Origin of the sequence: Massilia brevitalea (assembly GCF_030711405.1) — a bacterium.
GTDB lineage: Bacteria > Pseudomonadota > Gammaproteobacteria > Burkholderiales > Burkholderiaceae_D > Telluria > Telluria brevitalea.
This window is the reverse complement of sequence record NZ_JAULSI010000020.1, coordinates 1-112,625: the sequence shown is the minus strand read 5'-3', so window position 1 is coordinate 112,625 and position 112,625 is coordinate 1. Positions and strand designations below refer to the sequence as shown.

The following is a 112,625-nucleotide window of genomic DNA, read 5'->3' as shown; positions in this document are numbered from 1 at the left end:
CAATCTTCTTCTTGCAAAACGGGTGGAGTCCATAGATACGGTTGAGCCGGCGTTACCAATGACACCGCTGGTTTGCTGCCGGATGCGATTCATGATCCGCCAAAAAAAACGCCGCCCCGAAGGGCGGCGCTGTCACGCATCGAAGCGGTCGGCCGATCAAGCCAGCGGCTTGTTGATCGCCATGATCCAGTAACGGGCCAGGTCGGCGGTGCCTTCCTTGCCTGCGACGGTTTTCAGGGTGCTGATCGCTTGCTGCTTCTTGCCGGCGGCGGCGTAGGCTTCGCCCAGGCGCAGCTTGGCTTCGTCAGGGTACTTCAGGCCGCCTGCCTTGATGGCGCTTTCCATCAGTTTCAGGCCCTTGTCGGCCTGGCCCGACTGCACCATGCTGTAGCCGAGGCCCACCAGGTTGTCGTTGTCCTTGGCCGCCGTGTACTCGGCTTCCAGGGCAGCGATGCCCTTGTTCTGGTCGGCCAGGGTCTTCTCGGCCAGGTCCTTCAGGCGCTGGTGACGGGGGGCGTCGGTGCCGGTGCCCAGGGCGCCGCTCTTGTAGCCCTTGTCGATAATCTTCAGGGCTTCGGCCGGAGCCTTGGCCTGCAGCACGAGCTGGGCCATTTCCATGTACTCGCTCGGCTTCTTGAGCAGGTTGTTGGCGAGCTTCAGGCGGTAGACGTCGACGGCCAGGCGGCCCGAGAAGCCAGGTTTGCCCTGGACGCGGTTCAGCAGGTCGTTCCAGTACTGGGCCTTCGGATAGCTGGCGGCCAGTTTCTCGATGGTGTTGACGTAGCCGACCTTGTCGTTCTTTTTCAGCTGGATGTTGGCCAGCATGCCGAGCATGTCTTCATTCATGCGGCCCGATTTCTCGGCGGTGCGCAGCTCGGATTCCAGGGCGGCGACATTGCCCTGTTTGTAATAGTTTTGCAGCAGGTAGGCGCGTAGTTTCGGATCGTCGCGGTCTTTCAGCTGGCGCTGGATCGCTTCGTTTGCCTTGTTCAGGTCGCCGGCGCGCATGTAGATGCCGATCAGGCCTTCCGAGAACTGGCCGCGTTCGCCGGCCGACAGCTTGCCGGAAGCGATCAGGGCTTCGAAGGACTTGGCGGCGGTGTCGTAGTCGCCGGCCGACGAAGCTGCCGAGGCGCGCACGCGCTCGATCAGGAAGCTTTCGTTGGCGGTCTTGTTGGACACCTTGTCCGCTTCGCGCAGTTTTGCCAGGGCGTCCTTGTGCTTGCCCTGTTTCATCAGCGCCTGGGCTGCCTGCAGCGGCTGGCCGATGGCGGCGCGCACGGCTTCCGCCGCGTGGGCAGGGGCCAGGCCAATGACGGGAGTTGCTGCGGTGAAGCCGAGGGCGGCCAGTGCGAGGCCGAGGTGTGCGAGACGGAGTTTGCTCATGTGTCGAAAATCCTCTTTGAAAATGGACACGGCAGGGAAACCCTGCCGTGTTGGTCAAACCTGGTGCGGTTACTGGAACTGCTCGTTACCGACCATACCGATCTTGGTGACGCCGAGACGCTGGGCGGTAGCCATGACACCGGCAACAACCTTGTACTCGACCAGCTTGTTCGGACGCAGATGCACTTCCGGCTGGTTGGGCTGGGCTGCCACTTCATTCATCTTGGCTTCCAGGGTCGCACGATCCGAGATTGCCTGGCCGTCCCAGAGAATGGTGCCGTCGAAGTCAACGTCGATCGTGACAACCCGGGGCTCTTCCGTCTGCGGCGGCGGGGTGCCGACCGGCATGTTCAGATTGACCGAGTGGTTTTGCTTCGGAATCGTGATAATCAACATGATAATCAAGACCAACAGAACGTCGATCAAGGGGGTCATGTTCATTTCCATCATCGGTTCCGGATCAGCTCCTTTGGCGGAGCCTGAACCTACGTTCATACCCATGGTGTTTCCTTTTCAAATGTTGGGAGTACGTGAACCGGGCCTGGGCCCGGTTCACTGGGCAGCGCTTTATCAGCCGCCCTTGTCAGGTGGTTCGATAATGAAACCGACCTTTTGCACCCCAGCACGCTGTGCCGTGTAGATGACCCGGCCAATCGATTCGTATCGAGTGGTCTGGTCGCCACGCACCTTCACTGCAGGTTGCGGCACCTTCACCGACTGCTCCGCGAAGAACTTGAACAGCTCGTCCGTGTTCGCGATGCGCGTCTGGTTCCAGAACATCTCGCCGTCTTTGTTGACGGTGATGTTGATGTCTTCCGGCGCAGTCTTGGTGACCTGGTTCGTTTCCGCCGGCAGACTCACTTTTTGCAGCTGCAGGACCACCGGGCTGGTGATCAAGAAGATGATCAGAAGAACCAACATGATGTCGACGAGCGGCGTCGTGTTGATCTCTGACATCACGGCATCATCATCTCCTGAATCGGAGCCGACACTCATTGACATAATTTATCCAATCTTATTAGACGGACCGGAATTAGCCGATCTTCTTGGCCGACGCAGCAGCGCGTGCGGCTTCCGAGGTGTTCATCGCGCCCGAGATCAGGACCGAGTGCACGTCGGCGCTGAACGAACGGATGTCTTCCATGGCCGACTTGTTGCGGCGGACCAGCCAGTTGTAACCCAGGACGGCAGGAACTGCAACGAACAGACCGAAGGCGGTCATGATCAGTGCTTCACCGACTGGACCTGCAACCTTGTCGATCGACGCGTTACCCGACATGCCGATGGCGGTCAGTGCGTTGTAGATGCCCCAGACGGTACCGAACAGGCCGATGAACGGCGAGGTCGAACCGACGGTTGCCAGGAACGACAGGCCATCTTGCAGACGCGACTGGACGCGGTCCACTGCGCGCTGGATCTGCATGGTCACCCAGGTCGACAGGTCGATCTGCTCGAGCAGGGCGCCGTCGTGGTGCTGGGTTGCCTTGGTGCCGGTTTCAGCGATGAAGCGGAATGGCGAACCTTCTTTCAGTGCGGCCGAACCGGCAGCGATCGAGTTGGTTTTCCAGAACTTCGACGAAGTTTCCTTCGACTGGCGCATGATCTTCGACTGGTCGATCAGCTTGGTGATGATGATGTACCACGAACCCATCGACATCAGCGACAGGATGATGATGGTGCCCTTGTTGACGAAGTCGCCTTCTTCCCACATGGCCGAGAAGCCGTATGGGTTGTGGACTTCTTCTTTTTCGCCAGCAGCGGCGGCCGGAGCGGCTGCGTCGCCTGCAGGAGCGGCAGCGGCGTCAGCAGCCGGAGCGGCAGCTGCGTCGGTTGCCGGAGCGGTTGCCGCTGGGGCTTCTGCGCCTGCAGCCGGTGCGTCAGCGAAGGCCGGTGCCGAGACCAGGGCCGATGCCGCCGTAACCGAGAACAGGACAGCCGCCAGAACAGCGGACAAACGGGTATTCTTAAACATGCTTCCTCCAGAGATATAAAATAGACAGTTCGCTGATCAGATGACAACGAAAATCATAATGTGAGACGGTGAGCTGTCTCGGTTTATTGGTCCAGCGACCAGACGTACTGAACTGGAGCCCATGCCTGCTGAGGCTGGCCGTTGACGACGGCCGGTTTGAAGCGGCACTTGCCAATGGCTGCTTGAGCGGCCCTGTCCAGATCACGCGAACCACTCGATTTCGTGACCTTGGAGTCCATTGCGCGGCCATCCACACCGATCAGGAACGAAAGCGTCGTCGTACCTTCTTCTTCGTTACGTGCTGCCGACTTCGGATACTCTGGCTTGGCGCAGGTGCTGAAGTCTGCGACTGCCGGGGTGCTGACCGGTGCCGGTGCCGGGCCTGGAGGCGCAGCTGGCGGAGCGGGTGGTGCCGGTGGCGCCAGATTGGTCGTCGGTGGCGGCGTATTCGTCGCTGCTGCAATGGTGTTTTGCGGCGGCGGCGGTTGCTGCACCTGGACCTCGACCGGCGGAATGAATGGCGGCGGCGGTGCCTTCATTTCCGGCGGTGGCGGTGGCGGCGGGGTTTCCGGTGGCGGAGGCGGTTTCACCTCTTCAATCAGCTTGGTCTCCACTGCCTCCTGCACCTTCGTGATCACTTTCGTACCGAGACCATTAATGATCCCCCAGCCGACCAAGACGTGCAACAGGACCACAATGGTGATACCAGTGAGATTCTTCCCCGGTTCCTTATCATGTGAAAAATTCATGCCTGCTTTCTCCAATACCAACTCTTTTTGTTGCTACTAAACCCACAAAACACGACGAAAAGACAAGGCCGCATCCGGGACATCGGCGAATTATACCTACGAATTCTTTTTTGCACAGGTATTTTTGAGGCCCTGAAACGCACGTAAATGCCTGTAAAAACAAGCAATACAGCTCATCCGGCCGCACTCTTGCTGTGCAAAAAAGCGCAGTCAAATACTAGCAAAAATTACAAGAAACCACCTTGTTTCCGTACCAACTGTAGAACATCAGGAAAGACTAGCACCTCGACCGAATTTTGCACGCCGTATTTGCCGACTAGCAAATATCATATAGTGCAATGCTGAGCTTTTTGCAAACTATAGCCAGTTTCACCAAAGTAGGGCGTGCGCTAGGTAACACAGCAATAGGGTGCACGGGGCATGGCCATGAGCCCCGATGATGTCGATACAACTTATTGATATGGCTCAGTAGAAGAGTTGCAAAAAGGCACGAATCCGCAAGGATTCGTGCCTTTCATTTGCTTTTTGGAAGAGCCTGGAGGAGGGAATGCGCTCAGCGGTTGCGTTTCTCGCGCCGGCAATCGAGGAAGCTGACCACGTGGCCGGCGGTGTCGACGGTTTCCAGGCGCACGTCGAAACCCCAGAGCCGGGCTACGTGCTTCAGCACTTCCTGGGCCTGGCCGCTCAAGGGGCGGCGCTGGAACTGGGTATGGCGCAGGGTGAGGGCGCGGTCGTCGCGGGTATTCACCTGCCAGACCTGGATGTTCGGCTCGCGGTTGCCGATATTGTATTGCTCGGCCAGCTGCTGGCGCACGTAGCGGTAGCCGGCTTCGTCGTGGATGGCGGAAATGGTCAGCTTGTCGCTGCGGTCGTCGTCGAGCACGGCGAAGAAATGGAAGTCGCGGATCAGCTTGGGCGACAGGTACTGGGCAATGAAGCTTTCGTCCTTGAAGTTACGCATCGCAAAGTCGAGCGTCTTGCGCCAGTCGCTGCCGGCGATATCCGGGAACCAGGAGCGGTCCTCAATGGTCGGGTTCTCGCAGATGCGCCGGATGTCGCTCATCATCGCGAAACCGAGGGCATAGGGATTGATGCCGGAGTAGTACGGGCTGGTGGCGGCGGGCTGGTAGACCACGTTGGTATGGCTTTGCAGGAATTCGAGCATGAAGCCGTCGCCGACGATTCCCTCTTTATATAGTTCCTGCAAAATCGTGTAGTGCCAGAAGGTGGCCCAGCCCTCGTTCATTACCTGGGTCTGGCGCTGCGGATAGAAGTACTGGGAAATCTTGCGCGTGATACGCACCAGTTCGCGCTGCCAGGGTTCGAGCAGCGGCGCGTACTTCTCGATAAAGTACAGCAGGTTTTCCTCGGGTTCGATGGGGAAGCGCGGTGGCGGGGCGTCGCGTTCTTCTTCCTCGCGCCGCGGCACCGTGCGCCAGAGGGCGTTCACCTGCGACTGCGCATATTCCTCGCGCTCCTTCTGGCGCGCCGCTTCCTGGGCCACCGACAGCTTGGCCGGCCGTTTATAGCGGTCGACGCCGTAGTTCTGGATCGCATGGCAGGAATCGAGCAGGTCTTCGACGGCGTCGATGCCATAGCGCTGCTCGCATTCGGCAATGTAATTCTTGGCAAACACCATGTAGTCGACGATGGCCTCGGCGTCGGTCCAGGTGCGGAACAGGTAATTGCCCTTGAAGAAGGAGTTGTGGCCGTAGGCGGCGTGGGCAATCACCAGCGCCTGCATGGTCAGGCTGTTTTCCTCCATCAGGTAGGCGATGCAGGGGTTCGAGTTGATGACGATCTCGTAGGCCAGGCCCATCTGCCCGCGTTTATAACTTTTCTCGGTCGTGAGGAAGTGCTTGCCGAAGGACCAGTGGTTATATGACACCGGCATGCCGACCGACGTGTAGGCATCCATCATCTGCTCGGCGGTAATGATCTCGAGCTGGTTCGGGTAGGTGTCGAGGCCGAACTGTTGCGCGACCCGGCGGATTTCTTCGTGCGCCTGCTCGATCAGGTCGAAGGTCCACTCCGACTGCTCGGGCAGGGCGCGCGGGTTGGGGGTACGGTCGTCTGGCATATGCGTGCCTATCTATATAGTAGGGCTGGCTGCGCGGGATGCTCCCGCCTATTTCGGCTGCTTCTTGAACAACTCCCGGAACACCGGATAAATGTCGGCCGGCGTCACGATCTTCTGCATGGCGAAATTCGGGTGGTGGGCCGCCACCTCGGTATATTGCTCCCACAAGTTCTGGGGCGGACCGTCGGTGATCTCGACATAGGTGTAGTACTGGACTTTCGGCATGATGCCGTTGCTCAGCAGCTGCTTGCACAGCACCGAATCGTTGTCCCAGTTGTCGCCGTCCGATGCCTGGGCCACGTAGGTATTCCAGTCGGCGGTGGAGTAGCGCTCGCCGATCACCTTGTGCAGCAGGTGCAGGGCCGAGGACACCACGGTGCCGCCGGATTCGCGCGAGTGGAAGAATTCGTCCTCGTCGACTTCGGCCGCGGCCGTGTGGTGGCGGATGAAGACGACGTCGATGCGTTCGTACACGCGCTTCAGGAACAGGTACAGCAGGATGAAGAAGCGCTTGGCCGTGTCCTTGCGCGTTTCGTCCATCGAGCCCGAGACGTCCATGATGCAGAACATTACGGCCTGGGTGCTTGGCTTCGGCACCTTGATGCGGTTGCTGTAGCGCAGGTCGAAAGGATCGATGAAGGGAATCGCGTTGATGCGCGTGTGGTAGTGGTGGATCTGGCGCCGCAGTTCGATCACGCGCGGATCGTCCTCGCTCGCTTCCTGCTCGTGCAGGGCCTGCAATTCCTGCTTGGCGCGTTCGAGTTCGCGCCGGCTCGGGCCGCCGACGGCGATGCGCCGGCCGAGGGCGCCGCGGAGCGAGCGCAGCACGTGGATGTTGGACGGTGTGCCGGACACGTTGTAGCCGGCGCGCTGGGTCTTGAAGTCGACCGTCTGGGTCAGCTGGGTCTTGACCATGTTCGGCAGTTCAAGATCCTCGAAGAAGTAGTTCATGAACTCTTCACGCGAGAGTTCGAAAATGAAATCGTCCTCGACGGTCTGCTCGCTGTTGCCGGCGCGTCCGCGCCCCGAGCCGCCGCCGCCGCTGCGCGGGCGGTTGAACTGGTCGCCTTTCTGGTATTCGGTATTGCCGGGATTGATGGTTTCCCACACGCCGCCGTGGGCATGGCCGAAGTGGGGTTCGTTGACGTCCTTGACCGGGATCGAGACCTTTTCGCCGTTCTCGATGTCGGTGATCGAGCGGCCCTTGATGGCGCGCCCGACCGCATCCTTGATTTGCGCCTTGTAGCGGCGCAGGAAGCGTTCGCGGTTGACGGCGGACTTGTTCTTGCCCTGCAAGCGTCGGTCGATGAGGTAAGTCAAAACATGCCTCCTGCTGAAATTCGGGGCGGGCCGGCGTCGCATGGATACGCTGCGCGGCACCCCTATCTTAATCCTCCCCGTGCGCATGCGGGGTGCGCACGGCTGGCAGGGTCGTCAAAAATGCGCAGGCCGGACGGACATGTTGCCCGGCGGCGCCTCGATGTCCCTGCAGCGGACGGGCGCCAGAGGCGGACGCCCGTCCTCCTTGCTTACGAGGACTTGCGCACGCGCAGATACCATTCGCACAGCAGGCGCACTTGCTTGGCCGTGTAGCCTTTTTCCACCATGCGGTTGACGAAGTCGGCGTGCTTGGTCGCATCCTCGGCGCTGGCCTTGGCATTGAACGAAATAACCGGCAAAAGTTCCTCCGTATTCGAGAACATTTTTTTCTCGATGACGGTGCGGAACTTTTCGTAGCTGGTCCAGGCCGGGTTCTTGCCGCCGTTGGTGGCGCGGGCGCGCAGGCCGAAGTTGACGATCTCGTTGCGGAAATCCTTGGGGTTCGAAATGCCGGCCGGCTTTTCGATTTTCTCCAGCTCGGCATTCAGCGATTCGCGGTCGAAGCTTTCGCCGGTATCAGGATCGCGGAATTCCTGGTCCTGGATCCAGAAGTCGGCAAAGGTCACATAACGGTCGAAGATGTTCTGGCCGTATTCGGAATAGCTTTCCAGGTAGGCGGTCTGGATTTCCTTGCCGATGAAGTCGACATAGCGCTGGGCCAGGTGCTCCTTGATGTAGGAGTGGTAGCGCTGTTCCTGCTCCGGCGGGAATTGCTCGCGCTCGATCTGCTGCTCCAGCACGTACAGCAAATGCACCGGATTGGCGGCGACCTCGGTGTTATCGAAGTTGAAGACTTTCGACAAAATCTTGAAGGCGAAGCGCGTCGACAAGCCATTCATGCCTTCGTCCACGCCGGCGTAGTCCACGTATTCGTGCAGCGACTTGGCCTTGGGATCGGTGTCCTTCAGGTTGTCGCCATCGTAGACCAGCATCTTCGAATACACGCTGGAATTTTCCGGGTCCTTCAGGCGCGACAGGATCGCAAATTGCGCCATCATGCGCAGCGTGCCCGGTGCGCAGGGCGCACGCTCGAGCGAGGAATTGCGAATGAGCTTATCGTAGATCTTGATCTCGTCCGACACGCGCAGGCAATACGGCACCTTCACGATATAGATACGGTCGAGGAAAGCCTCGTTGTTGCGGTTGTTGCGGAAGCTCTTCCACTCCGATTCGTTCGAGTGCGCCAGGATGATGCCCTCGAAGGGAATCGCGCCGAAGCCCTCGGTGCCCTTGTAGTTGCCTTCCTGGGTCGCGGTGAGCAGCGGATGCAGCACCTTGATCGGCGCCTTGAACATCTCGACGAATTCCATCAGGCCCTGGTTCGCCAGGCACAGGCCGCCGGAATAGCTGTAGGCGTCGGGATCGTCCTGCGAATAATCCTCGAGCTTGCGGATATCCACTTTTCCGACCAGGGACGAAATATCCTGGTTGTTTTCGTCGCCCGGTTCGGTTTTCGAAATGGCGATCTGCTTCAGGATCGACGGATAGCGTTTGACGACACGGAACTTGTTGATGTCGCCGCCGAATTCGTGCAGGCGTTTCACTGCCCAGGGGCTGGGGATCGAGCGCAGGTAGCGGCGCGGGACGCCGTAGTCTTCTTCGAGGATGACGCCGTCTTCTTCTTCGTTGAACAGGCCCAGCGGCGATTCGTTCACGGGCGAACCCTTGATCGCATAGAAGGGAACCTGTTCCATCAGGTGTTTCAGCTTTTCCGCGATCGAGGACTTGCCGCCGCCGACCGGCCCCAGCAGATACAGGATCTGCTTGCGCTCTTCCAGGCCTTGCGCCGCATGGCGGAAGTAGGAGACGACCTGCTCGATGACTTCCTCCATCCCGTAGAATTCCTGGAAGGCGGGATAGATCTTGATGACCTTGTTGGCGAAGATGCGCGACAGCCGCGGATCGAGCCGGGTATCGACCAGTTTCGGCTCGCCGATGGCGGCGAGCATGCGCTCCGGCGCGCTGGCATAGGTCAGCGGATCTTTCTTGCACAGGGCAAGGTACTCCGACAGGGAATACTCTTCTTCCCGGGTACGCTCGTAACGGGCTGCGTAGTTGTCAAAAATGGTCATGTGGATGTCCTTTAGTTTGCTAACGACGATCACTGTCACGACAGTCGAACCATGCCGACTGCCAAGGCCCGTTTTTTCTTGGCGTACTTCCTTGTTATGAGCGGGCGCCCCGGGTAGCGCCGCGCAGGTGGCGGCGGCTCGGGCGGGTACTTCTTGTTCCGATCGGCTTGTGACCGATTTTTCCTCTGTGGAGAGTCTTCTTGTATTGCTGAAATTTATTATGTGCCTATCCGTTCTCGAAGTCAAAGCAGTATCGTGTGCACGACCGTAACAGCAACAAGTCTTTGATTGTGAAGGGAAAACAAGGTTTTTTAGGCAGTGCGGAGAGGGGCGAAAAATGGATGGGGCGAACCTCGCCGGAGGTGTGTTTCGCCCTGTTTTCGCGATGCAAACTGATGAGTTGTCAAAAGCCTTCAATCGATAGTGCACGATACCGCCAACGGGTGGCGCACGCATCCTGCATACTGGTTACAACCTCGCTTATACCCCTGCTTTTCCAATGAAAACAGGGCAGCGGCGGCATCGGTTACACTTGCCGGTCAAGCCCTGCCATATTGACTTTAGCTGGAGAAAATCATGCTGACCGAGCAACTGCGCACCACCCTTCAACAGATGCCGAAAGCGGAGCTCCACATCCATATCGAGGGTTCGCTGGAGCCCGAACTGATCTTTGCGTTGGCGCAAAGGAACGGCGTATCTCTGCCTTACGAGTCGGTCGAGGCGTTGCGCCAGGCCTACGCTTTCAGCGACCTGCAATCCTTCCTCGACATTTATTACGCCGGCGCGAGCGTTTTGCTGACCGAGCAGGACTTCTACGACATGACCGCGGCCTACCTGCACAAGGCAGCCGCCGACAATGTGCGGCACGCCGAGATCTTCTTCGATCCGCAGACCCATACCGCGCGCGGCGTGCCGTTCGAGACCGTCATCAATGGCATCTGGCGCGCCTGCCAGGAAGGTCCGATCAGCGCCACCCTGATCATGTGCTTCCTGCGTCACCTGTCGGAAGACGACGCCCTGGCCACGCTGGACCAGGCGCTGCCGCACCGCGACAAATTCATCGGCGTCGGTCTCGATTCCTCGGAAGTCGGCCACCAGCCGGAAAAGTTCGCGCGCGTGTTCGAGCGTGCGCGCCAGCTCGGCCTGCGTCCCGTGGCGCATGCCGGCGAGGAGGGCCCGCCGGCCTATATCGAGAGCGCGCTCGACGTCTTGAAAGTCGAGCGCATCGACCACGGCGTGCGCTGCCTGGAGAGCCCGGAACTGGTCGAGCGCCTGGTGCGCGAACAGATGGCGCTCACCGTGTGCCCGCTCTCGAACATCAAGCTGCGCGTGTTCGACGTGATGGCCGCGCACAACCTGCGTACCCTGCTCGACAAGGGCCTGGCCGTCACCATCAACTCCGACGACCCGGCCTATTTCGGCGGCTACCTGAACGAGAACTTCATCGCCGCCTTCGATGCGCTGCCGCTGGACGTCTCGCACGCCCGGCAACTGGCGCGCAACAGCTTTGCCGCCGCCTTCCTGGGCGACGAAGCGAAGCGCGCCTTCCTGGCCGAAGTCGACAGCTTCTTCGAACACGCGGCGGCCGACACCGTCGTCAACCCGACTTAACGCAGCGATAAAAACGAGGAGCCGCCCGTGCTGATCCAGTCCCTCCGCATGACCGCGCGCGACTGGCGCGCGGGCGAACTGCGCTTCCTGCTGGTGGCGCTGATCGTCGCCGTTGCCGCCCTGTCCTCGGTTGGCTTCTTCATCGACCGCATGCGCGCCGGCCTGGCGCGCGACGCCAACCAGCTGCTCGGCGCCGATCTGCTGGTGAATGCCGACCAACAGGTGTTGCCAGCCTGGCGCGCGGAAGCCCAGCGGCGCGGCCTGCTGCTGGCCGACACCGTTACCTTCCCCAGCATGGCGCAGGGCGGAGAGGGCGAGGATTCCCAGGCCCAGCTGGCGTCGATCAAGGCCGTCTCGAATGGCTATCCGCTGCGCGGCGACCTGAAGATCACCACCAACCCCGATGATGCCAGCAGCGCCATCGGCCAGCGCACGCGCGAAGTGCCGGCGCCAGGCACGGTATGGGTGGACGCCAACCTGCTGCCGGCGCTGGGCGTAAAAGTCGGCGACGCGCTGCAGCTGGGCGACAGCCGCTTCACCATCGCGCAATTGATTGCGGCCGAGCCTGACCGCGGCGCCTCGTTCGCCAACTTTGCGCCGCGCGTGATGCTGAATATCTCCGACCTGCCGGCCACCGGCCTGGTCGACAACTTCGCGCGCGTGACCTACCGCATGCAGGTGGCGGCGCCGTCGAAGAACGACCTTGCGCGCGTACGCGACTACGACACCTGGGTACGCGCGCGCATCGGCGCCGACAATGTAAAAGGCGTGCGCGTCGAGTCGCTCGAAAACGGCCGCCCCGAAATGCAGGCTACGCTGGACCGCGCCGACCGCTTCCTGTCCCTCGTCGGCCTGCTGTCGGCCATGCTGGCGGCCGTCGCCGTGGCGATGGCGGCGCGCCGCTTCATGCAAAGGCACCTGGATGCCTGCGCCATGCTGCGCTGCCTCGGCATGACCCAGAACGGGGTCGGCGCCATGTACCTGATCGAATTCGCATTGGTCGGCCTGGCGGGCAGTTTGATCGGCGTGGCCGTGGGCTTTGCCGCCCACTTCGTGCTGCTGGAACTGATCGGCACCTTGCTGCCGGCCGACCTGCCGCCGGTGTCGTTCCTGCCGGCGCTGCAGGGCATCGCCACCGGCATGCTGCTGCTGGCCGGCTTCGCGCTGCCGCCGGTGCTGCAATTGCGCAACGTGCCGCACAACCGTGTGATCCGGCGCGAGCAGGCGGCGCCGCAGCCGATGGCGCTGGCCACCTATGGCCTGGGTACGGGCGTGTTCGTCGCGCTGCTGCTGTGGCAGGCGGGCGACCCGAAACTGGCCTTGATTACCGCCGGCGGCTTCCTGGCCGGCTTCGCCTTCTTCGCGTTCGTCGCCTGGCTGGGCCTGCGCCTGCTGCGCCGCCTGCGCGGCCTGTCCAGCAACCAGAGCTGGCGCTTTGCCGTCACCTCGCTGCAGCGCCGCCCCGGCGCCACCATAGTGCAGGTAGTGTCGCTGGCGCTGGGCCTGATGGCGCTGCTGCTGCTCACGGTCGTGCGCGGCGACCTGGTCGCGGCCTGGCAGCGCTCGACGCCGGAGAACGCGCCGAACCGCTTCATCATCAACGTCCTGCCCGACCAGAAGGACGACGTCACGAAGCGCATCGCGAGCGCAGGCGTCGAGCAGCCGGTGCTGTACCCGATGATCCGCGGCCGCCTGACCGCGGTGAACGGCCAGCCGGTCACCTCCAGCACCTATACGAGCGACGATGCGCGCCGCCTGGCGAACCGCGAATTCAACCTGTCGACGACGGCGGATGCGCCCGAAGGCAACGACATCGTCGCCGGCAGCTGGTACAAGGATGCGCCGGGCGTGTCGGAAGCTTCGGTCGAGCAGGGCATCGCGAAGACCCTGGGCCTGAAGCTGGGCGACGTGATGCGCTTCGACATGGCCGGCATCGTGGTCGACGCGAAGATCACCAGCCTGCGCAAGCTCGAATGGGGCTCGATGCGCGCCAACTTCTTCGTCATCATCAACCCGCAAGCGATGGTGAATGCGCCGGCCACCTACATGACGGCCTTCCACCTGCCCGAGCGCGGCGCGAACCTCGCCAGCACGCTGGCGCGCGCCTACCCGAACCTGACCGTGATCGACGTCAGCGGCATCATCCGCCAGATCCAGGAAGTGGTCGACCAGGTGGTGACGGCGGTGGAGTTCCTGTTCCTGTTCACGCTGGCGTCGGGCGTGCTGGTGCTGTATGCGGCGCTGATGGGATCGCAGTCCGAGCGTACGCGCGAAGCAGGGCTGTTGCGCGCACTGGGCGCCACGCGCAAGCAGCTGGCGACGGCGCAGCGCATCGAGTTCGTGCTGGTCGGCGGCCTGGCCGGCTTGCTGGCGGCGACCGGGGCGGCGGCGCTGGGCTGGGGACTGGCTACTTACCAGTTCAAGTTCGAATGGGCCTTCGAGCCGGGCGTGTGGCTGGCCGGCGTTGTGGTCGGCGCGGCCTGTGCCCTTATCGGCGGCTGGCTGGGCCTGCGCAGCGTGCTGCGCCAGCCGCCGCTGCAAACGCTGCGCGAAGCGTAAATCTGCTAACGCTATTCGGGCGTCACGCGTGGGCACGGGGCGCCCACCCTACGCATCGCACGTACGTTGACGCAGGCACACCTAGGGTGGGCGCTCCTGTGCCCACGCGTTCAACGCACGCGTGCAACTCGTAGCGATTGTTCCAGCCTGGCTCCCGACGCGGTATCATGACGCCATGTCAGAGACTCAAACCCTGTACGAAATCATCGGCGGCGAAAGCCGCTTGCGCGAACTGGTCGACCGCTTCTACGACCTGATGGAACTGGAGCCGGAATTCGCCGGCATCCACGCGCTGCACCCGAAACCCAACGACAGCTCGCGCGAGAAGCTGTTCATGTTCCTGTCCGGCTGGATGGGAGGGCCCGACCTCTTCATCGAACGCTACGGCCACCCGCGCCTGCGCGCACGTCACCTGCCGTTCGCCATCGGCACGAGCGAGCGTGACCAGTGGCTGCGCGCCATGGCCTGGGCGATGGAAGACATCGGCATGGACGACGAGCTGCGCATGCGCCTGATGCAGTCCTTCTACCAGACCGCCGACTGGATGCGCAACAGGGCCGACTGAGATGACGACCATCCAATTTGCGGTACTGGTGGCGGCGCTGCTTGCCGTGATCGTCCTCCAGGTGCTGGTCCTGCTGCGCGCGCGCCCGGGCGACGGGCAGGGCAGCGGCCAGCAGTTCGAACGCGTCGAGCGCGAGCTGCGCCTGGAGCTGCAGCACAGCGCGCAAGCCACGCGCCAGGAACTCGTGGACCACATGGCCCGGCACCAGGCGGCCACCGTCCAGCAGCTCGACAGCATGCGCCAGCAAATGCAGCTGCATGCCGCCGGCGGCCGCGAGGAACAGGCGCGCGCCCTGAAGCGCTTCGCCGACACCCTGCAGCAGACGCTGGCGAATCTCACCGAATCGAACGCCCAGCGCATGCTGGAAGTGCGCGCCACGCTGGAAACCAAGATCCGCGACCTGCAACTCGATAACGCCAGGCGCCTTGAAGAGATGCGCCAGACCGTCGACGAAAAGCTGCACACGACGCTGGAAAACCGCCTCACCGAATCGTTCCGCCACGTCTCCGAGCGCCTGGAGAAAGTACACCAGGGCCTGGGCGAGATGCAGCAGCTGGCAATCGGCGTGGGCGACCTGAAGCGGGTGCTGACCAACGTGAAGACGCGCGGCACCTGGGGCGAAGTGCAGCTCGAGATGCTGCTCGAGCAGGTGCTCACCGTCGACCAGTATGCGAAGAACGTCGAGACGGTGGTCGGCACCAACGCGCGCGTCGAATTCGCGATCAAGCTGCCGGGCGTGGTCGATGGCGGGGCGCCCTTGTGGCTGCCGATCGACGCCAAGTTTCCGAAGGAGCAGTACGAGCGCCTGCTCGAGGCCCAGGACCGGGCCGACGCCGACGGCGTGGCGCGCCACGGCGCCGAGCTGGAACGCGCGGTGCGCGGCGAAGCCAAGACCATCTGCGACAAATACGTGTCGCCGCCGCAGACCACCGATTTCGCCATCCTGTTCCTGCCGACCGAAGGCCTGTACGCCGAGGTCATGCGCCGTCCCGGCCTGGCCGACGACCTGCAGCGCGCGCTGCGCGTGACGATTGCCGGCCCCTCGACGCTGACCGCGCTGCTGAACAGCCTGCAAATGGGCTTCCGCACGCTGGCGCTGGAGAAGCGTTCGTCGGAAGTGTGGCAGGTGCTGGGCGCGGTGAAGACCGAGTTCGGCAAATTCGGCGACGTGCTGGCCGCCACCAAGGCGACGCTGGAAAAGGCCGCGAAGAACATCGAGAACGCCGAAGTGCGCAGCCGCCAGATGGCGCGCAAGCTGAAATCGGTGGAGGCCTTGCCGAGCGAGGCCGCGCAGCTGATGCTGGGGCCGGACGGCGCGGACCGGGACGATTGAGCGCTGGCATGTCAGGGGCTTAACCCTTGGCGATTACGCTGATATCGTAGGGTGGGCGCTCCGTGCCCACGCGTTACCTATGCGCCGACGCGGCGTTTATTGAATCGATGCGCCGCAACTAATTGATACGTCTCATCAATCATCCACGATCATCAGGAACGGCTCTACGCGTCCTCTACAATGCGCGCTACCATGTCCCGCTACCGCCGCTCACGTACTGGCTCGACCTACTTCTTCACGCTAGTATCGTACCGGCGAAATCCAATTCTGTGTCTCCCGCCAATTCGCACAGCCTTGCGCCGCGCCTTGGAAGACGTACGCATCACACGCCCATTCGACATCGACGCATGGGTGCTGATGCCCGATCACCTGCACTGCATCTGGACCCTGCCGGAGGGTGACGCCGACTATTCGACACGCTGGGCCATCATCAAAAGCTCGGTTTCCCGGTTTGCGCTAGTGTCCACGGTATCGACTGGCACGCGTAATCCATCCCGCATCAAGCACCGTGATGCCTCGATCTGGCAACGCCGTTTTCATGAACATGAAATTCGTGATGATCGCGATTTCGAGCGGCACATGGATTACATCCATTTCAATCCGGTGCGGCATGGACATGCGGCGAGTGCGGCAGATTGGCCGTATTCGACGTTTCATCGGTATGTGAAGCAGGGTGTGTATCCGGCTGATTGGGGTGGGACGCCGCAGGTGGAGGCGATGTGGATCGAGTAAGGCAGGAGGCCGCAGGATGCGGGATTGGGCCGCATGCATTACGCGTGGGCACNTATCCGGCTGATTGGGGTGGGACGCCGCAGGTGGAGGCGATGTGGATCGAGTAAGGCAGGAGGCCGCAGGATGCGGGATTGGGCCGCATGCATTACGCGTGGGCACGGAGCGCCCACCCTACGAGGATGTGAAAAAATCGCCATGGCTGCGTTGCCTCGTCTCGCCGTACGCTCGTACTGTTTTCGACTCGGCGCCTTGCCCTGACGATTTTTTCACATCCTCTACGTGTTTTGCCGTTATCGTTATCATTTCAGCGATGGCCAGGCGGATACCGATTTTTCGGAAGATGACGTTGCTGAGGCGCGTCCTTATCTGCACCTTATTGACATATTCCCGGCGCCGGCATGGCGTCCGTGACGAGCCGGAGTCCGTATTCCGCCGACGGGTCGTGCCGCATCAGCGTGACGAAGCATCGTTCGGCGCGTGCTTCAACGGTGAAATCATAGGTCTGGCCCGCCTGTGGCATGAAGCGCAGCGACGGCGAACAGTGGCCTGCACCTTGCTTGAATTCGGTCGTCAACTGCACCATGCGGCCTGCCGGCACGCTCGCATGGCCGCGCGTGTCGGGGTGCAAGGCGAATGCGGTTCCGGAGACGCAGATGTGGGGCCGGTCGACGTTCACGAAACGGACCTGGGCAAGCGCTTCCGACGGCGCCGGCTGGTAATCGGGTGCCGCGCAGGCGCACAGCGTCATGGCGCACAGCGTCATAGAGAACCACACGCCAGGCAAGCCGTTCCAGCGCTTCATGTGGGATCCTTGAACACGATGGGCTTCAGGTTGGCCAGCGTTTGCGCGGTGGACAGCAAGCCGGGGCCGGCTGCCGGGTGCAGCTTGATATAGACCTCCGCATGCGGAATGCCGAGCAAGGTGGTTGGCCGGACGGTGTCGGCGCGGCGGTCCTGCAGCGCGTCGGCCAGCGTCTGGTACAGGGCGAAGTAGGGACTTCCTTCGCGCTGGGCGATCTCTGCGCACCGGTACAAGGCGTAGTGCTGGACCTGGTACATCAATATCGCTTGATTGCCGGCATACCTTACCTTGATCAGTCCGCCCGGCCCTCGTTCCTCATCGTAGCCGCCCCCCGGATTTTTCACGAGCGAGGACGAGCGTGCGTCCTGGTAGGCCGTGGAGCATGCCGTCAGCGTTGCAGCCAGCACCAGGGCCAGCGCCAGGCTGCAGCTTGTCGTGTGATTGCGCATGGGCGGTGGCCAGCTTAGCGGGACACGCTGACTCGGGGTACATAAGGCGTCGACGCGTGCCGCTCGCCGTTCTTGACCGTGCCGGCCAGGGTCTTGACGCACGAGTATTCAGGCATCGCCGTCGGAATGGTCCGGTTGTCCTGGTCCGTCAGCGTTATCCGGCAAGTACGGTTATCGCCTTCGGTCTGGAGCATGGCGAGATAACGCTTGCCGTTTTCGGGAGTGAAGGTCGCGGTGACGGAACAGCCCCAATTGCCCTTGAATCCCTGCGCGTTGAGGGTCGTCAGCGCGAAGGTGAGCGGTTTGCCTGGAGTCAGAAGGATGGTGGAAAGCGCTTCCTGGCTGTTCATGGAAGTCTTGCTTGCTTTCATCTCTGCCGCTTCACAGTGTTCGTTGGCAAAGGTGTAGAGATTACCTCCGCGCATGACCATCGTACCTGTGGCGTCGTTATTGATGTGCGCCGTCAGCGAGTTCGGCAAGTCGTTCTGGACCGCGGGGCCGTGGGCGCAGCCCGTCAATGCAACGATAAGAATCGAATGGAAAACACCGTTTTTCAGCTTCATATTATCCCGAGTAAAAAATGGTAATTACTAAAAGTAAATCTTATCCATTTTTTAATACTCGAGCGACATATATCTCTACTGTGGAGTTTTATACCAATCCTTCGAATGGCAGGATATCGACCATGTCGCCAGCGGCGACATTCCCCTGCCCGTCGTGCAGCACCACCATGCAATTCGCCTCCGACATCGAGCGCAAGATGCCCGAACCCTGGGCGCCGGTGATGCGCACCCGCGGCATGCCGTCGTCGCCGTGCGACAGGATGCCGCGCTGGTACTCGGTGCGGCCCGGCTTCTTGCGGATCGCGCCTTCGGAGCGCGCGCGCAGCAGCGGCAGCGGGGCGTCGGCGCCCATCATGCGCAGCAGGGCTTCGCGCGCGAAGAAGTAGAACGACACCATCACCGCCACCGGATTGCCGGGCAAGCCGAACAAAAATGCGCTGCGCCCGTTCGAATTAATGCGGCCAAAGGCCAGCGGGCGGCCCGGACGCATGCCGATCTTCCAGAAGGTGACGTCGCCCAGGCGCGCCATGATCTGGCGCGTGTAGTCGGCCGCGCCCACCGAGACGCCGCCCGAGGTGATGATGGCGTCGGCGTTCTCGCAGGCGGTGCGCAGGGCCGCTTCCAATGCTAGCGGGTCGTCGCGCACAATGCCCATGTCGACGATCTCGCAGCCCAGGCGCTGCAACATGCCGTAGATGGTGTAGCGGTTGCTGTCGTAGACGCTGCCGCTGTCCAGGGCCTGGCCGATCGAGCGCAGTTCGTCGCCGGTCGAGAAAAAGGCCACGCGCAGGCGCCGCACCACGGGCAGTTCGGCGATGCCGAGCGAAGCGGCCAGGCCGAGGTCGGCCGGGCGGATGATCTTCCCGGCGCGCAGGGCAGGGCTGCCCGCCTTCAGGTCTTCGCCGGCAAAGCGGCGGTTGTCGCCGGCGCGGATGGTGCCGGCGCCCAGCACGATCTCGCTCGGGCTTTCCTGCGCCACGAATTCCTGCGGCACCACGCTGTCGCAGCCAGCGGGCATGACGCCGCCGGTCATGATGCGCACGCATTCGCCCGGCCCCGGCGCCACCTCGGAGGGACGGCCGGCGAACACGGTGCCGACCACGTCCAGGCGCGTGTCGCCGTCCGGCACCAGGTCGCCGCCGCGCAGCGCATAGCCATCCATCGCCGAGTTGTCGTGGGCCGGCACGTTGATCGGCGAGACGATGTCGTGCGCCAGCACGCGGCCTAACGCGGCGCGCAAGGCGACCTGCTCGACGGCGCCGACCGGCTGCACGAATTCGCGGATGACGCGCTGGGCGTCGCGCACCGGCAGCGCCTCGGGATCGTAGGCGGACAAACAGCTCGTCACGTCGGCGAGACGTGGCGGCCGGCTGGGGTCCAGGCTGTGCAGCTCGTCGAGCGTGTTGATGTTGCGGAAGGCGTCGGCATCCTCGAACAGCACCTCGACCGCCTTCAGGTCCTTGTACCAGCCATCCATGCGCCGCCCGCCTCCTGCCAGGTAGGCCGAGAGCACAGGCAGCAGCGCCGTCTTCACCAGGCAGAACACCGGATGCGCCTGCACCCGCATGCCCGCTTCCTGGGTGGCGGCAAAGGCCAGGTCCGCGTCCTGCTCTTGCAACACACTGAACAGCCGCTCGGCCAGGTCGGGTGGCAGGAAGGGCGAATCGCAGGGCGCGGTGAGCAGATACGGTGTCGCGCAGCGGCGCAGGCCGGTTTCCAGTCCCGCCAGCGGCCCGGCAAAGCCCTCAAGGTCGTCCTGCCACACCGGCACGCCAAAGGCGGCGTAGGTATCGAGGTTCTGGTTGGCGTTGATGGCCACGCCCGCCACTTGCGGCGCCAGGCGCGCCAGCACGTGGGCCGCCATGCTGCTGCCACGGAAGGGTTGCAGGCCCTTGTCGACGTGGCCCATGCGCGAGCCGCGTCCGCCCGCGAGGATCAAGCCGCTGATCGAATCGTTCTTGTTCATGCTTGTTATCCGCTGCTTGTCGTTAGCCACCGATGTAGGACATTTCGACGCGCCGTGCGCCGCGCTGCAGGCCATCGGTATGGATGGTGCGCGTTTCCGAATAGCGGTCGTCGCGGCCGCGCCAGAGGCGGGCGACGGCGCCGGCGATCGCCAGGTCGTCGTGCCCGGCGCGCAGCAGGGCGCGCAAATCGTGGCCGCGGGTGGCGAACAGGCAGGTGTAGAGCTTGCCCTCGGTCGACAGCCGCATGCGGCTGCAATCCTTGCAGAAGGCGCCGGTGACCGACGAGATGACGCCCACTTCGCCGCCGCCATCGAGGTAGCGCCAGCGCGCCGCGGTTTCGCCCGTGTAGTTGGCGGCCAGCGGCGCCAGCGGCAGCTCGGCATCGATGCGCCGCACCACTTCGTTCGAGGGCACGACTTCGTCCATGTTCCAGCCGTTCGAGGCGCCCACGTCCATGTATTCGATGAAACGCAGGATCACGGGCGAGCCTTTGAAATGGCGCGCCATCGGCACGATCTGGTCGTCGTTGCTGCCGCGCTTGACGACCATGTTGACCTTGATCGGCCCCAGGCCCACGGCATGCGCCGCCTCGATCCCGGCCAGCACATCGCTAACTGCGAAATCGACGTCGTTCATGCGCTTGAAGACGGCGTCGTCGAGGGCGTCGAGCGAGACCGTCACGCGGTCGAGGCCGGCGTTCTTCAGGGCCTGCGCCTTGCGCGCCAGGATCGAGCCGTTGGTGGTGAGGGTGATGTCGAGCGGGCGGCCGGAAACGGTGGGCAGGGCGCGCAGCATCGCCACCAGGTGTTCCAGGTTCTTGCGCAGCAGCGGCTCGCCGCCGGTGAGACGGATCTTTTCCACGCCGTGGGCGATGAAGATGCGCGCCACGCGCGTGATTTCCTCGAACGACAGCAAATCGCCGTGCGGCAGGTAGGGATAGTCCTTGCCGAAGACTTCCTTCGGCATGCAATACACGCAACGGAAATTGCAGCGGTCGGTAACGGAGATGCGCAGGTCGTGCAGCGGACGCGACAGGGCATCGGCCAGGTGGCCGGTGGGCGCGTCGGGGAGTGCGGGAACGGCGAGCGCGGGCGCGCGCAGGTCGTTCAGCATGATGATTTTTTCAGCCATGCGATACGATAGCATGCGAGGGCAAAGCGCACAGGCGAAGGGTGGAATCGGCCCCGGCCGCAGGCTGGTAGTGAAGGTCGGTAAGCGAGCAAAAAAAGGGGAGCCCGCAGGCTCCCCTTTCATTGACAGCAACGCTGCCGGATTACTGGCGCGTATCGACCTGGACCAGCGGCTCGTCGACCGGCGCTGCGACCGGCTTGCGGGCACGGCCAAGGCGAACCGGAGCGGCGGCTGCCGCGGCGGCTTCCTGGGCTGCACGCAGCTTTTCAGGATCGGTCGCTGCCAGGGTCAAGCCGGCGCTGCCGAGCACTTCGTCGAGGTTGGCCGCAGGTGCGGGAGCAGCCTGGACCGGTGCCGGTTCGGCTTGCACCGGCGCGGCGACAGGTGCCGGCGCCTGGACGGGCGCGGCAGCCTGCACCGGCTCGGCGGCAGGCGCAGCAGCCTTGGCGACAGATTCGGCGACAGGTTGAGCAACAGGCGCAGCAACAGCTTGAGCAGCAGGCTGGGCAACAGCTTGAGCAACAACGGGCACATCGGCGATGGCGACAGGCTCGGTTGCCGGTACAACTTCCTGGGCGGCCGGCTGGACGGCCGGCTTGGCCTGGCGTGCAGCGATCGAGGCCGAGGTCGGGAAGAACCAGGCGTCGGCGGTCGGCGCCTGCACCGCAGGCGTTGCAGCTTCTGCCTTGGCAGCGGCGGGAGCAGCAGCCAAGGCAGCCGGAGCGGCTTGCGCCGCAGCCTTGGCCTGGCCGGCCGCCACCGAAGCGGCGGTCGGGAATGGCCATGGGGCCAGACGATCCTGCTTGGCTTCCTTCGGAGCGCGCGGCTTGCGGCCTGGCTTCTCGGCGCCGGCAGCAGCCTGGACCTTGGCGGCTTCTTCGTCGGCAACCGGCATGAAGGCCGGAGCGCCGTCGTGTTCGCCGTGCTCGCCCGCTTCCATGCCGTCCTGGTCACGGTCGCGGCGGTTACGGTTGCGGCCACCGCGGCGGCGGCGGCGGCGCGGCTCGTCGCCGCCTTCAGCATCGAGCTCCTCGCCGTTAGGACCGGTCGAGACGACGGCTTTCACCGCGTGGTCGAGCTGGTCGCCGTGCGGCGTGGTGGTCGACAGTTCGCTCACCGGCGTCGGGATTGCCTCGATCGCGTTCAGTTCCTCAGCCTTGGCTTCAACTGGCTGGGTGCGTTCGCCACGCTCGCGCGGCTGGCGCGGTGCGCGTTCCGGACGCTCGGCGCGCTCGCCACGTTCCTGGCGTTCGCCACGGTCCGCGCGCGGCGCCGCAGGGGTCGCTGCCACGGCGGCCTGGGCAGTATCGAGCTGCTCGCGCGGCTCACGCGGTGCGCGCGGCTCGCGTCCTTCGCGCGGCGGACGCGGTGGACGCGGGGCTTTTTCCTCGCGCTCGGCCTTGGCGGTCTCGTCGACGCCCGGCTTGGCGTTCAGGTCGCGCTCTTCACGCTCGCGGCCAGGTTTGCCGTTGCGGCCATTGCGGGCACGCGGGCCACGGCTGTTACGGTCGCCGCCACGGTCGGCCGGGGCAGGGGCGGCCGGCTTGGCCGCTTCCACCGGGGCCGGGGCCGGCGCAACCGGTTCCGGTGCGCCGAGGAAGAAGGCTTTCAGCTTGGCCATGAAGCCGACCGGCGCCGGAGCGACAGGCGCAGCCACCACTGGCGCGGTAGCCGACGCCTCAACCGGCTTGGCGGCGGCTTTCACCGGCTCGCTGCGGTCGACCACAGGGGCCGGCTGGGCCGGAGTGATGCTCTTGACCACGGCTTCCTGGCGCGGCTTGGCTTCTTCCTTCTGGCGCTTGCTGTAGGCCATGTCGGTTTCGGCGGTCTCGGCCAGGGTGTAGCTGGCGGCGGCGTCTTCCAGGCGCGGATCGTCGTGCTTGATGCGCTCGAGCTTGTAGTGCGGGGTGTCGAGGTGCTTGTTCGGCACCAGGATCACGGTGATGCGGTGGCGGTTCTCGATTTTGAGGACTTCGCCACGCTTCTCGTTCAGCAGGAACGCGGCGACGTCGACCGGCACCTGCACGTGGATGGTGGCCGAGTTTTCCTTCATGGCCTCTTCCTGGATGATGCGCAGGACTTGCAGGGCCGAGGATTCGGTATCGCGGATGTGGCCGGTACCCGAGCAGCGCGGGCAGGTCACGTGCGAGCCTTCCGACAGCGAAGGACGCAGGCGCTGGCGCGACAGTTCCATCAGGCCGAACCGCGAGATCTTGCCCATCTGGACACGGGCGCGGTCGTGGTGCAGGGCATCCTTCAGGCGCTGCTCGACTTCGCGCTGGTTCTTCGCCACTTCCATGTCGATGAAGTCGATGACGATCAGGCCGCCCAGGTCGCGCAGGCGCAGCTGGCGCGCCACTTCGTCGGCGGCTTCGCAGTTGGTGTTGAAGGCGGTGGTCTCGATGTCCGAGCCGCGCGTGGCGCGTGCCGAGTTGACGTCGATGGAGACCAGGGCTTCGGTGTGGTCGATGACGATCGCGCCGCCCGATGGCAGCGGCACGGTGCGCGCGTAGGCGGTTTCGATCTGGTGTTCGATCTGGAAGCGCGAGAACAGCGGCACATCGTCGCTGTAGCGTTTCACGCGGTGCGCCATGTCGGGCATCACGTGGCTCATGAACTGCTGGGCCTGGTCGTAGATCTCGTCGGTGTCGATCAGGACTTCGCCGATGTCAGGCTGGAAGTAATCGCGGATGGCGCGGATGACCAGCGACGACTCTTGATAGATCAGGAAAGGACCGGCGGCCGACTTGCCGGCGCCTTCGATCGCGCGCCACAGCTGCATCAGGTAGTTCAGGTCCCACTGCAGTTCTTCGACGTTGCGGCCGATGCCTGCGGTGCGGGCAATCACCGACATGCCGGTTGGCAGGTCGAGCTTGTCCATGGTTTCGCGCAGTTCCTGGCGCTCTTCGCCTTCCACGCGGCGCGACACGCCGCCGCCGCGCGGGTTGTTCGGCATCAGCACCAGGTAGCGGCCGGCCAGCGAGATGAAGGAGGTGAGGGCCGCGCCCTTGTTGCCGCGCTCTTCCTTCTCGACCTGCACCATGATTTCCTGGCCTTCGCGCAGCGCTTCCTTGATGGAGCAATTGCGCACGTCGACGCCGTCACGGAAATAAGTGCGGGCAACTTCTTTGAAGGGGAGGAAGCCGTGGCGGTCTTCGCCGTAGCTGACGAAGCAAGCTTCGAGGGAGGGTTCGATGCGGGTGATGACACCCTTGTAGATATTCGACTTGCGCTGTTCGCGTCCGGCCGTTTCGATATCGATGTCGATCAGTTTCTGACCATCGACGATCGCTACGCGCAGCTCTTCTTGCTGCGTAGCGTTAAACAACATTCGTTTCATTTTTATAAACTCCGCGGCCCGTGGGCCGTGCCAAAGCCGCCTTGCCAGGGCGGCCAAAGTACAGGGACATACGCGGGAGGGGAGTGTTGGAGGGGGTGGTTGCCCGGGCGTGGGGGCCGGCAACGCAAACGCGTTGCTGCCGCCACAGGGCGCAAATGGGGTCGATCGTCATGCCGAGGGCACGCCGCAACTGTAGCTGTACCCGGGCCGCTTCAGGAGCGGCGCAACAGAGTCAGCCAGGCGGTGCGCGCAACAACCAGCCAAACCGTGCCAGCGCTCTTCATACTGCAGACTTCGAGCAGGCGATAAAATCAGCCTTTACTCGCTAGCCTTACGGATGAGGCCTACATCAGGTCGGGCGAACGACAAGCGTTATCGACACCATCAACCGGCGAGCCTGAACAACACAGGCTTGCCGGTACTTATCCTTACAGTTCCAAACAATCCAATCCGGCACTCCTGCGCGTGATCCGATTACAACTGCGGTGCAACCCTGATCCACGCAGGAATGTGCGTACACGTTTTTTCCATCGAATTTGCTGCCAGCGGGGCCGATGGAACGCGCCCCTGTGTAAAATATCGTTTTAATTCTTACACCTGCAGAGGTTTCACCGCCGCCTGTCGATTATATATTCAAAATGAAGGACTTAGAGAGAATTTCTGGGAAGACAGAGCAAATGAAGATGCAAAACGATGTTGTTCCCCCTTCATCACAGGCACTAGCAGCAAGTTTCGTCACCATCACCGAAGAAGAAGCCGGCCAGCGTATCGATAATTACCTGCTACGCGTGTGCAAGGGTGTGCCGAAAAGCCATATTTACCGCATCCTGCGTTCGGGCGAGGTGCGGGTCAACAAGGGGCGCGTCGACCAGCTCTACCGCCTGGAAGCAGGCGACCTGGTGCGCATTCCGCCGATCCGCATTGCCGAAAAGGTGAATACGGCTCCCGTGCCGGGCGCCGAATTCCGCATCGTGCACGAAGACAGCCACCTGCTCGTGATCGACAAGCCGGCCGGCGTGGCCGTGCATGGCGGTTCGGGCGTGTCGTATGGCGTAATCGAGCAACTGCGGGCGGCGCGGCCTGACGCCAAGTTCCTGGAACTGGTGCACCGCCTTGACCGCGAGACCTCGGGGCTGCTGCTGCTGGCCAAGAAGCGTTCGGCGCTCACCAATTTGCACGAGCAAATGCGCGACGGTCATACCGACAAGCGCTACCTGGCTGCCGTGACCGGCGACTGGGTCAACAAGCGCCAGCACGTGAAATTGCCGCTGCATAAATACAGCACCCCAGACGGCGAACGCCGGGTCGTGGTGCAGGCCGGCGGCATGGAGTCGCACACGGTGTTCAGTCTGCTGCGCAAGTGGCCGGCGTTCGCCTTGCTGGAAGCCGAACTGAAGACCGGGCGCACGCACCAGATCCGCGTTCACCTGGCTTCGTCCGGCTTCCCCATCCTTGGTGATGACAAGTACGGCGATTTTGCACTCAACAAGCAACTGCAGAAAGCCACCGACACGCGCGGCGCGCTGCGCAGGATGTTCCTGCACGCCTACAAGATCACCTTCACGCATCCGGACACCGGCGCCAGGATGACCTTGCAGGCACCCTTGCCCGCCGAGTGCGACCGTTTCTTGGTAAGCTTGGGCCAGCCGCTTAACTAATATTACGGAACACACAGGAGCCGGCCCAGCCGGGAGAAATGGCAAGAAAGCAATTTGATCTGATCGTGTTCGACTGGGACGGCACGCTGATGGACAGCACGGCCGCCATCGTCAAGTGTATCCAGGCAGCGGCGCGCGACGTCGGCCTGCCGGTGCCGAGCGACGAGGCGGCTTCGCACGTCATCGGCCTGGCCCTGCCCGAAGCCATGCAGGTGGCCGTGCCCGACATGGAGCCGGCCATGTACCCGCGCATGGTCGAGCGCTACCGCTACCACTTCCTGACGAAAGACCACGAACTGGTGCTGTTCAAGGGCGTTCGCGAGATGTTGAGCGAACTTTCCCAGCAGGGCTACTTCCTGGCGGTGGCCACGGGCAAGAGCCGGGTGGGCCTGAACCGGGCCCTGAACGCGGCCGGGCTGCTGTCGATGTTCGACGCCACCCGCTGCGCCGACGAAACCTTCTCCAAGCCACACCCGGCCATGCTGCAGGAACTCACGCGCGAACTGGGCCAGGACATGCGCCGCACCGTGATGATCGGCGACACCACCCACGATTTGCTGATGGCGAATAATGCGGGGGCCGCCGGCATCGCGGTGGAATACGGCGCCCATCCAGTGGATCAGTTGCTGGCCTGCCATCCAGTGTTTTCCGCAAAAACCGCGGCCGAGCTGCACGCCTGGCTCGCCGAGAACGCATGAGTGAGGTGTTCATCTGCGATGCGCAGGCCCTGGCCGACGGCGGTCGGGGTCTGCGTTTCCCGGTGCGCGCCTTTGGCGACCCGGCAACCGGCTTCGTCGTACGCTTCGGCGGCAGGGTCTATGCTTACCTGAACCGCTGTGCCCACGTGCCCACCGAACTCGACTGGGTAGAGGGCCAATTTTTCGAGGCTAGCGGCGAATACCTGATGTGTGCGGTGCACGGCGCCGTCTACCGTCCCGACACCGGCGTCTGTGCGGGCGGGCCTTGCCGCGGTGCGCGCCTGCGGGCGATTGCCGTGCGCGAGGCCGACGGCCAGGTATGGTGGCAACCCGACGAGCGCATCGCCGCGCCGGCATGATGGACTGGACAACCGCAGGCCCTTAACTTTATCGATTGCTTATGAGCGACAACATCAGGAACGATGGCGAAAGCCGGCTGGCAGCCAACCCGACCGCAAGCAACTGGGAACGCGAAACCCTGGAGAAGCTCGTCTTCTCGACCATCAAGGAGCGGCGCGCGGCGCGGCGCTGGAGCATCTTTTTCCGGCTCGCCTTCCTGCTTGTGCTGGTCGTCGGCCTCTGGACCTACCTCGGCCTGAGCTTCGGCAGCGACGACGAGAACCTGGGCCGCCACACGGCGCTGATCGAAATTAACGGCGAAATCGAAGCAGAAGGCAGCGGTTCCGCCGACAATGTGATTCCTTCGCTGAACAAGGCCTTTGCCGACGCCGGCTCGGCGGCGGTGGTGATGCGCATCGACAGTCCCGGCGGCAGCCCGGTCCAGGCCGGCATCATCGTGGACGAGATCCTGCGCCTGAAAAAGGGCTATCCCGACAAGCCGCTGTACGTGGTGGTCGACGAAATCTGCGCCTCGGGCGGGTATTACATTGCCGCCGCAGCCGACAAGATCTACGTCAACAAGGCCAGCATTGTCGGCTCGGTGGGCGTGCTGATGGACAGCTTCGGCTTTACCGGCACCATGGAAAAGCTGGGCGTCGAGCGGCGCCTGATGACGGCCGGCGCCAACAAGGGTTTCCTCGATCCTTTCAGCCCGCAGTCGGAAAAGCACCGTGAGCATGCCCAGGAAATGCTGAACGAGATCCACCAGCAATTCATTTCGGTGGTGCGTGCCGGCCGCGGTGCGCGCCTGAAGGAAACCCCGGAAACCTTCTCAGGCCTGTACTGGACCGGCGCCAAGGCGGTGGACATGGGCCTGGCCGATGGTTTCGGCACGGTCGACACCGTGGCGCGCGATATCGTGAAGGCCGAGGATATCGTCGACTACACGGCCCACGAAGGCTTGCCGGAGCGGGTGCTGAAGAAATTCGGCGCCTCGGTGGGCGAGGGCGCGGTGAAGACCATGTCGCACACGGTGTTGCCGCAGCTGAAGTAAGGTGATGTGATTCGGGTGGAAGTGATTCGAATTGAACTGATCTTGCTCAATTGTTCCTTGAAAGTTCCGCAAACTGTCCTATAGTGGACTTCGTGGTTCTTTCCAGGGAGGGCGACCAATAACAAGTGCCAACCTGTTCGCAATGTTTCATTCGTTGACGCTCGCACCGCATGCGTGCGGTATTTGAGAGAATTCCATTCCTCACACCACCTGCCCTCCAGGGGAAGTGAAAACGACGGTGCAAGCCGTCGTTTTCTTTTGTGGAGAAGGACGAGGAATTCAAGCGCGGGCGTCGTCGGATTCGACTGCCTGGAGCAGGGGAGCGCCGTCGTCGTGCTGGACAAAGCCGCCGGCTTCGAGCCAGGCCTGGAAATCGCGCTGGGCGCGGGCAAACCAGGCGGCGCGCAGGGGCGCGTTGACCTGGCCATGCAGGTGGGGAACATTGCCGCCGCGGGTCCAGCGGGCAAAGGCGAGGCGGGTCGGGAACATGACCGTGTGCGAACGGGCCAGCGACAGGCGCATCGCCTTGAGCGATGCCGGAGCAAAGGGTTGGACATTGTCCTGGGTAACTTTCACTGGTTGCATTATCGTCATCCTCTGAGTGGCCTGCTGGTTATTCCTACCGCATCCCTCATCAATTCTGCTGGTTGCGTTAGGCCGATTCCTAATGGAGTTGAAGTCTATCAACGGTTGGTCTGTTCCGATTGATCTACGTCAAACCGAACGCCTCATCTCTATCCCAGCAGTAATAGCTATCAGTCTTTGCCGACCATGGGCCATCTGGTACAGTCTCGCCCATGAGTAAATTATCCCTGGACCGTATCCTGCAATCGCAGGGTTTTGGCACCCGCAAATACTGCCGCGCCCTGATCGAGGACGGCGACGTTGCCGTAAACGGCGTCATCGAAGACAACTACAAGGCCACGATCGACACCGCCGGCCTGGTGCTGACCGTGTTCGACGAAGAATGGGTCTACCGCGAGCACGTGTATATTGCGTTGTACAAACCGGCGAACTTCGAATGTTCGCGTAAACCCAGCCACCATCCGGGCGTGCTGACCCTGCTGCCTGAGCAGTTCGGCTGGCGCGAAGTGCAGCCGGTCGGCCGCCTCGACCACGACACCACCGGTTTGCTGCTGATGTCGGACGACGGCCCCTTCATCCACGCCCAGTCCTCGCCCAAGCGCCACGTGCCGAAGATCTACCAGGCCACCACGGCCGAGCCGGTCACGCCCGAACTGGTCGAGCAATTGCTGACCGGCGTGCAATTGCACGACGAGCCGGCGCCGCTGAAGGCCGTGTCCTGCGTGCAGCGCGGCGAGCACCAGCTGGAAATCGTGCTGGAGCAGGGCAAGTACCACCAGGTCAAGCGCATGCTGGCCGCTGCCGGCAACCACTGCGGCGCGCTGCACCGCTCGGCGATCGGCGGGCTGACGCTGGAAGCCCTGGGCCTGAAGGAAGGGGAGTGGTGTTTCCTGGAGCGGGAGCAGCTGGATTTGCTGGTGCCGGCAACTAGCTGAATCGTCGATCAGGTTTAAACGTGCGACAACAAAACTGAACTTCTTGCAAACTTGTATTGACTCGCGTCAGATCGTGGTCGGCGCGAGCGTGCGCTGACGGACGCGACGACGCCATTTTGCAACCGTTGATTTCGTTTCAGCTCCAGATGCCGCTTCCATACCGCCCCTTCCTGCTCACGCTGCCCCTGCTTTGCGCCGTTGGCGCCCATGCGCAAGACACTCCGAAAGTCATCGCCGACTGCGCCAACATCCAGGACAACACCGCGCGCCTGGCCTGTTTCGATACCCTGGCCTCGACGCCGGCCCCGCGCACCGAGGCGGCAGTGGTGGTCAATCCGGTCGACGGCACCCAGGCCGCGACCGTGCCCGTGGTCACGGCCCAGCCTTCCGCCGAGAGCAGCGCCAAGTTCAGCCAGCTCGACCATTGGGAGCTCGACGGACCCTACCGCCGCGGCGTCTTCAAGTTCCGCCCGCACCATGCGAGCTACCTGATCGCCACCCGCAGCCACCGCACCAACGACGCGCCGTACGCGCCTTACCGCGAACTGAACGACGATGCCGACCTGTCGAAGGGCGAGCTGGCTTTCCAGCTGAGCTTCAAGATGAAGATGATCGAGGGCGCCTTCGGCAAGCCGGTCGACCTCTGGTTCGGCTATACCCAGAACAGCTTCTGGCAGGCAGCCAACAGCAAGGCCTCCAGCCCTTTCCGCGAAACCAATTACCAGCCCGAGATCATGGCGATCGCGCCGCTGGCCGTGAACCTGGGCGGCGTCGACCTGCGCTTCGCCGGCCTCGGTTTCGTGCACCAGTCGAATGGGCAATCCGGCTCGCTGTCGCGCAGCTGGAACCGCTTGTATGCCCAGCTGGGCGTGGAAAAGGACGGCTTCTCGGCCACCGCGCGCGTCTGGAAGCGCCTGAGCGAAAGCGACGACGACAATCCGGACATCGTCGACTACATGGGCCGCGGCGACCTGGCCCTGGCCTACCGCCGCGAAGGCCACATCTATTCGTCCACGCTCCGTTACAACCTCCACACCGACAAGGGCGCCATCCAGGCCGGCTGGGCCTTCCCGCTAGCGGGCAACCTGAAGGGCTATGCCCAGGCCTTTGCCGGCTATGGCCAGAGCCTGATCGACTACAACTACTTCCAGCGCTCGATCGGCTTCGGGGTGCTCGGCACCTTCTGACGGCGCTCCGGGAGGCGGGCGCTGCACTACAATGGCGCGTTTCCGTTTTCCTGAGCTCCCATGAAACTCGCCACCATCCACGACGGCAGCCGCGACGGCCAGCTGGCCGTCGTCTCGCGCGACCTGAAGACCGCGCACATGGCCGACGCCATCGCACCGACGCTCCAGGCCGCGCTCGACGACTGGGCCTTCATCGCGCCCCAGCTCGACAGCCTGTACGCGCAGCTGAACCGGGGCGAAGCACGCCGCGCCTTCGAGTTCGCGCCGCAGCGCTGCATGGCGCCGCTGCCGCGCGCCTGCCAGTGGGTCGAGGGGGCGGCTTACCTGCACCACCTGGAATTGCTGCAGCATGCACAGCATCCCACGCAGCCGGCTCAGTCATTGGATGATCTGCACGAAGAGCCGCTACTGGCCCAGGGCGCCAGCGACGCCTTCCTTGGTCCGCACGACGACATCCTGCTGGCGTACGAGGAATGGGGCATCGATTTCGGCGCCGGCATCGCCGCCATCGTCGACGATGTGACGATGGGCGCCACGCCTGACGAAGCGCATGGCAGGATCCGCCTGCTGATGCTGGCCAACAGCGTCTCGCTGCGCCAGCTGATGGCGGCCGAGTTCAACAATGGCTTCGGTTTCCTGCAATCGAAGCCGGCCACGGCGTTTTCGCCGGTGGCGGTCACGCCGGATGAACTGGGCGAGGCCTGGCGCGGCGGCAAGGTCCACCTGCCGCTGCGCGCCACCTGGAACGGCCACCTGGCGGGCCAGCCGGATGCCGGCGTCGACATGGATGTCAATTTCCCGCAGCTGATTGCGCACCTGTGCAAGAGGCGCCGGGCAGGGGCCGGCAGCATCGTCGGCTCCGGCGTCGTGTCGAACCGCGACACCAGGCGAGGCAAGGCGCCGCCGAGCACCGCGTGCATCGCCGAGCGGCGCGCGCTGGAGACCATCGCTGACGGCGTCCCGGTCACGCCCTACATGCGTTTCGGCGACACCATCCGCATCGAGATGCTGGATGAAGCGGGCAAGACGGTCTTCGGCGCCATCGAGCAGTCCGTGCGCAAGGCGTGACGGGGAGGCCCCTCAGGGGCCGTTCCAGAAGGCGCCGCCTGCCGCGTCACCCTTCAGGTCGACCTCGACCGGCTTGCCGATGCGGCGCAGCGTGTTCGCCATGCGCAGGCTGCCGTCCGGGGCATGCACCCGGTACCAGAGCAGGGCGACGCCGGACAGGCGCAGCGTCTGCCCGGTAAACAGGCTGTCGCGCACGATGCTCATGCCTTCCAGGCGCAGGTCGAAGTCGAGCACGGCGGCGCCGGCGGTGCGGTTGGCGTAGCCGAGGTAGCGCGCCGCGTTGTAGAGCGGACTGCGCTCGCCGGTTTCGCCGGCCTTCAGCGAGTCGATAAAGGCGTCGACCGCCTTCAGCGCCGCCCCGGCCGCGGCGGCGACCGTCCCCAGTTCCTTCTTTTCCTCACCCTTGGCCGCGTCCGCCAGCTTTTGCAGCTGGGCGATGCGGTTCGCGTAGTCGGCACGGTGCACCGCCAGCGCGCGCAGCCGGCCCAGCAGGCGTTCGTGCTGGACGGTGTCGAGTTCGCCAAGGTAGCCGCTGCCGAGCCCGGCCAACTGCTGCGGACAGGAGGCGGCCAGGGCGCTGGCGAACAGATCGCGCGCGCCGTCGCCATAGGCCAGGCCGGCGGCGCCCGTGTCGGTCTTGAACAGCGAGGCGGTATCGGCGCCGGCGCGCAGCAGGGCCGGCACCACGGTGAGCGCGGTCGACAGCGTGCCCAGCACGGCGCCGGGCGGCGTGTGGGCATCGACATAGGCTTGCAGTTCCTTGTTGCGGCGCGCCATGTCGTCGCCCATGCGCACCAGGGTGTCGTGCACGGTGCGCGCCGCCAGCACGCCCTGGCTGGCGAGCGGGTCGTACAGCACCACGCGTTCGCCGGCGGGCAGGGCGGTGCAGAGTTCCTGCGCCAGCTGCTGCGCCAGATCGAAGGCGCGCACCAGGCCGGCAGCGCCGAACTGGCGCGTCTCGACGCTGCCGGCCAGGGCGCGCACGTTGGCCGCCGGCAGCTGGGCCAGCAGGGCGGCGCGCTCGGCCTCCAGCCGGGCCTGGCGCGCCTCGGCCTCGCGCTGGGCCACCAGCGCATCGCCGGCCACCTGGGCGATACGCAGTTCCAGCGCATGTTTTGCGGCGTCGAGTTCGTCCTTCGTTACCTGGGCCGCGGCGGGCAATGCCAAGTTACCCATAATCCATAATACGGAGTATGTAATTTGGATTCGCGGAAATTGAATCATCAGATAGGCCGATTTGAATGTGTTACGAGTTGTAAAAGCCAGCGTTTGAACGTGGCAGAAATACGTCAAAAAATGTAACAAAGTGTCTGGGAATATTAGGAAAATTGCGCGAAACTTTTTTTGCCAAAAATCAATTCACATCAAAAATAGAATAAATTCTTAGCAAAATCATAGTCTTAGCATAAAGATGTTGTGGCGGTTCGACATCTCATGCTGCTACGCACGATTGCAGGGCAGAGGATGCTTTCTTCAGAGAAATGAGATAGAATCCGTAAGTTATTCAAGTGTCATCGTGGATCGATTGGAAACTCATTTCATAGTCTCTGAAGTCGGCTTGACGGTATCGCTGGTCTTCTCGCTGGTGCTCGTTGCGACGACGCGCTGGCATGGCCGGTTTACGCTGGATGCAACGCGCGGCGTACAGAAGTTCCACAGCGCTCCAACGCCGCGGATCGGCGGACTGGCCATCATCTTTGGCCTGTTCGTCGCCTGCGCCTTGTCGTCGGATGCGCAACAGGACCTGTTCGCGCCGCTGCTGCTTGCCTCCCTGCCCGCCTTCCTGTTCGGCATCGCCGAAGATTTGACGCGCCGCGTCTCCATCGGCGCGCGCCTGCTTGCGACCATGGCCAGCGGCGTGCTGTGCTGGGCGCTGACCGACGTGCATATCCTGGAAACCGGCCTCGGTCCGCTCGACGCGGCGCTGGCCTGGCTGCCGCTGTCGGTCCTGTTTACCGCCTTTGCGGTGGGCGGCGTGGCGAATGCCGTGAACATCATCGACGGTTTCAATGGCCTGGCCAGCGGCACCGTGGTCATTGGCCTGGTCGCGCTCGGCTTCATTGCCGACGGCTGCGGCGACGCCGAACTGGCTCGCCTGTGCTTCCTGATCTGCGCCGTGACCGCCGGCTTCTTCCTGGTCAATTTCCCGTTTGGCAAATTGTTCCTCGGCGATGGCGGCGCCTACCTGCTCGGCTTCCTGCTGTCCTGGCTGTCGGTGATGCTGGTCTACCGTAACCCCGACGTTTCGCCCTGGGCGCCGCTATTGGCCTGCGCCTACCCGGTGTTCGAAACCGTGTTCACCATTGCGCGCCGCCTGTGGTGCCGCCGCCACCCGGGCCAGCCCGACAGCTGCCACCTGCACAGCCTGGTCAAGATCGCGATTACCGGCCGCTATTTCCGTGCCTTCAGCGCACCGCTGCGGAATGCCTTCGTCTCGCCGTTCTGCTGGGCCATTGCCGCCGTGCCGGCCTGGCTGGCGGTGCGCTTCGCGGGCAACACCCCGGCGCTGCTGCCGGCCACGCTGGCCAGCTTCGCGCTGTATCTTGGCTTCTACTGGTACGTGGCGCATGCCGCCCGTGCCCGCCGCCGCCGCGCCATGCGCAGCCAGGCGCGCGTGGCCGCTTCCATCGCCGCACTGGCCGCCGAGCCAGAGCCGGTCCAAAGCTGATCCGGCAAGGTCCGCATTTCTCTTCACCAGCGTGAAGCGATGCGGACAGTCGCCCGGCAGACGCCGAATTACCGGCCTTTCCCCGTCCTGTTTCTTCTATGGCTCTACGGCAACAGCGGCGATAATCGCATCCTGGCTATTTTGGCGGTAACAGGGAGCGGACATGGCGGAAGACAGCGACGCAGAGAAGACAGAAGACGCATCGCCCAGAAAATTAGAGAAGGCGCGTGAAGAGGGCGATATTCCGCGCTCGCGCGAAGTCGCGACCTTTGCCGTCCTGATGACTGCCGGCGCCGGCCTGTGGATCACGGGCGGCAGCCTGGTCGGCCGCCTGGAAAGCGCGCTTGCCTCCGGGCTCACGCTCGACCGCGAGCAGGTCTATAACCCCGCCGTGCTGCTCGAGCGCATCACCAACGACGTCGGCGGCGTGCTGCTGGCCTGCCTGCCGCTGGCCTTTGCCATCATGCTCGTTGCCCTGGCGGCGCCGATGCTGGTCGGCGGCTTCAATTTCAGCTCGAAAGCCTTCATGCCGAACTTCATGAAGCTGAACCCGATCTCGGGCATCGGCAACATGGTGTCGACGAATTCCCTGATCGAACTCCTGAAAGCCATCGCCAAGACCCTGGTGGTGGGCGCCGTGGCCTGGATCGTGATCCGCAGCGAGACCGATGCCGTGCTGGGCCTGGCGGTCGAGCCGCTCGGCACCTCGAGCGGCCACCTGGGCGATTTGCTCGCGCGCACTTTCCTGTACATCGTCGGCGCGCTGGGTGTGATCGCCCTCATCGACGGGCCTTACCAGATTTGGCATTACAACAATAAACACAAGATGACGCGCCAGGAAATGATTCAAGAATCGAAAGAATCCGACGGCAATCCTCAGATTAAAGGGAAGATTCGCCAGATGCAGCGGCAAATGGCGCGCAACCGCATGATGCAAAATGTGCCTACTGCAGATGTGGTCGTGACCAACCCGACCCACTACGCGGTGGCGCTGAAGTACACCGACGGCCAGGCCGGCGCGCCGCGCGTGGTGGCCAAGGGCGTGGACGAAGTGGCCGCCAGGATCCGCGAGCTGGCGCGCGAGAACAAGGTGGCCCTGCTGGAAGCGCCGGCCCTGGCCCGTGCCCTGTACAAGCACACCGAGATCGACGACGAGATCCCGGAAACGCTGTACTCGGCGGTGGCGGAAGTGCTGGCCTATGTGTTCCAGGTACGTAACTACAAGGCTGGCGGCCGTTACCCGGATCGCCCGACCAGGCTGGCAGTGCCGCCGGAGATGGACCCGCTGAACCCGGCCTCGCAAAAGAAACCCGATTCCACCCGATAACGGAGTAATGCATGAATAGTTTGAGACTGCCAGCATGGCTGACCGGCCTCGGTAGCAGGGGCAGCGCCCTGGCTGCGCCGATCCTGATCATCCTGCTGCTGGCAATGATGATCCTGCCGCTGCCGGCGTTCGTCCTCGACCTGTTCTTCAGCTTCAACATCGCCCTGTCGGTGATCGTGCTGCTGACCGCGCTGTACACGGTCAAGCCGCTCGACTTCATGGCCTTCCCGGCGATCCTGCTGGTGTCGACCATGCTGCGCCTGTCGCTGAACGTCGCATCGACCCGTATCGTGTTGACCGAAGGCCACACCGGCGGCGCCGCGGCCGGCAAGGTCATCGAGGCTTTCGGCCACTTCCTGATCGGCGGTAACTACACCGTCGGTATCGTGGTGTTCGTGATTCTTACCATCATCAACTTTACTGTCGTCACCAAAGGTGCGGGCCGTATCGCCGAGGTCGGCGCGCGCTTCGCCCTGGATGCAATGCCGGGTAAACAGATGGCGATCGACGCCGACCTGAACGCCGGCATGATCGGCGAAGCCGAGGCGCGCAAGCGCCGTGACGAAGTGGGCCAGGAAGCCGAGTTCTACGGCGCCATGGACGGTGCCTCGAAGTACGTCAAGGGTGACGCCGTGGCCGGTATCATGGTTACCCTGATCAACGTGATCGGCGGCCTGATCGTCGGCGTGGTAATGCACGACATGGCCGTCGGCGACGCCGCCAAGACCTACACCCTGCTGGCCATCGGTGACGGCCTGGTGGCCCAGATTCCCTCGCTGATCATCTCGATCGCCGCCGGTATGGTGGTCTCGCGCGTGGCCAACGACCAGGACATTGGCGGCCAGATGGTCGGCCAGCTGTTCGCCAAGCCGGAAGTGCTGTACATCACCGGCGCCATCATCGGCGGCCTGGGCCTGATCCCGGGCATGCCGAACCTGGTGTTCCTGCTGCTGGCCGGTTCCCTGTGCGGTTCCGGCTACCTGCTGGCCAAGCGTGCCAAGGAGGCCCCGCAGCGCGAAGCCGAAGCGGCGGCCGACGAAGCGGCAGCCGGCGCCAGCACGGCGGCCAGCGCCGAGACCGAAGAAGCGACCTGGCAGGACATCATGCCGGTCGATACCCTGGGCCTGGAAGTGGGCTACCGCCTGATTCCGCTGGTCGACAAGACCCAAGGCGGCGAGCTGCTCAAGCGCATCAAGGGCATCCGCAAGAAGTTTGCCCAGGAAGTCGGCTTCCTGGCGCCGCCGGTGCACATCCGCGACAACCTGGAACTGAAGCCGTCGAGCTACCGCATTACCATGAAGGGCGTGGAAGTGGGCACCGGCGAAGCGATCAACGGCCAGTTCCTGGCGATCAACCCGGGCATGGCCAGCGGCACCCTGCCGGGCCAGCAAACGGTGGATCCGGCCTTCGGGCTGCCGGCCGTCTGGATCGAGGCGGGCCTGCGCGACGAAGCGCAGAACCTCGGGTATACCGTGGTCGACGCCGGTACGGTGGTGGCCACCCACCTGAACCATCTGATCACGACGCATGCGTCGGAACTGCTGGGTCGCATGGAAGTGCAGGCGCTGCTCGACCACCTGGGCAAGGAATCGCCAAAGCTGGTCGAAGACCTGGTGCCGAAGGTCGTGTCGCTGTCGACCCTGCAGAAGGTCTTGCAGAACCTGTTGCTCGAAGGCGTACACATTCGCGACATGCGCAGCATCATCGAAACCCTGTCCGAACATGCGGTCCAGACCCAGGACCCGACCGAGCTGACCGCGCAGGTACGTATTGCGCTGGGACGCGCGATCGTGCAGCAGCTGTTCCCCGGCACCAACGAATTGTCGGTGATGACGCTGGACAACCGCCTCGAGCGCTTGCTGATGCAGGCGCTGGGCGCCGGCGGCGACGGCACCGGCATCGAGCCGGGCCTGGCCGATACCATCGCCCAGCAGGCGCACAATGCGGCGCAGCAGCAGGAAGCCATGGGCCACACGCCGGTGCTGCTGGTGCCAGGCCCGCTGCGCGTGCTGCTGTCGCGCTTCCTGCGCCGCGCGCTGCCGCAACTGAAGGTCTTGTCGCATTCGGAGATTCCGGAGACCAAGACGATTCGGGTGACCAGCCTGGTGGGTGCGCAGTAAATAAGAGAAGTGGCGCCGGAGCGAACACCGGCGCCCTTTTTTTCGTAGGTTTCCATGGGGCCGCGTCTGCCGCAATCCGGCCCAAACGCCGTTCGCCCCTGTCTACGCTGCACCCCTTCCGAGAAATAACCCCTTTTTCCCCGCTTTCTCTCCAGATGCTTGCTTAGCGGCATCGTCAATAATCATGACATTAGACAGGGATGCTGCCTGTCGCACCAACATGATGCAGTGCGGAGAAAAAGATGAATGTGAAGAAATTTACTGCTGCGAGTTCCCGGGAAGCCTTGCGCAAGGTGCGCGAAGCGCTCGGGCCGGATGCCGTCATTCTTTCCAATCGTCCCGTCGATGGCGTGGTCGAGATCCTGGCCCTGGACAATGATGATGTCGCCTCGCTGGCCGCACCCGCGCCGGAGTCGGACATGGCCCAGCCTCAGCCGCGCCTGAGCCAGCTCGATGCTGCCGAGCGTGACGCGCCGGCCTTCGTCAACCGTCGCGGCAGTGCGCCGGCCGTGGCGCCGGAACAAGTGTTCGCGCGCCGCGCCGCCCAGGCCGAGCCGGATTTCGCGCCCGAGCCGGAGTTTGCCGTGCGCCGCCCGGCTGCCGCCGCCGCGCCGGCCTTCGACATGGCCGCCATGAGCCGGATGATGCAGGATGCCATGGCACAGGCCAAGGAATCGGCGGCCGCCGAGATGAGCGGCATGATGAGCGAAATCCGCGCCATGCGCGGCATGATGGAAAGCCAGCTGGCCGAGCTGTCCTGGGGCGGCACCCAGCAGCGCGAGCCGCACAAGGCCGTCGTGCTGCGCGAGATGCTGGCCGCCGGCTTCTCGGCGTCGCTGTCGCGCTACCTGATCGACAAGCTGCCGGCCGACAAGGATGCGGCGGAATCCATGCGCTGGATCAAGACCGTGCTGGCGCGTAACCTCACCACGATGTCCGACGAAGAGTCGCTGCTCGACCGCGGCGGCGTGTTCGCCCTGGTCGGCCCGACCGGCGTGGGCAAGACCACCACCACCGCCAAGCTGGCGGCGCGCTGCGTGCTGCGCCATGGCGCCGAGAAGCTGGCGCTGATCACCACCGACGCCTATCGTATCGGCGGCCACGAACAGCTGCGCATCTACGGCAAGATCCTCGGCGTGATGGTGCACTCGGTAAAGGACGAAGCCGATCTGCGCATCGCCCTGAAAGAGCTCAAGAACAAGCACACCGTGCTGATCGACACCATCGGCATGTCGCAACGCGACCAGATGGTGACCGAGCAGGTGGCCATGCTGGCCGGCGCCGGCGCCGACGTCAAGCGCCTGCTCTGCCTGAACGCGACCTCGACCAACGAGACCCTGAACGAGGTCGTGCGCGCCTACCAGGGCAGCGGCCTGTACGGCTGCATCATGACCAAGCTCGACGAAGCCGCCTCGATCGGCAACGTGCTCGACGTAATGATCCGCAACAAGCTGAACCTGCACTACATCTCGAACGGCCAGCGCGTGCCGGAAGACCTGCACCTGGCCGACCGCGCCATGCTGGTCGACCGCGCCTTCCGCAGCCGCCGCGATGCCGGCAGCCAGTTCGAGGATGCCGACCTGCCGATGATGATGGCCAATACCGGTAACCTGAACAACGACCACACCTTGCGTGGAGTGTACTTTGGCTAGTTTCGATTTCGACCAGGCCGAAGGCCTGCGCCGCATGCTGGCCGGGCCCAAGCCGCGCGTGGTGAGCTTCCTGTCGGCGACGGCGGGCGACGGCAAGCGGCCGATGCTGGTGAACCTGGGCGCCTCGCTGGCCCGGGCTGGCAACGATGTCCTGATCGTCGACGCCTGCCAGGGCGGGACCGGCATTGCGCATGCCCTCGACCTGGACCGCCACGCCAGCCTGTTGCAGGTGGCGCGCCAGGAATGCGCACTGAACCAGGTGGTGCAGCGTGCGCCACAAGGCTTCAGCGTGGCCACCCTCGTGCGCGAAGGCGCGGCGCCGCGCGCCGGCAGCGACGAAGCACGGCGTTTGGCGAAGGCCTTCGACGTGCTGGTGCAGGGGCAGGGCGGCATCGTCATGGTCGACGCCGAACTGCAGCGCGACGGCAGCTTTGCCGTACCGGTGCTGGCCGAGTCGGAAATCGTGGTGCAGGTCTCGGCCAGCGCCGCCTCGATCACCAGCGCCTATGGGCTCATCAAGCGCCTGGCGCAGGAGTTCGGGCGGCGTCCGTTCGGCATCCTGGTCACCGGCGCCAGCGAAGCGGAGGCCCGTGTCGTTTACGATAATATGTCGCAGGCGGCAAGCCGTTACCTGGCAGTAAGCCTGACCTCGATGGGCTCGGTGCCGGCGGACGAATACCTGCACCGCGCCGCGCGGCTTGGACGGTCCGTGGTGGACGCGTTTCCGATGGCCGGGGCCTCGGTGGCGTTCCGTCAGCTGGCCGGGCGCTTCGCCCTGCCGGACCTGGCCGGACGGGGGCGCCGCGACGGCGCGCGCTACTAGACTTACAGAAAAAGACCACGCATGTATACCGTCAAAGGGAAAGCGGACAAGAACCATTTGCTCGCCCAGCATCAACCGCTGGTCAAGCGCCTGGCGCACCAGATGAAGGCCAAGCTGCCGCCGTCGGTCGAGGTCGACGACCTGATCCAGGCCGGCATGATGGGCCTGCTCGACGCCATCAACCGCTACGAGGACAACCACGGCGCCCAGTTCGAGACCTATGCCGTGCTGCGCATCCGCGGCGCGATGGTCGACGAACTGCGCGCCAACGACTGGATGCCGCGCAGCACCCGCCAGAACATGAAGAAAGTGGAGTCCGCCATGACCGCTCTGCAGCAGCGCCTGGGCCGCGCGCCGACCGAACTCGAGGTCGCCAGGTCGCTCGAGATTCCGCTCGAGGAATACCAGGAAATGCTGTTCGAAGGCGGCGGCCACCAGCTGGTCTACTACGAGGACTTCCACGACGACGACGGCAACGACAGCTTTCTCGACCGCTACGCCGTGGATGAGGACGACCCGCTGCGTGCGCTGCTCGACACCGACTTCCGCTCGGCCGTGATCGAGGCCATCGACGGCCTGCCGCCGCGCGAAAAGATCCTCATGGGCCTGTACTACGAGGAAGAGCTGAACCTGAAGGAAATCGGCGCCGTGCTCGGCGTGTCCGAGTCGCGCGTCTCGCAACTCCATACACAGGCGGTGGCGCGGCTGCGTGCGTCGCTGCGGGAGAGACTGTGGACTTCGCCAGCCTGATCGGCCTGGCGCTGGCGCTGGCCGGCCTGTTCGTCGGGCACACGCTCGACGGCGGCCGCTTTGCCTCGCTGATCCAGCCGGCGGCGTTTGCCATCGTCGTGGTCGGCACCTTCGGCGCGGTGCTGCTGCAATCCGAAGCCAGGACCTTCCGGCGCGGCATGCGTATGCTGCGCTGGGTATTCTTCCCGCCGAAAAGCGGGCGCCAGCCGCTGGCGCAGGCGATTGCCCTCTGGAGCCTGTCGGCACGCCGCGACGGGCTGTTGTCGCTGGAACAGTACATGGGCACGAAGGACCTGTTCGTGCAGAAGGGCCTGCGCCTGGTGGTGGACGGCATCCACCCGGACAAGCTGCGCAATTTGCTGGAAACCGAGATCAACGCCTATGAATTTGGCGAGCGCCAGGCGGCGCGCATTTGGGAGTCCGCCGCCGGCTACGCGCCGACCATCGGCATTTTGGGCGCGGTGCTGGGGCTGATCCATGTGATGGAGAATCTGTCCGACCCATCGCGCCTGGGCTCGGGCATTGCCGTGGCCTTTGTCTCGACCGTGTACGGTGTGGGGCTGGCCAACCTGTTCTTCCTGCCAGTGGGGAACAAGCTGAAGGCCATCGTGTCGGACCAGGTGGCGCAGTACGAAATCCTGCTGGAAGTCTTCCACGACCTCGCTACCGGCAACCATACCCGCGTGGTGGAAGAGCGCGTGGCCAGCCTGCTGGCGAAGCGCTGAGGCGATGGCGCGCAAACGCTACGACGAGAACGGCAACGCCGGCCATGGCGCCGGCGCCGGGGACAGCCACGAGCGCTGGCTGATTTCCTATGCCGATTTCATTACGCTGCTGTTCGCTTTCTTTGTCGTGATGTACGCGGTTTCGGTCGTCAACGAAGGCAAGTACAAGGTGCTGTCGGATGCGCTCGGGAGTGCTTTCGGCGGCAACCCGGAAACGCCGCAGGCCAGCAGCGCCATCGACGCCTTGCCGCTGAGCGGCATCATCGCCCGCAAGCGCGCCGAGGCCGCGAAGCGCGAGCGCGAGCGCATGAACACCCTGGCGCGCGACCTGAACAATTCGCTGATGCCTCTGGTCCAGGCCGGCAAGGTGCGCGTGGTGCAGACCGGGCGCGGGGTCAGCGTCGAGATCAATGCCAGCATCCTGTTCGCCGAAGCCCAGGCCGCGCTCGGCGAAGAGTCGCGCGAGACGCTCGGCACCGTGGCGGATTTGCTGAAAAACGACCCGCATGCAATCGACGTCGAAGGGCATACCGACAATGTACCGATCGCCAGCCCGCTGTTTCCGTCGAACTGGGAATTGTCGGCCGTGCGCGCCACCAGCGTGGTGCGGCTGTTCATCGACAACGGGATTGCGCCGGCCAGGCTGACGGCCGTGGGGCATGGGGCGAACCAGCCGGTGGCGTCGAACGGCGACGAGGCGGGCAGGGCGCGTAACCGGCGGGTGGCGATCACGATTTTGACGGCGGTGCCGGCGGCAGTGGAGCCGGTGGGGCGGTGAAATAATATTTCACCGGCGCGGCTTTGGTGAAATTTTCTTTCACTCAAACATTCTATACCGCGTGGGCACAAGTGCCCACCCTACAACAGCAGAGTTCGTAGGGTGGGCACTTGTGCCCACGCGGTCTCACCGCTCGCCACCATCACACCTTGGCAAATCCCGCTCCCGCCCGCACAATGCATGAGACCAGCCTCACGGAGTAATCATGCAACGCAGACCCTTTCTGTTCACCGCCCTGGCCGCGCTGAGCCTTCTCCCCGCACTGGCGGGCGCCGCCGGAGCCGACCGAGTGAACGTCAAGCAGACCATCGACATCGAATCGAACAACGGCCGCGTGCTGGTGCACCTGACGGTCTTCAACTACGGCAAGCAAACGATCTGGATCCCACGCGAAATCGCGGAAGGAAAGGAATTGACCGGGCGCCGCTTCGACGTGCGCGGTTTCGATAACCGCCCGCTCGACTACACCGGCAAGATGGTGAAACGCGCCGCCCTGACGGCTGCCGACTACCAGGCCGTCGAACCCGGCAAGACCCTGAAGAGCACGATCGACATCACGCCCTCGTACGCATTCAAGGCGGGCCGGCACACCTATAACATCGGTTACGCCGGCCCCTTCCTCACCGATGTGAACAAGCCGGACCGGTTGGCGGAAAGCCCCGCCAGGCCGACCACCTTTGCCCACTCCGGCAAATAGCGAATAAAAAGCGAATAAAAGGCGAATAAATAAGCCGGCTCCTGGAGCCGGCTTCGTCACATCGGCCGCCCGATCAGTTCAATGCCGGGGTGTTTTCCGAGAAATACTCGTGCGAATCGGCATTGTTGATCGCACGCTCGGGCGAGGTCCGCGCCAAGTCGGCCGCGCCGCTTTGCCCGTACACGTGGTCATCGGTTCCCGCCACCACATTGAAGTGGCTCATCTCGTGCAGCAGGGTGCCGCCCATCGAATCGGTGCCGGTCAGCGGCGCCGTCCAGAAGGCCCGGCACACGTAGATGTTGTAGGGCTGGGCCGGATAGACGTAGGCGAAATAGGGCTCGTTGCAGCCGCAGTCGACCTTCACCGGCTTGGTCTCGAAGCCGTCCTTGATCGCGCTGAAGTTGCTCGTTACCGTGGCCACGCGCGTCGCTTCATGCGGGCCGAACCAGTTGACGTAGCGCTGGCCCTGCTGCTTGCGGCTGGTGAGGTACTCCAGGCCATCGGCCGCCATCGCCGTGCCGGCGGCAAAGGCATTCGTGATCGAGGTTTGCTGGGCATTCGAGCACGAGCTGAAGGTGAGGCCGGCACTGGCCGCAGGCAGGGCCGACAACTGCGGCATCACCGTGCCGCGCGGCAGGCGGCCCTCGATCCAGATGGCGGCCGGGTTCGAGGCCAGGTCGCCGACCAGGATCTGCGTTCCGGCGCCGGCCTTGGCGCTCGGCGCCGCGTTGCTGGTCAGGTAGCGCACCGAATAGGCGCCGGTCACCGCCATCTCGTACAGGCTCGACAGTTCAACCCGGGCGCTGCGCGATTCACCCGGCGCCAGCACGATGTAGTCCGCGTCAAGCGGCGCCGCACGCTTCACGTGGCGCCCGAGGTAGCGCACCGGCTGGCCGTCGCGCGTGATCTGGAACAGGGCATGTTCGGCCGGCACGAAGGGCGTGCGCCATTTCAGCAGGCGCTGCGGCGTGGAGCCGGTATTCGTCAGCGTGACCGTGACGTTGACCTCGTCGCCCTTGCCGAGCGAACGCTGCTCGGGCGTGACGCTGACGGCGATGTTGGCATGAGCGGGCAGGGCGCAAGCCAGCAGCAGGGTGCAGGCAGTGTGAATGGCAAGGTGGCGCATCGATTCCTCCGTCAAAAAAATAGACCAAGGAATACTGTGTGCCTGTTATACAGTAGAGAACTTGCGTAACTGCAAGGTTTTCGTAGGGCGGGTTCTCGAACCCACCTGGCTGTGACCATCCGCCTGCAGACCCACAACCTGGATAGGAATTCTGGTAAGCCATCCGGAGCCACTCCAAGGTCGCCGGATTTATTTCTCGGCCGACTCGCTCAAGGAATAAGTGATGCGCGCATTATCCGACCAGCTGTTCTCGCCCAGCCGTGGCAAGGTGTCGTGCGATCTGGCGAAGGTCAGCGTGCGCTCGCCGTCCTCGATCGTGACCGTGTCGTAGGAAGGGATGGGTACGCCGATGCTCGTCACATCCATCTCGGCGCACAGGTCGGCAAACAGGCCGACGGTGCCCAGCACCAGCCGGAACTTGAAGCTCTCGGCCTTTGCCATGGCGACCTGGGCCATGCAGGCCAGGCGCAGGTCGCCCATGCGCGCGACATTCGCCGGCAGCCCGGGTGAGCGCACCTGTATGTTGGGATGCAAGAAGCTGCCTTTCGGGAATTCCTTGTTGGCGACGACCATCGCATCGCCATCGTCCACCACGCCGTCCTCGGGCAAGGTAAAGCTGGCGGCCGAGGCCATCGCGAGCGGAAGGCGTTTATCCTCCAGGACGATCTCGACCTGGTTACCTTCTTGCGCCGGATCGATCTTCGGCAACCGGAAGCTCAGCTGCGCACCGGGCGCCTGGGCAGGGGCCTGCTTTGCGAATACGGCCTGTGCTTTCTGCAGCACTTCATAGCGCCAGGCCATTGCCTGGCCCGGCGCCGATCCGCTGACGTGAACAACCTGGAGGCCGCTGCCCGCTGGCTCGGCCGCCTGGACGTTGGCGCCGAGCACAAGGGCGGCAAGGAGAAAACGCATGGACATGTCAATGGACCTGTTATCGAAAAACCCGAACATAACAGCTGGCCAACGCTGCAAGCTCGCTCAAGCGACAGAACGCCAAAATGACGGGGCAGGCCGTATGAAACGAGGGGCAAATCTGATATCGGGACGTTCCATTTCACGCGGCCATTTTTACAGGCGCATCGTCGACATATTCCCGACCTTCTTCAGGCGTGGTTGTTGGTGCAGCATGGCGGGCTGCCCGCGCATTTCCCCGTTTGATCAGCGGCAGTTCGAAAAACCGGTAAGAGTAATGAGCAAGTACAACAGTCAATACCGAAAGCGCCAGCGCCATCATGAATGGCGACGAAAAACCGTGGTTAGCGGTGGCCAACTGTTGCCAGAGGTAGATGCCATACGAAATCCGTCCCACGTGCGCAAGGCGCCCATTGGTGAACAATGAGCGGATGCCGGCGCGGTGGACCGGCGTGCCGAAAACGATAATACAGATCAGTACCGGCAAGACAAATGCAAGCAGTCGCCTGAGCGCGAGTGGCTGGGGAAGCAGGCCGATGGCAAGGACAAGCAACACGATAGCAAGCCACCCGAGCAGCGGAAGCCTGGCAAGCAGCGGCCCGAGTTTTTCCCAATACAGGGCAAAAAGGCATCCCGCCAGCATGAAGAGCATATAGCCCAGGTAGGTAGTAATGGCGCTGTTTTTCCACACCAGGGCAAGGACGACAAGGGAAGCGGCGAGCACTGCCGTTTTCAGTGCAGCATTGGCGGTACGCACATAGCGGCCGGCCAGGAACAGCAATGGGAATATCAGATAAAACTGCTCTTCGTAGGCAAGACTCCAGGTATGGCCGATCTCCCAGGGGCAGGAAGGACCGAGCTCACGGAAATTGCACAGGAAGACAGCCACCTTCAGGAACTGGACAATACCCAGGTCGAATACACCGAAGTGATTCAGGACGGCTATGCAGAGGAGATACACCGCCAATGGAGGCAGGATCCGGTAAGCGCGCCGGATATAGAAACCGCGCATGCTGACGGTTCCCGATGCCGCGGCTTCGCGCATCATGCCACGGCAAATCACATAGCCGCTGATGCAAAAGAATAGTTGGACGCCCAGCGGACCGGACTTTCGTATCGCCGACAGGATATCGGGAAAAGCGTGTTGATACCACGGGTCCAGGAAGCGCACCAGGTGACTGACAACCACCATCGTAATGGCGATAAAGCGCCATACGTCGATATGCTGGATTCGACCCTTGTCCACTTTTAAACTTTCAAGAAGGAAACGACAGATAGTATCTTGAAAGTTATAATCCAGCCATAAAAGTTTTATAAAAAAAACATCGGCGATGGCCGGCTTATGTCGGATAGCCGGGCTCAGGTTTCGGCAAGATGCTGGTAGACGAAGGATTTCAACGCAAGCTCGGTGTTTTCATCCATCCCGGAGTCGAAAGCAATGCCGTAGCTCATCTGCTGGGAAAGCCGACCCTTGATGCCGCGAATCGTTCCGCTCAGTTGCACCGTATGGGTCCTGCCGCCGATCTTGAAGCGGAACGCCAGCTTGAGGACGGTGCCGGTATCGCCCAGCACGAAGCCGGTGGAAATCGCGCAGCCGCCGCTCGACAGGTTGGTGATGATGCCCGGAACTGTGCCGTCGACGAGGGTGATCGAGGTGGGCAGCTTGACCTCGACACGCAAGGACTCGCGGAACGGCTTGCTGACCGCTTCGGTCGGATAGCGCAGGAACAGGTGCCCGCTTGGCAAGGATGCAAAGCGCATCAGCGAGGTCTTGAAGGCGCATACCGTGCGTCCGAAGATGACCTGCGCGGTCATCGGCAAGCCTTCGAAGTGTTGCCAGCTCTGGCCATTGGCTGCGCGCACCGCCGGCGCCGACACGATAATCGACTGCAATGGAATGCGGCCATAGAAGTCGACTGGCGCCGAGCGCGCCTCGAAGTCGCCTGGAAACTGGAAGGTCAGGACCATGCCTTCGGCATTGTGCTTCAGCGACTGGAGCGGATCCCTGATGGAGGCAAATTTGCCGTTTTTGTCGTCGCTGGGGTCGACCAGGTCACCTTGCTTGTCGCCAGCAAGGGCGGCGCGCATGGGCCGGGCCAGCAGCATGCGGTTCAGTGCAGTGGTATCGGGGATGACGAACCCTGCCGCGGCAAGCAGTTCTCCTGTTCGTAGATATAGCGCCCATGGCAAGGGTTTCCCCAGCGGCATGTCGTTCTCGGATACATAGACGAACTGTTGCTTGCTCATTTGGATTACTCGTTACGCTGCCCGACGCTCAGGAGCTGGATGTTGACATAAATCAATGTCAATGACAATGGATATGGCAGCAACGTTGTTGTCACTATACAAGGGCTGCGCACGGGTGAGGAAAGGAGGGTGCACTATCGCGTCATCGCAGCCGAACAATGCATTTGCTATCGTTGAATTTCTTATCGCGGGCTGGAGCAAGTGCGACGTTGGCGCCTGCACGGGAATCGGCCAACACCGAGCCGCCGGCATGATGATGCGGACCTGACACGGCAGCCGCACAGGCAAGCATTGTCGCCTCGTTACACGTCAGATCACACCGAGACGAACCTGCGCCCCGCGCCCGCTCCGAAGCTCAGTCCCTTCGCCCCGTACAAGGGTGATTCAGCTGCGCCGGCAGGGGTGCGCAGCGCCTGCAGCACCGTCTGGTTGTGCGCCAGCTGGCGGTTGATCAGCAGGCCATTGACGCGATTGAACTCTTTGGCTTCAGCGGCGGCTGTCAGCAAGCCCGACCATTGCGTGCGCGTGGCGGCGTCGGCATGGGATGCGACCCACGCTTCCATGCCCGCTTCGCCGGCTTCGAATCCCATCCCGCCCAGGGTCGCATGGCGCTGGCGCGACAGCTGCACCAGTTCCTGTACCAGTACGACCTTGCCTGGAGTGAGTTCGGCCAGCGCGTCCGCATCCGCCGCCACCAGTAGCTGCTGTTCCTGCTTCATCAGTTGGATCAGCGCGACAACGCGCTCGTGTTCGGCAGGGAGGGTGGCTTGCGGACGGGTCATGGGTCGTTATCGGTTGCGTGAGTGGAGCAGGTCGCGCACGGTATCCAGCAAGCCGTCCGCGATCCTTTCGGAATTGACTTGGAACTGCCCATCGGCAATTGCCATCTTAATACGTTCAACTTTCTTGGCATCGAACACTTCGTTCGCCTTGCCGCTTGCTCCCACGCCCTGGGCTTGCGACGACAGGCGTACGCTGTCGGTCGGGACCGAGGCACTGGCAGCCGCTTTTTCGGCCTGCTTTGCGGCGGCGGCCTGGGTCTGGTTCTGTTGCTGAAGGGCTTGCGCGCCTTTGAGGGTGTCGTTGATTTTCACAGCCTATCCTTTCGCGTCGGAGCAGGAACTCCGGGATCTCACTGTGTAACGGCTTTCCATCCACAAACTTTAGCGCTTGGAGCCTTTCAAACGAGGTTTTTTTACAATGCCACTTCGACCATGCCGCCGGCGCGCGCCGTACCGCTGATGATCGCGCCGCGCAGGGTGCGTACCTGCACGACTTGCCCTTCGCCGGCATTGCCGATGGCCTTGCCTTCGCCGGTGACCGAGAAATTCTCGCCGCGCGACACGATCCGGACCGTCTGGTTCTGCTGCACAACCGGCTTGCTCTTCAGGGAATCGAGCCGTAGCGGCGCCCCGGCCGGCAGCGATACGACCGGGGTGCGGCCGATGGCCTGCGCCATGTCGGTGATGATCCCGTTCGGCATGGCGGCGATGTCGCCTTGCATCGTTGTCAGCTGCCCGGCGTCGATCGCCTGGCCCTGGGCCAGGGGCACGGCGGCGGTCACGTAATCGGCCAGCACGCTGACCTGTGCTTGCAGGAACACCTGCCACACCGGCGCCGTGCAGCGCACGCCCACCGTGGTCTTGCCCCAAGGGCGGGCACCGGGCTGCTGAAAGGCTTGCGGCGCCGGGCAGGCGGCCAGCGACAGGCGCGGGTCGACCGCACCCACCTTGACGTTTACCTTGCCTGGCAAACCGGCGCTTTGCGCCTGCAGATAGTGTTCGGCCACCTTGCGCAGGGCGGCGCCGTCCTGGCGCGAGGCGGTTGCCTGGGCAAAGGCGGCAGGCGCAGCCAACAGGATAGCAGCGGAAAACAGCAGCGAACGTTTGAACATGGCAGCCAACGTGGTTCTGAATGACGCCATCTTAAGTGGCTTGATGCCACACCGAAACTTCGAATAAGCCGGGTTTGGCGCTCCTGCTTCTTCGATTGGCTGGTGTTGCCCATACGTATGATTCACGCTGTCCCAACAAGATATCGGTCCGGAGGCGGCATGATCGGCAAAATCGACAATTACTTACGCTTCAATGAAACAGCGCTGTCCCTGCGCTCGCAGCGCCAGGAATTGCTGGCTTCGAACATCGCGAACGCCGACACCCCGCACTTCAAGGCCCGCGACATCGACTTCGCCAGCGCCATGCAGGGCGCACTGTCGAAAGGCAGCGGCAACAGCGGCCTGGCCGCCACCAACAATGCGCACATGCAGGGCGCGGCGGATGGCAAAACACTGCCCGACGGCACCCCGGTGCTGTACCGCGGCGTGGTGCAGGGCGCGGTTGACGGCAACACGGTCGACATGGATGTCGAGCGCAACCAGTTCGCCGACAACGCGCTGCGCTACGAAGCCGGCATCACGATGATCAACCACCAGATCCGCGGCCTGCTGGCGGCGATCCAGAACGGGCAGTAATCATGTCGCTCTTTAATATCTTTAATGTTTCCGGCTCGGCCATGAGCGCCCAGGCCCGGCGCCTGAACACGGTGGCCAGCAACCTGGCCAATGCCGACAGCGCCACCTCGGCCAGCGGCGAAGCCTACCGCGCCAAGCAGGTGGTGTTCGAGGCGGTGCCGATGGCCACCGGCGGCACCGGTGTCAAGGTGCGCGAAGTGGTCGAAGACCCGTCGCCGCTGAAACAGGTCTACGACCCGAAGAACCCGCTGGCCGACGAAAAAGGCTATGTGTCGATGCCGAACGTGAACCCGGTGGACGAAATGGTCAACATGCTGTCGGCCTCGCGTTCGTACCAGAACAACGTCGAAACCATGAACGCGGCAAAAAGCATGCTGCTGAAAACGCTGACCCTTGGTCAATAACCTGAGCGACTGATCCATGTCCACCGTAAACAGCGCCGGCTCCGGCACCACCATCAACGATTTGATGTCGACCATGAACGTGAAGAAGGGCGCCACCGATAGCGTCCAGGCCGACACCGACAAGTTCATGACCCTGCTGGTGACCCAGCTGAAAAACCAGGATCCGCTCAACCCGATGGACAATGCGCAGATGACCAGCCAGCTGGCCCAGCTGCAGACCGTTACCGGCGTGAACAAGCTGAACGATACCCTGGAAAGCCTGAAGTCGAGCTACCAGTCGAGCGAAGCGATGCAGGCGACGAACCTGATCGGCCACGGCGTGCTGGTCGAAGGCAACAACATCAACCTTACCGGCGGCAAATCGGTGTTCGGCGTCGAACTCGCCACCGCGGCCGACAGCGTGAAGGTGGTGGTCAGCGATCCCAGGACCGGCAAGGACGTCGCCACCATCGACCTCGGCGCCATGGAGGCGGGCGCTACGCCGCTGGCCTGGGACGGCAGCTCGGATGCGGTCGACGCCGCGGTGCTGGCCGACGGTGGTTACAGCTTCCGCATCGAAGCGTCGCGCGGTGGCCAGCCGCTCACCGACGTCAAGGGCCTGAGCCTGGACAGCGTCGCCAGCGTCAGCACGAATACCAAGGACGGGGTCAAGGTCAACCTCGCAGGCAAGGGCGCCATTACCCTGGCCGACATCAAACAAGTCCTGTAAGCCGAGCCGCTTACCTTTATCTTATCTGGAGAACTAAATGTCTTTTCAACAAGGTCTGAGCGGCTTGAACGGCGCTGCCAAATCCCTGGACGTCATCGGTAACAACATCGCCAATGCCAGCACCGTCGGTTTCAAGAGCGCCCAGGCGCAGTTCGCCGACGTCTATGCAAACTCGCTCAGCGGCGCCACCGGGGTCAACGCGGGGATTGGCACCAAGGTGTCGCAGATCGCCCAGCAGTTTACCCAAGGCAATGTCGAATCGTCGAACAACTCGCTCGACGTGGCGATCAATGGCCAGGGCTTTTTCCGCACCGTATCCTCGGGTGCGGTCCAGTACACCCGGAATGGCCAGTTCTCGCTCGACAAGGAAGGCTATATGGTCAACGCCCAGGGCGCCAAGCTGACCGGCTACGGCGTCGGCGTGAACGGCGGCGTACTGGCCGGCGCGCCGAATCCGCTGCAGATCAGCACCTCCGACCTGAAGCCGGTCACGACCAGCAAGATTGGCATCGAGATGAATCTCGATTCGCGCGCGGCGCCGCCAACCGTGACCCCGTTCGACGCCAACGATCCGAACAGCTATAACAAGCAGACCCCGATCGATGTCTACGACTCGCTCGGCAACCCGCATGTGCTGTCGACCTTCTACGTGAAGAACACGGCCGGCAGCTGGGACGTGTTCGTTGCGAACGACGGTGTCGAACTGAACAGCCTGACCGTAGCCCAGGCGGCACAGGGCAATACCGCCGAATTCGCGGAAGTCAACGCCGCACGCGCCGAGTGGGACGCGGCATCGAAAGCGATTCCGCCGGTGCAGGCGACGATCACGGCGGCATTGACGCGCTACGCCACGGCGGCGTCGGCGATGGTCGCGGCGGCGGCGACGGAGGTGCGCCGCGAGTCGGGTGCGGAAGCGGCGATCCGCAATGCCGGGGGCACGGCGGCGCAGGTGGCCGGGAATACGCCGGACATGGTCGACAAGGCCATCGCGGCGGCGGTGCGCGTGCCGGCCAAATCGGTCGGCACCCTGAATTTCGACCAGAATGGTTCGCTCAACGCGACTGCCACGACCGATGGCGGCAAATTCACGGTCGATTTGCCGATCTTCCCATCCACCGGTTCGACGCCGGTCCAGTCGATGGAACTGAGCTTCACCGGCACGACCCAGTATGGCACCACCACCAGCGACAAGCGCCTGGTCCAGGACGGCTACGCGGCCGGTAGCCTGCAGCGCTTCTCGATCGGCGACGACGGCATCATCCTCGGCCAATACAGCAACGGCCAGTCGAAAGCGATGGGGCAGGTGGTGCTGGCGAATTTCGCCAATACCAACGGTCTCGAGCCGCTCGGCAACAATGCCTGGTCGGAGTCGTCCGATTCCGGCATTCCGATGATCGGCGCCCCGAACTCGGGCAGCTTCGGCGTGCTCCAGTCGTCGGCGGTAGAAACCTCGAACGTCGACCTGACGGCCGAGCTGGTCAACATGATCACGGCGCAGCGCGTGTACCAGGCGAATGCGCAAACCATCAAGACCCAGGATTCGGTGTTGCAGACCCTGGTGAACCTGCGTTAATCGAAGTAGGGCATCGACCATCGACCGCTAGTTGGACGCGTGGACGGCGAAGCCGTCCACCCTACGGCGAACCGTTTTTTGTAGGGTGGACGGGTTTCCCGTCCACGCGTTCAACGAACAGAAATAACCCGGCACGATACAGAAGGAACACACATGGACCGCTTGATCTACACCGTCGCCTCCGGCGCCAAACACGTCCTCGAGCAGCAGGCCACGACCTCGAACAACCTGGCGAACCTGAACACGACCGGTTTCCGCGCCCAGTTGGACACCTTCCGCGCCGTGCCGGTGCAGGGCGAAGGCCTGCCGACCCGCACCTTTGTGGTCAACAACACCGTCGGCGCCGACTTCAGTTCCGGCCCGCTGCAGATGACCGGGCGCGACCTCGACGTCGCCATCAAGGGCCCGGGCTGGATCGCCGTGCAGAACGCCGACGGCACCGAGTCGTACACGCGCAACGGCGCCCTGCAGGCAAGCCCGAACGGCGTGCTGACCACGCCTTCCGGCCAGACCATCATGGGCGAGGGCGGGCCGATCACGATTCCGCCGGACGTGACCGTGACGGTCGGCGGCGACGGCACCATCTCCACCATCTCCAACGTGGAGCGCCCGGCTGCCCCGGTCATCCTCGGCCGCCTGAAGCTGGTCAACCCGGACCAGAACAGCCTCACCCGCGGCGACGATGGCCTGTTCCGCATGAAGGACGGCAGCAGCGCCCCGGCGGACCCTGCCGTGCGCGTGGCCGGCGGCGCCCTGGAAGGCAGCAACGTGAACGCGGTCGATGCCATGGTGTCAATGATCGGCCTGGCAAGGTCCTTTGAAACGCAAATGAGCCTGATGAAGAACGCCGAGAATAACGCCGCGAAAGCCAGCCAGATCCTCGCTTTGAACTAAGTGTTTCTCCAGCATAATTCTGTTGTGCGTGGGGCGTTGTTGCCACCAGCGCCGCCGCCAACAGGAGAAACCCATGATTCGTTCGCTGTACATCGCCAAGACCGGTCTCGAGGCGCAGCAAACCAACCTCGACGTCATCACCAATAACCTCGCCAACGTCAGCACCAACGGTTTCAAGAAGTCGCGTGCGGTGTTCGAGGACCTGCTTTACCAGACCCAGCGCCAACCAGGCGCCCAATCCTCGCAGCAAACCAACCTGCCATCCGGCCTGCAGCTCGGTACCGGTGTGCGCGCCGTCTCGACCGAGCGCATCTTCACCCAGGGTAACCCGCAGGAAACCGGCAACTCGAAGGACGTCATGATCAATGGCGGCGGCTTCTTCCCGGTGCTGCTGCCCGACGGCACCCAGGCCTACACCCGCGACGGCTCGTTCCAGACCGACGCCAACGGTACGCTCGTCACCTCCAGCGGCTACCCGCTGCAGCCGCCGATCACCGTGCCGGCGAATGCCGAGAGCATTACCGTCGGCCGCGACGGCACCGTGTCGGTGAAGACCGCCGGCTCCACCGCCATCACCCAGGTCGGCAACCTGCAATTGATCACTTTCATCAATCCGGCCGGCCTGGAGTCGAAAGGCGAGAACCTGTACCTGGAAACCACCGCCTCGGGTAACCCGAACGCGAACACCCCGGGCACCAACGGCGCCGGCGTGATCATGCAGGGCTATGTGGAAACGTCGAACGTGAACGTGGTCGAGGAAATGGTCAACATGATCCAGACCCAGCGGGCTTACGAGATCAACAGCAAGGCGATCACGACGTCCGACCAGATGCTGCAAAAACTGGCCCAGCTCTAATCCGACTTCTTTTACGTCCAACCATGAAGAAAATCGCTTTCATCGCCACGTTCTCCGTCGTCATCGCCGGCTGCGCCACCACGCCCAGCTCGATCGTGCAGGAAACGCGCAGCGCCCGTCCGGCCCTGGCCGAAGTCGCGCCGCCGACCGACGGCGCCATCTACAACGCCGCGCGCTACCGCCCGATGTTCGAAGACCGCCGTGCGCGCCAGATCGGCGACCTGCTGACGATCAACATCGTCGAGAAGACCTCGGCAAATAAAGCCGGCACCAGCTCGGGCAACAAGACGGGCAGTGCCAGCTTCGGCCTGCCGGGCCCGCTGCAATCGAAACTGGGCGCGAACGTGGCCACCGAAGGCGGCATCAAGTTTGCCGACGGCGACAACCAGAGCGCCAGCAATGCCTTTACCGGCACCATCGGCGTCACCGTGACCGAGGTGCTGTCGAACGGCAACCTGATCGTGGCCGGCGAAAAGCAGGTGGCGATGAACAAGGGCATCGAGTTCATCCGCTTCTCGGGCATGGTCAGCCCCGACACCATCCAGAACGGCAATGTCGTGTCGTCGACCCTGGTGGCCGATGCGCGCGTGGAATACCGCACCAGCAGCCAGCTCGACCGCGCCGAGATGAACTCGATGATGTCGCGCTTCTTCCAGTCGCTGCTGCCGTTCTAAGCCTTTCTGATTCCGGAGTGATCATGCGTTTGAATTTCCCGCTGCTGGCGCTGTGCGCTGCCCTGACCGCGACGTCTACCTTCCTGGCGCCGCTGGCGCATGCCGAGCGCCTGAAGGACATGACCAGCATCGCCGGCGTGCGCCAGAACCAGCTGTCGGGCTATGGCCTGGTGGTGGGCCTGGACGGCACCGGCGACCAGACCAGCCAGACCCCGTTCACCGTGCAGTCGATCATCGCCATGCTGCAGCAGAAGGGCGTGAATCTGCCGCCGACCGGCCAGCTGCAGCTGAAGAACGTCGCGGCCGTGATGGTCACGACCTCGCTGCCGGCGTTCGCCCAGCCGGGCCAGAACATCGACATCACCGTGTCGTCGATCGGTAACGCGAAAAGCCTGCGCGGCGGTACCTTGCTCATGACCCCGCTGCACGGCGCCGATGGCCAGGTCTACGCCATGGCCCAGGGTAACGTGCTGGTCGGCGGCGTGGGTGCCTCCGCCGGCGGCGGTGTGCAGACCCAGGTGAATCACCTGTCGGTCGGCAAGATCTCGGCCGGCGCCACCGTCGAGCGCGCGGTCGCCTCGAACCTGGGCGAAAACAACCAGATCCGCCTGGAGCTGAACAACACCGACTTCGCCACCGCCAGCCGTGTGGTCGAGGCCGTGAACAACCAGTTCGGCGCCGGCACCGCCACCGCCCTCGACGGCCGCGTGATCCGCGTGCGCACCCCGGCTTCGTCGGATGCCCGCGTCAGCTTCATTGGCCTGCTGGAAAACATCGACGTCAAGCCGGCCGCCGCCGCCGCGAAAGTGATCCTGAACGCGCGCACCGGTTCGGTGGTGATGAACCAGGCCGTCACGCTCGACACCTGCGCCATTTCGCACGGCAATCTGTCGGTGACGATCGGCGCCGACACCAACGTCAGCCAGCCGGCGCCGGGTTCGCGCGGCCAGACCGCGGTGACCACCACGCCTAGCGTGGAAATCAAGCAGGACCCGGGCAAGGTGCTGCTGGTGAAAGGCGGCGCCTCGCTGGCGGAAGTCGTGAAGGCCATGAATTCGATCGGCGCTTCGCCGCAAGACCTGCTGGCCATTTTGCAGGCCCTGAAAGCCGCAGGGTCGCTGCGCGCCGAACTCGAGATCATCTAAGGACCCGCAATGATCGGTAACAGCCCATCCACGAACGACCTGAGCAGCAAGTTCGCGCTCGACGCGCAAGGCCTCGGTTCGCTCAAGCAATCGGCAAAAGCCGGTTCGCCCGACGCCCTGAAGGGCGCCGCGACCCAGTTCGAAGCCATGTTCATCAACCAGATGATGAAGAGCATGCGCGACGCCACGCCGCAGGATGGGCTGATGGACAACCAGCAGACCAAGATGTTCACCTCGATGCTCGACCAGCAGCTGAGCCAGAACCTGGCCAAGCGCGGCATGGGCCTGGCCGACGTGCTGACCCGCCAGCTGTCGGTGCAGACCGACGCCAAGGCGCTGGCCATCGGCAGCGAAGCCTCGACCACGGTCGGCCGCGACGGCGTGGCCGCCGCGCTCGAGATTCCGCTGAAGCCAAAAGCCGGTCCGCTCAAGGAAGGCCTGGACGCGGGCCTGCAGACCCAGGGCATCAGCGCCAGCGGCCGCACCCAGGCGCCGCACGTGCAGGCCTTCCAGGAAAAGCTGGGCGCCCACGCCGCCGCGGCCGAACAGGTCACCGGCGTGCCGGCCAAGTTCATGCTGGGCCAGGCCGCGCTGGAAACCGGCTGGGGCAAGCGCATGATCCGCAACGCCGACGGCACGAACAGCAACAATCTGTTCGGTATCAAGGCCGGCCCTGGCTGGAAAGGCAAGGTCGCCACCGCCGTGACCACCGAATACGTGAACGGCGTCGCCCAGCGCCGCGTGGAAAAGTTCCGCGCCTACGACACGCCGGCCGACTCGTTCAAGGATTACGCGCGCATGCTGGCGAACAATCCACGTTACGAAAAGGTCATCAACAGCGCAGGCAGTCCCGAAGCATTTGCCCACGGCCTGCAGCGCGCCGGCTATGCCACCGACCCGAACTACGGCCACAAGCTGAGCAAGATTATCAAGAACTCATTGGCATGACGACATACGCAAGGCGTTCAAGTTTCGACGCGACTTGCCGTAAAAGACAACATCAATAGAGAAACGACATGTCCGGAAACCTTCTCAGCATCGGCAAGACAGGCTTGTACGCGGCCCAGGCCGCGCTCAGCACGACTGGCCACAACATCACCAACGCCAATGTGGCCGGCTACAGCCGCCAGGGCGTGGTGCAGGCCACGTCGACCCCGGTCGAGACCGGCTCCGGATTCGTTGGCACCGGCACCAAGATTGCCGAAATCAAGCGCTACAGCGACGATTTCCTGAACACCCAGGTGCGCACCGCAGGCGCCAGCAAGGCGTCGTTCGACACCTATTACGCGCAGATCAGCCAGGTCGACAATTTGCTGTCGAATACCACCTCGGGCCTGTCACCGGCGATGCAGAACTTCTTTGCGGCAGTGCAGGACGTCAGTGCCAACGGCGGGTCGGCAGCGTCGCGCCAGTCGCTGCTGTCGGCAGGCGCCTCGCTGGCCGGCACCTTCCAGCAGATTGACATGCGCCTCGAGGAAATTGATGCCGGCGTCAATACGCAGATCGAATCGAACGTCACCCTGATCAATTCCTACGCCCGGCAAATCGCAGACCTGAACAACAAGATCGCCGGTTATGGCACAGGCAGGCAGCCGAACGACATGCTCGACCAGCGCGACCAGCTGGTGACGGAGCTGAACCAGCACGTCAAGGCGACCGTCACGGTCGGGAACAACAATGCCCTGAACGTCTCGATCGGCAATGGCCAGCCGCTCGTCATGGGCCAGCAGTCGTTCCAGCTGGCGGCGTTGAAGTCGCCGACCGACTTGTCGCGCGTGACGGTAGGCTATGTTACCGGCGACAAGACGGTGGCCTTGCCGGAAAATGCGCTGGCCGGCGGCGAGCTCGGCGCCTTGCTGGAGTTCCGCACGAACACGCTGGACCGCGTGCAGAACGCGGTCGGCCGCCTGGCGATCGGCCTGGCGACCAGCTTCAATGACCAGCACAAGCTCGGAATCGATCCGGCGCGTGCACAGGGCCAGGATTTTTTCAAGACGGGCCAGGCCTACGTGGCGGCGGCCGTGACCAACGTGCGGCCGGCCACGGCGGCTGTCGATGCCGCCATCGCCGACCCGGCGCTGCTTACCGACAGCGATTACCGGGTGGAGACGGACGGCAGCAGCTTCTACGTCACGCGCCTGTCCGACAAGGAGCGCACCAAGGTCGATCCCTATGATGCGAACGGCACGACCTTCAGCAAGGACGGCGTGGATTTCCATTTTTCCGGCACCCCGATCGCCGGCGACAGCTACCTGGTGCGCCCGAGCGCCAACGGTGCGTCGAGCCTGCAGCTGGCGCTGTCGGACGTGAGCCAGATCGCCGCCGCCGCGCCGCTGGCGACCGCGGTTCCGCAGTCGAACAAGGGAAGCGGCCAGATCAGCGCCGGTAGCGTCGACGCCGGCTATTTCGCGGCGCCACCGGCGCTGCCCGTGACGCTGAGCTACGCCGGCGGCATGCTGTCCGGATTTCCCGATCCGGCCGCGGTGACCGTCGATGGCAAGGCGGCCGAGCCCGATGCCGACGGCAATATCGCGTTCAAGGCCGGCGCGACCTACAGCTTCAATGGCGTGAGCGTGAAGCTGTCGGGCGCACCCATGGATACCGACAGCTTCAGTATCGCTGCCAACACCGGCGCCAGCGCCGATACCCGCAACATGCTGGCGCTGGCCGGGCTGCAAACGAAAAACATCCTGAATAATGGCAGTGCCACGTTCCAGTCGGCATTTGCCCAGACCGTCAGCTCGGTCGGCAACAAGACGCGCGAAGTGCAGGTCAGCGCGAGCGCGAGCGAGGCGCTGTTCAAGGAAGTGCAGGCCTCGGCCGAGAACGTTTCAGGTGTCAACCTGGACGAGGAAGCGGCGAACCTGATGAAATACCAGCAGGCTTACCAGGCCGCCGGCAAGGTGATGCAAATTGCCACCAGCATCTTCGACACCTTGCTGTCGATCGCACGCTGAACCCGGAACGCAAGCGGAGCACACCATGCGCATCAGTACCCGAACCATCTATGAAAACGCCACGAATCAGCTCAACTCGCTGCAGTCGCAACTGGCGAGGACGCAAAACCAGCTGTCGGCCAATACGCGCATCCTGACTGCGGCCGACGACCCGATCGCCGCGGCGCGCGCGCTCGAGGTGACGCAATCACAGTCGCTCAACACCCAGTACGCCACCAACCGCAACAGCGCCACCAGCGCCCTGGCCCTGGTGGAGCAGGCGCTGAACGAAGGCGGCAACCGGGTGATGGATGTGCAAACCTTGCTGGTGCAGGCCGGCAATGGCGCGCTCAACAAGAGCGACCGCGAGAAGATCGCCGGCGAAATCGAGGCGCGCATGCAGGATCTGCTGGGTGTGGCGAACAGTACCGACGGTAGCGGCCATTATCTGTTTTCCGGCTACCGCAGCACCACGGTACCGTTCGTCGAGGTCGAGGGCGGTGCGGACTACCAGGGCGACCAGGGCCAGCGCATGCTGCAAGTGGGCGCCTCGCGCACCCTGGCCATCAGCGAGACCGGCAATGCGGTGTTCGAAGGCGCACGTACCGGCAACGGCAGCTACCAGACCGTCATGGCCGCGGGTAACAAAGGCTCGGCGGTGGCCACCAGCGGCTCGGTGGTCGATCCTTCGCTGCTCAATGGTCATGCGTACACGCTGTCGTTTCAGCAAACCGGAACGCCGGCCGCGACCACCTATACCGTGACCGACAATACGGCCGATCCGCCGGAGCAGCTGGTCAGCGGCAAACCCTATATCGAGGGCCAGAAGATCACCGTTGGTGCGGTGTCCTTCGACGTCAAGGGCAGCCCTGCCGACGGCGACAGCTTCGAGGTCAAGCCGGCGCAAAAGGAGTCGGTGTTCGCGACGCTGTCGAACCTGGTGACGGCCTTGCGCACGTCGACCGACGACGAAGCCGGCCGCGCGGCACTGACCAACAAGCTGACGGTGGCCGGTGAAAACCTCGGCTCCGCGCTCGACAATATCCTGTCGGCGCGGGCCTCGGTCGGTTCGCGGATGAAGGAAGTGGACTACCTCGAGAGCGCCGGCGCCGACCTGGGCGTCCAGTACGCATCGACCCTCTCGAAGCTGCAGGACCTCGACGTGGTCAAGGCCATTTCGGATTTCTCGACCCAGCAGTCAACCTTGCAGGCAGCCCAGGTGTCGTTCAAGACCATGTCGGGGCTGTCGCTGTTCAATTACATCAGCTGATTGCGGCGGCGGCGAGCGTAAGCGGCGCCCAGCATCGCCACGCCGAACAGGGCCAGGCTCGATGGTTCCGGCACGTCGGCGGCAATGTTCGAGCCGTTGAGTCGCAAGCTGGCGCTGCGCAGGGTGAAGTCGCTCACGACCCACGACTCGTCGTAGAACGACAGGTAGAACTTGCCGCTGCTGGCGATGTTCGAGAATACATCAGCGTGGCTGGCAGCGTCGATGTGGAAGGTCTGGCTGATGACAGCGTTGCTCTTGGTCATGCTCATCAGGCTGCTCGAAACATGATCGGCCTGGTCGCCAACGCCCACGAACCAGTTTTCGTAGGTTTTCGTGTTGACGAGCTTGAAGAAGTCATTGGTATTGCTGAAGCTTAAGGTCAGGTCGAAGCTGTCGATGCTTTTGTAATCGATCGTGCTGAAATCGAATTCGTCATTGAACCTGGTGCAGCCCGACGCCGTATCCTTGACCGTGACTGCGTTGCCCGTCACTTTGTCGCAAGGCTTGCGTATGCCGGTATTCGGGTTGACATTGCCTTTTGCGCTGCCGTAGTTCTTGTCGACCGATCCTAGCTCAATAACACTTGCATTGGCGGAAGCCGCAGCGGCGAGCAGCAGGGCAGGAAGGGCGCGCTTGATCATTGCTTTCATTATTTCTCCAGTTGGAACAGGTATCGAAAAGGACTTCGTTACCTATTGAGCAAACATCGTGCCAACTGGAAATTATCTTGTAAATTCAGAAACTTAGATTTTTTGTCGCTTTCTATAGTTGCACAGTGTAAAGAATTTCTACAAAGAATTAAAATTTTCGATACGCCAAATGTATTTACGCTGGTAATCTGTCGTCATTGCATACCATCTCTTGCAATTTTTCTTGCGACAGCGCGGCGCTGAAGTAATAGCCCTGCATCTGGTCGCAATGATGGGCACGCAGGAACGCGAGCTGCTCGAAGGTTTCCACACCTTCGGCAATGACCTTCATTTTCAGGTTGTGGCCGAGCGCGATGATGGCGCGCGTGATCACGGCATGGCCGTCGTGCAGGCCGCCGCCCAGGAAGGACCGGTCGATCTTGATGAAGTCGACCGGGAATTTCTGCAGGCGGCTCAGGCTCGAATAACCGGTGCCGAAGTCGTCGATCGACAGGCGCACGCCCAGCGTCTTCAGTTCGGCCAGCGCCTCCGTCGCCTCGGCTGGCCGGTCCATCAGCTGGCTTTCCGTCACTTCCAGTTCCAGCATGTGCGGGTCGACCCCGTGGCGCTTCAGCACCTCGGCCAGGTGGCGTGCAAACTGGCGCTGGCGTAACTGCCGCGCCGACAAATTCACGGAAATCACGAAGTCTTCGATGCCGAGCGCGCGCAAGGCTTTCAGGGCGCCGCATGCCTCGGCGATCACCCACTCGCCCAGCGGCACGATGAGGCCGGTTTCCTCGGCTACGGGAATGAATTCGTCCGGGGAAATCATGCCCTGTTCGGGATGGCGCCAGCGCACCAGGGCTTCGGCCCCGACCACCTTGCCGGTGCGCAGGTCCACCTTCGGCTGGTAGCCGAGCATCAGTTCGTCGTTGCGGATGGCGCGGCTCAGGCTTGCCTCCAGCATCAGGTGCTGGTGCACGATCTGGTTCAGCTCCGCCGTATAGAACTGGGCGTTGTTCTTGCCCAGGGCCTTGGCGTGGTACATGGCGGCATCGGCGGCGCGCATCACGCGGTCGACGCTGTCACCGTCGAGCGGGAACAGGCTGACGCCGATGCTGGTGCCGGGCACGATTTCGCGGCCGGCCACGTCGATCGGCGCGCGCACGCTGCGGCGGATGCGCTCGACCAGGTCGGCCACATGCTCGGCGCTGGGCTGGTCGTTGATCACCAGCACGAACTCGTCGCCGCCGACGCGCGCGACCGTGTCGTGTTCGCGCACGTTCGCTTTCAGGCGGCTGGCAATTTCTTGCAGCACCACGTCGCCCGCTTCGTGGCCGAAGTTGTCGTTGATGTGCTTGAAGTTGTCGAGGTCGAGAAAGGCCAGCGCACCCAGCACCCCATATTCCAACGCATGGTCGATCGCCTGCTTCAGCTGGTCTTGCAGCAGGGTGCGGTTGGCCAGGCCGGTGAGCGGGTCGTGGTGGGCCAGGTGGTGCAGGCGGCGCTCGTAATAGCGCGCTTCGGTGATGTCGTTGATCACCGCCACGAAATGCGTCACCTCGCCATCGATGTTCGTCACCGGGTCGATGCGCAGGTCGTTCCAGAACACTTCGCCGTTCTTGCGTGCGTTGCGCAGCACCGAGCGCACGCTTTCCTTGTGCACGAGCGCATCGTGGATGCGCCTGTGTTCCGACACGTCGCAGCCTTCGATGCGCATGAAGCGCGGGTTGCGGCCCTTGATTTCCGCCAGTGTGTAGCCGGTAATCTGCTCGAAGGCGGGGTTGACGTATTCGATCTTGTTGTCGCCGCCTTCGCAGCAGGTGATCAGGATCGCGTTCACGCTCGAGAACATTGCGCGCTCGCGCACCCGCAGCCCCTGCTCGGTGCGCTTGCGTGCCTCGATGTCGAGCCCGGTGCCGAATATGCAGGGCAGGCTGCCCAGGCTGGTGCGCGCGCAATGGAACAGGAAGGTGGTGCGCTTGCCGTGCTTGCTGATCAGTTCGGCTTCGTGCGAGGAACTGCCGTAGTCGAACGCGTCCAGGATCTTTTGCACGATCGTGGGCCGCTCTTTTTCGTCGAAGAAGAACTTGACGTTACTCGTCGGCAGCTCCTCGCTCGACATTTCCAGCGCTTCTTCGAGCTGGTGGTTCCACAGCAGCAGGTGACCGCTCTGGTCGATCACATAGAACACGCAGGGCAGGCCTTCGATGATGTCGGCCACCGGCAAGTCCTGGATCAGCGAATAGCGCGGCGGGCTATGGCCATTGCGCGGAATGACGATCACGCTGTAGGCGCCGGGCTGGCCCGGATCGTAGGATTGCGGTGCCACCGTCACGCGGATCGGCAGGCGGTGGCCGTTGGCGCACAGCAGGAAGCCGACCGATTCGGCATCGGCGCGCGCCGCCATCGACACGCCGCCGCCGGCGTCGTTGAACTCGACCACGCGGTCCAGGGTCTGGTGGCGGATGTCCGACACCGTGTAGCCAGCGAGCATTTCGCAGGCCCGGTTCCAGCTCGTGATGACGCCGGCGGCGTCGACCACGAAGACGGCAAGGGGCAGGGGTGAGAGATTCAAGCGATTCTCCTGGACCGCCGCGCAGGTGCAGTGCGGCGCTTACCATGTATTTACAGTCCATGATACCGCTTTGATCAGGTGTGCGCGCGGACATGTTTCTGGCGTGCGGACGGACAATCAGGCAGCCGTGTCGGAATGGCAGGCCGCGCTGTCCTGCACACGATCGGTATCGAGGGCCTGCACGTCACAGGCAGGCGCGCCAGTCTGTGCCTGTCGCGTGCGATGGCCGGGCTGGTCCTGTGTAAGCATGGGCTCGACGGCTAAGGCAGCGCCCGCGGCCCGGTTGCCGGCGCAGGCCCCGGGGGGCGGTCGGCGGCGGTCCGCGCGAGCCGCCGCCCAGCCTCGATTCCCTCGTTGAACAGGTTGACGATCGGCGTACCCAGGTAGGGCAGGCTCAGGCTCAGGGTCAGGAGCCCGACCCCGAGCGTAACCGGGAAGCCGATCCCGAAAATGTTCAGCTGCGGCGCCGCCCGGGTCAGGATGCCGAGCGCGACGTTGACAATCAGGATCGCGGCGATGATCGGTAGCGCCAACTGCAGCCCTGCCGAAAAGATGCGCGAGCCCAGGCGCACCAGTTCCAGCGGTGCCGCCAGCGACAGCGGCGTGGCCGAGATCGGCAGGCTGATGAAGCTTTCGGACAGGGCCGCCAGCAGCACCAGGTGCGCGTTCACGGCGAGGAAAGCCATGGTCGCGACCATCGACATGAACTGGCTGATCGCCGCCGAGCGGCCATGGGTGGAGGGGTCGAAGAAGGAAGCGAAACCGAGACCCATGGTGGAACTGGCCAGTTCCCCCGCATACTCGAACGCGGCGAAGACCAGGCGCATGGAAAAGCCCATCGCCAGCCCGATCAGCAGCTCCTGCACCAGGATCAGCAGGCCGGCGTACGACATCGGATCGAGGGCGGGCAGGGCCGGCACCGTGGGTGCGATCACCAGCGCAAGCAGCACCCCGAGCACCACCTTTGCCGACACCGGCACGCTGGTGTGGCCGAACACCGGGGCGGAGGCGACCAGCCCGAGGATGCGCGTCAGGGGCCACAGCAGGCCCGCGATCCAGGCGTTGATCTCGCCCGATGTCAGGGTCAGCATCGAACGCGAACCTAGCCGACCATGCCGGGAATCCCGGTGAACACCTGGCGCATGTAGTCGAGCATGACCGACAGCATCCACGGCCCCGCCACCACCAGGGCAATGAACACGCCGACCAGTTTCGGAATGAAGGAAAGCGTCGCTTCGTTGATCTGGGTCGCGGCCTGGAAGATGCTCACGACGAGGCCGATGATCAGCGCCACCAGCAGCAGCGGCGCCGACACCAGCAGGGTGATTTCCATGGCCTGCCTGCCGAGGGTCATGACGGATTCAGGAGTCATCGCCGCCTTCCTAGTTGAAACTCTGGGACAGCGAGCCCAGCAGCAGTTGCCAGCCGTCGACCAGCACGAACAGCATCATCTTGAACGGCAGCGAAATCACGGCCGGCGACATCATCATCATGCCCATCGCCATCAGCACCGAGGCCACCACCATGTCGATGATGAGGAAGGGGATGAAGATGGCGAAGCCGATCTGGAACGCCGTCTTCAGCTCGCTGGTGACGAAGGCCGGGATCAGCACGCGCAGCGGCACGTCTTCCGGGCCCTGCAGGGCCGGCGTGCGCGAGATCTTGGCGAACATGGCGAGGTCCGACTGGCGCGTCTGCTTCAGCATGAAGTCCTTCAGGGGCGCGGCGCCGCGGTTCATCGCCTCCGTCATCTGGATGCGGTTTTCCTGCAGCGGCACATAGGCCTCGGTATAGATCTTGTCGAAGGTCGGCCCCATCACGAACAGGGTCAGGAACAGGGCCAGGCCGACCATCACCTGGTTCGGCGGCGCGGTCTGGGTGCCGATCGCCTGGCGCAGCAGCGACAGCACGATGATGATGCGGGTAAAACTCGTCATCATCAGCAGCGCGGCCGGCAGGAAGGTGAACGCCGTCATCAGGAGCAGCGTCTGCACCGGCAGTGAGTACTCGGTGCCACCGCCCGGGGCGGGGCTGGTGGTCAGGGCCGGAATGCCGGGCTGGGCCAGCGCCGCCAGCGGCAGCAGGGCAGCCAGGCCGGCAACCAGCAGGAAAGTCTTATGTCGCATTGCGTTTGTCGATCGTCTTTTTGAGCCAGTCGGAAAAATTCGTGACCGGCAATGTATCGGCGGCCAAGGTGGCGCCCGATTGTACGCCAGCCTCCTGCCGCGGCATCGTGGCAAGCGCATTCACGCGTCCCGGCGAGGCGCCGACCACGATCCACTGGTTGCCCACTTCCACCACCATGATGCGTTCGCGTCCGCCGATGTTCAGCGCCCCGACCAGGCGCAGGTTGGCGGAATTGCCGGTGAGCCTGGGCCCCCAGCGCTTGGCCGCCCAGGCCAGCGCCGCCAGCAGGCCCAGCACCAGCAGCAGGGCGAAGATGGTCTGCATCAGCATGCCGGTGGAGGGAACGTGGGCGGGCTGGGGAATCGTTGCGGGCCGTGCCGGGGTGCCGGGGATGGCGGCCGGGGCCGCAGGGACGACGGTGGCGGGCGGGTCGTTCACCGGGTTCTGCGCCGTGGTCGGCACTTCGCCGACGGTGGTGGCGCGTTCCGGCGGCACGATATCGACCTGGGCGTCGGAGGAAGCCGGCGCGCTGGCCGGCGCAGTGGCCGATGAGGCGGTTGGCGCTTGTGCAGCAGCAGGCCTTGCCGATGCGGTGGCCGCCGGCGCCTGCGCCGAGGCCGCCAGCGGCAGCCAGCAGGCCGCCGCCAGCATCACGCTCGCCCCGCACCCGCGTAACAGGGAGAATTGCGGACATCCATGTCCGGTCATGCGGGCGAGGGCAAGCGTGGGCATCATTTATTCAATTTTCTGATCCGTTCCGATGGCGTGATGATATCAGTCAGGCGGATGCCGAACTTGTCGTTCACGACCACGACCTCGCCCTGGGCGATCAGGCAGCCGTTCACCAGCACGTCCATCGGTTCGCCGGCCAGGCCGTCGAGCTCGACGACCGAGCCCTGGGCCAGTTGCAGCAGGTTCTTGATCGCGATCTTCGTGCGGCCCAGTTCGACGGTGAGTTGCACCGGAATGTCGAGGATGAAGTCGATGTCATTCGGCGTTTCCGGGCGCGGACTCCTGGCGCCGAAGTCCTGGAACACGGCGGCCGTGGCGGCCTGCTGCTTCTGCAATGCGGCGGCTTCGGCGGCGGCCTGCTCGGCTATCGCGGCGCCCCAGTCGTCGTCGAGGTGTTGATCGTCCTGGTTGTCAGACATGGTGTTTCTCCTGATTGAAGCTGTCGGTATTTGCCAGCAATTTCTCGACCTTCAGCGCATATTGCCCATTCGCGACGCCGTATGTGCATTCCATCACGGGCACGCCGTCGACGGTGGCCTGGATGGTGTCGGGAACCGAGATCGGAATGACGTCGCCGATCTTCATGTTGAGGATGTCGTCGAAATTCGCCTTGCCATGGCCGAGTTCGGCCACCAGTTCGACCTCGGCGATCTGGATCTGCTGCGTCATCAGGCGGATCCAGCGTTTGTCCACTTCGAGCGCCTCGCCCTGCAGGCTCGACGTCAGCGCATCGCGGATCGGCTCGATCATCGAGTAGGGCATGCAGAAGTGGATCTGGCCCGATACCGGCCCGAGCTCGATGGTGAAGGTGGACGATACCACGACTTCGTTCGGGGTCGCGATGTTGGCGAACTGGGTGTTCATCTCCGAGCGGATGTACTCGAATTCGATCGGGTACACCGGTTCCCACGACTTGCCGTAGGCCTCGAACACGATGTCCAGGATGCGCAGGATGATGCGCTGCTCGGTCTGGGTAAAGTCGCGGCCTTCCACACGGGTGTGGAAGCGGCCGTCGCCGCCGAACAGGTTGTCCACCAGCAGGAATACCAGGCCCGGATCGAAGACCATCAGCGCGGTGCCGCGCAAGGGCTTCATGTGGATCAGGTTCAGGTTGGTCGGCACCACCAGGTTGCGGATGAATTCGCTGTACTTCGACACCCGCACCGAGCCCACCGAGACCTCGGCGCTGCGGCGCAGGAAGTTGAACAGGCCGATGCGCAGCAGCCGCGCGAAACGCTCGTTGATAATCTCGAGTGTCGGCATGCGGCCGCGCACGATCCGCTCCTGGGTCGCCAGGTTGTAGGTGCGGACTCCCGAGGTATCTTCAGGCGCGGAGATGTCGTCCTGATCGCCGTTGACCCCCTTGAGGAGGGCATCGACTTCTTCCTGTGAGAGGAAATTATCGGCCATGATGTTTCTTTACTGGATGATGAACGAGGTGAACAACACGTCGGAGACTTCCTGTTCGTCGCCTTCTTCTTCGAACGGCACTTGTACCACGGCCTTGATCTCGGACGCCAGCTGCTGCTTGCCTTCGACAGTGCTGATTTCGGACGCTTTCTTGCCCGACAACAGCAGCAGCACGCGGCTGCGCACCTTGACCATGTTTTCCTTGATCAGGGCGCCTTGTTCCGGGCCATTCACCTGCAGGGTAAACTGAACCTGCAAATACTGGTCGCCGTTCTCGGGTTGCAGGTTCACCACAAACTGTTCCACCGGAATGTACTCGGCCTTGTGGGCTTCCTTGGCCTTCTTCTTTTTCTTCGGCGCTTCCTCGTGGGCCTCGGCATCGCCGCTGCCGTGCAGGAAAAACCAGCCCGCGCCGGCGCCGCCGCCCAGCAGGAGCACGCCCGCGATCGCGATGATCATGAGCTTCGTCTTCGACCGGCCGGCTGGTGCTGCCGCGTCTGCGTTCGGGTCGGCCTTCGTTTTCGGATTCACTTTCAAGATGCCTCGTGCCAAATGGGTTGCGTAATTATGGCATTATCGAGAAAAAGTGCGCAGCGGCAAGCCTTGAAAAGAAAGGGGAAGGTGGGTCAGATCGGGGTTTGTCGAGTGTCATCGTACGAGGCCCGAGGTTCGTAGGGTGGGCACTTGTGCCCACGCGGTATGGTACCGATGATCATTCGTGCCTTGAAAATATCGATACGCTTAACGTCAAAACATGTGAATGCGCGCGTACGTTAGCCCGCGTGGGCACGGAGTGCCCACCCTACGTCAACGTGGCGGATTGCAAATAAAAACGGCCGCGTGAAGCGGCCGTTGTCGTGTGGTGATGCTCTTTTACGCGAAGGTATCGACTGCCCCCGCACCACCCAAGATGCTGGTACGCTGGCGTGGCGTTACTTCCGCCACGCTGCTGTCGCCGCCGCTGACGCCATTCCCGCCGCCGTTACCCGAGCGGCCTGAACCAGACTGATTCTGCTGCTGATTACCCTCGTTCCCCGAGTTCACGCTCGCATTACCCAGCGCAATCCCGCTCTCGCTCATCATCTCGCGCAGGCGCGGCAGGGCGTTTTCCAGGGCCTGGCGTACCTCCAGCTGCTGCGACGAGAAGGTCACGCTGGCCATGTCGTTCGACACGTTCAGCACCACCTGCACCGGACCCAGGTCCGGCGGGTTCAGTTCCAGCGTCGCGGTCTGCTCTTCGCCGCCCACCATCCAGATCACTTTCTGGCCGACCTGATTGTCCCAGGCTTGCGTACCCACGCGCGCGCTCAGGCGGTCGGTCGGCACGGCGCCCGCGGCCTGGGCGTTTTGCAGGGCATTCGTCTGGGCGACGAGGTTGGTGAAGGTTTCCGGCGCGGCCGTTTCCTTCAGGGCCGCCGCGCTGTCGTGCAGCTTGGCGGCGAACTGGCCGGCGTCAAGCTGCAGCTTGCCGGCCTGCTCGCCCGCCTTGCCCAGGTCCAGGCCGCGCAGGTCGGTCCCCGGCGCCGCCTTGCCCGGGGCGTCGTCGGCCGCCAGCGTCTTGGTGTCGAGCTTGATGGCCGGCTCGGCGCCTTCCAGGCCCAGCTTGCCTTTCAGGCCGCCTTGGCCGCCCGCAGTCTCGGTGTCGAGCGTTGGCGTGGCCTTGGCCGCCGCTTGCGGCTGGCCCAGGCTGGCCAGCATGGCGAGCATGTCGGTGACCGAATCGGCTGCCTTGCTGTCGCCCGGCGCCGCTTCCTCGCCCTCGCCACTGTCGGCGCCGGCTTTGGTTTCGGTGCTGGCCTGGGCGGTGTCGGTCTTGTCGGCACTGTCCGTCTTGGCGCTGTCCTTGGCTGGCTCCTTGGCCGCCTCGCGTGCCGGCGCCTTGGCTTCGTTGGCGGCCGGCTTGTTGGCTTGCGCGGCCTGCGCCTGCGGCTTGGCGGCCATCTGTGGCTGAGGTTGCTGAGGCGCCTGCGGCGCCGGCTGCATCTGCGCCTGGCGCTGCTCCAGCTGGCGCTGCTCGATCTGGCGTGTCAGCGTCGCGCCGAAGTTCGCGCCATCGGAGTTCAGCACGGCATTGCCGCGCATGTTCTGCGACTGGCCATTCAGGCCGTTCGCGCCATTGACCTGGAACGCAAGGGAAGTGGTGTGCATCGTCATGATTCGTTCAACGTTGGTTGCGGACGGTACGCGCAGCGTGGTCATCCATCATTTTCTGGTCGCGCTTGTCGGCGATCTTCTGGGCTTCCGCCAGCGCACGCTCGTTCAGCGTGCGGTAGGACAGTCGCTTGCGCTCGCTTTCCTGCCAGGCTTTCTTTTCCTGGTCGCCCTTGTACTTCGCGTGTTTCACGACTTCGGCCTGGCCATTGATCGCGTTGTCGAGCTTGCCGACAAAGGCGACGAAGTTCTGGTAGGCGAAGGGCGTGATGCCTGCCATCTGCTGCTGGTCCAGGCGGTTCGCGTAATCGTCGCGGTAGCCGAGCAGCATCTGGTACTTCTGCTCGGCTTCCTCGACCGCCTTCAGCGCGGCGCCGAGACGCTTGGCCGCGTCGTCGGATTCGCGCTGGGCCAGTTCGATCAGGGTTTCAAGGGCGGAGGTATTTGCCATAGTGGATCAGTATATCCACGTAGCAACCATGCCGATCAGCTGAACAGAGAGGTTAATTGCCCCAAGCTCTGGTCCAGGCCGGTGTTTTCGAAGATTTCCTGGCACAGGAATTCCTCGATCTTTTCGTTCAGCGCAATCGCCTGGTCCAGCACCGGATCGCTGCCCGGTGCATACGCGCCCACGCTGATCAAGTCGCGCGAGCGCTGGTAGCGCGAATACAACTGTTTCAGTTTGCGCGCCGCCAATTGGTGCTCGTGCGTAGTAATGCCGTGCATGGCGCGGCTGATCGATTGTTCGATGTCGATGGCCGGGTAGTGGCCGGCTTCGGCCAGGTGGCGGTTCAGTACGATGTGGCCGTCGAGAATACCGCGCGCCGCATCGGCAATCGGGTCCTGCTGGTCGTCGCCCTCGGACAGCACGGTATAGAAGGCGGTGATCGAGCCGCCGCCCTCCAGGCCGTTGCCGGCACGTTCCACCAGCACCGGCAGCTTGGCGAACACCGAGGGCGGATAGCCTTTGGTGGCCGGCGGCTCTCCGATCGCCAGGGCGATCTCGCGCTGGGCCATGGCGTAGCGGGTCAGCGAATCCATGATCAGCAGGACGCTCTTGCCCTTGTCGCGGAAGTGCTCGGCAATCGCCGTGGCATAGGCCGCGCCCTGCAGGCGCATCAGCGGCGGGCTGTCGGCCGGTGCGGCGACAACAGCCGAGCGCGCCAGGCCTTCCGGCCCCAGGATCTGCTCGATGAATTCTTTTACTTCGCGGCCCCGCTCGCCGATCAGGCCGACCACGATGATTTCCGCCGTGGTATAGCGCGCAATCATGCCCAGTAGCACCGATTTACCCACGCCGGTACCGGCGAACAGGCCCAGGCGCTGGCCGCGGCCCACGGTCAGCATGGAATTGATGGCGCGTACGCCCACGTCCAGCGTGTCCTTGATCGGTGCGCGGTCGAGCGGGTTCACGGGGCGGGCATTGATCGGCGCCATGTCGTTGGTGCCGAGCGGCCCCTTGCCGTCGAGCGGACGGCCGGCGCCGTCGACCACGCGGCCCAGCAGCTCGATGCCGACCGGCAGGTGGCGCGCGCGGTCGCTCGGGCGGCGCCGCGGGTGGGCCACCGTGCCCGGACGCGGCACCGGCGTTTCCACCGGAAACACGCGCGAACCCGGCACCACGCCTTCGACATCGCTTTGCGGCATCAGGAACAAACGGTCACCCTCGAAGCCGACTACTTCGGCTTCGATCTTCGTGCCGCTCGACAGCGGAATGGTGCAGGCGCTGCCGACAGCCAGGCGCAGGCCGACGCATTCCATCACCAGGCCGGCCACGCGCGTGACGCGGCCCGACACCTGCATCGGCTCGACAAAGCCGAGCAGGGCGTCGCAATCGGATAAATACGATTTCCAGCGCGCCGTGTGGCGATCAAGCGTGGCCGTCGTCATCAGCCCAGCCACTCCACGTTCTTGCCCAGCGCATGCGACAGGCGGGTCCAGCGCGCCTGGGCCGTGGCATCGATCTGGTTGCTGGCGGTATCGACCTTGCAGCCGCCGCGCGCCACCTGCGGATCGGCGACCAGGCGCCAGCCGCCCTTGTCGATCTCGTCGCCCAGGCCGGCGCGCACGATCTCGATGTCGTCCGGATGCACGGCCAGCACGGCAGGCTGCTGCAGCACCGGCAGGTATTCGATGGCTTCGCGCACGATCGGGATGATGATTTCCGGGCGCACCTCGAAAGCGGTGCGCACCATCGAGCGCGCCAGGTGCAGGGCCAGGTCGAGCACGTCGGATGCGATGCTGTCGTCGGCCTGCGCCAGCGCCGTGGAGAAGCTGGACGCGACCGCGCGCAGGCTGTCGATTTCGCCGGCGGCGTCGATCCGGCCCTGTTCCAGCGCCTCGGCATGGCCGGCGGCGTAACCCGCAGCCTGGCCTTCTTCCAGGCCCTCGGCATAGCCCTCGGCGCGCGCCGCTTCGCGCAATGCTTCGAGTTCGGCGGCGGTCGGCAACTGAAGTTGAGGGACTGCCGCAGCGGCGGCAACGCCTTGGGCTGGCGCTCGCGCCGCTGCCGCCGCGGCGGCAGTTGCCTTTTCCCGCTCCTCGGCCGCGATGCGGGCTGCCAGCGTGCTCGGGCGCTGGTCGCCGAAGGAGTTCATTTCCCAGCGCTTGAAGGCGCCTTGCGTGTCTTTGTTCATCGTCGAATATTAAACGATTAGACGAAAGAGTCCTCGCCCTTGCCGCCCAGCACGATCTGGCCTTCGTCCGCCAGGCGGCGCACGATCTGCAGGATCTGCTTCTGCTGGGCTTCCACTTCCGACAGCCGCACCGGACCTTTCGACTCCAGGTCTTCGCGCATCATTTCGCTGGCGCGCTGGCTCATGTTCCTGAAGATCTTCTCGCGCAGGTCCTGCGAGGCGCCTTTCAGGGCGATGATCAGCATGTCCGACTGCACTTCGCGCAGCAGCAGCTGGATGCCGCGGTCGTCGATGTCGATGATGTTGTCGAACACGAACATCTCGTCCATGATCTTCTGCGCCATGTCGTTGTCGTAGTTCTTGATGTTTTCCATCACCGCGCTTTCCTGCTCGCCGGCCATGAAGTTCAGGATCTCGGCCGCCGTGCGCACGCCGCCCAGCGAAGACTTCTTGATGTGCTCGTTACCCGACAGCAGCTTGGTCAACACGTCGTTCAGCTCGCGCAAGGCCGCCGGCTGCACGCCGTCCAGGGTGGCGATACGCAGCACCACGTCGTTGCGCAGGCGGTCGGTGAAGTGGCTCAGGATCTCGCAGGCCTGGTCGCGCTCGAGGTGGACCAGGATGGTGGCGATGATCTGCGGGTGCTCGTTGCGGATCAGTTCCGACACCGATTGCGCGTCCATCCACTTCAGGCTTTCGATGCCCGAGGCGTCCTTGCCGCCCAGGATACGGTTCAGCAGCACCGCCGCCTTGTCGTCGCCCAGCGCCTTGGTCAGCACTTCGCGGATGTATTCGTCCGAATCGAGACCAACCGTCGAGTGGGCGTCGGCCTCGTCGCGGAAGGACTCCAGCACATTCACCACCTGCTCGTGCTGGACCGCCTTCATCGAGGCCATCGCCGCGCCGAGCTTGAGCACTTCGCGCGGACCGAGGAACTTCATGACCTCGGCCGCTTCTTCCTCGCCCATGGCCAGCATCAGGATGGCCGCTTTCTGGATACCGTCTTGTTTGTCGCTCATTATTCCGACCCCACCCATGCCTTGATCACGTTTGCCACGATGCGCGGATCGTTACGCGCCATCTCTTTTGCCATCGCCAGGTTGGCGCGATAGCTGCGTCCCCGCGGTTCTTCTTCCGGTGCCAGCGGCATCCCGTCCGGACCCAGGGCCGGCTTGCCGCCGCTGCCCAGCTCGACGGTGCTGCTGTCGTCTTCGTCGCTGTCTTCGCTCTTTTCCTTCTCGTCTTCCGGCACGGCGGTCACTTCGTCGAACTTGTTCATCACCGGCCGCAGCAGCGGACGCAGGATGCGGAAATACAGGAAAGCCAGGATTGCCGCAATCAGCAGGTACTTGCCCACTTCCATTGCCAGCGGCAGGTTGGAAGGGTCCTTGTACCAGTCCGGGCCGGCTTCGTCCGGCCTGTCGACACCTTCGAACGGGGCATTCGCCACGTTCAGGGTATCGCCGCGCGCTTGCGAGTAACCCATCGCCTGCTTCACCAGCTCGTTGATCTGCGCCACTTCGGCAGCCGGCAGCGGCTTGACGGTGACCTTGCCGGTGGCCGGATCGACGGTACGGCGGTAATTCACCACCACACCCACCGTCAGGCGCTTGATGCCGCCCATCGGACGCTGCTCGTAGCGGATCGTCTTGTCCACTTCGTAGTTGGTGGTCGCATCCTTGCGGCTCGGGCCGCTCTGCGCCGGTGCTGCGCCCGGCGCACCAGGAGCGCCCCCTTCGATCGGCGCGGTCGCCACGCCCGGCGGCTGGTTCGACAGCGCGCCCGGGATGCCGTTGGCGTTGCCGCTCGACGGGCCGGTCTGTTCCGAGGTCTGCTGGCTGCGGATCGCCTGCGGTTCCGGCGGCGAGTTCGGCTTGTACATCTCGGCGGCGGTATCGACCTGGGCGAAATCCACTTCGGCGGTCGCTTCGGCGCGCACATTGCCCTTGCCGACGATCGGCGAAATCAGCGATTCGACCTGCTTGATGATGTTCTGCTGCACCTGCTCGACGTACTTCAGCTGGCTGGCGTCGAGCTGCTTGCCCAGGCCATTGCCTTTCGGCTGTTCCGACAGCAGGTTGCCGTTCTGGTCGACCACGGTCACGTTGCCGATGGTCAGTTCAGGAATGCTCGATGCCACCAGGTGGACGATGGCGCTGACCTGGCCCGGGTCGAGGGCACGGCCCGATTGCAGGTTCAGCAGGACCGAGGCGGTCGGCTTTTGCTGGTCGCGCACGAAGACGGAGGGTTTCGGCAGCGCCAGGTGGACACGGGCGCCGGCCACGGAACCGAGCGACTGGATCGAACGGGCCAGCTCGCCTTCCAGCGAGCGCTGGTAGTTCACCTGCTCGACGAACTGCGACACGCCCAGCTTCTGGTTTTCCAGCAGCTCGAAGCCGACGTTGCCGCCCTTCGGCAAGCCTTGCGCTGCCAGCTTCAGGCGCAGGTCCGGCACTTGCTCGGCCGGCACCAGGATGGCGCTGCCGCCTTCCGAGAACTTGTACTTGACGCCCATCTGGTCGAGCGAGGCGGTGATGGCGCCGCCGTCCTTGTCGCTGTAGTTGGCGTACAGGACGCGATAGTCCGGAGTCTGGCTCCACATCCAGAGCGCGACGACGACGGCCAGCACGGCCGCCACGCCACCACCGGCCACCACCTTCTTGCCCATGGGGGTTTTATGGAAGGGTTGCGGCTGGGCTGGGGTGTCGATCAGTTCGTCAGCAGTCGTGGCGGCCATGTGCTTGTCCGTGAGGGGGAAAGAAATCAGGAGCAGATTATGAAGCCGTAGGGCAACATTCAAACCCCGGAACAAGAGGGGCTTTCCCCTCCTGATCGGCGCCATTTGTTGCGCGCGCGCTGGTATTCTGACAGCCTGAAATTGCCTGTTTGCATTTTATGCACGGGCAGGCACGATAATGCGGACTGAGGAGAACCCATGAGCATAGGCGGCATCGGCGGCATCGACAGCAGCCGCATCGAGTCCATGATGAATCAGCTGAAGGCGGCCAGCAAGCCGGCCGCGCCGTCGCTGGGCGCTGGCGCGGTGGGCGGCCTGGGAGGCATGGGCGGGCTCGGCAAGGCAGCGGGCGTCGCCGCCAACGAAGGCGCCTCGAAGGTCAGCTTTTCCGACGCGCTGAAGAATTCGCTGGAACAGGTGAGCAATTCGCAAAAACATGCGGAAGAGCTGGGCCAGAAATTCGCGCTGGGCGACGACAGCGTGAGCTTGTCCGACACCATGATCGCCATGCAAAAATCAAGCATTGCTTTCCAGGCGACGGTACAGGTACGCAACAAGCTGGTGTCGGCCTATCACGAAATCATGAACATGCAGGTGTGATTCTGCCGGCGGTGGAATGTGGCTGGCGTTTCAGGCCAGGCCCGCCAGGCGCGCATTGCGTTCGCGTTCGAGCCTGGTGATGTAACGCTGCAGCGCCGCCATGTCGCTACGCGGCATGTCGGTGAACATGCAGCCGACGCGGCGGCTGGTCTTGTTGTTGAGCATGGTGAGTTCGATGGCATTGCGCACCTGCAAAGTGGTGTGCACGATACCGGCGTCGGGCAACTCGATGCGGCAGCCGTCGAAGCTCTGGCCTACGATCGCATTCAGGATCATCTTGTTGTCGAGCAGGGCGAGGCCGCCGGCGCCGATGTCGCTCAGCGGGAAGCTGGCATCGCCGCCGCCGAGTTCCGGGGGCGTGGGGATGAATACCTGCACCGGGTTGCTCACCGGCGTGGCCACGCGGTAGAACTCGCGCCGCTGCAGGCGGATCAATGCCTCCGGGAGTTGGGCGGCCAGCGCCGCCGCGCCAGCGAAGGCGCGCTCCTGCAAGCCGGTAGCGCGAAACAGGATGCGGATCTTGTCGAGATAGGTTTCGCACATCACCTGGCCGGCGCGCAGGATGCGTTCGTTCTGCTCGCGGTCGATCGACCGGTCGAGGATGAGCGCGCCGCGTTCCGCATCGACCTCGAGCACCGAGGTAACGCAGACATCGGCCTCGCCCTTGATCTTCATCCGTATCAACTGCTTTTTTTCGCCGATCTGGCGCAGCAGCGCGATGATCTCCTTGCGCGAGCGTACTTCGTAATCACGCCAGTCATCCGAGTCCGCATCATGTATTGCTTGCATCTTGTTCCGCCGGTCTTGCAGGTGAGTCGATGAGGAGTGCGCTGTCGGGCGGGGCGGAAAGCGGCCAACCGTGCTGTTGCGCTGTCTCAATATGATATAGCCATGCCAACAGTTCCGCAATTGCGCGGTACAGGGCGGGCGGAATCTGGCCGTCGAGATCGACGTCCATCAGCAGCGCGACCAGTTCCTTCGATTCGTGGATGAACAGGCCGGCTTCCTGCGCCTTTTCGATGATGCGCCCGGCTACCAGTCCGCGTCCCTTGGCCACCACGGTTGGCGCACCGGCGCCGGCCGTGTAGGCCAGGGCGACCGCGCGCTGCTGGCGCGCGCCGTCGCTGCCGCCGTGCTTGTCATTGCCGTCATCGTGCACCCTGTCCTTCATGGGGCGCTCCTGGTACGGATGTGCAGCGCGGCCAGCTCGCCGCCTGCCGCGGCCAGCGCGTCTTCCAGGCGCGCTGTGCCCGCGCGCAGCGGACCCAGCGCGCCGTCGTCCACCTGCAGGTCGATGCGAACCTGGCCGCCGCGCAGGCTCACGCGGGCCTGCACTTCGCCGAGTCCGGCAAAGCGCAGGCGCAGGTCGCTGTGCCAGGCTGTTTCTTGTTGCGCGCCGTCGCGCCCGCCGTCGTCCTGGCCCGCTTCCCGCGCTACCTTCCATTCGAATGGCTGGCCCGCAGCGAGTTGACCCTGCCACGCGACCTGTCCCTGTTCATGGCTGGCCAGCTGCATGTCGATCAGACGCGCCAGGGCCGGGTCGGTGGGTGGGGTACCGGCCGGCTTGTGTGCTTGCGGCTCGGTCATGAGTTCGGCCAGTGCGCGCTTGCCCTCGCTCCATTCGGCCACGTGCGATTCGTAGAACAGGCCGCTTTTCGAGATGGCGCCTTGCAGCCGCGCGGCAAGCTGGGCAGGGTCCGGAGGCCCTGGCGGCAGCAGTGGCGTGGTGCCGGCAACGGCCGTGCCCTGGCCCGTCGCGCCCTGCAGTACCTGCGCCAGCAGGCGTGCGCCCGGGCTCAGGTCGGCGGCACCGGCGCCTGCCAGCGCGCTCGCCAATGAGGCCGCGGAGGCGGCCCCGGCGCCGGGCAGCAGCGGGCTGGCTTGCAGGGTGGTATTGCCGAGCTGGAAGGTCGGCTGGGGCGAGGCCGCCAGCACTTTCATCGGCAGTGTGGCCCCGGGCTGGGTGCCGGACGGCAGCGCCATGCGTACCGCCGTGTCGGCCACGCGCACCATGAAGCTGCCGTCGCCCAGGCGGGACAGCACCGTGACCGGTACCTTGCTGCCCAACATGGTCGCCAGCGAACGCTGGAAGGCTTCGGTACGCGGATCGCCCGTGCGTTCGGACGCCGCCACCGGCTGTGCCGGCAGCGGCGCGCTGACGCCCGGGCCCGAAATCCGTTCCACCATCGCTCAGCCTGCTGCTGCGTCGGTCATGGCGCCGGCAGCCGTGTCAGACGCTGCCGTAGGCGCCGGCCAGGCGGCACTGGGCGCCGGCATTGCCGAGCAGGGCGGACAAATGGGCAAGCCATGGCATGGTCAGGTCGCGGATGCGCTGGTCGTCGGCAAGGATGCGCCGGATGCAGTCGGCCTTGGCCTGGCGCCCGGCCGGGTCCAGCTGCGCCGGCGCTTCGCCACGCCTGAGAGGTTGTGAAAAAATGGCCATGGCGGCGTTGCCTCGTCTCGCCGTACGCTCGTACTGTCTTCGACTCGGCGCCTTGCCCTGGCCATTTTTTTCACAACCTCTGAGGGTGTCGATGTGCGCCGCGCATTGGCGTTCAAGTTCAGCCAGGCGGTCCCAGTCGCCGGCTTCGGCGGCGGCAAGCATGCGCCCGCCAAGCACGGCGACGGCGGCATAGTCGGACAGCACTTCCTGGCCCGTCATCATCAGGCGCCTCCGGCACGCGCCGGCGCGTCGGCCGCCGCCGGCTGTCCGCCGATCCGGGTCCAGCTTTCGCGCAGGCCGGACAGCAAGGTCTGTACTTCGTCGAGCAGCGCGGACTTGTTGTGCAGGTTGGCGCTGAGCAGGCGGTCGGACATGTAGGCGTAGAGCGCGTCGAGGTTGGCGGCGATGTCACCGCCGGCTTTCTTGTCGAGGCTGGCGCGAAGGCCATTGTCGATGATCGACAGCGCCTTCGAGATGGCGGCACCCTTTTCGGCGACACGGCCAGCTGCCATATGGACGCCTGCGCTCCTGATCGCCGACAGGGCGCCGTCGTACAGCATGACGATCAACTGGTGGGGAGAGGCGGCGATGACTGAAGTTTCCAGGCCTACTTTCGCATAGGCGTGCACGCCACGCTGCGTTGATCCGAACATCGGGTTCTCCAAATACGTCGTTTGTATGCGCATCGCAGGAATGCCGCGCAGGTGTTGATGCCGCGGCGGGCAGGGCGCAAGAGGCCGCTTGCCATCCATCGGCGACGGTGGTTTCCTTGCTTAACGGCAGGATTTAACGGGACTTGAGTAGCGTGGATGCCGTTTTGTTCGGGGCGCACCGGGCCGGCGCAGCCGTGCAGGGCGGCTTCAGTTGGGGCGCGCCTGCTTGCGCCGTTCGTGGTGGCGGCGGTGCAGGGGCGATTGCAGGGCGCGCGCCAGGATGTCGCGCGGCACTTTGCAGCTGTCGAGATACTGGAAAGCGAAATCGACGCCGCGGATATCGACCAGATACAGGGCGTACTCGGCAGCCAGGGCGGTTTCTTCGTCGATTCTTCGCTGGATCATGAACTTCTCCCTTCCTGCCGCCAACAGGCGCTGGCAGGCACTATGCATCGTTGACACGATCATATGCCGCTGCCATGGGCGCGCACTGCAGGAAGTTGTTAGCAATTGTTTCGGCTGTAGGACGGCAGCCGGCAGCCGGATGGCGGCGCTGCATCGCGCGTGGCATGTCGTCGCTTGGCTTGATGCGCAAGGATGAAAGCGGCGGCAGCGTCCGCTTCCAGAGGACGTGCATACAGGAATCCCTGCCCCTGGTCGCAGCCCGCTTCGCGCAGCACCGCGGCCTGGGCCTCGGTTTCCACGCCCTCGGCGATCACGCCCAGGTTCAGGCTGTGCGCCATGGCCGTGATCGCCTGGACAATGGTGCGCGAGTCGCTGCTGTGCTCGATATCGTCGACAAAGGACTTGTCGATTTTCAGTTTGTCGATGGGCAGGCGGCGCAGGTAGCTGAAGCTCGAATAGCCGGTGCCGAAGTCATCGATGCTGAGCGCCACGCCGAGCGACTTGAGCTTGTGCATGATGACCATGCTGTGGCCCGGGTCGGCCATCGACACGCTCTCGGTCAGTTCGAGTTCGAGCAGTTCAGGCGAGAGCCCGGCTGCGGCCAGCTGTTCGCTGACGATGCCGACGATGTCGCTTTGCATGAACTGGCGTGCCGACAAATTCACCGCCAGCGGCGCCGTCGGCACGCCGGCGCTGCGCCAGGCCGCCAGCTGCGCCATCGCGGTCCTGACGATCCATTCGCCGATCGGCGCGATCAGGCCGGTTTCCTCGGCGATCGGCACGAACTCCGCCGGCGACACGACGCCGTGCTCGGGATGGCGCCAGCGCAGCAGCACTTCGAAGCCGGCCAGGGCGCCGCTGTCGAGTGCGATCTTGGGCTGGTACTGCAGGAACAGTTCCGCGCGTTCGAGGGCGCGCCTCAGCTGGCCTTCCAGGGTCAGGCGGCGCCCCAGTTCGCGCCGCTGGGCGGGTTCGAAGCGGACGATCCGTCCTCCGCCCTGGGATTTGGCATGATGCATGGCCGTGACCGCATTGTTGAGCAGGGCGTCGGGCTCGGCGCCGTCGCGCGGGTAGCAGGCGACACCGACGCTGCAGGTGATGGAGATATCGGCGCCGGCCGCAAAGGCATGGCTGTTTACTGCCTGCATCAATCCGTCAAGGCGCGCCAGCAGGTGCGTTTCGCCGCCGGGATCGCTGAGCAGCATGACAAATTCGTCGTTGCCCGAGCGCGCCAGCAGGTCGCCTTCACGCAGGTGCGCCTGCAGGGTACGTGTCACCGCCACCAGGGTCGCATCGCCCACGGCGTGGCCCAGCACTTCGTTGACCCGCTTGAAGCGGTCCAGGTTGAGGCAGGCCACGACGCCGCCGGCCTGCTGCCCTTTCCAGGCCGGGATGCTGTCACCAATGGTGCGCAGCAGGGCCTGGCGGTTGGCCAGGCCGGTCAGGGCGTCATGCGTCAGCAGGTACTTCACCTGTCCGGCCGCGACCGGTACCGGCGCCAGGGCGGCGTTGTGCAGCAACTGTTCGTGCAATTCCTGGGCGGCGCGGGCAAGCTGGCGGTGGTAGATCAGTTCTTCCGCCATGCGCGCCAGCGCATGCAGCTCTTCGAGCTGGCCAGCGTCGAGGGTGCGCGGACGGGTGTCGAGCACGCACAGGGTGCCGAGTTTCGCGCGCTCGACCGAATACAGTTGTACGCCGGCGTAGAAGCGGATGTGGGGCTTGCCCACGACGAGGGGGTTGTCGGCGAAGCGTTCGTCGAGCAAGGCGTCCTCGACCACCAGGGCCTGGTCGCTCAGGATCGCATGGCCGCAGAAGGATACATCGCGCGAGGTCGTCTGGCCGGCAAAGCCACAGCGCGACTTGAACCATTGGGTATCGCTGCCGACCAGGGAGATGAGCGCGGTCGGCATATCGAGCAGCTTGCTGGCCAGGTGGGTGATGCGGTCGAAGGCCACTTCCGGCTCGGAACCGTAGAGTTCCGTGGCATACAGTGCGGCCAGGCGTTTTGCTTCGTCTACCGGGATCTGAGGTCTTTGCATATGTCACAATTCACCGGGGCGGGCGCGTCCGTTATGATGATTTCATTACGCCAGAATACGAATGAAGATGCAATGCGCGCACGGCTGGGAAACGCGATTTCATGCACAGTGAATTGTGAAATATGGTCGCTCAGGAATGGCCACCGCGGATGGCCTTCGGGCACCATGGCGCCGCCGCCGGGGCTTCAGGCCAGGCCGGCCAGGCGGGCGTTACGGGTGCGTTCGAGGTTCAGGATATAACGCTGCACGGCGGCCATGGCGGCGCGCGACATGTCGAGGAATTCGCAGCCCAGGCGGCGCGTGGCACGGTCCTGGTCGGGCGCCTCGCTGCAGTTGCGTACCTGCAGCGAGGCGGTGACGGTGCCGATCTCCGGCAAGGCGATCTCGCAATCCGGATAGACCTGTCCGATCGCGCTGCCAAGCGCACGCGCGTCGTCGCGCAGCGCGATGCCGCCGCAACTGATGTCGTGCAGTAACACAGCCAGTTTGCCGCCCGCCCGGGGAATGAGGGCATGCAAGGGCTTTGCCGACGGCGCCGGCATGCGGTAGTAGGCGCGCCGCTGCAGGCGGACCAGGCTCTGCGGCAGGGCGGCGCGGAAGGCTGCCGCGCCGTCGACGCGCACCTCGTGCAGGCCGGCGGCGCCGAACAGGATACGGATGTTGTCGAGCGTGGTGTCGCAGATCACCTCGTCGGGGGCCAGCAGCGCGGCGGCCTTGTCCGGGGCGCCCTGGAGCAGCAGTGCGGTGTCATCGGCCTCGAGCAGGCGCAAGGTCGCCAGCGGCGCCGCGGGGGCGGTCGCGTCGAACAGCCGCAGCGGTCTTTCCTGCTCGGCCAGGCGGCGCAGTACGGACAGGATATCGGCGCGCGATGCGAGCGCGAATTCCTGCCAGTGTTCGGGTTGTACGTCGGTGAATGCTTGCATTGCCAATTGCTGATTGCCGGAGCGGCGCGGAGTCGGGAGGCGGGAGCCGCAGAACGTGTGAAAAAATGGTCATGGCGGCGTTGCCTCGTCTCGCCGTACGCTCGTACTGTCTTCGACTCGGCGTCTTGCCCTGACCATTTTTTCACGCGCTCGCAGGAAGGCTCCCGCCTATTGCCTCAATTCAATACTTACTTGAGTTCAATATAATATAGGCAAGAGACAGATTCGGCAATCCATCCCGGCCCCGGTTTCTCACACGCCGCCGTAGGCGCGCTGCAGTTTGCGTTCGGTACCGGTATTGCTGATCCGCCTGGACAGTTCCGCCATCCAGGGGCTGACCAGATCGCGGATGGCGCGGTCGTCGGCCAGGATTTTCTGGATCAGGGCGACTTTGCGCCCGCGGCAGGCAGGCGGCAGGGGCGGCGCAGGCGTGCCGCGCAAGACCGCGATGTGGCGGGCGCAGCTCGATTCGAGTACGGTCAGGCGGTCCCAGTCGGCCTCTTGCGCGGCCGCCAGCATCTGTCCGGTGAGCATGCCCACTTCTTCGAACAGCTCGATGATGTGATCGCTGTTCATCATGGCTCAGGCTCCGGCGATGGCAGGGGAGCGGTGCGCTCCGGCGCTCCTGGCGGCGTGCGGATCGATCGCTTCCCAGCTTTCCTTGAGTTCGCGCAGCAGACCCTGTACCTCGCTGATCGGCGCGGCATGGTTGTGCAGGTTGGCGTCGAGCAGGCGTTCGCCCATGTAGACGTAGAGTGCGTCGAGGTTGGCGGCGATCTCTCCGCCGGCATCCTTGTCCAGGCTGGCGCGCAAGCCATTATCGATGATGAGCATGCCTTGCGAAATGAACTTGCACTTGGCCGGCACGTCGCCCGTGTTCATCGCGTGCAGGGCCTTGGCCAGCGCCGCCAGGACACCATCGAAGAGCATGACGATCAACTTGTGCGGGCTGGCCGCATTGACGCCGGTTTCCAGGCCGATACTGCCGTATGCGCCGGCGCCGCTGCGGGTGGTCGATCCAAACATGTGATTCCTTCCTTCTCGTGGAGTACGGCACGCGCGGCGATCGATTCGCAACGCGGCCTGAAGAATGCACAGTGTAGGGGAAGGGGCGCGGCCGCCATCGCGCCATCAGAGGTGAATTTACCTGCCAATTCGCGCTGCCGGCGCGCGCTCAGCTATTGTTGGCCAGCAGGCTCAACTGTTGCGTGAGGAAGGAACTGGTGGACTGCATGCTGGCAATGGCGGTGTCGAGTGCCGAAAACTGGGCGCGGTAGCGCTTCTCGGTCGCCTCCAGGCGGGTATTGACCGAGTCGCGCTGGTCGCCCAGGTCCTCGATCTGCTTGTTGATGCTGGTGTTCTTGTTGCTGAGTACGCCGACCGGGCTCAGGATCTTACCGAGCAGTACGTCCATCTGGTAGCCATAGCCCTTGGCCGTGGCCGAGGTCGCGAACAGCTTGCTGATGTCCTTGGCCGGATTGGCCGCCGCCGCGCTGAACTTGGTGGCGTCGAGCGCCAGCGTGCCGTCTTTCTGGAAGCTGATGCCGGCGTCGGACAGCGTGCCCATGCCGCCGGGCGCGCCCGGAATGCCTGTGCTGAACAGGGCCCGCATCTGGCTCTGCACGCTGCGCATGGTGCTGTCGCCGTTCAGGGCAGCGCCGACGCCCGTGGCCACGTTGTACGCGGTGGCGTCGGTAATCGCCTTGTTGGCGTCGTTGTAGGCCTTGATGAAATTCTCGACCGCGGCCTGGGCACCGCTGCTGTCGCGCGCCAGGCTGATTTTCGTACTCTTGCCGGGCTCGGCCTTGGCCAAATCGAGGGTCACGCCCTGGATCGCGTCGGCGATCTTGTTGCTTTGCTTGGTGATCGGGACGCTGTCGACGACGATCACTGCGTCCTGGGCCGCCACGATCTGCTTCATGCTGCTGCCGCCCGCGCCGGTGGGGTCGTAGGCGAAGGCGTTCAGCGACGGGTCGCCCGCCGTCACCTTGAGTGCGCTGGCGGTGCCGGTGTCGTTGCTGGTGAAGGTCAGGATGTTCTTGCTGCCGTCGTTGATGATGCTGGCGCTCACGCCCATGTTCGCGTTGTTGATCGCGTCGCGCATGCCGGCCAGCGTATTGTTGCTGCTGGTGATCGTCACGGTCTTGGCGGCCTTGGCGCCATTCGGCGTGAACACCGGCGGCTCGGCGCTGTCGTAGGTGCCGAAGTCGAAGGTCAGGGTGCCGCTGCCGACAATGTCGCTGGTGTTCGAAAAGCCGACGCTGGTCTTGAGCTTTTGCGCCTGGGCCAGGCTTTGCACTTCGACGTTGTAGTTGCCGGGCACCGCACCGGCGCCGGGGGCGGCGGCGAGCAGGGTGCTGTCGGCCACGCTTGCCTTGACCGGGGTCAGCTTGTCGGTGGTCGCGATCGCCTTTGCGGCCGTCTGCAGGGCGGCCAGGGCATTCTTGACAGTGCCGAGCGTGGACAGCTTGGCCTGGTAACTGGCTTCCTTGGTATCGAGCGCCTTGAGCGGAGCGCGCTCGACCTCCATCAATTGCTTGACGAGGCTGGTGACATCGAGGCCGGAACCGACTCCCGTGGAAGAGATTGCCATGTAGTTACTCCTGTTGAAAGCGCTGCCGGGCTGACGAAGCCAAGCGGCAACCGGTCATTCTACGCGGTTTCGCGCACCAGCAAACCCTGTAGTTTATCGAGCGCCTTGGAGATTTCCAAAGCTTCAACGGTGGGAATCTGGCGCAAGACCGTATCGGTCTTCGTATCGATCAGCTTGATCACCGGGGTGCCGGTGTCCTCGTCGATGCTGAAACGCAGGTCCTGTGCGCCCGGGCCGATATTGTCCTGGATCTTCTTGACGGCATCGCGCAGCTCGTCCATCGTGGCCGGCTTGCCCGATGCCGCGACCGGCCTGGCGCTGGCGGCCGGCAGGACCGGCTCCGTGTTGTTGTAAATGTGCCGCGTCGGGACTGGTGCGGTGGCGGCGCCGCTGGCGGCCGAGGTGATCGAATCGCTTGCCATGGTGGATCCATTTCGTGACAAAGGCGCGCTGCCTGCCGGGAGCGCGCCTTTGTTGCATCAGTCGGATGTGAGGCGATTAGCCACGCAGCAGGGACAGCACGCCGTTCGGCAGCGAGTTGGCCTGGGCCAGCATCGCGGTACCTGCCTGTTGCAGGATCTGGCCGCGCGTCATCGACGCCGTTTCAGCCGCGAAGTCGGCATCCTGGATGCGGCTGCGCGAGGACGACAGGCTTTCCGACGACGACTGCAGGTTCGACACGACGGCGCTGAAGCGGTTCTGGTAAGCACCCATGTTGGCGCGTGAGGTGTTCACCGACGACAGCGCCTTGTCGATCGTGTCGATCGCCGCCTGCGCGCCGGTGGCGGTGCTGACGTCGACCGAGCTGATGGTGCCGGTCGACTTGGTGTCGGCGGCTTTCAGGCCGGTGTAGGCTTTCAGGCCGGCGCTTGCATTGTTCTTGCCGCCGACCACGATGCCGTTGACGTTCGAGCTGCTCAGGGTGACCGTACCAGTGAAGGTGTCGGGGGCGATGCCGGTTGCGGCAAGGGCCCGGCCTGCGGTGCCGCCGTCTTCCAGCTTGATGTCGCGGCCGTCGGCGGCGCTCAGCGTGATCTTGCCGGTGACCGAATCGGCCTTCGCCGTCACGCCGGTCTTGTCGCTGACCGCATTGATGGCGGCAGCGGTGTTCGCGCCCTGGCCGGATGCGGTGCCGCCGTCGGCGATGGCGCCGACTTCGACGCCGTTGATCTTGAAGGCGCCGGCGGCATAGGCGCCCGCGGTCGGCGCGGTGCCGTCGGAACTGTCGGCTGCAGCATTAGTTGGGGCCAGGCCGGTGCTGTCCAGAAGGCTAGCTGCAGCACCCGTGGCGGTGTCGACCATCTTCAGTTCGATGTCCTTGCCGTTGGTCGAGGTCAGCATGACCTTGCCCGCGTCATCGACGGTTGCCATCACACCGGTTTGATCTTTGACTTTGTTGATTGCGTCAGCTACCTTGGTGCCTTTGTCAAAGACTGCACTCGAGCCACCGGCAGTCGGCGGATTGGTGGTGCCGCCGAATACCTTGCCGCCTTCGATCTCGCCGATGTTGACGCCATTGATCGAGAACGTATTTGCTGCAACTTTCTTGGCTGCCTCGGTCTCATCTTTTGCCGCCGCGCCAGTGTGTGTGATCGAAGTCGCCACCGTCGCATTCGCGGTCGCGGTCACGCCCGACTGGCCGGCTGCGGCATTGATGGCCTGGGCCACTGCGTACGCGCTGCTCGAGGACTGGCCGGCCTGGGCGCCGGCGGTCGAGGCGCCGATCTGGGTGCCGTTCAGGGTCAGGTCGCCGGCGGCCAGGGCCTTGGTGGTCAGGCCCGAGGTCAGCGAGGACGAACCGGTGGTGCCGCTGCCGAGCTTGGTGGTCTGCAGGTTGGCGATTTCCTTGATCTGGATGCGGTCGTTGCTGCTGTTGTTGGCGCCGACCTGGAAGCTTTGCGCGCTGAACGAACCGTCGAGCAGGTTCAGGCCGTTGAAGTTGGTCGATTTCGCCACGCGGTCGATTTCTTCCTTCAGCTGGCCGACTTCGGTCTGGATCGCGGCGCGGTCGGTGTCCGAGTTCGAACCGTTCGAGGATTGCACGGCCAGGTCACGCATGCGCTGCAGCAGGTCGGTGGCCGAGGCCATGCCGGCTTCGGCGGTCTGGGTCAGCGAGATGCCGTCGTTGGCGTTGCGGGTTGCCTGGTTCAGGCCGTTGATCTGCGAGGTCATGCGGGTCGAGATCGCCATGCCGGCGGCATCGTCCTTGGCGCTGTTGATGCGCAGGCCGGTCGACAGGCGCTGCAGCGAGGTTTCCAGCGAGGTTTTCGACGTCGACAGGTTACGCTGTGCGTTCAACGACGAAATGTTGGTGTTGATCATGCTTGCCATGTTATTTCTCCAAACTCTGTTTTCGAGGGGGGGCAACTTGCCACTTCTGCTGGGCTGCCACGCTTTTGAATGACAATCTCACTGCAGTTGAATCAGGTAACGGAAGGGATTCGAAAAAGTTGATACCCAGAACGAACTTTTTTCAAATTTTTTTCGCGGCGCCCCGGCCGGCCCGCAAAAAGGCCGCCGCGCCGGGCCCGGACGTATAATTATTCAGAGCAGCAAGACAAGATTCCAACCTGAGGGAGCAGAGACATGGGGCAACTGGCATTGGTAGTGATCGCGCGCGACGAGGCCCGGCATATTGCGCGTTGCCTGGAGTCGGCGCGACCTGTCGTCGACACGATGATCGTGCTCGATACCGGTTCCGCCGACGCCACCGCGCGCATCGCCGCCGAACACGGCGCGCGGGTGGAGCAATTCACCTGGACCGGCGATTTCGCCGCCGCCCGCAATGCGGCGCTGGCCCTGTCGGGTGCGCGCTGGAACCTGGTACTGGACGCCGACGAGTGGCTGGCCGCCGATGCCGGCGGCGCGCGCCTGCTGGCCCAGGCCTGCGCCGGCGAGCCGCTGATCGGCTTGCTGCCGGTGCGCCTGGCCTTCGACCTGGCGGGGCGCACGCTGGCCGCGACCACGTGGCGTGCGCGCCTGCTGCCCGGCGACGTGCGCTATGCCGGCACGGTGAACGAGGCGCCGGTAAGCGCCTTGCCGCGCCAGCGCATCGCGCTGCCGATCCACAACGACGGCATGCGCCAGGCCGGACGCGCCGCCAGGAATGCGCAGCGCGCGCAGCTGGTGGCCGCGGCGCTGGCGGCCGCCCCCGACGATGCCGGCCTGCTCTACCAGGCCGGCAAGCTCGACGAGGCACGCGGCGCGTATGGCGCCGCCGCCGGCCACTACCTGCGTGCGCTGGAGCTGGCGCAGCCGGGCGACGCCTGGCGCCATGACCTGGTGGTGCGGGCGCTGTTTTCCTTGAAGATGGGGAAAGAACATGCATTGGCGGTCCAGTTGGCCGAGCTTGAAATGGCAAACTGGCACGATTCGCCGGACTACCACTTTGTCCTGGGGGACTTGTTGCTCGACCTCGCCCATTGCCAGCCCGAGCGGGCCGACGAGCTGTTGCCGATGATCGAGGCCAGCTGGCTGACGTGCCTGGAACTGGGCGAGCAGCCCGACATGGAGGGCGCGGTCAGCGGCCGTGGTGGCGTGTTGGCCGCCCACAACCTGGCGCTGCTGTACGAGAGCCGCGGCGATGCCGGGCGCGCGGCCCATTACCGCGCACTGTCCGAAGCCTGACCAGGCCGCCGGGCGGCTGGCTCAGTCCGCCACCACCACCCGGTTCTTCCCGCTCTGCTTGGCCTGGTACATCGCCTTGTCCACCCGCGCCAGCAAGGTCGCCTGGTCTTCGTTCGGCAGGCGCAGGGCCACGCCGGCCGAAAAGGTAATCAGCAGCTTCTCGTTATCGTGCAGGAAGAAGTGCTTGGTCAGCTCGCGCTGCAGGCGCACCATGGTCTGCACGGCTGATTCCACCGTGGTGTCGGTCATCAGGATCATGAATTCCTCGCCGCCGAAACGGGCGATCACGTCGATCGAGCGCAGCGTGCCTTTCACGACCCTCGCCAGGTGGCGCAGGGCGTTGTCGCCGGCCAGGTGGCCGTAGGTATCGTTCAGCTTCTTGAAGTTGTCGAGGTCGAGCAGGGCCACGCACAGCGGTGAGCCGCGGCGGTCGGCGCGCGCGCTTTCGCGCTCGAACACGTCGTCCAGGCCGCGCCGGTTCAGGGTGCCGGTGAGCTGGTCTTCGCGCACCAGTTCGCTCAGGTGCTGGAGCCTGGCTTCGAGTTCCTTGATGCGGACTTCGGCTTCCTGCACTTCCTGGTGCGCGGCCAGCATGCGGTCGCGCGAGGCCAGGGCCTCGGCCTGGGCTTGCCGGGTTTCGCGCAGCACCTCGTCGAGCACCTCGTTCAGCTCGCCAATGTCGCCGGCGTGGCGGATGCGCTCGGAAAATCCACCGAGCTTGTCGCTGAAGTCGCCGGTCGAGGCCGCCACCGAGCCGAGGCGGTCGATGAAGGTCATCATCATGTTCTTGACGGTCGACTTCACGTCCGCCAGGCCGTGCTTCAACTGGCCCTGCTTGTAGATCACGTCCTTCAGGCTGCGTGTGGCGTCTTCCAGCGCGCGGGCGTCGATCGGGCCGGCGATCAGGTCCTGCACGGCGGCGATCTGGCCGCGCATCCAGCTGTCGTCGTCCAGCAGTTCGCTGACGTTTTCCAGCAGCAGCTTGAACAGGCGCAGCAGCAGTTCCTGCTGCTCGCCCGAGTCGCCGCTGTGCAGTTCGATCTGGAAGCAGAGTTCCTTCAGGCGCGCCGCGATTTCCTGCAGCGCCGCTTCGCTGTGCGCGATCTTGACTGCCGCGCCGAGCGACTCGGCCTCGGTGGCCAGGGCCGACTTCGCCGGCAGCAGCGAAGCCAGGGCAAAAGCCAGCGTCCGGCTCAGCAGTTCGCGCAGCAGGACCGTGTCGCGGCTTTCCATGCCATAGGTGACGCCGGGCGGAATGCCGCGCCGCAGGTGCTTTTCGACCAGCTGGGACAGGGCGCGCGCATAGGCTTCCCAATCGCGTCCTTTCACGGCGTGGTTCAGGCGGCGGCCGTATTCGGCCAGTTCGCCCGGCGTATCGGTAATCTGGGTGGCGAACCCGGCCAGCACTTCCTCGGGCGCGGGGCCGGTCAGCGGGATGGCCTGGCGGCTTGCCTGGACCGGCGCCGGGACGGCCGCCTGGGCCGGGGCCTGGGGCGCCGCTTGGGCAGATACCGCAGCCGGTTTCGGCAGCCCGGCGATCTCGTTGTAGATCTCGGCATAGGCCTCGGGGGTGGGCGCGATGCGGCGGGTGGCGAGGCGGCGGAAGGCCTCGCGGGCGATCTCGACAGGACTCTGGACAAGCGGGGTGGACGGATTGGACATGTTACAGCGCAAGTATTTTAAGTTTGGCGTAATGATAAGCAGTTTTTCCTTACGTCATTACGCAAATAGAGGGCAAAAGACCTCTTACTTGACGCTAATGTTCCCTTTATTCCACAAGCTGGTTCCGGATCGCGTAGGTGGTCAGTTCCGCACTGGTTTTCAGGTTCATCTTCGACAACAGGCGCGCGCGGTATTCGCTGATGGTTTTCACCGACAGCGACAGTTCGCGCGCGATCTCGCTCACCGTCTTGCCCGAGGCGATCATGGTCAGGGTCTGGAATTCGCGGTCCGACAAACTGTCGTGCACCGGCGCCTCATGGTCGCTGCCGACGCTGTTCGCCAGCGCCTGGGCCAGGGCCGCGCTGACGTACTTCTGGCCGCCCGCCACCTGGCGGATCGCCTGCACCAGCTCGCGCGGCGCGCTCTGCTTGGTGAGGTAACCCGCGGCGCCCGCCTTCAGCGCGCGGATCGCATACTGGTCTTCGCGGTGCATCGACAGCATCAGCACCGCCAGCTCCGGTTTGTCGTCCTTGATCTGCTTCAGCACCTCGATGCCGTTGCGGTCGGGCAGGGAGATGTCGAGCAGCATCACGTGCGGCTTGGCGCGGCGGAACAGCTTGACGGCATCAAGCCCGTTCTCGGCTTCGCCGGCCACGACGATGTCGCGCTGCTCGGCCAGGATCTGCTTCAGGCCTTCGCGCACGATGGCATGGTCGTCGGCGATGAAGACACGGATAGTTGCTTTTTCGGTCATTGTTGCGTGTTGCTTTCGTTCACATCTCGCGGCGGCGCCAGTGTCAGCCTGATCTTGATGGTCACCATCGTGCCACCTCCAGGCGCCGCCGACAAGCTCAAGGTGCCGCCCAGCGCCCGCGCCCGCTCGCTCATGCCGCGCAGGCCGAAGGATTGCGGCTTGAGGCGGTCGGCCGGCAGCATGCCGCGCCCGTTGTCCGCAATGACGAGCGTCAGGTGCTGGCGCTGACGGCGCAGCGTCACCGTCACCCGGCTGGCGCCGGCATGCTTGGCGACGTTCGTCAGCGCTTCCTGGAAGATGCGGAACAGGGCCGCGGCATGGTCCGGGTCGAGCTCGATGTCGCGCTCGGCGCTGCGGAAGATGCAGGCGACGCCGGTCGTCTTCTCGAACTCGCGCGCCTGCCATTCCAGGGCGGCGACGATGCCGAGGTCGAGCGTGGACGGCCGCAAATCGAGCGAGATGCGGTGCACGGCCTCGATGCTGCGGTCGACCAGACTGTCGAGGTAGGCGGCCTTTTCCTGCAGCACCGGGTCTTGCGGCAGGCGCGCGCTCAGCATCGACAAGGCCATCTTGATGGCGCTGAGGTTGCCGCCCAGGTCGTCGTGGATTTCGCGGGCGATGCGCGCGCGTTCCTGTTCCTTCACCTGCTCGCTGTGCTCGGTGAGTTCGGCCAGCCGCGCGCGCGAACGCAGTACGTCGAGCTGCTCGTTCTTGCTCTCGGTGATGTTGGTCATGATGCCGTCCCACTGCACGGCCCCGTGCGCCGCCGGATACGGGGTGGCGCGCAGGTTGATCCACTTGACGTCCTTCCAGGCCTCGATCCAGATGCGGCCTTCCCAGTTCCAGCCCGACAGGCTGATCTTCGAGACCGCCATCGTTTCCAGGTAACCCTTGCGGTCTTCCGGCAGGACCAGGCGCAGGAGCAAATCGGGATCGGCCTGCAGCGCCGCCGGCTGCACGCCGAGCAGGGCGGCGCAGCCTTCGCTCAGGTAGGGATACTCGTGGCGGCCGTCGGCGCCGAGCACGAACTGGTAGACCAGGCCCGGCGTGTGGTCGACGATGGCGTTGAAGCGCGCCTGCGACTGCGCCAGGGCCGTGGCGGCGGCCTGCTCGGGCGACAAATCGTCGCCGATCGCCAGCAGCAGGGCGCGGTCGTCGCGCTGGATGCGCAAGAAGGTCAGCTTGGCCGGATACAGGCTGCCGTCGGCGCGGCGCAGGCGGGTGCGCAGGCAGCGCTGCTCGCCGATCTCGTCGCCCAGGCCGGCCAGCAGCCCGTTCAGGGCGCTGCCGTCGAGTTCGGGCGCGACCAGGCCGACGCTGGCGCCGTGCAGGCTGTCGTTGTCATAGCCGAGGTTCTGGCGCGCGGCGCCATTCACGTCGACCAGGGCCAGGCTGGCGGCGTCGATCAGGAACATTTCGGACGTGGCCGCCTGCATCGGGGCGGCAAGGGTGGGAGCGGGGGTGTTCATGGGCGTTTGGATTCGGTGGATTGCCGGCGCCGGCGCCAGAGCGACACGAAGCGGAGCAAGGCGCGCGCGCTGCGCGTGGCGTGGCGGCTGCCGAAGGGCACCGACGGACGCAGCTGGCGGCGCAAATGACGCAGGTGACGGCGCAGGCCGCTCCTCAGCGCGGACACGCTGCGCCGCACCCGGACGTAGGTCGGGCTGGCGCGCAGGCGGGCAATCAAATGGTCTTTGTACATAATGAAGCGATTGTGCCACCGCGCAAACCAGACCAGCGCCAGCAAGGATGGCAGGGTCAGCACGTACAGGCGCGCCACCACCACCGCGCCGCCCAGCTTGGCCGCGACAAAGGTGGCCACGCCCCACATCGGGTGGCCGTGGGCAATCGCCAGCAGGGCCAGCAGCTTGACCGGCAACAGCAGCAGGCCCGGCAGCGCGAACACCAGCAGGGCCGGGTAGGGCGGCAGGCGCCGCACCGCGTTCTCCAGCCAGGCCAGCGGCGGCCAGTCGGCAATACCGCTGGCAAGGCGGCTGCCGACGCGCCACAGCCATTCTTCCAGCACGAGCAGCAGCGCTGCAAGCGTCAGCAGCGGTGCGAGCAGCGGGTGGCGGAGAGGAGGAGAGCGAGGCGTCGGCTTCATCCTTCGGATAATAAAGCAATCCGGCGGCGCTTCCGGCCCCATATCCTTATAATAAGCTTATGAATAAGGCATTCGTAAAAGAGAACGACAACGACGACGACGACGACGCCGTCGCGCTGGCGCAGGCGATTCCGCCCGGCGCCAAGAACTACATCACGCCCGCCGGCTACAAGGCCATCAAGGACGAGCTGCTGCAGCTGATCGACGTCGATCGGCCGGAAGTGGTGCGCGTGGTGCACTGGGCCGCCTCGAACGGCGACCGCTCCGAAAACGGCGACTACATCTACGGCAAGCGCCGCCTGCGCGAAATCGACCGCCGCATCCGCTTTCTCACCAAGCGCATGGACTCGGCCTTCGTGGTCGACCCAAGTGTCCATTATGGAAACGATCAGGTGTTTTTTGGCGCGACTGTTTCCTATTCGAATACAGCGGGCGAAGAGCACACGGTCACCATCGTCGGTGTCGACGAACTCGATCCGCTGCGCGGGCGCATCAGCTGGGTGTCGCCGGTGGCGCGCGCGCTGACCAAGGCGCGCGAGGGCGATGTCGTCACGCTGCAAACGCCGCAGGGCGTGGAGGAGCTGGAAATCCTCGGCGTCGAATATCCGGAACCGATCGCCGACTGATCCTCGCCCGCGCCGGGATCCGGCAGGGCGCGCAAGCGGCTGGTAAGATGGGGGCATGAACCGACCTCACGACCCCGCACGCGAGTCCGACGTCCTGGCCGCGCTGCGCCAGGGCACGAACGACCGCCACGAACGTCTCGACAGCGGCCTGCCCCTGTCGAAGCCCGACGCCACCCTGGCAGACTATGCCTGTCACCTGCAACTGCTGCGCGCCTGGCTGGCGCCGATGGAAACCTGGCTGGCCGGGTTCGACGATGGTCCGCAAGGCGCCAGCGGCTTGCCGGCGGCGCCACACCTGTCCTTGATCGAAGCCGACCTGGCCGAGCCTGCGCTGGCCGGCTTCGGCTCGCCCGATTTTGCGCCGGCGCCGGCCTGGCCGCAAGAGGCCAGCGCCGCCTGGCGCTGGGGCGTGGCCTATGTGGTCGAAGGTTCGCAGTTGGGCGGCGCGGTGCTGTATAAACGCCTGGCCGAGCAACTCGCGCCGCACCCGCTGCGCTACCTGCGCGGTTCGGGCGAAGCAGGCCCCGGCCCACGCTGGCGCGCCTTCATGGGCGCGCTGCGCGCCGAAGTGCGCAGCGAGGAAGAGATCGCCGAAGCCCAGGCCGGCGCCTGCGACGCTTTCGACCGCATCCTGGCGCTGGCCAGGGTCTGATACCGGCCAAGTGTAGGGTGGACGGCGCCAGCGCCGTGGCTATTCCAGCACCCGGGTATAGCCGACTACCCTACGCGCATTGCCAAAGCCGTGGGTACGGGGCACACTCTGCATCCAACCCACCATTACGAGGTACCGTATGCCGCTGCCGCTGGACCAGGATGCTCCGACAGATTTCGATTTCATTATCGGCGACTGGGACGTCGCGCACCGCCGTCTGAATTCCCGCCTCAGCGGTTGCACCGAATGGACGGAATTCACCGGCCATTCATCGACCAGGAAAACGCTGGGCGGCTTCGGCAACCTGGAAGACAATATCCTCGACTTCCCGGACGGACGGGTGCGCGCCCTGGCTTTGCGTTCCTACTGCGCCGAGGCGGGCACCTGGTCGATCTGGTGGCTCGACGGCCGCAACCCTACCTCGCTCGATGTGCCGGTGGTGGGCAGGTTCGCCGATGACGTCGGCCTGTTCTTCGCCGACGATGTATTCGAGGGGCAGCCGATCAAGGTGCGCTTCACCTGGACGGCGCGGCCAGGCACATCGCCCACCTGGGAACAGGCATTCTCGAACGATGGCGGCGCGACCTGGGAAACCAACTGGACGATGCGCTTCGTTCCTGGCCAAAGCGCGGATTCCTGACTGCGGCGGCCGACCATACTGTAACGGCGATTTCTTCAGCAGTGCAAGGCCAACTCTTGAACGCAACGCATCTCAGACAGTCTCGTCAGGAAGCAAGTCGTCTTGTGGGAGTGCCGCCGTTAACTTCACATACTGAACGTTGAGCGTCACGGCTTCGCTGTAGCGCAAGACAAAATAATCGCCATCGATCGGATAAAAGCGTTCCTTGTCGGCGCCTTCAACCTGTGTCGAGGCTTTGTCCCTGGCCAGAGGACGGCGCGATACGTTCTGGAGAATCAGGCGATCAAGCTGCCCATCTGAATCAAAATAGAAATCATCGAGCACGCCCACGTAGAGCACGGCTTCCTTTGCCACTTCGACGATGGCGGAAATGAAAACCAGGTCAGGCTGTTCTTCTTCGGGAAAATCGACACCGCTCAGCAGGTAATACCAGGGCGCATCATGGAAACGGAATATGCCGCTCCAGCGCGAGTCGGCCCGATCCAGCCTGTAGGTCGAGATCGCCCTGCGCGCGAAAATGGGCAGAATGGCAGAAGCAGCAAACAGTGAGACGAAATAGAAAGCAATCCAGGTGAATTGTTCACCAACGGCTTGTGCGGCTTTTGTCTGGCTGGCAGGAACCGACGACAACAGGTGCATGAGCACGCTCGGTTCGAAGGCCCGGGAAAAACAGGAATATGACAGGCCCATCCATGCAAGATGGGCGAAGACGGCCCACAGCACGGCAGTGGCAACGACCTGGCCGAACGGCGAAAAATCGACGGAACTACGCTCGGCCCGTTTCAGGCCGTTTCGAAGAAGAAAACCCGGGAGAAGTACAAGAAACAGGATGAGCGTCGGGAAGGCGACGTTCATGCTTGTACCTAAGCTGCTTTAGCGGCTTTCGGAACAATGGTCGCTTCCACGCGGACGACGCCATCTTTGCCGCGCACGACGAATGCGCCGGAAGAAGGCGACCTGCGTTGACCACTCACTTCGCGATTGACCAGGAAGCGGCGCAATTGCTCGCTCGCCGCAGGGTCAGCAAGAAGCTCGGAAGCAAGTTTGCTTTTGAGTGCTTTCATAATCCTACTATGCCATAAATGCGGTGGTGCGTGGAGCACATGCGACGCGCGTTGTGAGCACGCAAACCGGCCTGCATTGCGGGCTCCGCGCAGCAGGCCAGCCCATCAGCCCCGCTCGCGCTCGACCCGGTTCACCCCCGCCACCCGCCGCAAATTGCGGATCAGGTGCGCCAGGTGCACGCGGTCCTTCACCTGGATGGTGAAGCGCAGCTGCGTCATCATGTTTTCGTCGTCCTCGTCCATGCCGACATAGGTGATGTTGCCGTCCGACTCGCCGATCTCGGCCGCCACGCGCGCCAGGATGCCCTTCTCGTTGTTGATCAACAAACGGATGCGGCAGTCGAAGCGGCGGTTCAGTTCCTCGCCCCATTGCACGGCGATCCAGCGGTCCGGTTCCTTGGCGCGCAGGCGCTTGGCCGGCAGGCAGTCGGCGGTGTGCACCACCAGGCCCTGGTCGCGGCGCAGCTGGCCGACGATGCCGTCGCCCGGGATCGGCAGGCAGCACGGCGCCAGCTGAACCGACACGCCTTCGCTGCCGTAGATGGTCACCGGGTCGATGTCGCCCGAGAGCGGCTGGTTCGATGGCGTAACGTCGTCGCCGCCGTCCATCAGGCCGAAGATGTGGCGCGCCACCAGCGCCGGCATGCGCTTGCCGATGCCGATGTCGGCGTACAGCTCGTCCATCGTGTTGGCCGAGGATTCGGCCAGCACGCGCTCGATGGTCGAGGCCGGCAATTCGCCGGTGACGCCGCGCGCGGCCAGCGCCTGGGCCAGCAGGTCCTGGCCGAGCTCCACCGATTCGTTGACGTTGATGGTGCGCAGGTGGTGGCGGATCGCCGAGCGCGCCTTGCCGGTGCGCACGTAACTGAGCCAGGTTGGGCTCGGGCGCGAATCCGGGTCGGTGACGATTTCCACGATGTCGCCGTTGTGCAGCTCGGTGCGCAGCGGCTGGGCTTCGTTGTTGATCTTCACCGCCACGCAATGGTCGCCGATGCCGGTGTGGATGGAGTAGGCGAAGTCGAGCGCCGTGGCGCCGCGCGGCAGGGCGATGATTTTTGATTTCGGCGTGAACACGTACACCGAATCCGGGAACAGATCGACCTTCACGTGTTCGAGGAACTCGGCCGAGTCGCCGGTCTGCTGCTGGATGTCGAGCAGCGACTGCAGCCAGGCATGGGTGCGCTGCTGCAGGTCCGACATGTTCTGGTCGCCGGTTTTATACAGCCAGTGCGCCGCCACGCCGCTTTCCGCGGTGCGGTGCATGTCCTGGGTGCGGATCTGGAATTCGACCGGGGTGCCGTAGGGGCCGATCAGGGTGGTATGCAGCGACTGGTAGCCGTTGATCTTGCGGATCGCGATGTAGTCCTTGAACTTGCCGGGCATCGGCTTGTACAGGCCGTGCAGGGTGCCGAGCGCCACGTAACAGTTCGGGATGTTGTCGACCACGACGCGGAAACCATACACGTCGAGCACCTGCGAGAACGACAGGTGCTTGTTGCGCATTTTCTTGTAGATGCCGAACAGGGTCTTTTCGCGGCCATACACTTCAGCCTGGATGCCGGCCATCGACAGGGTCTGCTTCACCGACTCCAGGATCTTCTTGACCACTTCGCGCCGGTTGCCGCGCGCCGACTTCACCGCCTTGGTGAGGGTGCGGTAGCGCAGCGGATACAGGTGCGAAAAGGCCAGGTCCTGCAGCTCGCGGTAGATGTTGTTCAGGCCGAGGCGGTGCGCGATCGGCACGTACACTTCCATCGTCTCGCCGGCGATGCGGCGCTTTTTCGCCGGGACCATCACGCCGAGGGTGCGCATGTTGTGCAGGCGGTCGGCCAGTTTGATGAGGATGACGCGCACGTCCGACGCCATGGCCAGCAGCATCTTGCGGAAGTTTTCCGCCTGCGCTTCCACCAAACTCTGGAACTCGATCTTTTCCAGCTTCGACAAACCGTCGACCAGGTTCGCCACCGGCGCGCCGAAGCGTTCGATCAGCTCTTCCTTCTTGACGTCCTGGTCTTCGATCACGTCGTGCAGCAGGGCCGCCATGATGGCTTGCGCATCGAGCTTCCACTCGGCGCAGATCTCGGCCACCGCGATCGGGTGCGAGATATACGGTTCGCCGGACTTGCGTACCTGGCCGAGGTGCATCTCGTCGGAGAAGCGGTAGGCTTCGCGAACTTTCTTGAGTTCGGCCGGGGTGAGGTAGTCGGACAGCTTCTCGATCAGCTGGGTGACCGAGGCTACGCCGGGGGCAGGCGCCTCGGCAGTGTCTTGCGGCTTGCCCTGGCGCTTGGTGCGGGCAGGAGGATTGCCAGAATGGGTCGTATCTGGGGGAAACAGGTTCATACGTTATGTCGATCAGCCGCAGTGTAGGGACAGAATAACAGAATTACGGACTGCCGAATGCGACGAACCCGCGGTTGGGGCCGCGGGTTCGTCGGGTGTGACTGACAGTACAGTACCGGAAATTACATCGGTACTTTTTTCAGCATTTCGATGCCAACTTTACCGGCGGCGATTTCGCGCAGGGCAACGACGGTCGGCTTGTCCTTGGCTTCGACTTTCGGGGTGTGGCCCTGGAGCAGCTGGCGCGCGCGGTAGGTCGCCGACAGGGTCAGCTGAAAGCGGTTCGGAATGTTTTTCAGGCAATCTTCGATGGTGATACGGGCCATGGTGGTAACTCCAGAATAGATGGAAGCAGCGGCGCGGGCGACGCTGGAAAAATTACGGTTGTTGCAATGCGTGGATACCCAGTTGGGCAAACAGCGAGGCGTTGCGGGCAGCTTGCTGGGCGAAGCGGCAACGTGTCGCCTGGACAATCGCCTGTAGCTGGGCCAAGGCGACATTGAACTCTTCGTTGATGATAGCATATTCGAACTCGGGAGCGTGAGCGATCTCGCCCCCGGCGGCCAGCAAACGGCGCGTGATGATGTGCGGTTCGTCGGTGCCGCGCTTGTGCAGGCGCTCTTCCAGCGCCGCGATCGACGGCGGCAGGATGAAGATGCCGGCCGCGTCCGGGAACTGCTTGCGCACCTGGCGCGCGCCCTGCCAGTCGATTTCCAGCAGGATGTCGGTGCCGGTCTTCATTTTCTCTTCCACGCTCAGGCGGCTGGTGCCGTAGAAGTTACCGTGCACTTCAGCCCATTCCAGGAATTCGCCGCGGTCGGCGCGCCGCTCGAAATCCTCGGCGGTGGTGAAGTGGTAATGCACGCCGTCTTCCTCGCCCGGACGCGGGGGACGCGTGGTGGTCGAGATCGACAGCTGGATGCCCGGTTCCTGCTTGAGCAGCGCGTTGACCAGGGTCGATTTGCCGGCGCCGGATGGGGCGGCGACGACGAACAGGCTGCCGGAGAAGGCGGTGGTGAGCATGGTGTGTTCCTTTATTTCTTGAATGCGTAGTGCACAGCATATATCGGCTGCACGATTATTCATATGTACAAATCCGCGTGGGCACAGGGCGCCCACCCTACCGTATCAAGCGTAGGGTGGGCGCCCCGTGCCCACGCGTCCAACCGGCCGATGCAAAACCGCACCGCCATCTCAAATTGTATTTACTCCAGGTTCTGCACCTGCTCACGCATCTGCTCGATCAGCAGCTTCAGCTCCATCGACGCATCCGCCAGCTCCTTCACCGAGGCCTTGGCCCCCAGCGTATTCGCCTCGCGGTTCAGTTCCTGCATCATGAAGTCGAGGCGCTTGCCGACCTGGCCGCCCTTTTTCAGGATATGGCGGGTCTCGTTCAGGTGCGCCGACAGCCGCGACAGTTCTTCCGACACGTCGATGCGGATGCCGTACAGCGTCACTTCCTGGCGAATCCGCTCGAAGACTTCCTGGCGGCTCAGCACCGACGGGTTGCCATGACCGGCCAGCCCCAGCGCGTCCTGCATGCGCTCGACGGCCTTTTGCTGGAACTGCGAAATCACCTGCGGGATCAGCGGCGTGATGCGCTTGACGATGGCTTCCATCGCCTCGATGCGCGACACCAGCATCGCTTCCAGCGCCGCGCCTTCGCGCCTGCGGCTGTCGACGAAAGCGGCGATGGTGCGGGCGGTGAGGGCGGCGACGTCGGCCTGGAGCGACTCCTGGCCCACGTGCGCTTCCTCGACCACGCCCGGCCAGCGCAGCAGCTCGGCCACCGTCATCGGCTGGGCCTGGGAAAAGTAACGGCTGACTTCGCTTTGCAGGCGCGCCAGGTCGGCCAGCAGTTCCTGGTTCAGGGCCTGGGTGCCGCCGGCAGCCTTGCGGCCAAAGGACAGGCGGGCCTCGACCTTGCCGCGCGTGATGGCGGCCATGATCGCGGCGCGCAGGTCCGGTTCAAGCGCACGCAGCTCGTCGTTGATGCGGAACTGAAGATCGAGGAAGCGCGAATTGACGCTCTTGATTTCGATCGTGAGGGTGCCGGCAGCGCCTTCGCTGGTGGCGACCGCATAGCCAGTCATGCTTGAAATGCTCAATGGAGTCCCCGGTTTTCAGGGCGCCGGACTGAGGGTAACGGCACGCGTGATGCGCACGTATTTACCTTGCCCGACGCTCATTATTCTTTACAAGACCGACATTTATCCACACAATCGCCGTGTTATGCAAGGAACTCTTCAGTATGGCCGCACAAAATAACGCACCCTTGCCAGATGGGCTGGAGATTGCCGGATATCGCATTGTAAAGAAAATCGCGTCTGGCGGGTTCAGTATTGTCTATCTTGCACATGATGCCGAAGGCAGTGCGGTCGCCATCAAGGAGTACCTGCCGAGCGCGCTCGCGCTGCGCCAGCCGGGCGAGCTGGCGCCGACCATCCCGAAGCCGAACGCGCCGCTGTTTCGCATCGGCCTGAAATGCTTTTTCGAAGAGGGGCGGGCGCTGGCGCGCATCGTGCATCCGAACGTGGTGCGCATCCTGAACTTCTTCCGCGCCAACGAGACCGTGTACATGGTGATGGCCTACGAATCCGGCCACTCGCTGCAGGAACACATCGCACGCGTGGTCGGCAAGGGCAGCCGCCTGAAGGAGACCTTCATCCGCAAGGTCTTCAAGGGCGTCTGCCAGGGGCTGCGCGAAGTGCACGCCAACAAACTGCTGCACCTCGACCTGAAGCCGGCCAACATCTACCTGCGCAGCGACTGCTCGCCGATCCTGCTCGACTTCGGCGCCGCGCGCCAGGCGATCAACAAGGACCTGATGGCGCTGGCGCCGATGTACACGCCGGGCTTCGCCCCGCCCGAACTGTACGTGAAGGGTTCGGCGCTGGGGCCGTGGTCGGACATCTACAGCATCGGCGCCGCGCTGTTTTCCTGCATGAGCGGCGGGCCGCCCCAGGCCGCCGACGCGCGCCGCCAGGAAGACAAGATGGGGCCGCGCTTCGACTACCTGGCCACCATCTATTCCCCTGAACTGGCCGGCGTGGTGCGCGCCTGCCTGTCGCTCGACCCGATGGCGCGCCCGCGCAGCGTGTTCGAAGTGCAGAAGGTGCTGCAGACGGCGCCGGCCCTGCCGCTGGCGGACGAGGCCGCGCCCGCATCTGCTGCGGCTTCCGCGCCCGATTCTGCGGCCGGCAGCGCGGGCGGCTTGCGCGGCCTGTTCGGCCGCCTCGGCGCCTTCGGCCGCGAAAAAAACGGCAGCAACGATTAAGGAACCCCGATGCAGTTTTCCGTCTACCAGCAAAGCCACATCGGCGCCCGCCGCGTCAACCAGGACCGCATGGGCTACTGCTTCACGCGCGACGCGCTGCTGCTGGTGCTGGCCGACGGCATGGGCGGCCACCTGCACGGCGAGATCGCCGCGACCATCGCGATGCAGACCCTGTCGATGATGTTCCAGATGCAGGCGCGCCCCACCATCAAGAAGCCCGAGCGCTTCCTGGAGGAGGCGATCACCCAGGCCCACCGCGACATCCACGCCTACGCCGCGCGCCACAACCTGGCCGACACGCCGCGCACCACGCTGGTGGCCTGCCTGGTGCAGCACAACTGCGCGCTGTGGGTCCACTGCGGCGACTCGCGCCTGTACTGGGTGCGCGGCAACCAGGTGCTGGCCTGCACGCGCGACCACTCGCACCTCGAATACCTGATCGACAAGGGCAAGGCCAGCCCGGCGGACCGCGCCGGCCACCCCGACCGCAACAAGCTCTATAACTGCCTGGGCGCCCAGACCCCGCCGCGCGTCGACATCGCGCAGCAGGTCGGCCTGCAGACCGGCGACGTGCTGCTGCTGTGCTCGGACGGCCTCTGGTCCTCGGTGCCGGATGCGGAGATCGTCGGCAAGCTGGCCACCCGCAGCGTGGTGCAGGCGGTGCCGGAACTGGTGGCCAGCGCCGTGGCGCGCGGCGGCCCGCGCTGCGACAACACGACGGCCCTGGCGATCGCCTGGCAAGGCATGGAGAATGCCGACGCCCACCTGCCGAACGTGGTTTCGACCCAGATGCTGCCCGAGGACCAGGTCAGCAGCACCATCGGCAGCGTCGACGCCGCGCCGGACCTCGACCCCTTCGACGAAGACGCCATTGAAAAGGCGATCGCCGAGATCAACCAGGCCATCGAGAAGTCGTCCCAATTACTCAAATAAGCCAGGGTCGCCATGACATTCATCCGCCCCAGCGGCCGCGCCGTCGACCAGCTGCGCGCCATCCGCATCACCCGCCAGTACACGAAGCACGCCGAAGGCTCGGTGCTGATCGAATGCGGCGACACCAAGGTGATCTGCACCGCCAGCATCGAGGACAAGGTGCCGGGCTTCCTGAAAGGGAAGGGCCAGGGCTGGCTGACCGCCGAATACGGCATGCTGCCGCGCTCGACCCACTCGCGCATGGACCGCGAAGCCGCGCGCGGCAAGCAGTCCGGCCGCACCCAGGAAATCCAGCGCCTGATCGGTCGCTCGCTGCGCGCCGCGTTTGATCTGGAAGCGTTTGGGGAGCGCACCCTGCACCTGGACTGCGATGTGATCCAGGCCGACGGCGGCACGCGCACCGCCTCGATCACCGGCGCCATGGTGGCGGCCTACGACGCGTTTTCCGGGCTGATGGAACGCGGCCTGCTGGATGCGGTGCCGGTGAAGCATTTCGTGGCCGCGATCTCGGTGGGCGTTGTTCAAGGCACGCCGGTGCTCGACCTCGATTATGTGGAGGATTCGGGCTGCGATACCGACATGAATGTGGTCATGAATGAAGCCGGGCATTTCATCGAGGTGCAGGGGACGGCGGAAGGGGCGGCGTTCGACCGGGCCGGGATGAACCGCCTGCTGGACCTCGCGCAGGCGGGGATTGCGGATTTGATCGGGCTGCAAAAGCAGTCGCTGGGTATCTTCTAGCCCGCGGCCTTGATCGTACGGTGGGCACTCCGTGCCCACGCGGTTACGTGCTTGTCCGGGCACCTCTTGCGTGGATGCTTCGCTCCGCGGCACCAACCATGGACGACACGTCAACAATACGCTTTTGGATGCCTTGCCGATATGCCGCGTTCTGTGGCCTGAATCCTCGCTACCACCGCGCATCATTCCGCGTGGGCACGGGGTGCCCACCCTACGCCCCTCGCATCGGCACGTTGCCATCATCAACGCACCAATCGGCACGTTGCCATCATCGGCGCACCAATCGGCACGTTGCCATCATCAACGCACCAATCGGCACGTGCCATCATCGGCGCACCAATCGGCACGTGGCGATCGGCGGCGCAGCGTATCCACAAGCGGTAAAATACCGCCTTCGCTCCATCCCGCCCGCATACCACCATGACCCAACGCCTCATCCTCGCCTCGAACAACGCCGGCAAACTGAAGGAATTCCAGCAAATCCTCGGCCCGATCGGTTTCACCCTGCACCCGCAAGGCGAATTCAACGTGCCCGAGGCGGAGGAGCCGTTCGCCACCTTTGTCGAAAACGCCCTGGCCAAGGCCCGCCATGCCGCGCGCCTGACCGGCCTGCCGGCCCTGGCCGACGATTCCGGCGTCTGCGTCAACGCCCTCGGCGGCGCCCCCGGCGTGTACTCGGCGCGCTTTGCCGGCGAACCAAAATCCGACGCCCGCAACAACGAGAAGGTCGTGGCCGAGCTGGCCGATAAAGCCGACAAGTCGGCCTATTACTACTGCGTGCTGGTCTACGTGCGCCACGCCGACGACCCGCAGCCGATCATCGCCGACGGCCGCTGGGACGGCGAGATCATCGCCACCCCACGCGGCGAGAACGGCTTTGGCTACGACCCGTACTTCCTGATCCCGGCGCTGGGCAAGACCACGGCCGAACTCACGCCCGCCGAGAAAAACGCGCAATCGCACCGCGGCCAGGCCCTGCGCGCACTGGTAGAGAAACTCAAATGATTCCGATCAAAGTCGCCGGCGTGAATGTCGGCGAAGCACGTTCGCCGGCGCAGGCCGCCCTGCAATACCTGCAGCCCGGCTCCCTGAACCTGACCGCCTTGCCGCCACTGTCGCTGTACATCCACTTCCCCTGGTGCGTGCGTAAGTGCCCGTATTGCGACTTCAATTCGCACGAGGCCAAGGGCGAATTGCCGGAAAAGGAATACCTGGACGCGCTGCGCCTCGACCTGGAACAATCGCTGCCCCTGATCTGGGGCCGCCGCATCCACACCGTCTTCATCGGCGGCGGCACGCCGAGCCTGATGTCGGCCGCGGGCCTGGACCGTTTGATGTCGGACCTGCGCACGCTGCTGCCGCTGGAACTCGACGCCGAGATCACGATGGAAGCGAATCCGGGTACTTTTGAAGTCGAGAAATTCCGTCAGTACCGCGAGAGCGGCATCAACCGTTTATCCATCGGCATCCAGAGCTTCAACGGCGAGCACCTGAAATCCCTCGGGCGCATCCACGACGAGCGCGAAGCGCTGCGCGCGGTGGAAATTGCGCACAGCACCTTCGACAACTTCAACCTCGACCTGATGTACGCGCTGCCCTCGCAGACATTGGCGCAGGCGCGCCACGACCTGCAGACCGCGCTGTCGTTCGCGCCGCCGCACCTGTCGCTGTACCACCTGACCATGGAGCCGAACACGGTCTTCGCCAAGTACCCGCCGAGTTTGCCCGACGACGACGCCAGCGCCGACATGCAGGACATGATCGCCGCGACCATGCCGGCCGCCGGCTACGAGCACTATGAAGTGTCGGCCTATGCCCAGCCCGGCCGGCGCGCGCGCCACAACCTGAACTACTGGCACTTCGGCGACTACCTCGGCATCGGCGCCGGCGCCCACTCCAAGCTCTCGTTCCCGCACCGCATCCTGCGCCAGGCGCGCTTCAAGCAGCCCGGTTCCTTCATGGAAGCTGCAAAGCGCGGCAACCCGGTGCAGGAAGAACACGAAATCGCGCGCGCCGACATGGGCTTCGAGTTCATGCTGAATACCCTGCGCCTGACCGAAGGCTTCGACCCGAACCTCTTCGGCGAACGCACCGGCATGAGCATCACCGCGATCTCGAAAGCCCTGGACGCCGCCGAAGCGAAAGGCTTGCTCACGCGCGACTTCAAGCTCATCAAACCAACCCACCTGGGCCAGCGCTTCCTCAACGATCTGCAAGAAATGTTCCTCGGCGAGGACAAATAGACCTGAACGGTCGATTGGCGGTAGGGTGGGCTCTTGAGCCCACGCGGTACACCGGCTGCATATCTTACGGCTAGCAAAGACCAGTCCGTCTTTGCTAACCTTGAGTCGCCCCCGCCAACGCCCCAATCGTCTTCGCCAACCCTTCCACCACGCGCGCCATGCTGTCGTAATCCAGCTTGTCCGGCGTATCCTGCGCCGTGTGGTAATACGGATAGCGCATGAAGGCCGTATCGGTAATCATCAGCGCCGGATACCCATGCCGGTTATAGGATGAATGATCCGACAGCGTCACGCCCATCGTATGCGCCGGCGCTGCCAGCCCCTGTGCCGGAAAGTCCGACGCTTCCTGGAACGCCGCCAATGCCTGCCGCACCAGCGCCGACGATTCGATCGTGCCGACAAAGACAATGAAATTCCCGGTATCCGGATATTGCCCGTCCAGTCCCGGCGGCAGCTGCTGGCTGCCCGGCGCATCCGAATAGTAGCCCATCGTTTCCAGTACCAGCGCGGCCTCGACCGCCAGGCCCTGCCGCTTCAGCTCGGCCGCATGCTGCATGCTGCCCATTTCGTCGCCCAGGAAGAAGGGCGGTTCCTCGTTCACGAAGAACACGAAGCGCACTTCGGTGCCGCTGGCCGGCTGCACCGCCTTGAGCAGACGCGCCAGTTCCAGCACGGCGGCCGTGCCGCTGCCATTGTCGTTGGCGCCGGGCGCGCCTTGCGCCGAATCGTAATGCGCGCCGACGATGAAGATGCGTTCCGGCCGCTTTCCCTTCGCCACGTTCGCCACCGCCACCTCGACGTTGCGCACCTTCTGCCCGCCGGCCTCGTATTCCTGGCGCGCCGGCGTGTAGCCGGCCTTCTCCAGCGTGGTTTCGATGTAGATGGCGGCGCGCTCGAGCTGCGCAGGCCGACGCGTGTTGTGTTCCTCGGAAGCGACGGCAGCTACGTGCTGGCGCATGCGCTCGGCCAGGCTGGAGCCGGCGGCCGCGTTTTCCGGGGTAAGCGTCATGACCGCCACCAGGATGAGCAGGAGGAGCGCAACGATGACTTTCCAATGTGATTGAAAAAAGTTTCGCATGGCAGTGTGTGGCGCCTTGAAGGGCGCCCTCAATGGCATCTACTGGTAGACCTGTCCAGTGTAGCCAAGTTCAACCCAGCACCATCGCACGGGTTGAATGAAGGCCTGCTGCAATCCTCGCGTAGTGGCTGATTCGCCCTCGATTTCGCGATCTGCTTGATGCATCTCAACCGTTCAAAAGAGACCCAAATCTCGCGTTTTCACTGCGCTATCTTGGCTGACGTTTTCCATTACACAAGGTATAGGAAGAAACAGCAGTGGTATCGATGCTCGCTTCTTTTTTGTGACGTATTGAAAAACTCGATCAGGAGCCTATTCGTTCATGAGCCCAGACCTGGTGAAACAAATCACGTCCGAACTAGTGCAGTTTTCAAGTACAACGAGGCTATATGCGTTAAGGATCGGAGATGGCCGACTACGCCCTGGCCTGAGCGAGCTTCTGGTCGAAGCCTTTTACGCCGACGACGCCGTGCAGGAGATCGGCATGCGCGACGTCATCGTCTTGTCCACCAGTGCTCACGTTGCTCTTGAATCCCTGCTCGGGGAGCAGGCGACGCTGGAAATAAGCCTGGCCGATGGTACGCGCAGCGGTTTCGCAGGCGAGATCAATGAAGTCGCCATGCTGGGTAGCGACGGAGGATTTGCCCGCTATCGGATACGGATCGCTCCATGGCCCTGGCGCCTTGGCCAGGTGCGTAACAGCCGCGTATGGCAGGACAAGACCGTCATCCAGATTGTCGACTCGGTTTTCGCTCCCTATCGCCCAATGGCCCGATGGCGCTGGAGCAGCGACACCGGACAATTCATGGGTCGCGCCATGGCACGCAGCTATTGTTGCCAATACCGCGAATCCGATCTCGATTTCGTGCGCAGGATACTTGCCGGAGAGGGACTGTGCTGGCGCTTCGAGCAGACCGAAAACGGACCTGGCATGGTCCTGTTTGCAGAAAGCGACCGGTTGAGCGCCGTCCCGGAAGACCCCAGCAGTGCTGGCGGCGCCGGCGTACGCTACCACGGCGCCGGACCTGTCGAGACCCAGGACACGGTACAGGCGCTCATCGAAGAGCGCCGACTGCACATTTCGCTGCTGACTGTACTGAATTCGAACTACAAGTCCAAGCTGGTTGTCGCCGCAAGTGCACCTACGCATTTCGAACGCTTGCGCAGACTGCTGCCGATCGAGTCGTTCGACGTTCCCGGCCAGTACGCATACGCGAATCACGCCCAGGCCACCCGCTATGCGGACCTGCAGATGCAAGGGCATGAAGCGCGCGTCCAGCGCTGGTACGGGCGTTCGACGGTACGCACCCTGCGCGCGGGTACGCGACTGGCCGTCACGGGGATGCCTCGCCGCTCATCCCGGGAAGCGCCAACATTCACGGTACTGCGCGTGCTGAGTATCGGCGTGAACAATCTGCCGCCTTCGGCCCGGAATGCGCTCGCCGAACTGTTCGGCCCGATTCCTGAATTGCTGCAGGAGTCCTTGCCTGGCCAGCATCCTGCCGACCTGGCGCTGGCCGTTGCGCAAGCAACCGAATCGGGCTACGCCAACTGTTTCGATGCAATACCAACCCGGTTTCCGTGGCGTCCGCAACTGCCCGGAAGCGATGGCCGCAGCAACGCGAAGCCGACTGCGCATGGTTCGCAAAGCGCGATTGTTGTCGGCCCGGATGGCCAGGACAGGCCGAATGGAGCGGAGGAACTGTTTTGCGACCGCCTGGGCCGTGTGCGTATCCGCTTTCATTGGCAAAAAAACGGCGCCACGGGTTGCTGGGTGCGGGTGGCGCAGCGTTCCGCCGGCGGCGGCATGGGCAGCCAGTTCCTGCCGCGCATCGGACAAGAAGTCATGGTGCAATTCCTCGAGAACGACATCGACCGGCCGATCATTGTCGGGGCCTTGTATAACGGCCAGGGCCAAGGCGGGATCCTGCCGACGCCAGGCGGACGGCGCGACCGCGACAGCGATACCTCGGTCTTCAAGCACGCGCACGACCACATGCCCTCGGCGCAAGGCAATCTTGCCGGTGGCAACAGCCCGGTCTGGCATGGCGCATCCGCCGACAGTGCAGGACACAACAATGGGGCGGCGCAGTGGGGCATCCGCAGCAAGGAATTCGGCGGCGCGGGCTACAACCAGCTGCTGTTCGACGATACCGATGCGCAGGGGCGGATCCAGCTGAAATGCACCCATGCCGCCAGCGAACTGAATCTCGGCCATCTCATCCACGCGTCCGACAACTACCGTGGCAGTTTCCGTGGCCTTGGCGCGGAGCTGCGCACCGACGCGTATGGCGCCGTGCGTGCTGGCCGCGGATTGCTGATCTCGAGCTACGGGGTTGCGCATAACGCAGCGCGGCGCGATGCCGCCGGCGAGAACGCGGCGGGAATTGCGATGCTGAAGACGGTCACCCAGCTGGCGCAATCATTGAACGCGGCTGCCTTGACACACCAGACGGTGGGCCTGGCTGCGCACCTCGGCGCGAGCAAGGCCAACGCCAGCGTCCTGGACGACAACGCAGCTCCGCTTGCGGCTATGTTGCATGCCTTGTCAGGCGCGGTTGACCAAGGCAGCCTGGCTGGCGCGGAGAGTGACGCAACTGCCCGTCATCGTGCAGCGGGCGATAACAAATTGCCGCATCTGGTCGATCCGCTGATCGCAATCGCAGCGAAGGATGGCTTTGGCGCCGTTGCCGGGCAAAGCCTGCAGCTCGCAAACGGCGAAACCGTCAACCTCGTTAGCGGTCAGGATACGCAATTCGTCTCAGGTGGGCAGATGCGCGTGCACACCGGCCAGGCCATCGGTGTCCTCGGTGGAGCAATCAAGCCAGGGGGCAGCGGTATCGGACTGCAGATGATTGCGGCGAAAGATGCCATCGACATCCAGGCGCAGAGCGATGAGCTGAAGATACAGGCACGCGACGACATCAACGTCATTAGCGCGAATGCGCACATCGACTGGGCTGCAGCGAAGCGCATCAGTTTGTCCACGGCGGGGGGCGCCAACATCACCATCGAAGGCGGAAATATCACGGTGCAGTGTCCTGGAAAGATCACGGTCCATGCGGGGAAGAAAAGCTTTATCGAACCGGCGAACCTGAATTATCCGCTGCCGAAGCTGCCGAGATCGGAACTGGAAAAGCGTCCTCTGCAATTCAAGATGCGCCTGGCCGATACGCCTGGTCCCAACGGGCATGCGCTGGCGAACACACCCTGGAAGATTGCGTACGGCGAGATGCCCGATGGCCTTGGTCTGATCGACGACAAGAAGCTGGTTGCACAAGGGCTGACGGATGAAAAAGGAAATGTCGTGTTGAGCAGCGCGGAAGAGGAAGCGCTCGCTGCAGCTTATGCAATGCATCCAGACCGTACCTGGCTCGTCTACCCCGGTCACGTCGTGCGTGTCGATGTACGCACCGAGTCGCCTGACTGGGATGCGAAAGAAAAGCTGCTGCACGCATTAGACGCCGCGGACTTCAGTCCCGACCTGCATGTGTCTGTCTTCGGCGATGGGGCCATGCCGCAAACGCGTTATGCCAAGGAAGCACTTGCGGTCTCCTCAAGCGGCATCTTCCCCAAAGTCAAAACCTGAGATTCATTGCTCCCCGCGGATTTTCCATGACCAACAAACACATTGCTCAATTGGTGTCCAAAGACGGTAAAGCCATCGCTGCCGCCACATCCGCACCGGGCATTTTCATTCACGACGGCGTACCGGTCGAAAAGCATCCTGACATCGCATGGGGAAGCGTATTTTCTGAGCCTTCCAGTGGCAACAAGGTGGATTTCTATGTCACCGGGGAAGAATATTTTGCTGCCGTTGCTGCTGCCATCGACGGCGCCAAGAAGTCGATCTATATCGCAGGATGGCAGGTGAATTTCGATGTCGAGCTGGTGGGCGGAAAGACCTTGTTTCAGTATCTGGAAAAGGCGATCGACCAGCGGCCACTCCTGCGTATCTACGTGATGCCTTGGCTGTCGCCCAAGGTGGGTGTCGATACAGGCGACTTCGAAACCATGCTGGCAGTCTTTCAGCTGAATGCTGGATTGAACTCTGCAGCGCGCGCGTTCGCATTGCCGGCGATTGCGCAGAGCGATATGGCAGGTGCATTAGGGATTGGCTTTTCGCACCATCAAAAACTTGTGGTGATTGACGAGGAGCGCGCTTTTGTCGGTGGAATCGATCTGGCCTATGGACGGCGCGACGATGGACGATTTTCTCTGGCCCCGAACGGGCGGAAAGGAAACGAGCTCTATAACACTTGCATCCCACCGGTCCATACCCTTTCGAAGGTCGATCAGGTCGGTTATCTGACACGCGCTGAGCTGTTTTGTGCCTGCTTCGATGGAAAGCTTGCCGGTGCTGCGGCATGGGGAAGCTCTGCACCCGCAAAGCCAATCGCAATAGTACAGGACGTGATGACGTCGGTTGGCAATTCTGTGAAGGATGTTCTTGCAGTCGTCAGCAACTGGTGGACGACCGGCGATTTGATGCCTGAATTTATTCGAAAAATGCAGGATGTCCCCGTTGACGCCGCTCAGGGCGTATCACGTTGGGCTTATCAACGGATGGATCGAGAGCTAAAAAGCAAGCTAGAAGGGCTGCGCGAAACTGGTGGCGCCTATGCCGCAAATACTGCAGCAGTACTGCTGGCGTGGTTAAACAATGCAAGTCTCGAGCAAGTTCCAGCAGAGCTACGGTCTAGTAGCGTCGAACTGATCAAGACATTCATGCTTGCAACCTTGAGTCAGCTGAGTCAAACCGCGAATACACGCAAACAGCGCTACGCCAATCTACAAAAGGTCAGGAAGATTGTCCCGGCCAGTGGTAAGACAATCTCTCTTGCTCAACCGCGGATGCCATGGCACGACGTCCATTCATCCATTACTGGTCCGGCAGCTAGCGATCTGTGCAGAAATTTCGTTCAGCGTTGGAATGGCATAGCAGTTACCTACGAAAAGTCGTATGCCCGTATTGCGACACCAAAAGAAGCAAAAGAACTCTTCGAGACGTTTGGATTGAAACCGCTAACTCAGTTGCGAATACCGCGTGTCTCTCCGCCCTCTAAGAAAACGGAACAATCTAAGACAGGCAAGAGCTGGGTACAGGTCCTGCGTAGCGCGTCGTCAACAATGCAACAGGATGAAGCAAGTGCGGAACGAGTAAGCATAGCCCGCAAAACTGGCGTACTTGCGCAGAATAACTGTATGAAAGGGCAGTCTCTAAAACCAAGTGCAACACTCTTTCCTGTAGAGT

The 112,625-nt window shown here is 63.8% G+C and carries 106 protein-coding genes and 1 pseudogene; 45 read left to right on the top strand and 62 right to left on the bottom strand.

The features are described 5' to 3' along the window. A partial coding sequence (locus QWL29_RS14520) for a hypothetical protein (protein ID WP_305823595.1) occupies nt 1-193 on the top strand: 193 nt, incomplete at its 5' end. Here QWL29_RS14520 and QWL29_RS14515 read toward each other — a convergent pair. The 8 genes from QWL29_RS14515 to QWL29_RS14480 all read right to left on the bottom strand — a co-directional run bounded on the left by QWL29_RS14515 (nt 157) and on the right by QWL29_RS14480 (nt 9,639). Next, entirely contained in the window at nt 157-1,386 is a 1,230-nt protein-coding gene (locus tag QWL29_RS14515) for a tetratricopeptide repeat protein (RefSeq protein WP_305823594.1), read from the bottom strand. The two genes, QWL29_RS14520 and QWL29_RS14515, sit on opposite strands and share 37 nt — an antisense overlap. Nucleotides 1,387-1,455: 69 nt before the next feature. After that, a complete protein-coding gene (locus tag QWL29_RS14510) occupies nt 1,456-1,887 on the bottom strand; it encodes an ExbD/TolR family protein (RefSeq protein WP_305823593.1) in 432 nt (143 codons plus the stop codon). Nucleotides 1,888-1,956: 69 nt separating this feature from the next. After that, entirely contained in the window at nt 1,957-2,388 is a 432-nt protein-coding gene (locus QWL29_RS14505) for an ExbD/TolR family protein (protein ID WP_305823592.1), read from the bottom strand. Between the two features lie 31 nt (nt 2,389-2,419). After that, nucleotides 2,420-3,358, bottom strand: coding sequence for a MotA/TolQ/ExbB proton channel family protein (locus tag QWL29_RS14500; RefSeq protein ID WP_305823591.1), 939 nt, complete (start codon nt 3,356-3,358; stop codon nt 2,420-2,422). Between the two features lie 83 nt (nt 3,359-3,441). Then, nucleotides 3,442-4,107 (bottom strand): energy transducer TonB, encoded by a 666-nt coding sequence (locus tag QWL29_RS14495; protein WP_305823590.1) that lies wholly within the window; start codon nt 4,105-4,107, stop codon nt 3,442-3,444. A gap of 553 nt (nt 4,108-4,660) precedes the next feature. Further along, a complete protein-coding gene (locus tag QWL29_RS14490) occupies nt 4,661-6,187 on the bottom strand; it encodes a SpoVR family protein (protein ID WP_305823589.1) in 1,527 nt (508 codons plus the stop codon). Between the two features lie 48 nt (nt 6,188-6,235). Next, nucleotides 6,236-7,507 carry a YeaH/YhbH family protein gene (locus tag QWL29_RS14485; protein WP_305823588.1) on the bottom strand — a complete coding sequence of 424 codons (1,272 nt, stop codon included), beginning with the start codon at nt 7,505-7,507 and terminating at the stop codon, nt 6,236-6,238. Between the two features lie 209 nt (nt 7,508-7,716). After that, nucleotides 7,717-9,639: a PrkA family serine protein kinase gene (locus tag QWL29_RS14480; protein WP_305823587.1), complete on the bottom strand. Its 1,923-nt coding sequence runs from the start codon at nt 9,637-9,639 to the stop codon at nt 7,717-7,719. Nucleotides 9,640-10,215: 576 nt separating this feature from the next. On the opposite strand from QWL29_RS14480, the gene QWL29_RS14475 reads away from it, so the two are divergent. The 5 genes from QWL29_RS14475 to QWL29_RS14455 all read left to right on the top strand — a co-directional run bounded on the left by QWL29_RS14475 (nt 10,216) and on the right by QWL29_RS14455 (nt 16,439). Then, nucleotides 10,216-11,250 (top strand): adenosine deaminase, encoded by a 1,035-nt coding sequence (locus QWL29_RS14475; RefSeq protein ID WP_305823586.1) that lies wholly within the window; start codon nt 10,216-10,218, stop codon nt 11,248-11,250. A 27-nt stretch (nt 11,251-11,277) separates the two neighbouring features. Then, the gene (locus tag QWL29_RS14470; protein WP_305823585.1) at nt 11,278-13,809 is read left to right on the top strand and encodes an ABC transporter permease; all 2,532 of its coding nucleotides are present in this window, start codon (nt 11,278-11,280) and stop codon (nt 13,807-13,809) included. A gap of 175 nt (nt 13,810-13,984) precedes the next feature. Continuing rightward, nucleotides 13,985-14,374, top strand: a complete 390-nt coding sequence (locus tag QWL29_RS14465) for a group II truncated hemoglobin (RefSeq protein WP_305823584.1) — start codon at nt 13,985-13,987, stop codon at nt 14,372-14,374. 1 nt (nt 14,375) lies between these two features. Beyond that, nucleotides 14,376-15,707, top strand: a complete 1,332-nt coding sequence (locus tag QWL29_RS14460) for a DNA recombination protein RmuC (protein ID WP_305823583.1) — start codon at nt 14,376-14,378, stop codon at nt 15,705-15,707. 192 nt (nt 15,708-15,899) lie between these two features. Then, complete coding sequence (locus QWL29_RS14455) at nt 15,900-16,439, top strand: REP-associated tyrosine transposase (protein ID WP_305823582.1); 540 nt, start codon at nt 15,900-15,902, stop codon at nt 16,437-16,439. Between the two features lie 373 nt (nt 16,440-16,812). Here QWL29_RS14455 and QWL29_RS14450 read toward each other — a convergent pair whose 3' ends face one another. The 6 genes from QWL29_RS14450 to QWL29_RS14425 form a co-directional block, all read right to left on the bottom strand. Beyond that, nucleotides 16,813-17,241 carry a hypothetical protein gene (locus tag QWL29_RS14450; protein ID WP_305823581.1) on the bottom strand — a complete coding sequence of 143 codons (429 nt, stop codon included), beginning with the start codon at nt 17,239-17,241 and terminating at the stop codon, nt 16,813-16,815. Then, nucleotides 17,238-17,690, bottom strand: a complete 453-nt coding sequence (locus tag QWL29_RS14445) for a CC0125/CC1285 family lipoprotein (RefSeq protein ID WP_305823580.1) — start codon at nt 17,688-17,690, stop codon at nt 17,238-17,240. Before QWL29_RS14445 ends, QWL29_RS14450 begins: the two co-directional genes overlap by 4 nt. 14 nt (nt 17,691-17,704) lie before the next feature. Then, on the bottom strand, nt 17,705-18,253 hold the full coding sequence (locus QWL29_RS14440) for a hypothetical protein (protein ID WP_305823579.1): 549 nt from the start codon (nt 18,251-18,253) through the stop codon (nt 17,705-17,707). An 88-nt stretch (nt 18,254-18,341) separates the two neighbouring features. Beyond that, nucleotides 18,342-20,219: a molybdopterin molybdotransferase MoeA gene (gene moeA, locus QWL29_RS14435; protein WP_305823578.1), complete on the bottom strand. Its 1,878-nt coding sequence runs from the start codon at nt 20,217-20,219 to the stop codon at nt 18,342-18,344. A gap of 22 nt (nt 20,220-20,241) precedes the next feature. Then, entirely contained in the window at nt 20,242-21,351 is a 1,110-nt protein-coding gene (moaA, locus tag QWL29_RS14430; RefSeq protein ID WP_305823577.1) for a GTP 3',8-cyclase MoaA, read from the bottom strand. A gap of 142 nt (nt 21,352-21,493) precedes the next feature. Next, the gene (locus tag QWL29_RS14425) at nt 21,494-24,691 is read right to left on the bottom strand and encodes an Rne/Rng family ribonuclease (protein ID WP_305823576.1); all 3,198 of its coding nucleotides are present in this window, start codon (nt 24,689-24,691) and stop codon (nt 21,494-21,496) included. A gap of 677 nt (nt 24,692-25,368) precedes the next feature. Between QWL29_RS14425 and QWL29_RS14420 the strand changes: the two genes are divergently transcribed. The 4 genes from QWL29_RS14420 to QWL29_RS14405 are packed head-to-tail and all read left to right on the top strand — an operon-like array spanning nt 25,369 to nt 28,440. Continuing rightward, nucleotides 25,369-26,349 (top strand): RluA family pseudouridine synthase, encoded by a 981-nt coding sequence (locus QWL29_RS14420; RefSeq protein WP_305823575.1) that lies wholly within the window; start codon nt 25,369-25,371, stop codon nt 26,347-26,349. Nucleotides 26,350-26,387: 38 nt separating this feature from the next. Continuing rightward, a complete protein-coding gene (locus QWL29_RS14415; RefSeq protein ID WP_305823574.1) occupies nt 26,388-27,047 on the top strand; it encodes an HAD-IIIA family hydrolase in 660 nt (219 codons plus the stop codon). Continuing rightward, on the top strand, nt 27,044-27,406 hold the full coding sequence (locus tag QWL29_RS14410; RefSeq protein WP_305823573.1) for a Rieske (2Fe-2S) protein: 363 nt from the start codon (nt 27,044-27,046) through the stop codon (nt 27,404-27,406). Before QWL29_RS14415 ends, QWL29_RS14410 begins: the two co-directional genes overlap by 4 nt. Nucleotides 27,407-27,447: 41 nt before the next feature. Further along, entirely contained in the window at nt 27,448-28,440 is a 993-nt protein-coding gene (locus tag QWL29_RS14405) for a S49 family peptidase (RefSeq protein WP_305823572.1), read from the top strand. Between the two features lie 279 nt (nt 28,441-28,719). Here QWL29_RS14405 and QWL29_RS14400 read toward each other — a convergent pair whose 3' ends face one another. Further along, the gene (locus QWL29_RS14400) at nt 28,720-29,025 is read right to left on the bottom strand and encodes a hypothetical protein (protein WP_305823571.1); all 306 of its coding nucleotides are present in this window, start codon (nt 29,023-29,025) and stop codon (nt 28,720-28,722) included. A gap of 212 nt (nt 29,026-29,237) precedes the next feature. On the opposite strand from QWL29_RS14400, the gene QWL29_RS14395 reads away from it, so the two are divergent. The 3 genes from QWL29_RS14395 to QWL29_RS14385 all read left to right on the top strand — a co-directional run bounded on the left by QWL29_RS14395 (nt 29,238) and on the right by QWL29_RS14385 (nt 32,215). Then, nucleotides 29,238-29,960, top strand: a complete 723-nt coding sequence (locus QWL29_RS14395; RefSeq protein WP_305823570.1) for a pseudouridine synthase — start codon at nt 29,238-29,240, stop codon at nt 29,958-29,960. A 146-nt stretch (nt 29,961-30,106) separates the two neighbouring features. After that, nucleotides 30,107-31,147 carry a phospholipase A gene (locus QWL29_RS14390; protein ID WP_305823569.1) on the top strand — a complete coding sequence of 347 codons (1,041 nt, stop codon included), beginning with the start codon at nt 30,107-30,109 and terminating at the stop codon, nt 31,145-31,147. A 60-nt stretch (nt 31,148-31,207) separates the two neighbouring features. Continuing rightward, on the top strand, nt 31,208-32,215 hold the full coding sequence (locus QWL29_RS14385) for a fumarylacetoacetate hydrolase family protein (protein ID WP_305823568.1): 1,008 nt from the start codon (nt 31,208-31,210) through the stop codon (nt 32,213-32,215). A 12-nt stretch (nt 32,216-32,227) separates the two neighbouring features. Here the strand turns inward: QWL29_RS14385 and QWL29_RS14380 are convergent, their stop codons facing one another. Continuing rightward, complete coding sequence (locus tag QWL29_RS14380; protein WP_305823567.1) at nt 32,228-33,382, bottom strand: hypothetical protein; 1,155 nt, start codon at nt 33,380-33,382, stop codon at nt 32,228-32,230. Between the two features lie 391 nt (nt 33,383-33,773). Here QWL29_RS14380 and QWL29_RS14375 point away from each other — a divergent pair, with 391 nt between their 5' ends. The 9 genes from QWL29_RS14375 (at nt 33,774) to QWL29_RS14335 (ending at nt 43,755) form a co-directional block, all read left to right on the top strand. After that, the gene (locus QWL29_RS14375) at nt 33,774-34,883 is read left to right on the top strand and encodes an MraY family glycosyltransferase (protein ID WP_305823566.1); all 1,110 of its coding nucleotides are present in this window, start codon (nt 33,774-33,776) and stop codon (nt 34,881-34,883) included. A gap of 163 nt (nt 34,884-35,046) precedes the next feature. Then, on the top strand, nt 35,047-36,210 hold the full coding sequence (gene flhB, locus QWL29_RS14370; protein WP_305823565.1) for a flagellar biosynthesis protein FlhB: 1,164 nt from the start codon (nt 35,047-35,049) through the stop codon (nt 36,208-36,210). A gap of 11 nt (nt 36,211-36,221) precedes the next feature. After that, complete coding sequence (gene flhA, locus QWL29_RS14365; RefSeq protein ID WP_305823564.1) at nt 36,222-38,330, top strand: flagellar biosynthesis protein FlhA; 2,109 nt, start codon at nt 36,222-36,224, stop codon at nt 38,328-38,330. A 242-nt stretch (nt 38,331-38,572) separates the two neighbouring features. Then, complete coding sequence (flhF, locus tag QWL29_RS14360) at nt 38,573-39,982, top strand: flagellar biosynthesis GTPase FlhF (RefSeq protein WP_305823563.1); 1,410 nt, start codon at nt 38,573-38,575, stop codon at nt 39,980-39,982. Continuing rightward, a complete protein-coding gene (locus tag QWL29_RS14355; protein WP_305823562.1) occupies nt 39,975-40,805 on the top strand; it encodes a MinD/ParA family ATP-binding protein in 831 nt (276 codons plus the stop codon). Before flhF ends, QWL29_RS14355 begins: the two co-directional genes overlap by 8 nt. 21 nt (nt 40,806-40,826) lie before the next feature. After that, a complete protein-coding gene (locus tag QWL29_RS14350) occupies nt 40,827-41,555 on the top strand; it encodes an RNA polymerase sigma factor FliA (protein WP_305823561.1) in 729 nt (242 codons plus the stop codon). Further along, nucleotides 41,537-42,280, top strand: coding sequence for a flagellar motor protein (locus QWL29_RS14345; protein WP_305823560.1), 744 nt, complete (start codon nt 41,537-41,539; stop codon nt 42,278-42,280). Before QWL29_RS14350 ends, QWL29_RS14345 begins: the two co-directional genes overlap by 19 nt. A gap of 4 nt (nt 42,281-42,284) precedes the next feature. Next, a complete protein-coding gene (gene motD, locus QWL29_RS14340; protein WP_305823559.1) occupies nt 42,285-43,058 on the top strand; it encodes a flagellar motor protein MotD in 774 nt (257 codons plus the stop codon). A 205-nt stretch (nt 43,059-43,263) separates the two neighbouring features. Further along, nucleotides 43,264-43,755: a hypothetical protein gene (locus QWL29_RS14335; RefSeq protein ID WP_305823558.1), complete on the top strand. Its 492-nt coding sequence runs from the start codon at nt 43,264-43,266 to the stop codon at nt 43,753-43,755. Between the two features lie 73 nt (nt 43,756-43,828). Here the strand turns inward: QWL29_RS14335 and QWL29_RS14330 are convergent, their stop codons facing one another. The 7 genes from QWL29_RS14330 to flgA form a co-directional block, all read right to left on the bottom strand. Next, entirely contained in the window at nt 43,829-44,881 is a 1,053-nt protein-coding gene (locus tag QWL29_RS14330; protein WP_305823557.1) for a M35 family metallo-endopeptidase, read from the bottom strand. Between the two features lie 189 nt (nt 44,882-45,070). Further along, nucleotides 45,071-45,793 (bottom strand): hypothetical protein, encoded by a 723-nt coding sequence (locus QWL29_RS14325; RefSeq protein ID WP_305823556.1) that lies wholly within the window; start codon nt 45,791-45,793, stop codon nt 45,071-45,073. 142 nt (nt 45,794-45,935) lie between these two features. Beyond that, complete coding sequence (locus tag QWL29_RS14320) at nt 45,936-47,039, bottom strand: acyltransferase family protein (protein WP_305823555.1); 1,104 nt, start codon at nt 47,037-47,039, stop codon at nt 45,936-45,938. Nucleotides 47,040-47,152: 113 nt separating this feature from the next. After that, a complete protein-coding gene (locus QWL29_RS14315) occupies nt 47,153-48,040 on the bottom strand; it encodes a PilZ domain-containing protein (RefSeq protein ID WP_305823554.1) in 888 nt (295 codons plus the stop codon). A gap of 314 nt (nt 48,041-48,354) precedes the next feature. Continuing rightward, nucleotides 48,355-48,822 (bottom strand): flagella synthesis protein FlgN, encoded by a 468-nt coding sequence (locus QWL29_RS14310; RefSeq protein ID WP_305823553.1) that lies wholly within the window; start codon nt 48,820-48,822, stop codon nt 48,355-48,357. A gap of 6 nt (nt 48,823-48,828) precedes the next feature. Further along, nucleotides 48,829-49,134, bottom strand: coding sequence for a flagellar biosynthesis anti-sigma factor FlgM (gene flgM, locus QWL29_RS14305; protein ID WP_370663702.1), 306 nt, complete (start codon nt 49,132-49,134; stop codon nt 48,829-48,831). A 101-nt stretch (nt 49,135-49,235) separates the two neighbouring features. Continuing rightward, nucleotides 49,236-49,934: a flagellar basal body P-ring formation chaperone FlgA gene (gene flgA, locus QWL29_RS14300; RefSeq protein WP_305823552.1), complete on the bottom strand. Its 699-nt coding sequence runs from the start codon at nt 49,932-49,934 to the stop codon at nt 49,236-49,238. Nucleotides 49,935-50,093: 159 nt separating this feature from the next. Between flgA and flgB the strand changes: the two genes are divergently transcribed. From flgB to flgL, 11 genes are all read left to right on the top strand, one after another. Continuing rightward, on the top strand, nt 50,094-50,510 hold the full coding sequence (flgB, locus tag QWL29_RS14295; RefSeq protein WP_305823551.1) for a flagellar basal body rod protein FlgB: 417 nt from the start codon (nt 50,094-50,096) through the stop codon (nt 50,508-50,510). A 2-nt stretch (nt 50,511-50,512) separates the two neighbouring features. Continuing rightward, nucleotides 50,513-50,914 (top strand): flagellar basal body rod protein FlgC, encoded by a 402-nt coding sequence (flgC, locus tag QWL29_RS14290; protein ID WP_305823550.1) that lies wholly within the window; start codon nt 50,513-50,515, stop codon nt 50,912-50,914. A 16-nt stretch (nt 50,915-50,930) separates the two neighbouring features. Beyond that, on the top strand, nt 50,931-51,623 hold the full coding sequence (locus QWL29_RS14285; RefSeq protein WP_305823549.1) for a flagellar hook assembly protein FlgD: 693 nt from the start codon (nt 50,931-50,933) through the stop codon (nt 51,621-51,623). A 37-nt stretch (nt 51,624-51,660) separates the two neighbouring features. After that, on the top strand, nt 51,661-53,196 hold the full coding sequence (locus QWL29_RS14280) for a flagellar hook protein FlgE (protein ID WP_305823548.1): 1,536 nt from the start codon (nt 51,661-51,663) through the stop codon (nt 53,194-53,196). A 153-nt stretch (nt 53,197-53,349) separates the two neighbouring features. Then, nucleotides 53,350-54,090, top strand: coding sequence for a flagellar basal-body rod protein FlgF (flgF, locus tag QWL29_RS14275; RefSeq protein ID WP_305823547.1), 741 nt, complete (start codon nt 53,350-53,352; stop codon nt 54,088-54,090). A gap of 73 nt (nt 54,091-54,163) precedes the next feature. Then, nucleotides 54,164-54,946, top strand: a complete 783-nt coding sequence (gene flgG, locus QWL29_RS14270) for a flagellar basal-body rod protein FlgG (RefSeq protein WP_305823546.1) — start codon at nt 54,164-54,166, stop codon at nt 54,944-54,946. A 23-nt stretch (nt 54,947-54,969) separates the two neighbouring features. Beyond that, complete coding sequence (locus QWL29_RS14265) at nt 54,970-55,620, top strand: flagellar basal body L-ring protein FlgH (RefSeq protein ID WP_305823545.1); 651 nt, start codon at nt 54,970-54,972, stop codon at nt 55,618-55,620. A gap of 23 nt (nt 55,621-55,643) precedes the next feature. Then, on the top strand, nt 55,644-56,765 hold the full coding sequence (locus QWL29_RS14260; protein ID WP_305823544.1) for a flagellar basal body P-ring protein FlgI: 1,122 nt from the start codon (nt 55,644-55,646) through the stop codon (nt 56,763-56,765). 9 nt (nt 56,766-56,774) lie between these two features. Beyond that, complete coding sequence (gene flgJ, locus QWL29_RS14255; RefSeq protein ID WP_305823543.1) at nt 56,775-57,713, top strand: flagellar assembly peptidoglycan hydrolase FlgJ; 939 nt, start codon at nt 56,775-56,777, stop codon at nt 57,711-57,713. Between the two features lie 68 nt (nt 57,714-57,781). After that, nucleotides 57,782-59,722, top strand: a complete 1,941-nt coding sequence (gene flgK, locus QWL29_RS14250) for a flagellar hook-associated protein FlgK (protein WP_305823542.1) — start codon at nt 57,782-57,784, stop codon at nt 59,720-59,722. 25 nt (nt 59,723-59,747) lie between these two features. Continuing rightward, nucleotides 59,748-60,971 carry a flagellar hook-associated protein FlgL gene (flgL, locus tag QWL29_RS14245; RefSeq protein ID WP_305823541.1) on the top strand — a complete coding sequence of 408 codons (1,224 nt, stop codon included), beginning with the start codon at nt 59,748-59,750 and terminating at the stop codon, nt 60,969-60,971. On the opposite strand, the gene QWL29_RS14240 is transcribed toward flgL, so the two are convergent. From QWL29_RS14240 to fliF, 15 genes are all read right to left on the bottom strand, one after another. Continuing rightward, nucleotides 60,959-61,612: a PEP-CTERM sorting domain-containing protein gene (locus QWL29_RS14240; RefSeq protein ID WP_305823540.1), complete on the bottom strand. Its 654-nt coding sequence runs from the start codon at nt 61,610-61,612 to the stop codon at nt 60,959-60,961. The genes flgL and QWL29_RS14240 overlap by 13 nt on opposite strands. Nucleotides 61,613-61,796: 184 nt before the next feature. Continuing rightward, nucleotides 61,797-64,178 (bottom strand): sensor domain-containing protein, encoded by a 2,382-nt coding sequence (locus tag QWL29_RS14235; RefSeq protein ID WP_305823539.1) that lies wholly within the window; start codon nt 64,176-64,178, stop codon nt 61,797-61,799. Between the two features lie 260 nt (nt 64,179-64,438). After that, nucleotides 64,439-65,269 (bottom strand): flagellar biosynthetic protein FliR, encoded by an 831-nt coding sequence (gene fliR / locus QWL29_RS14230; RefSeq protein ID WP_305823538.1) that lies wholly within the window; start codon nt 65,267-65,269, stop codon nt 64,439-64,441. Between the two features lie 11 nt (nt 65,270-65,280). Next, entirely contained in the window at nt 65,281-65,550 is a 270-nt protein-coding gene (gene fliQ, locus QWL29_RS14225; protein ID WP_305823537.1) for a flagellar biosynthesis protein FliQ, read from the bottom strand. 10 nt (nt 65,551-65,560) lie between these two features. After that, complete coding sequence (gene fliP / locus QWL29_RS14220) at nt 65,561-66,304, bottom strand: flagellar type III secretion system pore protein FliP (RefSeq protein ID WP_305823536.1); 744 nt, start codon at nt 66,302-66,304, stop codon at nt 65,561-65,563. Continuing rightward, nucleotides 66,294-67,040 carry a flagellar biosynthetic protein FliO gene (gene fliO / locus QWL29_RS14215; protein ID WP_305823535.1) on the bottom strand — a complete coding sequence of 249 codons (747 nt, stop codon included), beginning with the start codon at nt 67,038-67,040 and terminating at the stop codon, nt 66,294-66,296. Before fliO ends, fliP begins: the two co-directional genes overlap by 11 nt. Beyond that, nucleotides 67,037-67,456, bottom strand: a complete 420-nt coding sequence (fliN, locus tag QWL29_RS14210) for a flagellar motor switch protein FliN (RefSeq protein ID WP_305823534.1) — start codon at nt 67,454-67,456, stop codon at nt 67,037-67,039. Before fliN ends, fliO begins: the two co-directional genes overlap by 4 nt. Then, nucleotides 67,449-68,447 (bottom strand): flagellar motor switch protein FliM, encoded by a 999-nt coding sequence (fliM, locus tag QWL29_RS14205; protein WP_305823533.1) that lies wholly within the window; start codon nt 68,445-68,447, stop codon nt 67,449-67,451. Before fliM ends, fliN begins: the two co-directional genes overlap by 8 nt. Nucleotides 68,448-68,456: 9 nt before the next feature. After that, nucleotides 68,457-68,978, bottom strand: a complete 522-nt coding sequence (fliL, locus tag QWL29_RS14200) for a flagellar basal body-associated protein FliL (RefSeq protein WP_370663701.1) — start codon at nt 68,976-68,978, stop codon at nt 68,457-68,459. 342 nt (nt 68,979-69,320) lie between these two features. Next, nucleotides 69,321-70,601 (bottom strand): flagellar hook-length control protein FliK, encoded by a 1,281-nt coding sequence (locus QWL29_RS14195; RefSeq protein ID WP_305823531.1) that lies wholly within the window; start codon nt 70,599-70,601, stop codon nt 69,321-69,323. 7 nt (nt 70,602-70,608) lie between these two features. Further along, complete coding sequence (gene fliJ, locus QWL29_RS14190) at nt 70,609-71,049, bottom strand: flagellar export protein FliJ (protein ID WP_305823530.1); 441 nt, start codon at nt 71,047-71,049, stop codon at nt 70,609-70,611. A 35-nt stretch (nt 71,050-71,084) separates the two neighbouring features. Next, on the bottom strand, nt 71,085-72,488 hold the full coding sequence (fliI, locus tag QWL29_RS14185) for a flagellar protein export ATPase FliI (RefSeq protein WP_370663700.1): 1,404 nt from the start codon (nt 72,486-72,488) through the stop codon (nt 71,085-71,087). Then, the gene (gene fliH, locus QWL29_RS14180; RefSeq protein ID WP_305823529.1) at nt 72,488-73,234 is read right to left on the bottom strand and encodes a flagellar assembly protein FliH; all 747 of its coding nucleotides are present in this window, start codon (nt 73,232-73,234) and stop codon (nt 72,488-72,490) included. Before fliH ends, fliI begins: the two co-directional genes overlap by 1 nt. 17 nt (nt 73,235-73,251) lie before the next feature. Next, nucleotides 73,252-74,253, bottom strand: a complete 1,002-nt coding sequence (gene fliG, locus QWL29_RS14175; RefSeq protein WP_305823528.1) for a flagellar motor switch protein FliG — start codon at nt 74,251-74,253, stop codon at nt 73,252-73,254. Further along, entirely contained in the window at nt 74,253-75,971 is a 1,719-nt protein-coding gene (fliF, locus tag QWL29_RS14170) for a flagellar basal-body MS-ring/collar protein FliF (protein ID WP_305823527.1), read from the bottom strand. The genes fliG and fliF overlap by 1 nt, the downstream gene beginning before the upstream one ends. 198 nt (nt 75,972-76,169) lie before the next feature. Here fliF and fliE point away from each other — a divergent pair, with 198 nt between their 5' ends. Beyond that, nucleotides 76,170-76,571: a flagellar hook-basal body complex protein FliE gene (gene fliE, locus QWL29_RS14165; protein ID WP_305823526.1), complete on the top strand. Its 402-nt coding sequence runs from the start codon at nt 76,170-76,172 to the stop codon at nt 76,569-76,571. Nucleotides 76,572-76,601: 30 nt separating this feature from the next. Here the strand turns inward: fliE and QWL29_RS14160 are convergent, their stop codons facing one another. The 13 genes from QWL29_RS14160 to QWL29_RS14100 all read right to left on the bottom strand — a co-directional run bounded on the left by QWL29_RS14160 (nt 76,602) and on the right by QWL29_RS14100 (nt 87,958). Continuing rightward, on the bottom strand, nt 76,602-77,360 hold the full coding sequence (locus QWL29_RS14160) for a flagellar brake protein (protein WP_305823525.1): 759 nt from the start codon (nt 77,358-77,360) through the stop codon (nt 76,602-76,604). Next, a complete protein-coding gene (locus tag QWL29_RS14155; RefSeq protein ID WP_305823524.1) occupies nt 77,344-77,742 on the bottom strand; it encodes an EscU/YscU/HrcU family type III secretion system export apparatus switch protein in 399 nt (132 codons plus the stop codon). Before QWL29_RS14155 ends, QWL29_RS14160 begins: the two co-directional genes overlap by 17 nt. Further along, entirely contained in the window at nt 77,739-78,758 is a 1,020-nt protein-coding gene (locus tag QWL29_RS14150; RefSeq protein WP_305823523.1) for a flagellar hook-length control protein FliK, read from the bottom strand. The genes QWL29_RS14155 and QWL29_RS14150 overlap by 4 nt, the downstream gene beginning before the upstream one ends. Nucleotides 78,759-78,801: 43 nt before the next feature. After that, nucleotides 78,802-79,236, bottom strand: coding sequence for a flagellar protein FliT (locus QWL29_RS14145; RefSeq protein ID WP_305823522.1), 435 nt, complete (start codon nt 79,234-79,236; stop codon nt 78,802-78,804). After that, nucleotides 79,236-79,667 (bottom strand): flagellar export chaperone FliS, encoded by a 432-nt coding sequence (gene fliS / locus QWL29_RS14140; RefSeq protein ID WP_305823521.1) that lies wholly within the window; start codon nt 79,665-79,667, stop codon nt 79,236-79,238. Before fliS (QWL29_RS14140) ends, QWL29_RS14145 begins: the two co-directional genes overlap by 1 nt. 207 nt (nt 79,668-79,874) lie before the next feature. Then, nucleotides 79,875-80,072, bottom strand: a complete 198-nt coding sequence (locus tag QWL29_RS14135; protein ID WP_305823520.1) for a hypothetical protein — start codon at nt 80,070-80,072, stop codon at nt 79,875-79,877. Between the two features lie 98 nt (nt 80,073-80,170). After that, nucleotides 80,171-82,111, bottom strand: a complete 1,941-nt coding sequence (locus tag QWL29_RS14130; protein ID WP_305823519.1) for a putative bifunctional diguanylate cyclase/phosphodiesterase — start codon at nt 82,109-82,111, stop codon at nt 80,171-80,173. A gap of 185 nt (nt 82,112-82,296) precedes the next feature. Next, a complete protein-coding gene (locus tag QWL29_RS14125) occupies nt 82,297-83,034 on the bottom strand; it encodes a flagellar brake protein (RefSeq protein ID WP_305823518.1) in 738 nt (245 codons plus the stop codon). A gap of 252 nt (nt 83,035-83,286) precedes the next feature. Further along, nucleotides 83,287-83,613 carry a flagellar protein FliT gene (locus QWL29_RS14120; protein WP_305823517.1) on the bottom strand — a complete coding sequence of 109 codons (327 nt, stop codon included), beginning with the start codon at nt 83,611-83,613 and terminating at the stop codon, nt 83,287-83,289. A gap of 3 nt (nt 83,614-83,616) precedes the next feature. Then, on the bottom strand, nt 83,617-84,060 hold the full coding sequence (gene fliS, locus QWL29_RS14115; protein ID WP_305823516.1) for a flagellar export chaperone FliS: 444 nt from the start codon (nt 84,058-84,060) through the stop codon (nt 83,617-83,619). Nucleotides 84,061-84,208: 148 nt separating this feature from the next. Then, nucleotides 84,209-85,627: a flagellar filament capping protein FliD gene (gene fliD / locus QWL29_RS14110; protein ID WP_305823515.1), complete on the bottom strand. Its 1,419-nt coding sequence runs from the start codon at nt 85,625-85,627 to the stop codon at nt 84,209-84,211. Nucleotides 85,628-85,686: 59 nt separating this feature from the next. After that, nucleotides 85,687-86,049, bottom strand: a complete 363-nt coding sequence (locus QWL29_RS14105) for a flagellar protein FlaG (RefSeq protein ID WP_305823514.1) — start codon at nt 86,047-86,049, stop codon at nt 85,687-85,689. A 76-nt stretch (nt 86,050-86,125) separates the two neighbouring features. Then, a complete protein-coding gene (locus QWL29_RS14100) occupies nt 86,126-87,958 on the bottom strand; it encodes a flagellin N-terminal helical domain-containing protein (protein ID WP_305823513.1) in 1,833 nt (610 codons plus the stop codon). Nucleotides 87,959-88,213: 255 nt separating this feature from the next. On the opposite strand from QWL29_RS14100, the gene QWL29_RS14095 reads away from it, so the two are divergent. Next, nucleotides 88,214-89,254 (top strand): glycosyltransferase, encoded by a 1,041-nt coding sequence (locus QWL29_RS14095; RefSeq protein ID WP_305823512.1) that lies wholly within the window; start codon nt 88,214-88,216, stop codon nt 89,252-89,254. Between the two features lie 21 nt (nt 89,255-89,275). Here QWL29_RS14095 and QWL29_RS14090 read toward each other — a convergent pair whose 3' ends face one another. From QWL29_RS14090 to QWL29_RS14075, 4 genes are all read right to left on the bottom strand, one after another. Continuing rightward, on the bottom strand, nt 89,276-90,916 hold the full coding sequence (locus tag QWL29_RS14090) for a GGDEF domain-containing protein (protein ID WP_305823511.1): 1,641 nt from the start codon (nt 90,914-90,916) through the stop codon (nt 89,276-89,278). A gap of 106 nt (nt 90,917-91,022) precedes the next feature. Next, the gene (locus QWL29_RS14085; protein WP_229438392.1) at nt 91,023-91,670 is read right to left on the bottom strand and encodes a response regulator; all 648 of its coding nucleotides are present in this window, start codon (nt 91,668-91,670) and stop codon (nt 91,023-91,025) included. Further along, nucleotides 91,667-93,139 (bottom strand): sensor histidine kinase, encoded by a 1,473-nt coding sequence (locus QWL29_RS14080; RefSeq protein WP_305823510.1) that lies wholly within the window; start codon nt 93,137-93,139, stop codon nt 91,667-91,669. Before QWL29_RS14080 ends, QWL29_RS14085 begins: the two co-directional genes overlap by 4 nt. Further along, nucleotides 93,136-93,774 carry a hypothetical protein gene (locus tag QWL29_RS14075; RefSeq protein ID WP_305823509.1) on the bottom strand — a complete coding sequence of 213 codons (639 nt, stop codon included), beginning with the start codon at nt 93,772-93,774 and terminating at the stop codon, nt 93,136-93,138. Before QWL29_RS14075 ends, QWL29_RS14080 begins: the two co-directional genes overlap by 4 nt. Nucleotides 93,775-93,833: 59 nt before the next feature. Between QWL29_RS14075 and greB the strand changes: the two genes are divergently transcribed. The 3 genes from greB (at nt 93,834) to QWL29_RS14060 (ending at nt 95,692) form a co-directional block, all read left to right on the top strand. Further along, nucleotides 93,834-94,400, top strand: coding sequence for a transcription elongation factor GreB (gene greB / locus QWL29_RS14070; RefSeq protein ID WP_305823508.1), 567 nt, complete (start codon nt 93,834-93,836; stop codon nt 94,398-94,400). A gap of 55 nt (nt 94,401-94,455) precedes the next feature. Further along, complete coding sequence (locus QWL29_RS14065) at nt 94,456-95,052, top strand: biliverdin-producing heme oxygenase (RefSeq protein WP_305823507.1); 597 nt, start codon at nt 94,456-94,458, stop codon at nt 95,050-95,052. Nucleotides 95,053-95,191: 139 nt separating this feature from the next. Continuing rightward, a complete protein-coding gene (locus QWL29_RS14060; RefSeq protein ID WP_305823506.1) occupies nt 95,192-95,692 on the top strand; it encodes a DUF1579 domain-containing protein in 501 nt (166 codons plus the stop codon). Between the two features lie 72 nt (nt 95,693-95,764). On the opposite strand, the gene QWL29_RS14055 is transcribed toward QWL29_RS14060, so the two are convergent. The 6 genes from QWL29_RS14055 to QWL29_RS14030 form a co-directional block, all read right to left on the bottom strand. Then, nucleotides 95,765-96,547 (bottom strand): hypothetical protein, encoded by a 783-nt coding sequence (locus QWL29_RS14055; protein ID WP_305823505.1) that lies wholly within the window; start codon nt 96,545-96,547, stop codon nt 95,765-95,767. An 8-nt stretch (nt 96,548-96,555) separates the two neighbouring features. Beyond that, nucleotides 96,556-96,756 carry a hypothetical protein gene (locus QWL29_RS14050; RefSeq protein WP_305823504.1) on the bottom strand — a complete coding sequence of 67 codons (201 nt, stop codon included), beginning with the start codon at nt 96,754-96,756 and terminating at the stop codon, nt 96,556-96,558. 105 nt (nt 96,757-96,861) lie between these two features. After that, on the bottom strand, nt 96,862-99,099 hold the full coding sequence (locus tag QWL29_RS14045; protein ID WP_305823503.1) for a RelA/SpoT family protein: 2,238 nt from the start codon (nt 99,097-99,099) through the stop codon (nt 96,862-96,864). A 122-nt stretch (nt 99,100-99,221) separates the two neighbouring features. Beyond that, a complete protein-coding gene (gene rpoZ / locus QWL29_RS14040) occupies nt 99,222-99,425 on the bottom strand; it encodes a DNA-directed RNA polymerase subunit omega (protein WP_123069763.1) in 204 nt (67 codons plus the stop codon). 52 nt (nt 99,426-99,477) lie between these two features. Continuing rightward, nucleotides 99,478-100,122 carry a guanylate kinase gene (gmk, locus tag QWL29_RS14035; protein ID WP_305823502.1) on the bottom strand — a complete coding sequence of 215 codons (645 nt, stop codon included), beginning with the start codon at nt 100,120-100,122 and terminating at the stop codon, nt 99,478-99,480. 182 nt (nt 100,123-100,304) lie between these two features. Then, entirely contained in the window at nt 100,305-101,192 is an 888-nt protein-coding gene (locus QWL29_RS14030; RefSeq protein WP_305823501.1) for a YicC/YloC family endoribonuclease, read from the bottom strand. 158 nt (nt 101,193-101,350) lie between these two features. On the opposite strand from QWL29_RS14030, the gene QWL29_RS14025 reads away from it, so the two are divergent. From QWL29_RS14025 to hemW, 5 genes are all read left to right on the top strand, one after another. Then, a complete protein-coding gene (locus QWL29_RS14025) occupies nt 101,351-102,376 on the top strand; it encodes a serine/threonine protein kinase (protein ID WP_305823500.1) in 1,026 nt (341 codons plus the stop codon). Between the two features lie 9 nt (nt 102,377-102,385). Next, nucleotides 102,386-103,309 (top strand): PP2C family protein-serine/threonine phosphatase, encoded by a 924-nt coding sequence (locus QWL29_RS14020; RefSeq protein WP_305823499.1) that lies wholly within the window; start codon nt 102,386-102,388, stop codon nt 103,307-103,309. Nucleotides 103,310-103,321: 12 nt separating this feature from the next. Next, complete coding sequence (gene rph / locus QWL29_RS14015; protein ID WP_305823498.1) at nt 103,322-104,050, top strand: ribonuclease PH; 729 nt, start codon at nt 103,322-103,324, stop codon at nt 104,048-104,050. A gap of 420 nt (nt 104,051-104,470) precedes the next feature. After that, on the top strand, nt 104,471-105,055 hold the full coding sequence (gene rdgB / locus QWL29_RS14010) for an RdgB/HAM1 family non-canonical purine NTP pyrophosphatase (RefSeq protein WP_305823497.1): 585 nt from the start codon (nt 104,471-104,473) through the stop codon (nt 105,053-105,055). Next, entirely contained in the window at nt 105,052-106,293 is a 1,242-nt protein-coding gene (hemW, locus tag QWL29_RS14005) for a radical SAM family heme chaperone HemW (protein WP_305823496.1), read from the top strand. Before rdgB ends, hemW begins: the two co-directional genes overlap by 4 nt. A gap of 94 nt (nt 106,294-106,387) precedes the next feature. Here hemW and QWL29_RS14000 read toward each other — a convergent pair whose 3' ends face one another. Then, entirely contained in the window at nt 106,388-107,302 is a 915-nt protein-coding gene (locus QWL29_RS14000) for a M28 family peptidase (protein WP_305823495.1), read from the bottom strand. Nucleotides 107,303-107,693: 391 nt separating this feature from the next. On the opposite strand from QWL29_RS14000, the gene QWL29_RS13995 reads away from it, so the two are divergent. Together QWL29_RS13995 and QWL29_RS13990 are read left to right on the top strand one after the other, a co-directional pair. Further along, nucleotides 107,694-110,960 carry a type VI secretion system Vgr family protein gene (locus tag QWL29_RS13995; RefSeq protein ID WP_305823494.1) on the top strand — a complete coding sequence of 1,089 codons (3,267 nt, stop codon included), beginning with the start codon at nt 107,694-107,696 and terminating at the stop codon, nt 110,958-110,960. A gap of 26 nt (nt 110,961-110,986) precedes the next feature. Next, nucleotides 110,987-112,625 (top strand): annotated as a pseudogene (locus tag QWL29_RS13990) (phospholipase D-like domain-containing protein); the annotation flags it as partial.

What these genes read in the sequence shown, in the direction of transcription:
- QWL29_RS14310 (WP_305823553.1), bottom strand. Translation starts at nt 48,822, where the DNA reads ATGACCCGTCCGCAAGCCACCCTCCCTGCCGAACACGAGCGCGTTGTC.
- QWL29_RS14135 (WP_305823520.1), bottom strand. Translation starts at nt 80,072, where the DNA reads ATGATCCAGCGAAGAATCGACGAAGAAACCGCCCTGGCTGCCGAGTAC.
- QWL29_RS14020 (WP_305823499.1), top strand. Translation starts at nt 102,386, where the DNA reads ATGCAGTTTTCCGTCTACCAGCAAAGCCACATCGGCGCCCGCCGCGTC.
- fliD (WP_305823515.1), bottom strand. Translation starts at nt 85,627, where the DNA reads ATGGCAATCTCTTCCACGGGAGTCGGTTCCGGCCTCGATGTCACCAGC.
- flgJ (WP_305823543.1), top strand. Translation starts at nt 56,775, where the DNA reads ATGATCGGTAACAGCCCATCCACGAACGACCTGAGCAGCAAGTTCGCG.
- QWL29_RS14195 (WP_305823531.1), bottom strand. Translation starts at nt 70,601, where the DNA reads ATGACGATGCACACCACTTCCCTTGCGTTCCAGGTCAATGGCGCGAAC.
- QWL29_RS14420 (WP_305823575.1), top strand. Translation starts at nt 25,369, where the DNA reads ATGAAGATGCAAAACGATGTTGTTCCCCCTTCATCACAGGCACTAGCA.
- QWL29_RS14385 (WP_305823568.1), top strand. Translation starts at nt 31,208, where the DNA reads ATGAAACTCGCCACCATCCACGACGGCAGCCGCGACGGCCAGCTGGCC.
- QWL29_RS14075 (WP_305823509.1), bottom strand. Translation starts at nt 93,774, where the DNA reads ATGAAGCCGACGCCTCGCTCTCCTCCTCTCCGCCACCCGCTGCTCGCA.
- QWL29_RS14060 (WP_305823506.1), top strand. Translation starts at nt 95,192, where the DNA reads ATGCCGCTGCCGCTGGACCAGGATGCTCCGACAGATTTCGATTTCATT.
- QWL29_RS14100 (WP_305823513.1), bottom strand. Translation starts at nt 87,958, where the DNA reads ATGGCAAGCATGATCAACACCAACATTTCGTCGTTGAACGCACAGCGT.
- flhF (WP_305823563.1), top strand. Translation starts at nt 38,573, where the DNA reads ATGAATGTGAAGAAATTTACTGCTGCGAGTTCCCGGGAAGCCTTGCGC.
- QWL29_RS14085 (WP_229438392.1), bottom strand. Translation starts at nt 91,670, where the DNA reads ATGACCGAAAAAGCAACTATCCGTGTCTTCATCGCCGACGACCATGCC.
- QWL29_RS14155 (WP_305823524.1), bottom strand. Translation starts at nt 77,742, where the DNA reads ATGAAGGACAGGGTGCACGATGACGGCAATGACAAGCACGGCGGCAGC.
- fliN (WP_305823534.1), bottom strand. Translation starts at nt 67,456, where the DNA reads ATGTCTGACAACCAGGACGATCAACACCTCGACGACGACTGGGGCGCC.
- QWL29_RS14425 (WP_305823576.1), bottom strand. Translation starts at nt 24,691, where the DNA reads ATGAAACGAATGTTGTTTAACGCTACGCAGCAAGAAGAGCTGCGCGTA.
- QWL29_RS14410 (WP_305823573.1), top strand. Translation starts at nt 27,044, where the DNA reads ATGAGTGAGGTGTTCATCTGCGATGCGCAGGCCCTGGCCGACGGCGGT.
- QWL29_RS14090 (WP_305823511.1), bottom strand. Translation starts at nt 90,916, where the DNA reads ATGTCCAATCCGTCCACCCCGCTTGTCCAGAGTCCTGTCGAGATCGCC.
- fliE (WP_305823526.1), top strand. Translation starts at nt 76,170, where the DNA reads ATGAGCATAGGCGGCATCGGCGGCATCGACAGCAGCCGCATCGAGTCC.
- QWL29_RS14265 (WP_305823545.1), top strand. Translation starts at nt 54,970, where the DNA reads ATGAAGAAAATCGCTTTCATCGCCACGTTCTCCGTCGTCATCGCCGGC.
- flhB (WP_305823565.1), top strand. Translation starts at nt 35,047, where the DNA reads ATGGCGGAAGACAGCGACGCAGAGAAGACAGAAGACGCATCGCCCAGA.
- QWL29_RS14390 (WP_305823569.1), top strand. Translation starts at nt 30,107, where the DNA reads ATGCCGCTTCCATACCGCCCCTTCCTGCTCACGCTGCCCCTGCTTTGC.
- moeA (WP_305823578.1), bottom strand. Translation starts at nt 20,219, where the DNA reads ATGAACAAGAACGATTCGATCAGCGGCTTGATCCTCGCGGGCGGACGC.
- QWL29_RS14455 (WP_305823582.1), top strand. Translation starts at nt 15,900, where the DNA reads ATGTCCCGCTACCGCCGCTCACGTACTGGCTCGACCTACTTCTTCACG.
- flgA (WP_305823552.1), bottom strand. Translation starts at nt 49,934, where the DNA reads ATGTTCAAACGTTCGCTGCTGTTTTCCGCTGCTATCCTGTTGGCTGCG.
- fliQ (WP_305823537.1), bottom strand. Translation starts at nt 65,550, where the DNA reads ATGACTCCTGAATCCGTCATGACCCTCGGCAGGCAGGCCATGGAAATC.
- fliR (WP_305823538.1), bottom strand. Translation starts at nt 65,269, where the DNA reads ATGCTGACCCTGACATCGGGCGAGATCAACGCCTGGATCGCGGGCCTG.
- QWL29_RS14050 (WP_305823504.1), bottom strand. Translation starts at nt 96,756, where the DNA reads ATGAAAGCACTCAAAAGCAAACTTGCTTCCGAGCTTCTTGCTGACCCT.
- QWL29_RS14160 (WP_305823525.1), bottom strand. Translation starts at nt 77,360, where the DNA reads ATGCAAGCAATACATGATGCGGACTCGGATGACTGGCGTGATTACGAA.
- greB (WP_305823508.1), top strand. Translation starts at nt 93,834, where the DNA reads ATGAATAAGGCATTCGTAAAAGAGAACGACAACGACGACGACGACGAC.
- QWL29_RS14400 (WP_305823571.1), bottom strand. Translation starts at nt 29,025, where the DNA reads ATGCAACCAGTGAAAGTTACCCAGGACAATGTCCAACCCTTTGCTCCG.
- rdgB (WP_305823497.1), top strand. Translation starts at nt 104,471, where the DNA reads ATGACCCAACGCCTCATCCTCGCCTCGAACAACGCCGGCAAACTGAAG.
- fliO (WP_305823535.1), bottom strand. Translation starts at nt 67,040, where the DNA reads ATGATGCCCACGCTTGCCCTCGCCCGCATGACCGGACATGGATGTCCG.
- QWL29_RS14025 (WP_305823500.1), top strand. Translation starts at nt 101,351, where the DNA reads ATGGCCGCACAAAATAACGCACCCTTGCCAGATGGGCTGGAGATTGCC.
- QWL29_RS14130 (WP_305823519.1), bottom strand. Translation starts at nt 82,111, where the DNA reads ATGCAAAGACCTCAGATCCCGGTAGACGAAGCAAAACGCCTGGCCGCA.
- QWL29_RS14260 (WP_305823544.1), top strand. Translation starts at nt 55,644, where the DNA reads ATGCGTTTGAATTTCCCGCTGCTGGCGCTGTGCGCTGCCCTGACCGCG.
- QWL29_RS14395 (WP_305823570.1), top strand. Translation starts at nt 29,238, where the DNA reads ATGAGTAAATTATCCCTGGACCGTATCCTGCAATCGCAGGGTTTTGGC.
- fliS (WP_305823521.1), bottom strand. Translation starts at nt 79,667, where the DNA reads ATGTTCGGATCAACGCAGCGTGGCGTGCACGCCTATGCGAAAGTAGGC.
- QWL29_RS14240 (WP_305823540.1), bottom strand. Translation starts at nt 61,612, where the DNA reads ATGATCAAGCGCGCCCTTCCTGCCCTGCTGCTCGCCGCTGCGGCTTCC.
- QWL29_RS14105 (WP_305823514.1), bottom strand. Translation starts at nt 86,049, where the DNA reads ATGGCAAGCGATTCGATCACCTCGGCCGCCAGCGGCGCCGCCACCGCA.
- QWL29_RS14150 (WP_305823523.1), bottom strand. Translation starts at nt 78,758, where the DNA reads ATGGTGGAACGGATTTCGGGCCCGGGCGTCAGCGCGCCGCTGCCGGCA.
- QWL29_RS14440 (WP_305823579.1), bottom strand. Translation starts at nt 18,253, where the DNA reads ATGAAGCTGAAAAACGGTGTTTTCCATTCGATTCTTATCGTTGCATTG.
- QWL29_RS14490 (WP_305823589.1), bottom strand. Translation starts at nt 6,187, where the DNA reads ATGCCAGACGACCGTACCCCCAACCCGCGCGCCCTGCCCGAGCAGTCG.
- QWL29_RS14445 (WP_305823580.1), bottom strand. Translation starts at nt 17,690, where the DNA reads ATGCGCAATCACACGACAAGCTGCAGCCTGGCGCTGGCCCTGGTGCTG.
- flgG (WP_305823546.1), top strand. Translation starts at nt 54,164, where the DNA reads ATGATTCGTTCGCTGTACATCGCCAAGACCGGTCTCGAGGCGCAGCAA.
- QWL29_RS14350 (WP_305823561.1), top strand. Translation starts at nt 40,827, where the DNA reads ATGTATACCGTCAAAGGGAAAGCGGACAAGAACCATTTGCTCGCCCAG.
- QWL29_RS14080 (WP_305823510.1), bottom strand. Translation starts at nt 93,139, where the DNA reads ATGAACACCCCCGCTCCCACCCTTGCCGCCCCGATGCAGGCGGCCACG.
- QWL29_RS14000 (WP_305823495.1), bottom strand. Translation starts at nt 107,302, where the DNA reads ATGACGCTTACCCCGGAAAACGCGGCCGCCGGCTCCAGCCTGGCCGAG.
- QWL29_RS14475 (WP_305823586.1), top strand. Translation starts at nt 10,216, where the DNA reads ATGCTGACCGAGCAACTGCGCACCACCCTTCAACAGATGCCGAAAGCG.
- QWL29_RS14465 (WP_305823584.1), top strand. Translation starts at nt 13,985, where the DNA reads ATGTCAGAGACTCAAACCCTGTACGAAATCATCGGCGGCGAAAGCCGC.
- flgK (WP_305823542.1), top strand. Translation starts at nt 57,782, where the DNA reads ATGTCCGGAAACCTTCTCAGCATCGGCAAGACAGGCTTGTACGCGGCC.
- QWL29_RS14145 (WP_305823522.1), bottom strand. Translation starts at nt 79,236, where the DNA reads ATGATGACGGGCCAGGAAGTGCTGTCCGACTATGCCGCCGTCGCCGTG.
- fliI (WP_370663700.1), bottom strand. Translation starts at nt 72,488, where the DNA reads ATGACGACGGCCACGCTTGATCGCCACACGGCGCGCTGGAAATCGTAT.
- QWL29_RS14065 (WP_305823507.1), top strand. Translation starts at nt 94,456, where the DNA reads ATGAACCGACCTCACGACCCCGCACGCGAGTCCGACGTCCTGGCCGCG.
- moaA (WP_305823577.1), bottom strand. Translation starts at nt 21,351, where the DNA reads ATGGCTGAAAAAATCATCATGCTGAACGACCTGCGCGCGCCCGCGCTC.
- fliS (WP_305823516.1), bottom strand. Translation starts at nt 84,060, where the DNA reads ATGTTTGGATCGACCACCCGCAGCGGCGCCGGCGCATACGGCAGTATC.
- hemW (WP_305823496.1), top strand. Translation starts at nt 105,052, where the DNA reads ATGATTCCGATCAAAGTCGCCGGCGTGAATGTCGGCGAAGCACGTTCG.
- flgC (WP_305823550.1), top strand. Translation starts at nt 50,513, where the DNA reads ATGTCGCTCTTTAATATCTTTAATGTTTCCGGCTCGGCCATGAGCGCC.
- fliP (WP_305823536.1), bottom strand. Translation starts at nt 66,304, where the DNA reads ATGCGACATAAGACTTTCCTGCTGGTTGCCGGCCTGGCTGCCCTGCTG.
- fliM (WP_305823533.1), bottom strand. Translation starts at nt 68,447, where the DNA reads ATGGCCGATAATTTCCTCTCACAGGAAGAAGTCGATGCCCTCCTCAAG.
- QWL29_RS14325 (WP_305823556.1), bottom strand. Translation starts at nt 45,793, where the DNA reads ATGCGTTTTCTCCTTGCCGCCCTTGTGCTCGGCGCCAACGTCCAGGCG.
- QWL29_RS14515 (WP_305823594.1), bottom strand. Translation starts at nt 1,386, where the DNA reads ATGAGCAAACTCCGTCTCGCACACCTCGGCCTCGCACTGGCCGCCCTC.
- QWL29_RS14480 (WP_305823587.1), bottom strand. Translation starts at nt 9,639, where the DNA reads ATGACCATTTTTGACAACTACGCAGCCCGTTACGAGCGTACCCGGGAA.
- fliJ (WP_305823530.1), bottom strand. Translation starts at nt 71,049, where the DNA reads ATGGCAAATACCTCCGCCCTTGAAACCCTGATCGAACTGGCCCAGCGC.
- QWL29_RS14120 (WP_305823517.1), bottom strand. Translation starts at nt 83,613, where the DNA reads ATGATGAACAGCGATCACATCATCGAGCTGTTCGAAGAAGTGGGCATG.
- QWL29_RS14505 (WP_305823592.1), bottom strand. Translation starts at nt 2,388, where the DNA reads ATGTCAATGAGTGTCGGCTCCGATTCAGGAGATGATGATGCCGTGATG.
- QWL29_RS14495 (WP_305823590.1), bottom strand. Translation starts at nt 4,107, where the DNA reads ATGAATTTTTCACATGATAAGGAACCGGGGAAGAATCTCACTGGTATC.
- flgF (WP_305823547.1), top strand. Translation starts at nt 53,350, where the DNA reads ATGGACCGCTTGATCTACACCGTCGCCTCCGGCGCCAAACACGTCCTC.
- QWL29_RS14280 (WP_305823548.1), top strand. Translation starts at nt 51,661, where the DNA reads ATGTCTTTTCAACAAGGTCTGAGCGGCTTGAACGGCGCTGCCAAATCC.
- QWL29_RS14285 (WP_305823549.1), top strand. Translation starts at nt 50,931, where the DNA reads ATGTCCACCGTAAACAGCGCCGGCTCCGGCACCACCATCAACGATTTG.
- flgB (WP_305823551.1), top strand. Translation starts at nt 50,094, where the DNA reads ATGATCGGCAAAATCGACAATTACTTACGCTTCAATGAAACAGCGCTG.
- gmk (WP_305823502.1), bottom strand. Translation starts at nt 100,122, where the DNA reads ATGCTCACCACCGCCTTCTCCGGCAGCCTGTTCGTCGTCGCCGCCCCA.
- QWL29_RS13995 (WP_305823494.1), top strand. Translation starts at nt 107,694, where the DNA reads ATGAGCCCAGACCTGGTGAAACAAATCACGTCCGAACTAGTGCAGTTT.
- QWL29_RS14450 (WP_305823581.1), bottom strand. Translation starts at nt 17,241, where the DNA reads ATGAAGCGCTGGAACGGCTTGCCTGGCGTGTGGTTCTCTATGACGCTG.
- flgL (WP_305823541.1), top strand. Translation starts at nt 59,748, where the DNA reads ATGCGCATCAGTACCCGAACCATCTATGAAAACGCCACGAATCAGCTC.
- QWL29_RS14415 (WP_305823574.1), top strand. Translation starts at nt 26,388, where the DNA reads ATGGCAAGAAAGCAATTTGATCTGATCGTGTTCGACTGGGACGGCACG.
- QWL29_RS14510 (WP_305823593.1), bottom strand. Translation starts at nt 1,887, where the DNA reads ATGGGTATGAACGTAGGTTCAGGCTCCGCCAAAGGAGCTGATCCGGAA.
- QWL29_RS14095 (WP_305823512.1), top strand. Translation starts at nt 88,214, where the DNA reads ATGGGGCAACTGGCATTGGTAGTGATCGCGCGCGACGAGGCCCGGCAT.
- fliH (WP_305823529.1), bottom strand. Translation starts at nt 73,234, where the DNA reads ATGAACAAAGACACGCAAGGCGCCTTCAAGCGCTGGGAAATGAACTCC.
- fliF (WP_305823527.1), bottom strand. Translation starts at nt 75,971, where the DNA reads ATGGCCGCCACGACTGCTGACGAACTGATCGACACCCCAGCCCAGCCG.
- QWL29_RS14330 (WP_305823557.1), bottom strand. Translation starts at nt 44,881, where the DNA reads ATGCGCCACCTTGCCATTCACACTGCCTGCACCCTGCTGCTGGCTTGC.
- fliG (WP_305823528.1), bottom strand. Translation starts at nt 74,253, where the DNA reads ATGAGCGACAAACAAGACGGTATCCAGAAAGCGGCCATCCTGATGCTG.
- QWL29_RS14460 (WP_305823583.1), top strand. Translation starts at nt 14,376, where the DNA reads ATGACGACCATCCAATTTGCGGTACTGGTGGCGGCGCTGCTTGCCGTG.
- rpoZ (WP_123069763.1), bottom strand. Translation starts at nt 99,425, where the DNA reads ATGGCCCGTATCACCATCGAAGATTGCCTGAAAAACATTCCGAACCGC.
- QWL29_RS14045 (WP_305823503.1), bottom strand. Translation starts at nt 99,099, where the DNA reads ATGAACCTGTTTCCCCCAGATACGACCCATTCTGGCAATCCTCCTGCC.
- QWL29_RS14500 (WP_305823591.1), bottom strand. Translation starts at nt 3,358, where the DNA reads ATGTTTAAGAATACCCGTTTGTCCGCTGTTCTGGCGGCTGTCCTGTTC.
- QWL29_RS14315 (WP_305823554.1), bottom strand. Translation starts at nt 48,040, where the DNA reads ATGAGCAAGCAACAGTTCGTCTATGTATCCGAGAACGACATGCCGCTG.
- QWL29_RS14055 (WP_305823505.1), bottom strand. Translation starts at nt 96,547, where the DNA reads ATGAACGTCGCCTTCCCGACGCTCATCCTGTTTCTTGTACTTCTCCCG.
- flhA (WP_305823564.1), top strand. Translation starts at nt 36,222, where the DNA reads ATGAATAGTTTGAGACTGCCAGCATGGCTGACCGGCCTCGGTAGCAGG.
- QWL29_RS14030 (WP_305823501.1), bottom strand. Translation starts at nt 101,192, where the DNA reads ATGACTGGCTATGCGGTCGCCACCAGCGAAGGCGCTGCCGGCACCCTC.
- motD (WP_305823559.1), top strand. Translation starts at nt 42,285, where the DNA reads ATGGCGCGCAAACGCTACGACGAGAACGGCAACGCCGGCCATGGCGCC.
- QWL29_RS14335 (WP_305823558.1), top strand. Translation starts at nt 43,264, where the DNA reads ATGCAACGCAGACCCTTTCTGTTCACCGCCCTGGCCGCGCTGAGCCTT.
- QWL29_RS14125 (WP_305823518.1), bottom strand. Translation starts at nt 83,034, where the DNA reads ATGCAAGCATTCACCGACGTACAACCCGAACACTGGCAGGAATTCGCG.
- rph (WP_305823498.1), top strand. Translation starts at nt 103,322, where the DNA reads ATGACATTCATCCGCCCCAGCGGCCGCGCCGTCGACCAGCTGCGCGCC.
- QWL29_RS14405 (WP_305823572.1), top strand. Translation starts at nt 27,448, where the DNA reads ATGAGCGACAACATCAGGAACGATGGCGAAAGCCGGCTGGCAGCCAAC.